The 115343-nt window shown below is 41.5% G+C and carries 116 protein-coding genes and 4 tRNA genes (2 of these 120 running past the window's edge); 50 read left to right on the forward strand and 70 right to left on the reverse strand.

What is annotated here, in order from left to right; translation table 11 throughout:
- From M2135_RS00490 to M2135_RS00540, 11 genes are all read left to right on the forward strand, one after another.
- Positions 1-447, forward strand: the 3' portion of a protein-coding gene (locus M2135_RS00490; RefSeq protein WP_280746600.1) for a site-specific integrase. Its footprint begins 888 nt before the window's first position; only the last 447 of its 1335 coding nucleotides appear in the window; its start codon lies beyond the left edge, outside the window; the stop codon is at positions 445-447.
- A gap of 10 nt (positions 448-457) precedes the next feature.
- On the forward strand, positions 458-1660 hold the full coding sequence (locus M2135_RS00495) for a hypothetical protein (protein ID WP_280746601.1): 1203 nt from the start codon (positions 458-460) through the stop codon (positions 1658-1660).
- A 233-nt stretch (positions 1661-1893) separates the two neighbouring features.
- Positions 1894-2199: a helix-turn-helix domain-containing protein gene (locus tag M2135_RS00500; protein WP_280746602.1), complete on the forward strand. Its 306-nt coding sequence runs from the start codon at positions 1894-1896 to the stop codon at positions 2197-2199.
- A gap of 68 nt (positions 2200-2267) precedes the next feature.
- Positions 2268-2477: a helix-turn-helix domain-containing protein gene (locus tag M2135_RS00505; protein WP_280746603.1), complete on the forward strand. Its 210-nt coding sequence runs from the start codon at positions 2268-2270 to the stop codon at positions 2475-2477.
- A gap of 1 nt (position 2478) precedes the next feature.
- Entirely contained in the window at positions 2479-2757 is a 279-nt protein-coding gene (locus M2135_RS00510; RefSeq protein ID WP_280746604.1) for a DUF6291 domain-containing protein, read from the forward strand.
- 89 nt (positions 2758-2846) lie between these two features.
- Entirely contained in the window at positions 2847-3773 is a 927-nt protein-coding gene (locus M2135_RS00515; protein ID WP_280746605.1) for a PriCT-2 domain-containing protein, read from the forward strand.
- A complete protein-coding gene (locus M2135_RS00520; RefSeq protein ID WP_280746606.1) occupies positions 3770-4270 on the forward strand; it encodes a hypothetical protein in 501 nt (166 codons plus the stop codon). Before M2135_RS00515 ends, M2135_RS00520 begins: the two co-directional genes overlap by 4 nt.
- Positions 4267-4545, forward strand: coding sequence for a hypothetical protein (locus M2135_RS00525; RefSeq protein ID WP_280746607.1), 279 nt, complete (start codon positions 4267-4269; stop codon positions 4543-4545). Before M2135_RS00520 ends, M2135_RS00525 begins: the two co-directional genes overlap by 4 nt.
- A gap of 62 nt (positions 4546-4607) precedes the next feature.
- Positions 4608-4940 carry a hypothetical protein gene (locus M2135_RS00530; RefSeq protein WP_280746608.1) on the forward strand — a complete coding sequence of 111 codons (333 nt, stop codon included), beginning with the start codon at positions 4608-4610 and terminating at the stop codon, positions 4938-4940.
- Positions 4930-5088 carry a hypothetical protein gene (locus tag M2135_RS00535; RefSeq protein ID WP_280746609.1) on the forward strand — a complete coding sequence of 53 codons (159 nt, stop codon included), beginning with the start codon at positions 4930-4932 and terminating at the stop codon, positions 5086-5088. Before M2135_RS00530 ends, M2135_RS00535 begins: the two co-directional genes overlap by 11 nt.
- Before the next feature lies 1 nt (position 5089).
- Positions 5090-5311: a hypothetical protein gene (locus M2135_RS00540; protein WP_280746610.1), complete on the forward strand. Its 222-nt coding sequence runs from the start codon at positions 5090-5092 to the stop codon at positions 5309-5311.
- Positions 5312-5982: 671 nt separating this feature from the next.
- Here the strand turns inward: M2135_RS00540 and M2135_RS00545 are convergent.
- The 3 genes from M2135_RS00545 to M2135_RS00555 are packed head-to-tail and all read right to left on the reverse strand — an operon-like array spanning position 5983 to position 6896.
- Positions 5983-6285 (reverse strand): helix-turn-helix transcriptional regulator, encoded by a 303-nt coding sequence (locus tag M2135_RS00545; RefSeq protein WP_280746611.1) that lies wholly within the window; start codon positions 6283-6285, stop codon positions 5983-5985.
- Positions 6266-6598, reverse strand: coding sequence for a type II toxin-antitoxin system RelE/ParE family toxin (locus M2135_RS00550; protein WP_280746612.1), 333 nt, complete (start codon positions 6596-6598; stop codon positions 6266-6268). The genes M2135_RS00545 and M2135_RS00550 overlap by 20 nt, the downstream gene beginning before the upstream one ends.
- Before the next feature lie 52 nt (positions 6599-6650).
- Positions 6651-6896, reverse strand: coding sequence for a helix-turn-helix transcriptional regulator (locus tag M2135_RS00555; RefSeq protein WP_280746613.1), 246 nt, complete (start codon positions 6894-6896; stop codon positions 6651-6653).
- A gap of 135 nt (positions 6897-7031) precedes the next feature.
- On the opposite strand from M2135_RS00555, the gene M2135_RS00560 reads away from it, so the two are divergent.
- From M2135_RS00560 to M2135_RS00590, 7 genes are read left to right on the forward strand one after another with little or no spacing between them, the layout of a single operon-like run.
- A complete protein-coding gene (locus tag M2135_RS00560) occupies positions 7032-7328 on the forward strand; it encodes a hypothetical protein (protein ID WP_280746614.1) in 297 nt (98 codons plus the stop codon).
- A 43-nt stretch (positions 7329-7371) separates the two neighbouring features.
- Positions 7372-7695, forward strand: coding sequence for an SH3 beta-barrel fold-containing protein (locus tag M2135_RS00565; RefSeq protein WP_280746615.1), 324 nt, complete (start codon positions 7372-7374; stop codon positions 7693-7695).
- Between the two features lie 2 nt (positions 7696-7697).
- Positions 7698-7964: a hypothetical protein gene (locus M2135_RS00570; protein ID WP_280746616.1), complete on the forward strand. Its 267-nt coding sequence runs from the start codon at positions 7698-7700 to the stop codon at positions 7962-7964.
- Positions 7964-8140, forward strand: coding sequence for a hypothetical protein (locus M2135_RS00575; RefSeq protein ID WP_280746617.1), 177 nt, complete (start codon positions 7964-7966; stop codon positions 8138-8140). The genes M2135_RS00570 and M2135_RS00575 overlap by 1 nt, the downstream gene beginning before the upstream one ends.
- A complete protein-coding gene (locus M2135_RS00580) occupies positions 8137-8331 on the forward strand; it encodes a hypothetical protein (protein ID WP_280746618.1) in 195 nt (64 codons plus the stop codon). Before M2135_RS00575 ends, M2135_RS00580 begins: the two co-directional genes overlap by 4 nt.
- 10 nt (positions 8332-8341) lie before the next feature.
- On the forward strand, positions 8342-8737 hold the full coding sequence (locus M2135_RS00585) for a hypothetical protein (RefSeq protein ID WP_280746619.1): 396 nt from the start codon (positions 8342-8344) through the stop codon (positions 8735-8737).
- Positions 8734-8997, forward strand: coding sequence for a hypothetical protein (locus tag M2135_RS00590; protein WP_280746620.1), 264 nt, complete (start codon positions 8734-8736; stop codon positions 8995-8997). Before M2135_RS00585 ends, M2135_RS00590 begins: the two co-directional genes overlap by 4 nt.
- Positions 8998-9203: 206 nt before the next feature.
- On the opposite strand, the gene M2135_RS00595 is transcribed toward M2135_RS00590, so the two are convergent.
- The 12 genes from M2135_RS00595 to prmC all read right to left on the reverse strand — a co-directional run bounded on the left by M2135_RS00595 (position 9204) and on the right by prmC (position 20444).
- Positions 9204-9288 (reverse strand) — tRNA-Leu (locus M2135_RS00595).
- 19 nt (positions 9289-9307) lie between these two features.
- Positions 9308-9380: transfer RNA gene (locus M2135_RS00600), tRNA-Gly, on the reverse strand.
- Positions 9381-9446: 66 nt separating this feature from the next.
- Positions 9447-9896, reverse strand: coding sequence for a (2Fe-2S)-binding protein (locus M2135_RS00605; RefSeq protein WP_280746621.1), 450 nt, complete (start codon positions 9894-9896; stop codon positions 9447-9449).
- A gap of 145 nt (positions 9897-10041) precedes the next feature.
- Complete coding sequence (argH, locus tag M2135_RS00610) at positions 10042-11379, reverse strand: argininosuccinate lyase (RefSeq protein WP_280746622.1); 1338 nt, start codon at positions 11377-11379, stop codon at positions 10042-10044.
- Positions 11380-11429: 50 nt separating this feature from the next.
- A complete protein-coding gene (locus tag M2135_RS00615; RefSeq protein WP_280746623.1) occupies positions 11430-11840 on the reverse strand; it encodes an SRPBCC family protein in 411 nt (136 codons plus the stop codon).
- 7 nt (positions 11841-11847) lie between these two features.
- Positions 11848-12486 (reverse strand): orotate phosphoribosyltransferase, encoded by a 639-nt coding sequence (pyrE, locus tag M2135_RS00620; protein WP_280746624.1) that lies wholly within the window; start codon positions 12484-12486, stop codon positions 11848-11850.
- A gap of 194 nt (positions 12487-12680) precedes the next feature.
- On the reverse strand, positions 12681-13790 hold the full coding sequence (locus M2135_RS00625; RefSeq protein WP_280746625.1) for a sugar phosphate isomerase/epimerase: 1110 nt from the start codon (positions 13788-13790) through the stop codon (positions 12681-12683).
- An 89-nt stretch (positions 13791-13879) separates the two neighbouring features.
- Entirely contained in the window at positions 13880-15358 is a 1479-nt protein-coding gene (locus M2135_RS00630; RefSeq protein ID WP_280746626.1) for a Gfo/Idh/MocA family oxidoreductase, read from the reverse strand.
- Between the two features lie 307 nt (positions 15359-15665).
- Positions 15666-18308, reverse strand: coding sequence for a LamG-like jellyroll fold domain-containing protein (locus M2135_RS00635; protein WP_280746627.1), 2643 nt, complete (start codon positions 18306-18308; stop codon positions 15666-15668).
- A gap of 138 nt (positions 18309-18446) precedes the next feature.
- A complete protein-coding gene (locus M2135_RS00640) occupies positions 18447-19136 on the reverse strand; it encodes a ComF family protein (protein ID WP_280746628.1) in 690 nt (229 codons plus the stop codon).
- The gene (locus M2135_RS00645) at positions 19117-19599 is read right to left on the reverse strand and encodes a regulatory protein RecX (RefSeq protein WP_280746629.1); all 483 of its coding nucleotides are present in this window, start codon (positions 19597-19599) and stop codon (positions 19117-19119) included. Before M2135_RS00645 ends, M2135_RS00640 begins: the two co-directional genes overlap by 20 nt.
- The gene (prmC, locus tag M2135_RS00650; protein WP_280746630.1) at positions 19596-20444 is read right to left on the reverse strand and encodes a peptide chain release factor N(5)-glutamine methyltransferase; all 849 of its coding nucleotides are present in this window, start codon (positions 20442-20444) and stop codon (positions 19596-19598) included. Before prmC ends, M2135_RS00645 begins: the two co-directional genes overlap by 4 nt.
- Positions 20445-20517: 73 nt before the next feature.
- Between prmC and ribD the strand changes: the two genes are divergently transcribed.
- Together ribD and M2135_RS00660 are read left to right on the forward strand one after the other, a co-directional pair.
- Positions 20518-21612: a bifunctional diaminohydroxyphosphoribosylaminopyrimidine deaminase/5-amino-6-(5-phosphoribosylamino)uracil reductase RibD gene (gene ribD, locus M2135_RS00655; protein WP_280746631.1), complete on the forward strand. Its 1095-nt coding sequence runs from the start codon at positions 20518-20520 to the stop codon at positions 21610-21612.
- A 111-nt stretch (positions 21613-21723) separates the two neighbouring features.
- Positions 21724-21951 carry a hypothetical protein gene (locus M2135_RS00660; RefSeq protein WP_280746632.1) on the forward strand — a complete coding sequence of 76 codons (228 nt, stop codon included), beginning with the start codon at positions 21724-21726 and terminating at the stop codon, positions 21949-21951.
- 563 nt (positions 21952-22514) lie between these two features.
- Here the strand turns inward: M2135_RS00660 and creD are convergent.
- The 4 genes from creD to M2135_RS00680 form a co-directional block, all read right to left on the reverse strand.
- Positions 22515-23843, reverse strand: a complete 1329-nt coding sequence (gene creD / locus M2135_RS00665) for a cell envelope integrity protein CreD (RefSeq protein ID WP_280746633.1) — start codon at positions 23841-23843, stop codon at positions 22515-22517.
- A gap of 62 nt (positions 23844-23905) precedes the next feature.
- Positions 23906-24196, reverse strand: a complete 291-nt coding sequence (locus M2135_RS00670; protein WP_280746634.1) for a transcriptional regulator — start codon at positions 24194-24196, stop codon at positions 23906-23908.
- Positions 24193-24801: a hypothetical protein gene (locus M2135_RS00675; RefSeq protein WP_280746635.1), complete on the reverse strand. Its 609-nt coding sequence runs from the start codon at positions 24799-24801 to the stop codon at positions 24193-24195. The genes M2135_RS00670 and M2135_RS00675 overlap by 4 nt, the downstream gene beginning before the upstream one ends.
- Positions 24802-24964: 163 nt before the next feature.
- A complete protein-coding gene (locus M2135_RS00680) occupies positions 24965-25693 on the reverse strand; it encodes a DUF1080 domain-containing protein (protein WP_280746636.1) in 729 nt (242 codons plus the stop codon).
- Positions 25694-25907: 214 nt separating this feature from the next.
- On the opposite strand from M2135_RS00680, the gene M2135_RS00685 reads away from it, so the two are divergent.
- Both M2135_RS00685 and M2135_RS00690 read left to right on the forward strand, forming a co-directional pair.
- On the forward strand, positions 25908-26543 hold the full coding sequence (locus M2135_RS00685) for a porin family protein (RefSeq protein WP_280746637.1): 636 nt from the start codon (positions 25908-25910) through the stop codon (positions 26541-26543).
- Positions 26544-26578: 35 nt separating this feature from the next.
- Positions 26579-29239, forward strand: coding sequence for a transglutaminase-like domain-containing protein (locus M2135_RS00690; protein WP_280746638.1), 2661 nt, complete (start codon positions 26579-26581; stop codon positions 29237-29239).
- Between the two features lie 73 nt (positions 29240-29312).
- Here M2135_RS00690 and pnp read toward each other — a convergent pair whose 3' ends face one another.
- A complete protein-coding gene (gene pnp / locus M2135_RS00695) occupies positions 29313-31544 on the reverse strand; it encodes a polyribonucleotide nucleotidyltransferase (RefSeq protein ID WP_280746639.1) in 2232 nt (743 codons plus the stop codon).
- A 207-nt stretch (positions 31545-31751) separates the two neighbouring features.
- Here pnp and M2135_RS00700 point away from each other — a divergent pair, with 207 nt between their 5' ends.
- From M2135_RS00700 to M2135_RS00715, 4 genes are read left to right on the forward strand one after another with little or no spacing between them, the layout of a single operon-like run.
- Positions 31752-32456, forward strand: a complete 705-nt coding sequence (locus M2135_RS00700; RefSeq protein ID WP_280746640.1) for a hypothetical protein — start codon at positions 31752-31754, stop codon at positions 32454-32456.
- Positions 32457-32462: 6 nt separating this feature from the next.
- The gene (rsmI, locus tag M2135_RS00705; RefSeq protein ID WP_280746641.1) at positions 32463-33170 is read left to right on the forward strand and encodes a 16S rRNA (cytidine(1402)-2'-O)-methyltransferase; all 708 of its coding nucleotides are present in this window, start codon (positions 32463-32465) and stop codon (positions 33168-33170) included.
- A gap of 12 nt (positions 33171-33182) precedes the next feature.
- Positions 33183-34055 carry a hypothetical protein gene (locus tag M2135_RS00710; protein ID WP_280746642.1) on the forward strand — a complete coding sequence of 291 codons (873 nt, stop codon included), beginning with the start codon at positions 33183-33185 and terminating at the stop codon, positions 34053-34055.
- Positions 34052-34741, forward strand: a complete 690-nt coding sequence (locus M2135_RS00715; RefSeq protein ID WP_280746643.1) for a YjjG family noncanonical pyrimidine nucleotidase — start codon at positions 34052-34054, stop codon at positions 34739-34741. The genes M2135_RS00710 and M2135_RS00715 overlap by 4 nt, the downstream gene beginning before the upstream one ends.
- Positions 34742-34756: 15 nt before the next feature.
- Here M2135_RS00715 and M2135_RS00720 read toward each other — a convergent pair whose 3' ends face one another.
- Positions 34757-35767: an aspartate-semialdehyde dehydrogenase gene (locus M2135_RS00720; RefSeq protein ID WP_280746644.1), complete on the reverse strand. Its 1011-nt coding sequence runs from the start codon at positions 35765-35767 to the stop codon at positions 34757-34759.
- A gap of 131 nt (positions 35768-35898) precedes the next feature.
- On the opposite strand from M2135_RS00720, the gene M2135_RS00725 reads away from it, so the two are divergent.
- A complete protein-coding gene (locus tag M2135_RS00725) occupies positions 35899-38229 on the forward strand; it encodes a lamin tail domain-containing protein (protein ID WP_280746645.1) in 2331 nt (776 codons plus the stop codon).
- A 60-nt stretch (positions 38230-38289) separates the two neighbouring features.
- Here the strand turns inward: M2135_RS00725 and M2135_RS00730 are convergent, their stop codons facing one another.
- Positions 38290-40494 carry a sodium-translocating pyrophosphatase gene (locus tag M2135_RS00730; RefSeq protein WP_280746646.1) on the reverse strand — a complete coding sequence of 735 codons (2205 nt, stop codon included), beginning with the start codon at positions 40492-40494 and terminating at the stop codon, positions 38290-38292.
- 477 nt (positions 40495-40971) lie between these two features.
- Here M2135_RS00730 and M2135_RS00735 point away from each other — a divergent pair, with 477 nt between their 5' ends.
- The 3 genes from M2135_RS00735 (at position 40972) to M2135_RS00745 (ending at position 44586) form a co-directional block, all read left to right on the forward strand.
- Positions 40972-41826 carry a patatin-like phospholipase family protein gene (locus M2135_RS00735; RefSeq protein ID WP_280746647.1) on the forward strand — a complete coding sequence of 285 codons (855 nt, stop codon included), beginning with the start codon at positions 40972-40974 and terminating at the stop codon, positions 41824-41826.
- Between the two features lie 2 nt (positions 41827-41828).
- Positions 41829-43520, forward strand: a complete 1692-nt coding sequence (locus tag M2135_RS00740) for an alpha-amylase family protein (protein ID WP_280746648.1) — start codon at positions 41829-41831, stop codon at positions 43518-43520.
- A gap of 124 nt (positions 43521-43644) precedes the next feature.
- Entirely contained in the window at positions 43645-44586 is a 942-nt protein-coding gene (locus M2135_RS00745; RefSeq protein ID WP_280746649.1) for a ribose-phosphate pyrophosphokinase, read from the forward strand.
- A 63-nt stretch (positions 44587-44649) separates the two neighbouring features.
- On the opposite strand, the gene trxA is transcribed toward M2135_RS00745, so the two are convergent.
- The 7 genes from trxA to aroQ form a co-directional block, all read right to left on the reverse strand.
- Positions 44650-44964, reverse strand: coding sequence for a thioredoxin (trxA, locus tag M2135_RS00750; RefSeq protein WP_280746650.1), 315 nt, complete (start codon positions 44962-44964; stop codon positions 44650-44652).
- 72 nt (positions 44965-45036) lie between these two features.
- Positions 45037-48684 (reverse strand): DNA polymerase III subunit alpha, encoded by a 3648-nt coding sequence (gene dnaE / locus M2135_RS00755; RefSeq protein ID WP_280746651.1) that lies wholly within the window; start codon positions 48682-48684, stop codon positions 45037-45039.
- A 74-nt stretch (positions 48685-48758) separates the two neighbouring features.
- Positions 48759-49988 carry an ABC transporter permease gene (locus M2135_RS00760; RefSeq protein ID WP_280746652.1) on the reverse strand — a complete coding sequence of 410 codons (1230 nt, stop codon included), beginning with the start codon at positions 49986-49988 and terminating at the stop codon, positions 48759-48761.
- 5 nt (positions 49989-49993) lie between these two features.
- Positions 49994-50329, reverse strand: coding sequence for a 30S ribosome-binding factor RbfA (gene rbfA / locus M2135_RS00765; RefSeq protein WP_280746653.1), 336 nt, complete (start codon positions 50327-50329; stop codon positions 49994-49996).
- A gap of 7 nt (positions 50330-50336) precedes the next feature.
- Entirely contained in the window at positions 50337-50963 is a 627-nt protein-coding gene (locus tag M2135_RS00770) for an O-methyltransferase (RefSeq protein ID WP_280746654.1), read from the reverse strand.
- Positions 50964-52430: a pyruvate kinase gene (gene pyk / locus M2135_RS00775; protein WP_280746774.1), complete on the reverse strand. Its 1467-nt coding sequence runs from the start codon at positions 52428-52430 to the stop codon at positions 50964-50966.
- Positions 52431-52557: 127 nt separating this feature from the next.
- Entirely contained in the window at positions 52558-52977 is a 420-nt protein-coding gene (gene aroQ, locus M2135_RS00780; RefSeq protein WP_280746655.1) for a type II 3-dehydroquinate dehydratase, read from the reverse strand.
- 99 nt (positions 52978-53076) lie between these two features.
- Between aroQ and xerD the strand changes: the two genes are divergently transcribed.
- Complete coding sequence (xerD, locus tag M2135_RS00785; RefSeq protein WP_280746656.1) at positions 53077-53979, forward strand: site-specific tyrosine recombinase XerD; 903 nt, start codon at positions 53077-53079, stop codon at positions 53977-53979.
- Between the two features lie 124 nt (positions 53980-54103).
- Entirely contained in the window at positions 54104-56716 is a 2613-nt protein-coding gene (mutS, locus tag M2135_RS00790; protein WP_280746657.1) for a DNA mismatch repair protein MutS, read from the forward strand.
- A 10-nt stretch (positions 56717-56726) separates the two neighbouring features.
- On the opposite strand, the gene M2135_RS00795 is transcribed toward mutS, so the two are convergent.
- The 6 genes from M2135_RS00795 to M2135_RS00820 form a co-directional block, all read right to left on the reverse strand.
- Complete coding sequence (locus tag M2135_RS00795) at positions 56727-57188, reverse strand: DUF4252 domain-containing protein (RefSeq protein WP_280746658.1); 462 nt, start codon at positions 57186-57188, stop codon at positions 56727-56729.
- 5 nt (positions 57189-57193) lie between these two features.
- Positions 57194-57598 carry a hypothetical protein gene (locus M2135_RS00800; RefSeq protein ID WP_280746659.1) on the reverse strand — a complete coding sequence of 135 codons (405 nt, stop codon included), beginning with the start codon at positions 57596-57598 and terminating at the stop codon, positions 57194-57196.
- The gene (locus M2135_RS00805; protein WP_280746775.1) at positions 57595-58098 is read right to left on the reverse strand and encodes an RNA polymerase sigma factor; all 504 of its coding nucleotides are present in this window, start codon (positions 58096-58098) and stop codon (positions 57595-57597) included. The genes M2135_RS00800 and M2135_RS00805 overlap by 4 nt, the downstream gene beginning before the upstream one ends.
- Complete coding sequence (locus M2135_RS00810) at positions 58088-58540, reverse strand: DUF4252 domain-containing protein (protein WP_280746660.1); 453 nt, start codon at positions 58538-58540, stop codon at positions 58088-58090. Before M2135_RS00810 ends, M2135_RS00805 begins: the two co-directional genes overlap by 11 nt.
- Before the next feature lie 777 nt (positions 58541-59317).
- Positions 59318-60190 (reverse strand): hypothetical protein, encoded by an 873-nt coding sequence (locus tag M2135_RS00815; RefSeq protein WP_280746661.1) that lies wholly within the window; start codon positions 60188-60190, stop codon positions 59318-59320.
- Positions 60191-60268: 78 nt separating this feature from the next.
- Positions 60269-61522, reverse strand: a complete 1254-nt coding sequence (locus tag M2135_RS00820) for a serpin family protein (RefSeq protein ID WP_280746662.1) — start codon at positions 61520-61522, stop codon at positions 60269-60271.
- Between the two features lie 542 nt (positions 61523-62064).
- On the opposite strand from M2135_RS00820, the gene M2135_RS00825 reads away from it, so the two are divergent.
- Positions 62065-64374: a DUF2339 domain-containing protein gene (locus M2135_RS00825; RefSeq protein WP_280746663.1), complete on the forward strand. Its 2310-nt coding sequence runs from the start codon at positions 62065-62067 to the stop codon at positions 64372-64374.
- On the opposite strand, the gene murF is transcribed toward M2135_RS00825, so the two are convergent.
- Complete coding sequence (gene murF / locus M2135_RS00830) at positions 64366-65649, reverse strand: UDP-N-acetylmuramoyl-tripeptide--D-alanyl-D-alanine ligase (RefSeq protein ID WP_280746664.1); 1284 nt, start codon at positions 65647-65649, stop codon at positions 64366-64368. The genes M2135_RS00825 and murF overlap by 9 nt on opposite strands.
- A gap of 272 nt (positions 65650-65921) precedes the next feature.
- Between murF and M2135_RS00835 the strand changes: the two genes are divergently transcribed.
- From M2135_RS00835 to M2135_RS00865, 7 genes are all read left to right on the forward strand, one after another.
- On the forward strand, positions 65922-66563 hold the full coding sequence (locus M2135_RS00835; protein WP_280746665.1) for a DUF2975 domain-containing protein: 642 nt from the start codon (positions 65922-65924) through the stop codon (positions 66561-66563).
- Between the two features lie 3 nt (positions 66564-66566).
- A complete protein-coding gene (locus tag M2135_RS00840; RefSeq protein WP_280746666.1) occupies positions 66567-66773 on the forward strand; it encodes a helix-turn-helix transcriptional regulator in 207 nt (68 codons plus the stop codon).
- A 132-nt stretch (positions 66774-66905) separates the two neighbouring features.
- Positions 66906-67340 carry a DUF3836 domain-containing protein gene (locus M2135_RS00845; RefSeq protein WP_280746667.1) on the forward strand — a complete coding sequence of 145 codons (435 nt, stop codon included), beginning with the start codon at positions 66906-66908 and terminating at the stop codon, positions 67338-67340.
- 424 nt (positions 67341-67764) lie between these two features.
- Positions 67765-68616, forward strand: coding sequence for a dihydropteroate synthase (gene folP / locus M2135_RS00850; RefSeq protein ID WP_280746668.1), 852 nt, complete (start codon positions 67765-67767; stop codon positions 68614-68616).
- Between the two features lie 21 nt (positions 68617-68637).
- Complete coding sequence (gene cdaA / locus M2135_RS00855; RefSeq protein WP_280746669.1) at positions 68638-69420, forward strand: diadenylate cyclase CdaA; 783 nt, start codon at positions 68638-68640, stop codon at positions 69418-69420.
- A 114-nt stretch (positions 69421-69534) separates the two neighbouring features.
- A complete protein-coding gene (gene pta, locus M2135_RS00860; protein WP_280746670.1) occupies positions 69535-70554 on the forward strand; it encodes a phosphate acetyltransferase in 1020 nt (339 codons plus the stop codon).
- A 23-nt stretch (positions 70555-70577) separates the two neighbouring features.
- Positions 70578-71780 carry an acetate kinase gene (locus M2135_RS00865; protein ID WP_280746671.1) on the forward strand — a complete coding sequence of 401 codons (1203 nt, stop codon included), beginning with the start codon at positions 70578-70580 and terminating at the stop codon, positions 71778-71780.
- 91 nt (positions 71781-71871) lie between these two features.
- Here M2135_RS00865 and M2135_RS00870 read toward each other — a convergent pair whose 3' ends face one another.
- On the reverse strand, positions 71872-72519 hold the full coding sequence (locus tag M2135_RS00870; protein WP_280746672.1) for an HAD family hydrolase: 648 nt from the start codon (positions 72517-72519) through the stop codon (positions 71872-71874).
- Positions 72520-72636: 117 nt separating this feature from the next.
- Here M2135_RS00870 and M2135_RS00875 point away from each other — a divergent pair, with 117 nt between their 5' ends.
- Complete coding sequence (locus tag M2135_RS00875) at positions 72637-72888, forward strand: hypothetical protein (RefSeq protein WP_280746673.1); 252 nt, start codon at positions 72637-72639, stop codon at positions 72886-72888.
- 69 nt (positions 72889-72957) lie between these two features.
- On the opposite strand, the gene rpsA is transcribed toward M2135_RS00875, so the two are convergent.
- Entirely contained in the window at positions 72958-74760 is a 1803-nt protein-coding gene (rpsA, locus tag M2135_RS00880; protein ID WP_280746674.1) for a 30S ribosomal protein S1, read from the reverse strand.
- A gap of 125 nt (positions 74761-74885) precedes the next feature.
- Positions 74886-75557: a DUF2461 domain-containing protein gene (locus M2135_RS00885; RefSeq protein WP_280746675.1), complete on the reverse strand. Its 672-nt coding sequence runs from the start codon at positions 75555-75557 to the stop codon at positions 74886-74888.
- Positions 75558-75965: 408 nt separating this feature from the next.
- Here M2135_RS00885 and M2135_RS00890 point away from each other — a divergent pair, with 408 nt between their 5' ends.
- Positions 75966-76367: a DUF3836 domain-containing protein gene (locus tag M2135_RS00890; RefSeq protein WP_280746676.1), complete on the forward strand. Its 402-nt coding sequence runs from the start codon at positions 75966-75968 to the stop codon at positions 76365-76367.
- Positions 76368-76674: 307 nt separating this feature from the next.
- Here M2135_RS00890 and tyrS read toward each other — a convergent pair whose 3' ends face one another.
- From tyrS to pyrH, 10 genes are all read right to left on the reverse strand, one after another.
- Positions 76675-77973 (reverse strand): tyrosine--tRNA ligase, encoded by a 1299-nt coding sequence (tyrS, locus tag M2135_RS00895; protein WP_280746677.1) that lies wholly within the window; start codon positions 77971-77973, stop codon positions 76675-76677.
- 62 nt (positions 77974-78035) lie between these two features.
- Positions 78036-78692, reverse strand: coding sequence for a TatD family hydrolase (locus tag M2135_RS00900; RefSeq protein WP_280746678.1), 657 nt, complete (start codon positions 78690-78692; stop codon positions 78036-78038).
- Positions 78693-78714: 22 nt separating this feature from the next.
- The gene (gene yidD, locus M2135_RS00905; RefSeq protein WP_280746679.1) at positions 78715-78936 is read right to left on the reverse strand and encodes a membrane protein insertion efficiency factor YidD; all 222 of its coding nucleotides are present in this window, start codon (positions 78934-78936) and stop codon (positions 78715-78717) included.
- On the reverse strand, positions 78933-79322 hold the full coding sequence (gene rnpA / locus M2135_RS00910; RefSeq protein ID WP_280746680.1) for a ribonuclease P protein component: 390 nt from the start codon (positions 79320-79322) through the stop codon (positions 78933-78935). Before rnpA ends, yidD begins: the two co-directional genes overlap by 4 nt.
- Entirely contained in the window at positions 79319-80077 is a 759-nt protein-coding gene (locus tag M2135_RS00915; protein WP_280746776.1) for a uroporphyrinogen-III synthase, read from the reverse strand. The genes rnpA and M2135_RS00915 overlap by 4 nt, the downstream gene beginning before the upstream one ends.
- Complete coding sequence (locus tag M2135_RS00920) at positions 80074-80811, reverse strand: DUF4271 domain-containing protein (RefSeq protein WP_280746681.1); 738 nt, start codon at positions 80809-80811, stop codon at positions 80074-80076. The genes M2135_RS00915 and M2135_RS00920 overlap by 4 nt, the downstream gene beginning before the upstream one ends.
- Positions 80812-80879: 68 nt before the next feature.
- Positions 80880-81998: a DUF362 domain-containing protein gene (locus M2135_RS00925; RefSeq protein ID WP_280746682.1), complete on the reverse strand. Its 1119-nt coding sequence runs from the start codon at positions 81996-81998 to the stop codon at positions 80880-80882.
- A gap of 143 nt (positions 81999-82141) precedes the next feature.
- Positions 82142-82462 carry a hypothetical protein gene (locus M2135_RS00930; protein WP_280746683.1) on the reverse strand — a complete coding sequence of 107 codons (321 nt, stop codon included), beginning with the start codon at positions 82460-82462 and terminating at the stop codon, positions 82142-82144.
- Between the two features lie 85 nt (positions 82463-82547).
- Positions 82548-83462 (reverse strand): ribonuclease Z, encoded by a 915-nt coding sequence (locus M2135_RS00935; protein ID WP_280746684.1) that lies wholly within the window; start codon positions 83460-83462, stop codon positions 82548-82550.
- Positions 83463-83467: 5 nt separating this feature from the next.
- Positions 83468-84178, reverse strand: a complete 711-nt coding sequence (pyrH, locus tag M2135_RS00940; protein WP_280746685.1) for a UMP kinase — start codon at positions 84176-84178, stop codon at positions 83468-83470.
- Positions 84179-84435: 257 nt separating this feature from the next.
- Between pyrH and M2135_RS00945 the strand changes: the two genes are divergently transcribed.
- The 6 genes from M2135_RS00945 to M2135_RS00970 all read left to right on the forward strand — a co-directional run bounded on the left by M2135_RS00945 (position 84436) and on the right by M2135_RS00970 (position 90903).
- Entirely contained in the window at positions 84436-85533 is a 1098-nt protein-coding gene (locus M2135_RS00945) for an SGNH/GDSL hydrolase family protein (RefSeq protein WP_280746686.1), read from the forward strand.
- Between the two features lie 167 nt (positions 85534-85700).
- The gene (locus M2135_RS00950; RefSeq protein ID WP_280746687.1) at positions 85701-86372 is read left to right on the forward strand and encodes a nitroreductase family protein; all 672 of its coding nucleotides are present in this window, start codon (positions 85701-85703) and stop codon (positions 86370-86372) included.
- A gap of 102 nt (positions 86373-86474) precedes the next feature.
- The gene (locus tag M2135_RS00955) at positions 86475-87725 is read left to right on the forward strand and encodes a peptidase U32 family protein (protein WP_280746688.1); all 1251 of its coding nucleotides are present in this window, start codon (positions 86475-86477) and stop codon (positions 87723-87725) included.
- A 48-nt stretch (positions 87726-87773) separates the two neighbouring features.
- Positions 87774-88172 (forward strand): acyl-CoA thioesterase, encoded by a 399-nt coding sequence (locus M2135_RS00960; RefSeq protein ID WP_280746689.1) that lies wholly within the window; start codon positions 87774-87776, stop codon positions 88170-88172.
- A 12-nt stretch (positions 88173-88184) separates the two neighbouring features.
- Entirely contained in the window at positions 88185-89285 is a 1101-nt protein-coding gene (dprA, locus tag M2135_RS00965) for a DNA-processing protein DprA (protein ID WP_280746690.1), read from the forward strand.
- 376 nt (positions 89286-89661) lie between these two features.
- Positions 89662-90903, forward strand: coding sequence for a site-specific integrase (locus tag M2135_RS00970; protein ID WP_280746691.1), 1242 nt, complete (start codon positions 89662-89664; stop codon positions 90901-90903).
- Between the two features lies 1 nt (position 90904).
- Here M2135_RS00970 and M2135_RS00975 read toward each other — a convergent pair whose 3' ends face one another.
- The 11 genes from M2135_RS00975 to M2135_RS01025 all read right to left on the reverse strand — a co-directional run bounded on the left by M2135_RS00975 (position 90905) and on the right by M2135_RS01025 (position 100473).
- Positions 90905-92266, reverse strand: coding sequence for an IS4 family transposase (locus tag M2135_RS00975; protein ID WP_348537096.1), 1362 nt, complete (start codon positions 92264-92266; stop codon positions 90905-90907).
- A gap of 194 nt (positions 92267-92460) precedes the next feature.
- On the reverse strand, positions 92461-93492 hold the full coding sequence (locus M2135_RS00980) for a M14 family zinc carboxypeptidase (protein WP_280746692.1): 1032 nt from the start codon (positions 93490-93492) through the stop codon (positions 92461-92463).
- A 3-nt stretch (positions 93493-93495) separates the two neighbouring features.
- Complete coding sequence (locus M2135_RS00985) at positions 93496-93927, reverse strand: GNAT family N-acetyltransferase (RefSeq protein ID WP_280746693.1); 432 nt, start codon at positions 93925-93927, stop codon at positions 93496-93498.
- The gene (locus M2135_RS00990; protein WP_280746694.1) at positions 93927-94370 is read right to left on the reverse strand and encodes a hypothetical protein; all 444 of its coding nucleotides are present in this window, start codon (positions 94368-94370) and stop codon (positions 93927-93929) included. The genes M2135_RS00985 and M2135_RS00990 overlap by 1 nt, the downstream gene beginning before the upstream one ends.
- Positions 94367-95128, reverse strand: a complete 762-nt coding sequence (locus tag M2135_RS00995) for a class I SAM-dependent methyltransferase (RefSeq protein WP_280746695.1) — start codon at positions 95126-95128, stop codon at positions 94367-94369. Before M2135_RS00995 ends, M2135_RS00990 begins: the two co-directional genes overlap by 4 nt.
- 97 nt (positions 95129-95225) lie before the next feature.
- The gene (gene mobV / locus M2135_RS01000) at positions 95226-96452 is read right to left on the reverse strand and encodes a MobV family relaxase (protein WP_280746696.1); all 1227 of its coding nucleotides are present in this window, start codon (positions 96450-96452) and stop codon (positions 95226-95228) included.
- A gap of 257 nt (positions 96453-96709) precedes the next feature.
- Entirely contained in the window at positions 96710-97624 is a 915-nt protein-coding gene (locus M2135_RS01005) for a toprim domain-containing protein (RefSeq protein WP_280746697.1), read from the reverse strand.
- A 189-nt stretch (positions 97625-97813) separates the two neighbouring features.
- Positions 97814-98857, reverse strand: coding sequence for an AAA family ATPase (locus M2135_RS01010; RefSeq protein ID WP_280746698.1), 1044 nt, complete (start codon positions 98855-98857; stop codon positions 97814-97816).
- A gap of 3 nt (positions 98858-98860) precedes the next feature.
- Positions 98861-99148, reverse strand: coding sequence for a helix-turn-helix domain-containing protein (locus tag M2135_RS01015; RefSeq protein WP_280746699.1), 288 nt, complete (start codon positions 99146-99148; stop codon positions 98861-98863).
- A 129-nt stretch (positions 99149-99277) separates the two neighbouring features.
- The gene (locus M2135_RS01020; RefSeq protein ID WP_280746700.1) at positions 99278-100162 is read right to left on the reverse strand and encodes a hypothetical protein; all 885 of its coding nucleotides are present in this window, start codon (positions 100160-100162) and stop codon (positions 99278-99280) included.
- 227 nt (positions 100163-100389) lie between these two features.
- Positions 100390-100473, reverse strand: a tRNA-Leu gene (locus M2135_RS01025).
- A 182-nt stretch (positions 100474-100655) separates the two neighbouring features.
- Here M2135_RS01025 and M2135_RS01030 point away from each other — a divergent pair.
- The gene (locus tag M2135_RS01030; RefSeq protein WP_280746701.1) at positions 100656-101738 is read left to right on the forward strand and encodes a mannose-1-phosphate guanylyltransferase; all 1083 of its coding nucleotides are present in this window, start codon (positions 100656-100658) and stop codon (positions 101736-101738) included.
- An 83-nt stretch (positions 101739-101821) separates the two neighbouring features.
- Here M2135_RS01030 and M2135_RS01035 read toward each other — a convergent pair whose 3' ends face one another.
- The 4 genes from M2135_RS01035 to M2135_RS01050 form a co-directional block, all read right to left on the reverse strand.
- A complete protein-coding gene (locus M2135_RS01035; protein WP_280746702.1) occupies positions 101822-103015 on the reverse strand; it encodes a pyridoxal phosphate-dependent aminotransferase in 1194 nt (397 codons plus the stop codon).
- Positions 103016-103095: 80 nt separating this feature from the next.
- On the reverse strand, positions 103096-104313 hold the full coding sequence (locus M2135_RS01040) for a bifunctional 3,4-dihydroxy-2-butanone-4-phosphate synthase/GTP cyclohydrolase II (RefSeq protein WP_280746703.1): 1218 nt from the start codon (positions 104311-104313) through the stop codon (positions 103096-103098).
- Positions 104314-104350: 37 nt separating this feature from the next.
- Positions 104351-106294: an LptF/LptG family permease gene (locus tag M2135_RS01045; RefSeq protein ID WP_280746704.1), complete on the reverse strand. Its 1944-nt coding sequence runs from the start codon at positions 106292-106294 to the stop codon at positions 104351-104353.
- 72 nt (positions 106295-106366) lie between these two features.
- Complete coding sequence (locus M2135_RS01050) at positions 106367-106750, reverse strand: START-like domain-containing protein (protein ID WP_280746705.1); 384 nt, start codon at positions 106748-106750, stop codon at positions 106367-106369.
- A gap of 190 nt (positions 106751-106940) precedes the next feature.
- Between M2135_RS01050 and M2135_RS01055 the strand changes: the two genes are divergently transcribed.
- Positions 106941-107014: transfer RNA gene (locus M2135_RS01055), tRNA-Met, on the forward strand.
- A gap of 140 nt (positions 107015-107154) precedes the next feature.
- Here M2135_RS01055 and M2135_RS01060 read toward each other — a convergent pair.
- The 6 genes from M2135_RS01060 to dusB form a co-directional block, all read right to left on the reverse strand.
- Positions 107155-108048 carry an alpha/beta hydrolase-fold protein gene (locus M2135_RS01060; RefSeq protein ID WP_280746706.1) on the reverse strand — a complete coding sequence of 298 codons (894 nt, stop codon included), beginning with the start codon at positions 108046-108048 and terminating at the stop codon, positions 107155-107157.
- Positions 108049-108118: 70 nt separating this feature from the next.
- Positions 108119-110449: an ABC transporter permease gene (locus tag M2135_RS01065; RefSeq protein WP_280746707.1), complete on the reverse strand. Its 2331-nt coding sequence runs from the start codon at positions 110447-110449 to the stop codon at positions 108119-108121.
- A gap of 741 nt (positions 110450-111190) precedes the next feature.
- A complete protein-coding gene (locus M2135_RS01070) occupies positions 111191-112201 on the reverse strand; it encodes an IS110 family transposase (protein WP_280746708.1) in 1011 nt (336 codons plus the stop codon).
- A 935-nt stretch (positions 112202-113136) separates the two neighbouring features.
- Positions 113137-113778: a carbohydrate-binding family 9-like protein gene (locus tag M2135_RS01075; RefSeq protein ID WP_280746709.1), complete on the reverse strand. Its 642-nt coding sequence runs from the start codon at positions 113776-113778 to the stop codon at positions 113137-113139.
- Positions 113779-113782: 4 nt separating this feature from the next.
- Positions 113783-114439: a LysE family transporter gene (locus M2135_RS01080; protein ID WP_280746710.1), complete on the reverse strand. Its 657-nt coding sequence runs from the start codon at positions 114437-114439 to the stop codon at positions 113783-113785.
- A gap of 95 nt (positions 114440-114534) precedes the next feature.
- A protein-coding gene (dusB, locus tag M2135_RS01085) for a tRNA dihydrouridine synthase DusB (RefSeq protein ID WP_280746711.1) crosses the window boundary here: on the reverse strand, positions 114535-115343 show its 3' portion. Its footprint extends 175 nt past the window's final position; the window shows 809 of its 984 coding nt (coding positions 176-984); the start codon falls outside the window, past its right edge; the stop codon is at positions 114535-114537.

Consider the following 115343-nt stretch of genomic DNA (forward strand, 5'->3'; position numbering starts at 1 on the left):
ATGACAAAAGAGAGTGTCATAGGTGGAGCGGTTGAATACATTCCCCGCAAGACAAAAGACGGAAGACCTATAACGGTAAGAGTTCCGCTGAATGACATAGCCAAAGAGATCATAGCACGATATGAGGATACACCTATAAAACTATTGCCATTCATAAGCGATCAGAAATACAACGAAGCGATAAAGGAGGTATTCAAGTTGGCAGGCATTACAAGATTGGTGACTGTGATAAATCCCGTGACCGGCAAAGAGAAAAAGCGACCTATCAACGAGATAGCCTCTTCGCATTTAGCACGCCGATCATTTATCGGGAACTTGTATAAAAAAGTAAAAGACCCGAACCTTGTAGGCTCTTTATCCGGGCATAAGGAAGGAAGCCGGGCTTTTGCTCGCTATCGGGATATAGATGAGGAGATGAAAACGGAACTGGTTAAAATGTTGGAATAATAAAGCACATATGAATACCGAAAAAATAAAAGAATTAAGTTGGTTTCTTACAAATGCCATAGAGCGGTTTCGTGATCTTGTTGATTATAGTCGACAAATCGATAATGAGGAAGATTACCTGCCTTGGGATAAAGAATATACAGAAGCACATAGTTTATTTGCGAAAACATCTGAATGGGTCAGGAGTAAATTTAGGCAAGAAGACTTCGACCGAGTTTATCAAGAATTCATTGATGAACTACGAGACAATATGTACGAGTATACAGATGACAAACTAATACTTGCTTACATAAATTCCGAATTTGGGGCAACATCAGAATATCAACAACACAACAACTTTGCTGAAAGCGAACTTTGGTTTTATGTTGCTTACAATGAGTATGAAGACGAGGCTATCATTAACCAAGGTAAAGAAGTTGGATTGATCTTAAAACTCAAACAGTCAGTTAAAGAAATACTATCCAAACTTGAAAGTATGTTATTCAACGATGGTGTAAGCCTTTGGCGTTTGCGGCTTACCCCTTCTTCTTTAGATGCAAAGCTAAATGATCTTTACAAATTTGACAAAGAGGATATTCTCAAAAGACATAAGACAGCCATTCAACTATTATCAAGCGACAAGAAAGCCACTCCAAAAGGAATAAGCGACAAGGAAAAAGGCATAATAATTACAGCCCAACTGTATGGTGAAATCAAAGCAGCCGAAGAAGAAATCAAGAACGAAATCACTAAGTTAGGGAAAGCAGAAAAAGAAACGCTTTATAGCACAGATTGTTTATTATCCGTGCTGGCAAAAGTGGTAGATCTTTACAACAAAGAAATCAAACCATATTTCGAGGAGCGTCCGACTGTTTCAGCAATACAAAACCAACCATTCAACCACAAATGGAACGAGAAGCAAATAGCAACAATAGCAAAAGAATTAAAAGGATTGGGCAAGATAGACAAAGAAGATGATTTTGCCAAAGTGATGCAAGGCAGACAAGGATGTATCGACTGGAAAACAACGAAAACGGATCTGAAAATATTCCTATCTTACTTCTGTAAGCAGATTCAATATAGTAATACTGGCATTCCCGAAGTCATCCCAAATAGCAAGTTTCCACAAAAAGAAGCGGAGTTGTTATTTACCGTAAAAGGTGAAAGGCTTACAAAAGGGACGTTTAGTATATCCAACAATAACGAATACGATGCACTATTTAGCACGATTTAAGCAAAACTATTTTTACACCTCACACCAAATTGCCGGAAGTTAGCTGCTTTCGGCAATTTGCGTTTTTATGGCAATATATTTACACCTTTTACACCATTTTACACCATTTAGAGTGTAAATTTTCACTCTTTTGGGTGATTGCAATCGTTTGAATATCATGTAATTTCGTGCATTGTCAAAGAGCGGGAGAAGTCGACTATTCCGCAGACAGACAAATATAAATTGATAATAAAATGAGTATAAACGAAATTATTCAAAGCGGTGCCAAAGTAACATTAGCAGTATCTCTTACGGATCTGCAAACATGGCATAAAGATGTTATTAGGCAGACCAAAGAAGAGCTTGAGCAAACGATAAAGGAAAGCCAAGCCGAAACGTACCTATCCCCCAAAGCAACAGCGGAGAAGTTAGAAGTCGATCCGTCTACCCTCCACAGATGGAAGGTTAAAGGATATTTAATTCCGGTAGAGGTCGGTGGAAAACGTCGCTATCGCATGAGTGATATTAATCGTATTCTTGAGGGAGGAAAGAGGGCATGAGCAGAAAAAAAGAAAGCCCCGCCGGGCAGCAAGGGCAAGAAGATCACCACAAAGATAAAAGAATCCGCTTGCAAAAGCAAGCCTTATTTGCCTTTTTCCTGGATCACCATTCCACAACTTACCACGCAGCAGAGGCGACAGGCATAACACGGCCTAATTGCACGAGGCTTATTCGGCAGTTGGAAGATGACGGACTAATCGAACGGACGCATCAGGGAATTTGCCCGATAAGTAAAGAAAGTAAAGTGTGGTACTTTAAGGTTAAAGGAGGACGATAAGATGGCAAATAAACCTAAACAACCACCCTTACTCGTTCGTGAGCAATTTGAGACAATTCTCTCCATACTAACAGATTCCGAACGTGGCAAGATATTTATGGCTATTATGGCCTACCAATGGCGCAGTGAACTCCCTTCTGATTTCACGGAGAAACTTTCGGTGGTTTTTCACTTGCTCCAAGCGTTTATCGATGAAGACAACAAGAAGTATGAAGAGAAACGAGAGGACAATAGGAAGAAAATACAAGAGTATTGGGATGGGAGGAACAGCAATAAATAATACTACGGTATACATTGGTATTCAACAGTATTCAAATGAATACAACGGCTACCCTATACATATACATTATCATTATCATAAGCATTATCATGAGCATAATCAATTTAGATAGAACATGGAGGCTCGACCTTTTGACAAAGTTCGAGACCGTTCCTATCTCTTTTTTTAGGAATTATTTTGATGTCACTCCTACAAAGACCGTCAGCTTATTCGATTGGCTATTGTCAGGAGAATACAGAAGACAGGTTGAAGTGGTAAGAGGCTGCACCGATAAAGATGAGCGTAGGCGAATAAAGGCATCCCTACCCTGCATTACTGTTTCAGGCGTATTTTCTAAACGAAGTAATAAAGGCCTAACCAACCATTCCGGCTTTATCTGCATCGACCTGGACGCACAGGATAACCCAAGTGTAAAGAATTGGGATCGCCTTAAGCATAACCTTCCTAATATCCCAGGTTATTGCTTTGGCGCTTTATCTGCATCGGGGAAAGGAATGTATATGATTATACAGATAGCTAACCCGGAGAAGCATAAAGAACATTTTCAAGCAATAGCTGAGGTGTTGAGAGTGCGTGGTTTGGTTGTCGATAAACAATGTAGAGATGTTGCCCGTCTACGTGGGGCTTCCTTTGATGAAGACCCTTATATGGATGAAGAGGCAGGTGTATTTACCGATATGATCGAGCCGAAGGAATATAAGACAAGAGAGGTGAATCCGGACAACGATGTAGAGTATTGGGTAGACAAGCTGATATCTGACATTTCAGTCCGAGGCATAGACATGACAGATCGGTATGATGATTGGTACGCTATTGGTCAATCGCTGGCCAATGAGTTTGGCGAGAGTGGAAGAGCTTACTTTCATATTGTTAGTAGGCAGTCTGATAAGTATGAGGACTGGCAGTGCGATGAGCAATATGACCGATGCCTGAAGCATTGCGCTCGTAAATCCATTAGAACATTCTTTTGGTATTGCAAACAGTATGGACTCACCTGTAAACGACAAGCTATATGAATATGCAAGACTTTATCCCAAGAGAAGAAAAGAAGCCTCGTAAAGTAGTGGCCCGGTATCAGAAGCCGGAATCAGTTAAGCGACTGGAGAAGGACTATTTCGAGTTCAAATACCGCAATAGCTCTATCCCAGAGAATTGCCGGTTTGTAAAGAAATTCCGGGACGATACAGCGAACGGACTAACCGAATGCCTGTCTATATGGTCGAAGATTAACGGAGCTTTTTACCAACGGCAGAACTCACAAGGTCAATATGATGCCCGCCTAAAGATGTGGCGTAAATCAGGCAGCACTAAAGGGATTGCCGATGTACAAGTAACCCACAATGGCAAAGTTTACAATTTCGAGATCAAGATAGGGCGAGATAAACAAAGCGACATTCAGAAGCAAGTACAGGCACAAATCATAGCTGCCGGAGGGCATTACGCTGTGGTGAAATGCTATGATGATTTCTTGAAAGAATTGCACAGTTTGCACACTATAAAAAAGAGTATATGACAAATACAGAGATAGTCGAACAGACACAAGAATACACGATCTATGCGACACAGTTTCGCGGTATCCCGCAACGGTTTAGGCAGTGGCATACGCAAGATTTAATTGAGATTGAGTTTAGCGATAATTTCGCCTTTGCCAATGGATATATTAATCGGGCAGATATGCTACGAAAAGAACCGGGAGTGAGAAAGAGTTGCGCCCTTGCTGGGGGTGTACCGGATTGGATCGCAATTATAGACAAGGATTTTTATGTAAAGATTGGATGTATGAATTAATAGATCAGCCTCCGGGCGGTTAAGTCTTCCCGGAGAGCTTTCTAAAGTAGAATTAAGTAGATATGGCACGTACTAAAGGAACACCAAAGACAGGCGGAAGAGCTAAAGGGCAGCCTAACAAGGTAACAGGCGACATCAAAGCACGTTTACAGGCAATTATTAACGGCTATGACATAGAGGCTGACCTCAACGAGTTAGAGCCGCAACAGCGTATTTCTGTTATGGAGCGATTGATGCAGTATATTATCCCTAAACAGCAGTCTGTGAGCGTTGATGCACAGATCCAAGCCGAATATAAAGAGTTGGAGAAGCTGCTTTTATCTGCCCCTGATGAGGCGGTAGATCGATTAGCAGAGCGAATACAAACACTAAATAATTTGAATCATGAAGATTAAATTGACAAAAGAACAGAAAGCAAAATTGTTGTCATCTGTGGCAACTGGAGTTTTGGACACGAGCGAATTTCCGGAATGGTATGAAGCATTTACCGGCTTAAAGCCAATGCCAAGAGGAATAGCTAAGAAAATCATAGAGGGGTTGTGATATGGCAGATGAGAACAAAGTAAGGGATGTTATCCGTATGATACAGGGCAAAGATCGCAAGTATGTCATATTCTACTCTATCAATGAAGAAAACGAGATCGTTATCTTTTCAGGGGTAGATAGTTATCAGATCGATAAGAATGACATTCGATTAATGTTCAACAGTGGAACAAGACCTACGCCAACGGATGAGGAGGTTATTAAGGCATATCATTTGCGATGATATACACTTTGACTCAGCATGAAGGGGCGTTCTGTAATGGGATGCCCTTTCTTTTTGAGAAAACGGTATAAAAACGGTATAAATCAACGGCAAAACGGCGGGAAGGGATAAGTAACGCCTCAGTAATTATGGCGGAATTTGGCGGAATTTGGCAAAGAATGGCAGATGTCTGTAAGAACGTGCAATAGATTCTTTTGTCAATTTTTGTCATAAAATGTCATTTTTTGGACTGCGGAATTTTCCGCAATCTCCTTACCCAGTTTTGGGCAGACCCTTCTTTTTTCACTAATTAATGAAAAATAAAGAGGCAGTGCTGTGTTAGTGCTGTCTTTTTTTAATAGGCGGGATTCCGCCCATTTAGAGGGGTCTCCCCAAAATTGTGGACACCCTTTCTTTTTGATAGGGGAAATTACCACGATGTAAATATCTGACAATGTGCTTTTAGCGGGATTCCGATGTTTAGATTTAGCACCTTGGTTAAATCCGTAGATATTACGGAATAAGAGGACAATCCAAAATTGGCGTCTCTACATCGCTTTCACAAGTTTATGAAAACGGCATTATTCAGCAAGGGGCTTACAAGGGGCTCTTTAGAGGTTTCGTTGGGGTTTCGTTGGGGTTTTCTTGGGGTTGAGCGAGAGGTACAGCCGAATTTTCGGCACTACCCAATCTTATAAAGCTGGAGAAAGCTCTACTGTTAATCCCAAAGCACTAACTATCCGGTAAAAGGTCGCAACACTCGGAACAGTGATACCTTTCTCAATGCGGGAAATATAGGATTTGTCGACTCCGATGCGAGAGGCAAGCTCCTGTTGGGTCAAATGAGCATTCTTCCGGGCATCCAATAATATCTGACTGGTATAAAAAGCATACGCTTCCTCATCAAACTGAGCACGTTCTCTTGATCCATGCGCACCATATCTCTGATTCAATACTGAGCTATAATCTCTTGTCTTATGATCGTTTGTCTGCATAGTAAGCCTCCTTTATTTTAAATGCCTTTTCTATTTCTCCTGTTGGTGTCTTTTGGGTCTTTTTCTGAAAGCCATTGAATAGAACAACTATTTGCCCCTCATCAAAAATAAAAAAGACACGATAAATATTACTACTATATTCCATACGGAGTTCATACAAGCCATCCCGAATGAATCGGATAAACTTAATGGGCATTCTTTCCTCTGTTTCCAATAAAGAGATGATATAGTCTAATTTGTTCAGCTCTTTATCTGTGAGAGTGGCGATAAATCGCTCAAAGTAGCCACCGTATGTAATGATCTTTCGTTTCACACTACAAAGATAAATAAAATTGTATAATTGTGCAACTTTTAGGATGTTTATTTTACTCCTTCTCCTTTATCTCTAGCATAGTGCCACACTTGGGGCATTTGAATACAGATTTATCTGGTTGTTCGAAGAGATCCGTTACCGGGACTTCCAAAGCAGAGGCGATCTTACCGAGGGTTTCAATGGTGGGGTTGCCGTTGATACTTGATGACAAATTCACTCTGTTTATTCCCATTTTATCAGCTAACGACTGAATGGTCATCCCCCTGTCTTTAATAACTTCTTTTATTCTCAAATCCATATCGTAATATTTTAGTTTACGATGCAAATATACACATTTTGCACAAATGTAATGGTATAATTTACGAATAAATGTTAAATGTAATGTTAAAATACACATAAAGTATTGCGTAACGAAAATTAAAACATTACAATCATGACAACAACATCAAAAATAAGCAAAAGAGACGTAATGAACCGGGCTTGGAGAATCTACAAAGGTAAGTACAAATATTCTGACAGTTTCGCTGAATGTCTTCGTAGAGCCTGGGAAGTAGAAAAGGAATACGTTGTCTACCGGGCAGAACAAGCAGCTATCGAAGCAGAGAAAGAAAGATTAGCTAAGTGGCACGCATCTGACGAATATAAAGCGTTATGCGCCCAACCAAGAAAGGTCGATCTATACGACTACTATCACGGTGAAAGATCACGGTATCGTTACTTCGGGGATTAATCACTAATTAGTGAAAAATACAAACACTTTAATATACACGATTATGAGTACATCAAAAAGAAACGAGTTAAAAGGAATCATGGCAATGGCATGGCGACTATTCCGGGTAACAGGTGAAGCCTTCGCAGAGTGCCTACGTAAAGCATGGGCGAACTTTAAGTTGGCGGCAGCTATGAGAACCGGCATTGTAAAGTTCTATTATCAGAAGGTAAACGGTGAGGTTAGACAGGCGTTCGGCACGCTATCCGACAAGTATATCAACGTTGAGGTGAAAGGCTCACAAAGGGCAAAGAATGAGCTTTTGTTCACTTATTGGGATACAGAGAAACAGTCTTTCAGATCATTCAAACGCTTTAATCTGATATAATCATGAAAAAAGTATTCTTTTTTGAAGGTAGAGGCTATGTAGCCCAGAAGATGAACGATCTGTACTTTGATGATATTGCCGTTATCAACGGTATTGTAGGATACATAGACTTTGTCGGTATGGATAGTTTGGCAATAGTAGACGAAATAGGCACTTCGCATCTTATCAAGTTTGAAGAGGTAAGAACCGGCTATACATTGAAATCTGTATGGAATAATCCATGCGGTGGAAGAACAAGTATTCAAGAACTCAAAATAAACATGGCATAATGGAAACACAAGAGTTAGTATTCAAATCAACCGTTCACCTAAGTAGTGACGAACTGTTAGAGGCTGTCGGATTAAGCAAGGAAACTGTAAAAGAGATCATCACTACTGACTACTACAATTATTCCCTTGATGAAGGGAAAGTTTACGAATGCACTCATTATGAAGTGAAGCTATGAAAACGCAACTATTCACGCTGGAGCCGGGCGACCGGTTCCGGTTCATCAATGAAAGAATCGTTTACAAAGTCAAGGATAGAGATTTCAGCGACTTTCACGGCACAGAGGTAGTCTTTGTCCACCTTGTCACAGAAAAGGCTTATTTAGCCACAGGCAACGCAATAAACAACGAAGTAATAATAATCAACTAATTAAAACAGCATGGAAACAATACTAATAGACGAAAAAGAGGTGAAAAACAAGTTGGTCTCTAAGATCAAAAACAAGAACAAAGAACTACGTTCTCTAATGAGGCAAAAATCAATTGATATGGGCATAACCCCTGATATCTATTTAGGTGGTTTGTCTTACGCCATAAGTAGCGAAGAGTTAAGCCTTGAATCCAATATCAACAATCTGTTAGCGATGTATAATAACAACTTTGTAGAAAGTGTATTCTTTCAACTTGACAATATAAAGAAAGATAGAACGCTCGGCATAGTGCTTGCTTATTTACAAAGCCGTGGACTTGAAAGCGATTTCTCCCAATTCAAAGATAATATGATGAAAGAAACGTCTACTAAAACTCCAATCAAAACAAAAAGTATAGAAGCATGAAAACAATAGACATAGACAAAGTAAAGATCGAAGGTGTACATACAGGGTTACTCGAAGTGATTATAGCATTAAAAGAAGCACGTTGTAAAGTGAACGCTCTTATGGACACAGAAGAATTAGAGCCTTATATTAAGCGAACCGAGAAGCTCGGCAATATAAGCGACACCTTATGCGAGTTCGGGACTGATATAGCGGAACTGATAGGTATTTTCTTCTTTGATAGGGCAGAAGAGGAGATCAGCAAGCAGATTGAGAACTGACAGATGCCGACACTACTGTACGAGTACCTTGTATTGCATAGTACCGCTTTGGTAGTGTTGGAGAGTTGCCCCCGGATTGCTTATGTGGTTCGGGGGATTATTTGTAAAAAGTAGTCGTACAAGTGGGATGTGGTGCAAATGTGGTGCAAGTAGTAAAAAGAAAAACGATAACCGATTGATAATCAGCTACCGTTTGAAATCTCCTGTACTCGAAGGGGGACTTGAACCCCCACGACTGCAATAGTCAAAGGATTTTAAGTCCTTCGTGTCTACCAATTCCACCATTCGAGCATCCCTTCTCTTAGAGATGAGCGAAAGACGGGATTCGAACCCGCGACCCTAACCTTGGCAAGGTTATGCTCTACCAACTGAGCTACTTTCGCAGTTTTATAATTGCGTGTGCAAAGGTAAATAAATCTTTGATCTGTGCAAATTCTTTAAAAAGGAAATTAGTTCCGGATGATTAATTTTTGAGCAACTCCGGTGTTTACTTGCTGTACGTTGTATGAACGAAGGCGCTTTTTGTGTGTGTTTTTTGGGTTTCCGTTGCCATTCAAAGAGAGCTCATAACTACTGTTGCATTTGGGGCAGACAGCATTTAATTCGGACTCATTGACAGACAACAAGGTTGTCGCTTCTTCTTCATAAGGACAAGCCAGGTCATAGGCATGGTAAGCCCCATAGCCATTGTCTATTCCATGAAATAGAATGACTCCTCCCAGTCCTATTGTCAGATCTTTATATTTGGTGAATATCTTGTGTGTAAAAGGGATTAACAACTCTTTATCTTCATACGTCAAATTGACTTCCAGATAGACCGGCCGATAGGGGAAAGTTATTTTTTCCTCCTCACATCCGACAACAAAAAACACAATCAAAAGAATCAACCATTTTTTCATACGTCGTTATTTATTTTTTATATTTCGGTCGCATGGAATTAACTCGCCTACGTTCGTTGAACGTTGTTTCGCAGGAATGTTCTCGCCTTTGACTAAGATCGATTGCTTTGCAATTGGCGAAACAGTGTTAATGGCTCGTTTCATATCATCTTCCTATTAATTGTTTTTCAGCGTCATTCGCTTTCTCAAAAGAAAATCCGTCTATTACATGTTGCATCAGTACGGAAATATGATCATTGCATAAATTCCCGATACTTCCTTCATGCTGGTGGTTTACCTTTTTGTCGGGAGTAAATGCTCCGGCCTCGATTTCCAATCCGACCTGTTTATAGGCATCCCGGAAAGGGACACCTTCCAATACCCGACGATTGACCTCTTCTACGCTAAACAGTAGGGCGTATTTCTCGTCGTCCAGGATATGTTCGTTTACTTGCACTTCCTGCATCATCAGTGTGACCATTCGCAGACAATCTTTCAATTCATCAAAAGCAGATAGAAAGACTTCTTTAATAATCTGAAGATCCCGGAAATAACCCGAAGGTAGATTATTGGCAATCAACGTAATTTGTTGGGGAAGTCCCTGAATTTTATTGCATTTGGCACGGGTCAATTCAAACACATCCGGGTTTTTCTTATGCGGCATAATGCTGGAGCCGGTGGTAAACTGATCAGGGAGTTTGATGAATCCAAAATTCTGGCTGTTATATAAACAGGCGTCATAGGCCAATTTGGACAATGTCGCAGCGATACCGGCAAGGGCAAAGGCTACGGTGCGTTCCATTTTACCTCGTCCCATTTGGGCGTAGACCACATTGTAGTTCATCGAATCGAATCCCAACAGATCAGTTGTCATCTGCCGGTTCAATGGGAAAGAAGAGCCGTAGCCGGCAGCCGATCCCAAGGGGTTGCGATTGCAGACCTTGTAGGCGGCCTGCATCAACTGCATATCATCAGCCAGGCTTTCTGCATAAGCGCCGAACCACAACCCGAACGAGGAGGGCATAGCTACTTGCAAATGGGTATATCCCGGCAATAGAACATCCTTATACCGGTTGCTCTGATCCAGTAAGACTTCAAATAATTGTGCGACTAAACCGACGATTTCCTGTAGTTGTGCGCGGGTAAAAAGCTTCAGATCCAGCAGTACCTGGTCATTGCGCGAACGTCCACTGTGGATTTTTTTCCCGATATCTCCTAATTGACGGGTCAGCAATAGTTCTACCTGTGAATGGACATCTTCTACACCTTCCTCAATCACAAATTCATTCCGGTCGGCGATGGTATAGATTGTTTTAAGGGCATCCAATAGTTGTTGTAACTCTTCTTTGTTCAATAGCCCGATATTTTCCAGCATGGTGATATGTGCCATCGATCCCAAGACATCATATTTTGCCAGATAGAGATCCATTTCACGGTCTTTGCCTACGGTAAACTGTTCGACCTGTTGATCGACCTGCACATTCTTTTCCCAAAGTTTTGCCATTTGTCAAGTAGTTTAGAAATTCTCAGTATATCCATTTAAATGAACAACCTTTAATAAGGTAAACGGGCAATAAGGTCGGATATTTTATCCAACGCATCCTGAAGTGGTTTGGATACCATTGGTTTTAAAAACGGATTCAGATCAGCACGTATCGTCATTTTCATTCGGGTGTCGTTCTCTGCCATCTGCTTGAGTTGAACCCACAGGAAGAGCGTTACCGGTGAATTGGTGGTGGTAAACTTAATCGTCTTATTCGGTTCGCGTTCGACAATATTAAACTTAACTTTTCCTACCGGATCCACAGAGACGGTGCATGAATCGCGATCAAACTCAAAATCTTTGATTTTATCTTGCGGAATGCGATCTCTGACCTTTTCCAGGTTGGAGAGATCAGATAACATCGCAAATATACGGTCATCATTATGGGGGATGACCTTTACCTCACTTACAAATTCAGTCATTCGTTTCTTAGAGATCAGGGTTCCAGTTTGCCGGATCTTTCCGCCATTCTTGCAATGTGGCTATTTCCGACTGGCTGATATAATTGGTGCGAACAGCTTCTTCTATCACAGCATCGTAATTGCTTAAAGTGGTCAATGTGACTTTCGCCTCTTTAAACTGTTTCTCTGCTACAGGGAATCCATGGGTAAAGATCGCCACCATCCCTTCAACGTCGCAACCGAAATTACGAACCGCTTCAACCGCTTTCAAACTACTACCTCCTGTAGAGACCAGATCTTCGATAATAACAACTCTTGAACCTGGTTTCAACTCTCCTTCGATCAGATTCTCCAATCCATGATCTTTCGGTGTAGAACGGATATAGACAAACGGTAGCCCTAATAAATCGGCCACTAAAGCACCTTGTGCAATTGCTCCTGTCGCAACACCTGCAATCGCATCGGCATATTCATATTTTTCACTGATGACACGAGCCAATTCAATTTTAATAAATGCACGCATTTCCGGATAGGAGAGTGTTTTTCTGTTATCACAGTAAATGGGTGACTTCCAGCCGGATGCCCATGTGAACGGGTTGGCCGGTTGTAGCTTAACGGCTTTAATTTTCAATAATTTTTCGGCAACTAATCTTTCCAGTGTTTTCATACGATCCAAATATATTTATGTCAGGATGCAAAAGTAGGCAAACTCATTGAGATTCGCCTCAAAGAGAGGCGTTAAATTTCCATTAATCTTTATATTGGATACTGCACATCGGCATAAACAGGGTGTATAAAAAAACCGCAGGTCAGTAAAAACATCCCTGCGGTTTGTAAACCTAATACAATATAATTGAGGCGTTAAATTAAAATTTGTCGTGCATGTTTCACACAAGTACCGACTTCTTTCACAGCATTTGACCATGGTGCGATTGAATATTCCAATTCAATATCGCAATAGATCGGCCATTTTTCCTGTTTGATCAGCAATAACACATCGGCAAGCGGCATCTCTCCTTGTCCCCATACTTGGTTTGTATTTGCAGGATCGGCTGTCGGGCCTGTTTTGTCTTTGATGTGTATGCTATAGATCCGGTCATGATATTTTTTCAACATTTCATTCGGATGGATACCGGTAGAGCCGTAGAAGTGACCTGTGTCAAAATTCAACATCACAGCGGGAGAAACGGCTAAAATCGGATCGGCACTAAAACCTTCTTCCGCATATTGCATATGGTTGTGCATTCCTACATACATATCATGCTTTTCGGCAAAAGGAGCTAATCGCTGAGCAGCTTCCAGACTGATTTCTTCAGTTACGCACTTTGCACCCATTGCTTTCGCTGCCCTAAATGCATAATCAATCTCTTCGTCCGACCATCTTGCCGGAGAGAACTTCACGATATGTGCCTGGATACCATTGTCGTTTAAAAGTTTACGTGCTTCTTCTACTTTCGACATAGGCAGGTTGATACGCCAGTTTTTAAGTTCTGCATTGTATTTATCGACTTCTGCCTGTTGCTCCGGAGTAAGCGGTTGACGTCCCGGACGAGGAGCAGGTGCAGCCGGTGCTTGTCCTCCCGGAGCGCCTTGAGGTTGTGCCGGAGGTGCAGCAGGTGGACGCATCATTCTACGCATCGGATTTTCCGGAGCACCCATATAGGCTTCCAGATCCGAACTCATCAATTCAATAGAACTGATATTAGATTCTTTGCAATATTTAATGACATTTTCTAATCCGGAGGGCATCGAGCGCCAGCTATAAGTAATTGTTCCGATCTGAACACCGTTAAACTTGGAATTCGGTTTTGACGGATCAACCGGTGTATTTTCTGCACTTGCACCTGCTGTTGCAGCGCCATTTCCGCTACATGCAAAATTTAATGGAATGACTGAAGCTGCAGCCAATGCTGCTGCCGAACGACCTAAAAACTGACGTCTGGATTGACCGTCTTTTGTATGATTTTTCATGACTATTGGTTTTAAAAAGTTCTTCTGTAAAAAAGAGAAAAGATGAGGCCGTCATTCCGACAGGCCTCATCAAAAACTACACTGGTCTATTATAAGCTCCAACCTTTACGATATTCGTAGTGGAAGTAATCGTTTGCTTCCGGACAGTTGGTGATTTTCATATTTTCTGCATCATATTCTAACGTGATATTGAGACGTTGAGAAACAACGGCAATATTCGTCAATAACATGATTTCATTTAATTTGCAAGCGACTTCAAAGTCGTTAGCTGCCTTTCTTCCTTCTTTAATTGCTTCGATGAAATCGACATAAACACTCTTCGGACGAGGTAATGTTTTTGCAGGAGCAACAAACCCTGGTCTTTCCGGTACAAGTTCCGGATTAGCTCCATGTGTTCCGTGCATAATCATTCCTTTATCACCAATATAAAGAGCTTCTCTTAAAGCGCGGTTGGCTTCCAGTTCCGCCGGACGGGCTGGTTTAACACCACCATCAGTCCAAGTGACTTTTACCGGAGGCATATTGCCGCGAGCCGGGAATTCATACGTTACACTTTCTGTTTGTGGTAGGTAATCATTGTTGAAAGGAGTGGATGTTGCCTGGATTTTAGTCGGCATACCCAGATTCAACGCCCAGATTGGAGCATCAAACGTGTGTGCACCCATATCACCCATCGCACCTGTTCCATAATCCCACAGACCGCGCCATGCGAAATGAAGAATATCCGGATGGTACGGCTTTTCCGGTGCCGGGCCTAACCAAGTATCGTAATCCAATCCAGCAGGTACCGCGATTCCGGCAGGACGATCGAAATATCCTTGTTTCCACATCGGACGGTTGGTCCACATATGAACTTCTCTGACATTTCCAATCACTCCACCCTGGATCCACTCTACGGTTTGCATCGTTCCTTCTACGTTGTGCCCTTGGTTACCCATCTGTGTCACCAAACCTGTTTTCTTCGCCAAATCTCTTAGGAAGCGTGTTTCATAAATCGTTTTTGCCATTGGCTTTTCAACGAATACATGCTTTCCATTATTCATGGCATAAGAAGCGATAACAGCATGTGTATGATCCGGAGTAGCAATCAATACAGCATCGATATTCTTATCTTTATCGATCATTTCGCGGTAATCCTTATATAATTTTGCTTTTGGATAACCAGCGATGATACGTCCTGCATAATCATGATCCACATCACAAATGGCATAGATATTGGCATGTTTGAATGTCTCTTTTCCGGCGTCTCCCATCTGAATTGGATTGTCGGAAGCACGTCTTTGTTGACGTTGAGGCGCTATACCGGCATACTGTTGCATAGCCATACCTGGCAGACCTCCACCGCGCTGGATGGGAACATCCGGAGTTGCGATATTCTGTATATCACCACCTCCTTGATTACCTACTCCGATAGCAGCCAGATTGACCATATCACTTGGAGCGGTATAGCCTACTCCGCCTAAGACCGAGCGAGGCACAATAGTAAATGCAGCTGTTGCTGCCATTGTTCCGATGAATTCTCTGCGAGAGAACGGTACGGAACTCTTTTTTAACGGATCGTTGCTCATGGTTTTTCGATTTAAAATTTTACGTTTATAACTTTATATATAGTAACACAACTTTGTCCATCTTGCGGACTTTTCTTTTATTTTCCGACAAGATAGACGTGTGGCGTAAATCAGGAGTTAACCTCAACTAAACAAGGCATTAATGGGGGGCTAATTTTTAATTAATTTTTACAAATAAAAGCACATTGTGTATATATAATTTGCTGTAGATCAATGTCTTTTAAAAGGCAAATGTTTTTTTGAAAAAAAGGTAATTTTTCCGAAAGACAGGCTGGAATTTAGTCCTGAAAAAGCCTCTTTATTGGGGTTATTTCAGTTCCGTAGAGGCTATTTCCGTATACGTTTTCGTAAATTCTTCACCATACATTTCCTGATAAAGTGAACGGAATTTATCATACGTATATTTTGCCGATTTGGTATTGTTCTGATAAGTCAACGCTTTTACTTTATAGATTAAGGCCTCTTCATTGCTCGGATCATTTAACAGGACATAATCTGCCATTTGGATAATCTTATCTGTATCTTCCGTCAACGAATATTTCCCGATGAAACGGGAAATTATATCCACAATGCTATTCGAGATATCCCCTTTAAAATCGTCGAGCCAATCGAAAGATTCTCCTTTAAAGATCTCACCTTGCCCTATGATCTCATAAAAACGTTCAAATTCTTCTTTCGTCTTGATCTTTTTCCCTTTGATCAATTGAAGACTTACCAGATAGTCACAGTATACCTGGCCGGAGAAAACAATCGCATATTTATTCGTATTAAAGACTATTTCGGTCTGGTCTATCTGTTCCAGAATCTTCCTCAATTTAAGAATAGAGACACTTCGAAGGCTCTTGGTACTTTTGACGGTATCTTCTCCCCAGATCATCTTAGTCAGGTTATGGCTGGAGATGCCCGATTTATCTTGCTGGGAATAGAGTAGAATCAACAAAAACAGCTGCTTTAGTTTAGGGGTAAAAAGTGCGGTAATATTCTCTCCGTCACTATTTGTCACATAAAAATCACCAAACAGCTGGATATAATTTTTGTCCGGGATCTCCCTGAATACCGGATTTTGGGAAGTCACTCCTCCTGTTTTCTTCCGTTTTCGGGCATAAAGCGCATAAAACAGATAACTGCCAACAGCTATAAAAAGAACAATCAATAATAGAAGAATCGGTAGGGAAAGCGTTCGGGAAAGCCGTGCCCATGTAGAAAAATTCAGTTCCACCAAATGGTTGCTGAGTCCTAAGATCTCTTTATCGCTTAAAACACGTGACCAGATACAGAGATTGTCCAATACACCGATGAATTGGAACGTCCGGTTCATATCCGCATGACCGATATACAGGCTATCACTTCCCAGATAAGCCGGTCGATTCAATGAAATAGCATCCAGTTTCCCATCAACAAAAATGGCTTGTTCCCCGTTAATTTTATTATAGCGCCAGGTCAGGTGATACCATTTCCCCGCTTCCAAAATCGTATTCCCCGCCAAATCATTATTAAAAAAGCCCATATACGGTTTTCTTTCGCGAATAAGGAAATGTAGACCCTGTTGATAGGCATTATTTTTGGTGCCCAGAATGCAATAATCTGTTTTCTCCGGGATAAATCGTGGGATTCTCACCCATGCCGTAACGGTAAAATCATGATCCCTCATATGAAGCGTTTCAGCTTGCGGTAGATCAATTCGGCTTTCAACACCAAAAGAGGCGACCTGTCCACGGATCGGATCATCTACAAATTCGATATTCCGGGGCGAACTGTGATTCCGCCTATAGGAGAAATCTTTGGTATTGTTGTCTAACGGCAGATAGATTTCGAGTTGTTCGTCCAGATTCAGCTGTTTGGCGGTGAAATCGTGCACATACACCTTTTTAGTCGAATTTGTCACCCGGATTGTTTTAGGCATAATCTCATATCCGGGACTTAGAGGAGAGAGGGTCAACTGTCCGCTCGATTCCAATGGGAAACAAAATTTACCACTGGTATAATTGGCCATTCCTTGCCAGTTCACATAGTTGAGGTATTCATTGTTGTTGGTAATGGCGCCCTGAACAAGATGGAACTGTCTGAAAGTTGACAACAGGCTGGTCACCCACGAATAATATCTGTCAATAAAAATAAAATTAGGCACTTTCCCTTCACTTATCCACGCCTTTTTGAACGCCTCGATCAGGTATGGTGTTTGTCGGGCATAAGGGACAATGACGTCTGCACTCTCTTCCGGGAGACTTAAACTCTTGTATCCGGTAAAGACAAACAGGCTTTTGCGTAATTTCTCGTCAAATGATTCAATTCCATAATTAAGTTGTTCGAAATAAGGTTCCGACAACCCTGTGGCAAATTCATTCAGGTTATGCAGCCATCCGGGGCTACTCAAATGCTTCTGCATCTCAAAGACGACCAGTCGTTTTCCCGCTTGAACCATCTGTTTGATCGTCGGCCATCCACTGCCGGTATCATATTCCAGGAGATACTCTGACAAACCAGCCGCTTCAAAGATCTGTTCCAGATCGGGATCCACATAAAAGTCCAGAAAGAGTGTAATGACTTTGGTCGTATCGCCATCCAATGCATCTTTGAGTTGATACAATGCCTCCATAAAAGGCGAAAATAGTCCGTTGGGATTTCTTAATAGGATCTGTTGATTTTCGGGATCTTGTCGCAGGTAAAAATAAAACCCTTCCACCTCTCTTTGTAACAATTCTTTTACGGAGAATACCTCAGGTACGGAGGGGGAGATGCCCGAATAATTGGACATTATATAAATACTTTCGTTGTACGTTATATTGTTATCCAGTGCATCCTGACGCTGAAGGGCAAAAAAATTGCTTCGCCCGCTTCTGGAGATATTACGGGTTTCTACATTGGCTCCGGTCAACTGCGCAAAAAGAGAGCCCGACGGTACAATCAGAAGAAGTATAAACCATAAAATGAAATAATAACCTCGTAACATAATAGTACTATTTCAATACAAAGGCCAAAACAATTTGGCGGCAGAAGTTTACATTAGGGCAAATATAGTAAATTCTAATTACCAATGCGTCTTTTCAGAAGTGATTCTTCTAATTTGCGTTTTATTGAGAAAGGTCGATCAGACAGCGGATAATGCCAAAACACTTATTTGTAGTTCATCAATCTCCGACAAGACATCCACACAAGCGCCGATTGTTGCTCCCGAAGTGATCACATCGTCTACCAGTAAGACGTGAAGCCCGTCTAATGGTGCACTGTTTGAGACAACAAACGTCTCTTTGACATTCAGCCAACGATCATAGATTTGCCGGTTGGTTTGCGTTTTTGTCTCTTTTATACGTGTTAATACAGTCGAATTGATCGGCTTTTTCCATACCGACGCAATCCCTTGGGCGATCTGTTCGGATTGATTATATCCACGTTTTCGTTTTTTTCGGAGATGAAGGGGTACCGGAATAATTAGATCGATGTCACAGAGTGGGCTCTGTGCTGCCTGAAGTTCCAATGCCGCCTGTCTGCCCAACTGATACCCCAGTTCTTTTTTTCCGTAATACTTCATGGCATGGATCAGTTGCTGTGTACTCCCTCCTTTGACAAAGTGCAAAAAGGCAGAAGCATAACGCACCCGCTCCCTATCGGCCAACAGTGCTCTGACGGGATTCTCCTCTTGGATAAAAAAGAGGGTTCGGGGAAGGTCAAACAAGCAGCTGAGGCAAATCTGTTTCTCACCGGTTACCAAAGGATTCCGGCAGACATAACAAAGGTTTGGATAAAACAGGTTGACAAGCTCATTCCATATCTTCCTCATATTTCCCGATCGATTTTAAACAAGCGGTGATCTCGCGAGGTTCGAACCCCCGCCCACAGGCAAAACGCAACAATTTATAGTAGAGATCACGTTCGTTTTTGCCTTTAGATGTGCGTTGTTTTTCTTTTAAAAGATCCGATAAAATCGATAGATACTCCTCTTCATCAATCGCCGAAAACGCCTCTTCGATATCTGTTGCAGCGATATTTTTTTTGCGCAACTCATAGCCGATCTTTACCTTTCCCCACTTATTAAAACGCATTTTGTCATTCACAAAACTTCGGGAATATCTGATTTCATCAATATATTTCTCTTTGACTAAACGGTCGATGATCCGTTCGCTCGCTTCGCAGGAAAGTCCGGCTGCCCGGATTTTTTTCTCCACATCCTGTATACACCGTTCCGCTGTAGAACAGTATGCAGCTGCCCGGTGCAGCATTTCAGCTTCTGATAATTGTTTCATCGTTGTGCTTTTATGATTCTCTCTTTACCGCAAAGATCCTGTATCAGTTCAACCTGATTATAACCTTCTTTTTGCAACATATCCACCGTTTCATCGCCACATTGGGCGTTTATTTCGAAATAAAGTTGCCCTTCCGGCGTTAATTTTTGATAAGCCAGCCTGGCGATCCGGCGATAAAAAAGCAACGGGTCATCATCCGGAACGAATAACGCCCCTGGTGGTTCATATTGTAGGACATTCCGACCCATTCCTTCTTTCTCTTTTTCCATGACATAAGGCGGATTACTGACGATTACATCGAAATATCCGGGAAGATTGGTTTCGGTTTCAGTTTCCGACAAGATATCTACGTGAAGCAGCTGCACGTCGACCTGATTTTCCCTGGCATTTATTGCTGCCGTTTTAAGTGCATCTTCCGATATGTCGATCCCTGTAATTGTCGCATCGGGTAAATTCTTCCCTAAAGCGATCGCAATACATCCGCTTCCTGTGCCGATATCCAATAATCTGATTTTTGATTCTTTCTGATTTTGAATGATCAAATCGACCAATTCTTCTGTTTCCGGTCGTGGGATCAACACCGCCGGATTCACTCGCAACGTCAGACCGTAAAAATACGCTTTCCCCAAAACATACTGGATCGGCTCATAGTGCTTTAAACGGGTTAAGATCTTTTCGATCTGCAACGTTTCATCATCGGTTAATTGTTTATCTTTGTCAATCAGTAGTCGATGAGGTTGCAGGCCGCAGACCTCCTCCAGAATCAGGCGGGTCAGACTTCCTGTTTCTTCCGGCGAATAGATAGCTTCAAGGGATTTTCGTATATACGCGATGGATTCAGTCATCCGTGTTATTTTGAAGCAAAAATAGAATAAAGCGGCGAAAAAAAAATCATTATCACTAAGAAATAACAAATTAATGCATTTTACCGTAGAAGAGCACTATATGGCGCGCTGTCTTGAGTTGGCGCAAAAAGGGAAAGGACATACCTCACCCAACCCCATGGTTGGAGCGGTGGTGGTCTGTCAAGGTCGGATTATCGGTGAAGGGTATCACCGTAAAGCGGGAGAACCCCATGCCGAGGTAAATGCAATCGCTTCGGTCAGGGATAAAAGCCTTCTTCCTTTATCCACCCTTTATGTGAACCTTGAACCTTGTTCGCATTACGGCAAAACCCCTCCTTGTGCCGAATTAATCGTTCGCGAACAGATTCCCCGGGTGGTAATCGGATCCCTTGATCCTTTTCCGGCTGTCTCGGGACGTGGTGTACGTCTGTTGCAAGAGGGTGGCGTGGAGGTCGTCACCGGTATTCTTGAGAAAGAGTCCAGAGAGTTGAATCGCGTCTTTATGACTTTTCAGGAAAAAAATCGCCCCTATATTATCCTCAAATGGGCCGAGAGCGCTGACGGTTTCATCGACCGTTTTCGGTCGGATGCGTCTGTGCCGCCAACGGTGTTTTCTTCCCCTGCCACACGTCAATTGGTGCATAAACTGCGTAGTGAGGTGGCTGCCATTTTAGTCGGAACGCGAACGGCTATCCTCGACAATCCCTCTTTAAGTGTACGTGATTGGAGTGGGCGTTCTCTTGTTCGTCTCACAATTGATCGAGATGGGCGCATACCTGCACATTATCACTTATTGGATGGGAACGTGCGTACCCTTATTTTTACGATGAAACCGACTGAAAATCGCCAAAACGTTGAATATATCCCGACCGACTTCCAGCAGCCTGTTCTGCCTCAGATCATCTCTGTGTTGAAGGAGCAGAAACTCGATTCTTTACTGGTCGAAGGAGGGAGTAACCTACTCAATCAGTTTATTTCATCTGATCTTTGGGATGAAATCCGGATAGAGCAATCGCCAGTTGTTTTATCGGAAGGAGTTCAGGCACCGGATATGGCTCATTTATTTGATTCTCTGAAAGGAAAAATGAACTGTTCTGAACATAAAAATCGTTTGACGATTGTCAAACGATCATTCGACAACTGTCAAACGAATATTACACAATTATAGAACAATCGTTTGACAGTTGTCAAATGAATTTATGTAAGACACGATCCGAGAAAACGTATGCGAAAGAAAGAGGAGATGCAAACCGTCTTTTCAATTTAAAATCAAACAAATATGAAAAATCTATTCTCGAAACAAACATTGCTGTTGGCTTATGGTTTTGAGGGCAGTGGGAGCGAACTGGACAGTGTGAGTTTACAACAGATTTCGGAGCAAAATTATCTTATGACCGTTAATCTGCAAATGTTTATAACAGCGGAATTTTCAGAGTGGGAAGCTGCAATCGTGGTCGATAAGTTGGATACAGCGTGCAAGGTAGAGTTGAATATAACACGAAAATAAGATTATGAGAACGAAGAGATGGGTAATATTAACTCGATATTAACGATTTCTCTTCAGATAGTGTAATGTTTGAAGATTTTCCGAAGGCCAAATCCCACAGGGATTTAATGTGCATAACCCCGGGTGAAGAGGAGCGTAGCAGATCGACCCGGGGTATATAATGAGTGTAACAAACGAACGCCGAAGGTGTTCAATCATCTGCGGTTCAACACCTATCGGCGTTGATTGGAGAGTAGTATCTATTCCCCGGGTCAATCCGCTGCGCTCCTCTTCACCCGGGGTTATGCACATTTAACGCCTGTGGCGTTCGCCTTCACTATCTTCCTATTTTCTTCAACTTGAAACTTATATAGCTTACATTAATATATATATGAGTTCTGAAAGGATGACATATATTGTATTGATTATCAAAAACAAACACATCATTCTTTCAGAACTCCATCTTTTTGTTGTCTTTTGCCTGTGGGCGACTGAAAGGAACCCCCAGGCTAAGTTAAATCGTCCTTTTAGAACTTTCGTGACAGACCCTCAATTTATGATTGTCAAAAGTGGCGGTCTTATTCCTATTCGACCGGTAACTCCTCCTGTTTATACCAACTGATCTTCCTTGAGCAATACATGATAACAGCAAGGATAATAAACAGACCGACACTTCCGATGAGTAGTGCAATATCTTCTAATTGCAACACGACATAGAGGAAGAGATACAACAGACACAGGGTGAAAGTGAGCAACCCGATCTGTTTCCAATTATTGAAAATACTTTTGGTATAGAGTGTGATCAAACCAATTGTCGCCATACTCGCGATCAGATAGGCCAATCCGAAATGCAGTTGTTCGGAAATGGAGAGTAGGAGGGTGTAAAAGAGGATCAATGCCAATCCGACCAACAGGTATTGTATGGGGTGTATTCGGCGGCGGGTCAGAATTTCGACGAAGAAGAAAATGACAAAAGTCAATCCGATGAACATAATGGCGTATTTGGCCGATCGCATATTTTGCTGGTAATGATCAACGGTATCGACAAGGCTTACTCCAAAATAGGCATCATTAAAGGAGTCGACCTGACTATCGATCCACATTTCGGGAATGCTGCGGTTGAACTGCAGTATACTCCAATCGGCAGTGAATCCTTGTTCGTCGAGTGTATGTTCGGGGCTGAAACTACCGATATAACCAGGTGCATTCCAACTTCCTGCGACATGGACTTTCGTCGTTTTTCCTGCCGGGATAAAGCCGATACTGCTACTCCCGTTGAGGTTGATGGTACATGAAAAATCCCTGCTTCCATCGATCGGAAGACTCTTTTGGTCGGTGATGGAGACGATCAACTCTTTACCGATAAAGCCATCGTTACTGCTGCCTGCCTCTGCCGGAAAGGATTGATTGCCCAGGTTGAACCGGATATTGTTTGTCACTCCCCGCAGGTCGGAAACGCCTAACCGGATATACGCTTTGTCCCAATGGATTGTGTTGTGTGTTACTTTCTGGAAATTGGGTTGTTCGAATTGTCCTGAGATTTTAACTTCACTTTTATATAGAATCGTTTTATAGATCCCGTAATGTTTCTCTTCGGGGGAAAGTGTTGTTTGTATATCAAGATGTTCGGGCGTTATGTGCAATGTATGTTGTTCATAAACGATCTTTTCATTCTCATTCGTGCGGGATACGGTATAAGGAACAGAGAGAATGGGCAGACAGAGTGTTTGTGCCTGGCTCCATTTGTTGTTGATCTTTTCGATCGTTTCGTAACTTCTGTTTTGCCGTTCCATGATCAGTTCTTGAACCATGACACTGGGAATCAGGAGTAGTAGTGTCAGGAATGCCACTATAAGCGCCTTTACGGTAATTGATTGAGAGAGTTTCTCACTTCGTTTTGCGAATGTTTCCATGTTGTTCTTGTTTGATGGTTGTTAAAAGTGCTTTGCGTTTCAAAGTAAAAATGTAAAAAAAATTATCTGAGAAGCGTTTCCAAAGCGTCTAAATGTATTTTGAATTGTTTATTTCCCTCTTCGGTGATTTGATACTGTGTATTGGGTTTTCGCCCGATAAACTGTTTGATGGCGATAATATAGCCCAGGTTTTCCAGTGCACGTAAATGGCTGGCCAGGTTGCCGTCGGTCACCTCCATTAATTCTTTCATGGCGTTGAAATCGACCTTTTCGTTGACAGAAAGAATGGACATAATCCCCAACCGGACACGGCTTTCGAATGCCTTATTTAAGTTTGAGATAATGTTTTTCATTCTTTTTTCAAATCATATTTCCGATACATCATGAAGCCGTAGAGTATATGGCAAAGGCCAAATCCGATTGTCCAGAAAAGTAGACCATACCGTTCGGTCAAAGCGGCAGCGATTCCAAGTATAATCTCGGTTAATCCGAGGTATTGTATTTCGGTGAATGTAAATTTTGAGGCATTCAATAATGCGATACCATAGAAAATCAATGTGCCTGCAATGACCATCCGTATATCACCACGAAACAGAAGGATGATACAGAAAATACCACCGGCTATCAGCGGAATACTCAGGTTGAATAATGTACGTTTGGCCGCACCACTCAACAGGGTCTGATTGCTTTTTCTGGCTTTACGCCAGGAGAAATAAATACCGAAACTGATCGAGATGAACAAGACGATTAATGCATCGGCCAACAGGATCAATAACTCCTGCATCTGATTATAATCGGTAAGTGAAGGATCACGAAGCAGGTAGAAATAAGCAAATGCGGCGCCCGCGATTGCAGTCAGACCAGCTAATATACCTGATAAACCACTGAGTGAAAGAAATTTGGACGACCGCTCCATCATCTCCCGTATGGCTTTAATGTCTTCGGCTTGTTTGTTCATATGTGTTCTTTTGAAAGTGCTTTGTGGTGCAAAGTTAAATATCTTTTCTTTATCTCCAAATTTTTAGGGTGATAATTATAACGTAGAACTATTTTGATCAATAAAAAAAGCTGCCCGGTTTTACTTTCCGGACAGCTTATTTTATGTTAGTTGATCGACTCTGTTAGAGTTCGCGGATCTTTATATTACGGAACCAGCAGTCGTAACCGTGATCCTGTAGTCCGATGTACCCTTCTTTGGCCGGACCTTCTTTAAAGCCTTCCCAGTCTTTGAACTTACTATTGGCAACCATTTCATACCATGTTGGGGTCCAAAGTTCATACTCTACAACTTTTACGCCGTTCTGAGTATGGGTTACTTTACCATCTTTTACTTTGACAACGATTGTGTTCCATTGTCCGGCAGGACGGGCATTTTGAGGTAATGCAGGAAGAATGTCATACAATGAGCCGGCCAGATGGTTGGTGAGTTTATTGTCGGAAGCGTTCCAGTTGTCTAAAACCTGAATTTCAGGAGCCGCAAAATAAATCGGTTTACCAGGGTATTCGGCTACGTAATAAAAGATACCGGAGTTTCCTTGTTTTTCTATTTTCCAGTCGATGGAAAATTCGAAATTGGCATATTTCTTTGAACCGAACAGGATATCTCCTCCTTGTCCGTGTCCTGGCCGTTCATTGTTACGACCTACTTTCATCGCGTTATCATCGATTGTCCAGTTTGCTGGCATCTCACTGGCATTGCATTTGCGCCATCCGTTGAAATTTTTCCCGTCGAATAATAAAACCCATCCCTCTTTCTTCTCTTGATCTGTCAGTGTATTACTGTTCTGAGCCATGACGGCCGTGTAGCTGAGGGCGACCAAAAACAAGGATAAAAACAATTGCTTTTTCATCTGATTAAATTTAAAAGATTAATTAAGGTCATGAAAGTACGATATTTTTTAATAGCAAAAAAGAGCTGGATGAGATTCTTATACTCCGTTTTTTGCATTTTGGTATTTTAAAGTGGATATTCATTTGCTATTGGATAGAAAAAGAATAGGAAACACGTATAATCGGAAGATTTTGTGTATGTTTGTTTCCTGTTAAAAAGAAAAAGGAATATCCATGAGGAGAATCGGTCTATTCTCTTTTTTTATACTGATAATGATACTGCCTATGGCGGCACAGGTGGCTGTCGGGGTACGTGCCGGAGGTGCCTATTCTTCATTGGTGCAAAAGGTAGAGAATGTACATAGATCAGGATCTCGGTGTGGGTACAGCGTTGCCGGGGTGGTCGACATTCCTTTCTACAAACGTTTTTCGCTTCGTCCTGAACTGGGTTTTGTCAATCAGGGAGGTTCTTTTTACTCCGGACAAGATTTTGAGGGGATGGCCTTGTTTAATAAATATTGGTACTATTCGCTTCAGATTCCGGTGAATGTAGCCTATACCTTTCCGGTAGGCGATGTTCATTTTTTTGTTTTTGGAGGCCCTGTAGTCGATATTTCCTTGTTTGGAAAAATGCGGACAAAAGATACAGAGTTGGATCTTCATTTCGGACATTCGGAAGAAAAAGACCTGAAACCGTTTGATTTGGGTGTCAGTTTAGGGTTTGGAGGCGAATATAAAAATTTCTTTTTTACCATTAATTCGATTGTCGGCACATTGGATAGAAGAGCGGTCGACCGTGAAGGAGAATCTTCCGTTTTCCAGAATAATGTAACAATCTCCATCGGTTATTTTTTCAAGCATTACAGATAAGTTTCCCATTTCTTTTCTTAATACATCTAATACCTATGAGGCTAAAACAACTCCTGACCTTTTTTATTATACTTGTTGCTTTTTCAGCATGTACGCGTGATAACCACTTTATTTCGGACGCTACTTTTCGTGCTGAGGTAGAAAACGATTTTCTGGAAAAACAGACCTTACTTCCTCACGGAAATCTGTTTGATATTTTTAATACGGAGATGAGTGTCGAAGAGAAAGAGGCACTGATTTTTCTTTATGCGTATATGCCGATCGGAGATATGACGGACTACAGCGGAGAATTCTATCTGAAAAATATACGTTCCTCTTTTGCCGCTAAAAAAGAGATGGCTTGGGGCGCGGCTATTCCGGAAGAGATTTTTAGGCATTTTGTCTTGCCGGTACGTGTCAATAATGAAAATCTGGATGAGAGCCGGATGATTTTCTTCGATGAATTGAAAGAACGTGTGAAAGGAATGTCATTGTATGATGCCATCTTGGAGGTCAATCATTGGTGTCATGAAAAAGTGATCTATACGCCTTCGGATGCCCGAACCAGTTCTCCACTGGCTTCTGTGCGAACAGCCTATGGGCGATGTGGTGAAGAGTCGACTTTTACCGTAGCCGCATTACGTGCTGTGGGTATTCCGGCTAGGCAGGTATATACTCCCCGGTGGGCACATACGGATGATAATCACGCCTGGGTAGAAGCGTGGGTCGACAATAAATGGGTTTTCTTTGGAGCCTGCGAACCTGAACCGGTACTGAATCTCGGCTGGTTCAATGGTCCTGCTTACAGAGGTATGCTGATGCATACAAAAGTTTTTGGGAAATATAACGGTCCGGAGGAGGTGATGGAAGTGACCGATGCGTATACCGAAATTAATGTGATTGATAATTATGCGCCTACAGCTAAGACGGTTATCACTGTTGTAGACGATGCGAACAAACCGGTAGAGGGCGCTCATGTGGAGTTCAAATTGTATAATTATGCGGAGTTCTACACTGTAGCTCATAAAACGACAGATCCAAAAGGGCAGAGTTTTCTCTCCGCAGGAAAAGGGGATATGTTGGTTTGGGCGACAAAGGGTGGCCTGTTCGGATATGCAAAGGTCTCATTTGGGAAAGAGGATCAGGTAACCATTAAACTGGATAAAAAACCGGGAGAGCGCGCTACTGTCTCGTTAGATATTGTTCCTCCTGTTGCCGGAGAGATAGCTGTGGAGGTCACGGATGCACAAAAAGAAGAAAACAGCCGCCGGATGGCTGAGGAAGATATTATCCGTAACCTATATGTTTCGACATTTTATACGGAAGAGAAGGCGCGTGAGTTAGCCGCAGAATTAGGACTTGATCCGGAGAAAACCGTTCTTTATATGATCGGCAGTCGCGGGAATTGGTCAGAAATTGAGCAGTTTCTTCGCCAGACACCTGTAGAAAAGCGCCAGGCTGCCATGGATTTACTGGGGGTGATCTCTGCAAAAGATTTGCGTGATACTCCTGCCGTTGTATTGGAAGATCATTTGAATAATACACCTCAATCTTCTGGAGAAGAGTTCAATCCATATGTGTTGAATCCAAGGGTGAAAAATGAGTTATTGACTCCCTATAAACATTTTTTTGCTACCAATTTCGACCGTTCCGTCGCAATAGAGGCAAAAGAGAATCCACAGATTTTAGTTGATTGGATCCGAAAAAATATCACTGTTAAAAATGAACTAAACCCTCAACGCATACCTATTATGCCGATGGGCGTATGGAAAGCGCGTGTAGCAGATACCGATTCGCGGAATATCTTTTTTGTCGCTGTCGCTCGCAGTTTAGGCATTCCGGCACGTATCGAAAGTGTGGCACAAAAGGTTCAATATATGTTGAATGACAGATGGGTGGATGTTGATTTTGATTCGGGTCTCCAACCAGAAATTAAAATGGGACAGGTGGTTGCTTCATACCAACCGATCAAAGCGATAGATGATCCGAAATACCACAGTCATTTTACGGTATCCAGAATAACAGAGAACGGTAAACTTCAAACGTTGAATCTACGGGGAAATAGTCAGACTGATATGGGTGCAGGAAACGCCTGGAGTGGCATACTTAAGCGTCCGTTATCGATGGATGTTGGCCACTATTTATTGATCACAGGGACGCGTATGGCCAACGGCAGTGTCTTGGCAGAGTTATCGTTCTTTAATATAGAACCTGAAAAAACAACTTCTATTGCATTGGTTATGCGTGAGCGTGAGGATGAAATCGCGGTTATCGGGAATTTCAATTCGGAAAACAGATATAAACAAGCTACCACGGGAACTGAAGTGAGTATACTGACCACCACCGGTCGTGGATATTTTATTGTAGGCCTCTTAGGAGCACGTCAGGAACCGACAAATCATGCGATGCGTGATATTGCAGCTGTTCAGGCAGCACTGGAGCAATGGGGACGGGGGATGGTTTTGCTTTTCCCGAATGAACAGGAGTATCAGAACTTCGATCCGAAAGAATTCGGGGCATTACCGAATACGATTACGTATGGGATAGATATTGACCATAAAATACACGATGAAATCGCTGCTGCGATGAAATTATCGAATCCGGATATATTGCCGGTCTTTATTATCGCAGATACGTTCAACAGGGTTGTGTTTGTGTCGCAAGGGTATACAATCGGATTGGGAGAACAGCTGATGAAGGTTATTCATAAGTTGTAAAACAAGAAATATATGATATGAAAAAGGCGACCTTTTATAGGGTCGCCTTTTTGTATCTATACTGTGTCTTGAATTAATCCCGATGAGATTCCCGACGATCATTGTTACGAGGTCCGCGATCGCCTCCTCCTCCGTTGCGTGGTCCACGATCACGGTCACGGTCTTGTCTTGGCGGACGTTCCTGGTAACCTTCCGGTTTCGGCAATAATACTTTACGAGAAAGTTTGAATTTACCTGTTTTAGGATCGATATCCACCAGTTTTACCTGTACCATATCACCTTCTTTTAATCCGGCTTGTTCTACTGTTTCCAATCGTACCCAGTCGATTTCGGAAATATGCAATAATCCATCTTTTCCAGGCATGAATTCAACAAATGCACCATAAGGCATAATGGAAGAGATCTTTCCTTCGTACACCTCGCCGATATCAGGTACAGCAACGATTGATTTGATCGCCTTAAGGGCAGCATCAATGGTCTCTTTATTCGTACCGGAAACTTCAATCACGCCAACACCTTCCACCTCTTCAATAGAAATAACTGCACCTGTCTTTTCCTGGATTCCCTGGATAATTTTCCCTCCCGGGCCAATTACAGCACCAATGAATTCTTTGGCAATTGTCATCTTTTCAATACGTGGAGCATGTGGCTTAAAGTCTTCGCGAGGCTCAGGCATGGCTTCGGTAATTTTACCTAAGATATGCATACGCCCTTCTTTGGCTTGTGCTAATGCGTTTTCAAGAATTTCATAAGATAAACCGTCGACCTTTATATCCATCTGTGTTGCAGTGATACCGTCTTTGGTTCCGGTGACTTTGAAGTCCATATCTCCCAAGTGATCCTCGTCGCCAAGGATATCTGAAAGAATCGCATAGTTTTTCCCTTTATTCTCGGAAATAAGTCCCATAGCAATACCTGAAACCGGCTTTTTGATATCCACACCGGCATCCATCAAAGCCAATGTACCGGCACAGACAGTAGCCATAGAAGAAGATCCGTTGGATTCGAGAATATCAGAAACAACACGGATCACATAAGGATACTCTTCCGGAATCATTCCTTTCAATGCGCGGTGAGCCAGGTTGCCATGACCGACTTCACGACGTCCAACACCACGTTGCGGACGAGCCTCACCGGTTGAGAACGGCGGGAAGTTATAATGTAAAAGGAAACGTTCTTTGCTATGATTTAAGACATCGTCGACAATCTTTTCATCGGCTTTGGTTCCCAATGTGACAGTTGTTAGCGATTGTGTTTCTCCACGGGTGAAAACGGCTGAGCCATGAGGTCCCGGCAGGTAATCCGTTTCGATCCAGATCGGACGAATCTCTGTTGTCTTACGGCCATCCAGACGTTTACCTTCGTCCAGAATAGCACGGCGCATCGCTTCTTTTTCCACATCGTGGTAGTAACGGCCGATCATTTCAGCTTTTTCTGCTAGTTCTTCTTCGGTGAACTGTTCTTTATATTCGGCTTTAATGTTACCGAATGCTTCGGCACGTGCATGTTTATCCTGACCGGATACAGCTACGGCATATACTTTATCGTAACATTTTTCGTGCACATCTTTGCGTAACTCTTCATCGTTGATTTCGTGATCATATTCACGTTTAACGGTTGTGCCTACTGCTTCAGACAATTCCAGCTGAGCACGACATTGTTCTTTGATGGCTTCGTGAGCAACTTTAATCGCTTCCAGCATATCAGACTCCTGAACTTCTTTCATTTCGCCTTCTACCATCATGATGTTGTCTAATGTGGCAGCAACCATGATATCCATATCAGCACGTTCAAGAACGGAGAAAGTCGGATTGACCACGAACGCTCCGTCGACACGTGCAACACGTACTTCAGAAATCGGTCCGTTGAACGGTATATCTGAAACGGCTAAGGCCGCAGAGGCCGCCAGTCCGGCTAAGGCATCCGGCATATCTTCACCGTCGGATGAGAATAATATGATATTGACAAAAACTTCTGCGTGATAATTATCAGGGAAAAGAGGGCGTAGTGCACGGTCTACCAAACGAGAGGTTAAGATTTCGTAATCGGAAGCTTTTCCTTCCCTTTTCATAAATCCTCCGGGGAATCGTCCGAAGGCGGCGAACTTTTCTTTGTACTCTACTTGTAAAGGCATAAAATCCACACCGGGATTTGCGTCTTTTGCGGCTGTAACAGTAGCCAGAAGTACGGTATTGTTCATTCGAACAGTTACCGAACCGTCTGCCTGTTTGGCCAATTTCCCGGTTTCGATGGTGATGGATCTTCCATCACTCAACTCGATCGTCTTGTTAATTGGATTAAGCATAATCTGTTTTCTATATTTTTTCTATCTATCAAAAATTGTGCAAATGTAATGAAAGTTTACCTGTAATTACATGAAAATGAAAATAAAATGACCTCTACAATAATATTATTTAAACCTTAATCCGGTTCTCATTCACAAGAAATACCTATTTTTGTTGCATTTAACCGATATGAATAATGGGATTTATATCTTTTTAATTTAAAAGAGATGACAAATAAAGAAAAAATAGATTATCTGTTGTTAGATATACGTGAGTTGGAAAAATTGATTTCAGGCATGCGGGAATCGGAAGTTTATCCGGTCTCATTCTTCAGTCAGACCTTTGACCTGGCGCAAAAACTGCTGAACGGACTTCATGAACTGGAAGCAGATCAGGTCGAACAGTTACGTCGACAAATGGAAGAACATCAACGGATGATTCGTTCTATACCTCAAGAGAGGCAGGAGAAACGAATAGAGGAGAAAGAACAAATAACAACCATTGCCTCTGAATCTAAAATAGAAACAGACAATCAACAAATCGTCGAAATATCCCTTGTAAGTAACCAACAGGCGGAAGAAGAGATCAAAGAAGAATCCCCGGTTACAAATTTACCTATTGAAACTGAAGCATCAATAGAGATGTTACTTGCAGATGCAGTTCATGAGAAAACGTCGGTTTCTCTAAACGAAATTCTGGAAAAGAAAAATCTTTCGGATTTCCGGAAAGCATTCAGTTTGAATGATCGTTTTCGTTTCCGCCGTGAATTATTCGGAGGTGATGAGGAGAAGATGAATAGAGCAATCGCCGAATTGAATGAACTTCAGACCTATGAAGACTCTGTGACCTATCTCAATCAAGAATTGCAGTGGAATGTGGAAGACGAAGCAGTGAGTGATTTTATCCGTTTACTGGAAAAACGCTTTTTATAAACAATCATGGCAAAACTAACGGTAGTACCTACTCCTATCGGAAATCTGGAAGATATAACCTTTCGTGCAATCCGTGTATTAAAAGAAGCTGATCTTATTTTGGCGGAAGATACACGTACAACCGGTTTTTTGTTGAAACATTATGAGATCCAGAATAAAATGATTTCTCATCATAAATTCAACGAACATCAGACCGTAGAACAGGTTGTTTCGCGGATTAAAGCTGGCGAACAGGTTGCTTTGGTCTCTGATGCGGGGACTCCGGCAATATCAGATCCCGGCTTTTTATTGGTCAGAGAATGTGTTCGACAAGGAGTTGATGTTGACTGTTTACCAGGAGCAACGGCCTTTGTGCCCGCTCTGGTAGTTTCGGGGTTACCGAATGAAAAGTTTTGTTTTGAAGGATTCTTGCCTCCCAAAAAAGGGCGGCAGACGCGACTGAAAGAACTGGCAACGGAAAGTCGAACGATCATCTTTTATGAATCGCCTTTTCGTTTGATAAAAACACTTACTCAGTTAAGTGAATATGTAGGAACCGACCGTGAAGTCTCTGTCTCCCGTGAAATATCCAAATTGCATGAAGAGACTGTTCGTGGGACACTGGAAGAAGTCATTGCCCATTTTCAGATGAACGAGCCGAGAGGAGAGTTTGTTATTATTTTGGGAGGATTAAAAGAAAAGAAAGAAAAAACAGGTTATCAGAGGTTTAATTAAACAAAAAAGAATATGAAGAAAGTGTTATTATTTGGCGTATGTGCCATTTTATTCGTTTCATGTGGAGAACATTCTGCGGAGTATAAGAAGTTAAAAGCAGAAACCGATTCTCTTAAACTTGAACATGCCAAGAATATAGAGGAACTGGATGATATGCTTACAATGATGAATGAGATCGATGCCGATTTTCAGGCTATCCGTGATGCAGAGAATTACCTGACCATCCAACAAGCTGGTGGTGGCGAATTCAACCAGAGCAAACGTGAGCAGATCAGACAGAATATGCAGTTGATTACTGAAACATTGGAAAAGAACAAAGAACAGATCAGTCAACTAGAAGAGAAATTAAAAAATAGTGGCGTACAGTCGGCCGCATTCAAAAAGACTATTGACCGCTTATCGGCCGAATTGGATCAGAAAGCGGTTGTGATCGCAAGCCTTCAGGAAGATCTGGCCAAGAAGAATATCCGTATTCAGGAATTGGATCAACAGGTGGCAACACTGGCTGAAGATGTAGAAGCATTGGCCGCTACCGCCGCAGTTCAGTCGCAAAAATTAAACCAGCAGGATCGTGAGTTGAATACCGCTTTTTACTGCTTCGGCACATCGAAAGAGTTGAAAAATCAGAATATCCTGTCGGGAGGAGGTCTGTTCAGTCGTACCCGAGTGCTTCAAGAAGGATTCAATAAAGATTACTTTATCTCGATCGATATCCGTGAAGTCAGAGAAATTCCGTTATTTGCCGGAAAAGCAAAAATAAAATCCAACCATCCGGAAGGATCATACGATTTTGGGAAAGATCAGGACGGAAACCTGACCTTGCGTATAAAAGATGAAAAGTCATTCTGGAGCTTGGGAAGATATCTGGTAATTGAAGTAGGATGATAAAAAATCTGTTTATTGATCTGGACGATACCCTTTGGGATACGTACCATAACAATAAAGAATGCCTCGAAGAACTCTATACTGACTACGATTTTGGTCGGTACTATGACTCTTTCGAGGCATTTTATGCGATCTATATGCCCCATAACCTGGGGCTGTGGGAGCAGTATCGCAATCATGAGATAGACCGATATACTTTGATTGTCGAACGTTTCCGTTATGTGCTCGAACCTTTGGGCATGGGCAATGCAGCGGATGCATTGGCATTGAACAATGACTTCTTGCAGCGGACGACGACAAAAACCCGTTTAATCCCTGGAGCAATTGAATTGCTGGAGTATTTGCGTCCATCATACCGGATGTTTATTTTATCCAATGGCTTTCGGGAGGTACAGTTCAAGAAACTAAAGAATTCAGGGTTGGACTCTTACTTTGAACGTGTCATCCTTTCCGAAGATGCAAACATTCAAAAGCCACATAAAGCCATCTTTGATTTTGCCCTTAAAAACACCAACTCCCGCCGGAGGGAAAGTTTAATGATCGGCGACAGCTGGGATGCAGATATCGTAGGAGCCTACAATTCCCGGATCGATCAACTTTGGCTGAACCCGGAAAAAATTCCGGCTAAAGCATTTACCCCAACATATACGGTAAACACTTTAGCCGAAATACGAACTATATTATAGTACTCTGACTACTTATTATTTGACATTTCCTACCTTAACAAGATACTCCGCAATTTGAACCGCGTTTAATGCAGCTCCTTTTTTGATCTGGTCGCTGACAGTCCAGAACGACAATCCGTTCGGATTGGTCAAGTCTTTACGGATACGTCCTACATAGACCGGATCTTTATCTGCTACGAATAACGGCATCGGATAATCTTTTTGTGCCGGTTCATCCTGCAGAATGATTCCTTCTGCTTCGGCGAAAGCTTTACGTGCTTCTTCGATACTGATCGGACGTTCGGTTTCTACCCATGTCACTTCACTATGTGCACGTAAAACAGGAACGCGTACACAGGTTGCACTCACCTCTATATCAGAATGCATAATCTTACGCGTTTCGTTATACATTTTCATTTCTTCTTTGGTATAACCATTCTCTGTAAAGGCATCGACCTGCGGAATCAGGTTGTAAGCCAACTGGTAGGCGAATTTTTCAACCGTAGGTTCTTCTCCTTTAAGAATTTGTTCATATTGTTTAACCAACTCAGCCATCGCTGTCGCTCCTGCACCACTGGCTGCCTGATAGGTTGAGACGTGAACACGTTTGATATGCGACAGTCCCTCTATCGCTTTGAGAGCAACTACCATCTGAATGGTCGTACAGTTCGGATTTGCAATAATACCACGCGGACGATTCAACGCATCTTCGGCATTAACTTCGGGAACGACCAAAGGCACGTCGTTGTCCATACGGAATGCACTGGAGTTGTCGATCATAACAGTACCATATTTGGTAATTGTTTCGGCAAATTCTATGGAAGTGCCGCCACCAGCCGAAGTAAAAGCAATGTCGATTCCCTTAAAGTCGTCGTTATGCTTCAGTTCCTTAACGGTATACTGTTTACCACGGAAAGTATAAACACGTCCGGCACTACGAGATGAACCAAAAAGTACCAGTTCATCCATTGGGAAGTTTCTTTCGTCGAGCACACGCAGGAATTCCTGACCTACGGCTCCACTTACACCAACAATTGCTACTTTCATTTTGCGCAAAATTAATTTGATAAATAAAAAATAATGATAACTTTGTCGCTAACCTTATTGCACATAAGCTGTTACGCCCTGTAAGGCAGCGGAGTGCAAAGATAGTAATATTCTTAAAAAACCGATGAACTATGAAACAAATAATCCTGTTTTTCGCTATTTTACTACCTTTTTATTCTTTTGCACAGCTTACGGAATCGTTTGACGGTCCGCAAATCACGACCTCTTATCCTTGGGAAGGAAATACGGAAAAGTTCAGAATCAATGCGAATGGAGAGTTACAACTCTATACCTCTTATTATAAAGGTGAAGCATTCGTATACCTCCCAACCTCCGTTTTAATCGATAATGAGTGGCAATTTACCATACGTACAGAAGCGGCTTGTTCTTCTCAAAACTATTTCAAGATATTTCTGTGGAGTAAACATCCGGATATGAAAGATCCCGGAGAAGCACTTTTTATTCGTTTGGGTTATACTGACAAAAACATCGCTTTATGTAAACAAACCAATAATCTAAAACCGGAACTGCTTTTAGAGGGACGACGTTTATTTGATCAACCGACCGAAGTCACCATAAAAATCATTTCGGATGTTGAAGGGAGGTGTAGCGTCTATAGTAAAACGGTAAAAGAGGAAACATTTGTTTTTGAAGGAACAGCCGGACGGTTTGATCGGAATGCTAACGGCTATTTTATGTTGGGTGTTTATTATACAGCCCAACAGAGTACAAATAAATATGTTGATGATATTATTATCCGCCACTATTCACCCAACAGCGATGAACCCAATCCCCCTGATGATGATCCCCTTGAATTACTTTCTGTAGATCAGGAGAGTCCGACGGAATTATTACTGTTTTTCAACAAACCGGTGATTGCCGAAGAAGCTTCGTTTTCTCTCTCTGAAATAGGAGAGATCACAGAGGTATATATTTCTGAAGATGATCGGGTCATTATGCTTGTTTCAGAGATACCCTTGGAAAAAGGGAAAGAATACCAAGTGAGTTACTCCAATTTGTATGATTACCAGGGAGAAGCCTATACTTATTCTGAAACGTTTACTGCATTTTATGACCATGAAACACCCGAGCCTCCCCTTCCTGTCGATCCCGTTTCTCCGGGTATTGTCCGTATCAATGAAATTATGGCAAACCCCAAAGGATTAACAGCCCTACCGGAAACCGAATATATCGAATTGTATAACACATCTTCAACCATTCAATCGTTGACCGGCTGGTCATTGATGTATGGCGATAAAGCGACTTTGTTGGATCCGTATCAACTTTCGCCCGGAGCATATCTTGTGCTTTACCGTACAGGTAGAGAAATCCATATCGATCCGGGTGGAGCCGGTATGGCATTATCCAAATTCCCTGCGCAATTATCCAATACCGGGAAAAAACTGCAACTAACAAATGCGGCAGGACAATTGATTGACGCATATACATACGATAAAACAACACCGGCATTATCGTGGGAGTATGCGGATGAAGGGTGGTATTTGTCAACAGATCGACGGGGAGGGACACCGGGAAGCATCAATTCTCCGATAAAAGAGCAACCAGAGGAGCCCGAAGAACCTGAAGAACCTGAGATTCCTGAAGAGCCCAAGGAGCCAACACCTCCTGAAGGGCCGGTTGTTCTGCCCGGAGAGATTGTATTGAATGAACTACTCCCTAATCCTTATCCCGACGGGAGTGAGTACATCGAATTATATAATCGCTCTGATCGGGCACTCTCTTTATCCGGCTTAGCGGTGGCAACCCGGAAATCGAATGGTGAAATAGGTACTGTTTATCCTCTAAATTCTGTGATGGAATGGATTAAACCAGCCGGTTATGTCCTGCTCACCAAAGATAAAAACGGGGTAGCATCAAACTATCTGATTTCGGCGCCCGAAAATCTGTATCAACTGAAATTACCCGTTTTAGCGAATACATCCTCTACACTTGTTTTATTTAGAACAGCCGACAAGGAAGTGATCGATGAACTCATGTATTCTTCTAAATGGCACGCCTCTACGGTGAAAGAACAAAAAGGTGTTGCTCTGGAGCGGATTGATCCGGAGAAACCGACACAGCTTCCGGAGAACTGGACCTCAGCATCCTCAACGGCCGGTTACGGTACACCTGGTTATCAAAACTCACAATTCAGACAAAATTCCGGGAATATTGACGGGATAGAGGCACCGGAATATTCGGAATCGACCGGATCGTATCACATCCTTTATTCGCTTAACGAACCGGGATACAGCTGTCGTATACGTATTTATAACCTATCGGGACAGTTGATTGTGGTGATTGCCAATCATGAACTTCTGGGCACACAAGGCAGTCTGACATGGGATGGCTCTGCTTCTAATGGCAGTCGTTTGAAAACCGGCGTATATATTTTCCATGCCGAATTGTATCATATGAATGGAGAGACTCAAACGTATAAAAAAGTATTTTTAGTCAGGTAACGGCATTTATGTGAGGTCGATTTAATGGTATTTGAAAACCTTAAATCGACCTCACACTTTTTAGAATAAACTCCAGGCAACGGTCAGCCCTGCCATGACAATGGCGACCATACTCATCAATTTGATCAGGATATTTAAACTTGGACCAGATGTATCTTTAAAAGGATCACCTACGGTATCTCCAACAACAGTTGCTTTATGCACCTCACTTCCTTTTCCGCCATGATTTCCTTCCTCGACAAATTTTTTGGCATTGTCCCAGGCTCCTCCGGAATTAGCCATAAAAATAGCCAATACAAAGCCGGTACTCAATCCGCCGATCAATAGGCCGACAACACCGGTCACACCGAAAATCAGCCCGGTGGCAATCGGAGCAATAATAGCCAGGATGGATGGCACAATCATTTCACGTTGTGCTCCCTTTGTGGAGATCGCCACACAACAGGCATAATCGGGTTCACATTCACCTGTCAGAATCCCTTTTATTTCCCGGAACTGCCGGCGAACTTCATCCACCATATGTCCGGCAGCACGTCCGACCGCATTCATGGTCAATCCACAAAAGACAAAGGCCATCATGGAACCGAGAAATATCCCGGAAATCACTTTGGGGTTCATTAACGTCACATCATAATACGCCATGAAATCGGTGAAACCGGCTTTGGAGACTTCGATCATTCTGCCGTCGGCAAAACTCAGTGTGGTCTCACCGATACGCAACAGTCCGATCTTTATCTCTTCGATATAGGAGGCTAATAAAGCCAACCCGGTTAAGGCCGCCGATCCGATGGCAAAACCTTTACCTGTTGCGGCCGTGGTATTACCGAGTGAATCCAACGCATCTGTTCTTTTGCGTACTTCCGATCCGAGTCCCGACATCTCCGCATTTCCTCCGGCATTATCCGCAATCGGGCCATAGGCATCTGTCGCCAACGTTATTCCCAGTGTAGAAAGCATACCTACGGCAGCAATTCCAATGCCATAGAGCCCCATGCCTACATTATTAAAATCGAAACCCGAAGCAAAAAGAAACGAGCAGATGATTCCTACCACTACGGCTATGACAGGAATGGCGGTTGAGAGCATTCCCAATCCCAATCCGGAGATAATGACTGTTGCAGGGCCTGTTTTCCCAGCTTCCGAAACCCGCTGTGTCGGTTTGTACGATTGGGAAGTAAAATATTCGGTGGCCTGTCCGATTACAATCCCGACGAGTAGTCCGACAACCACAGCACAACTGATCCAGAACCAATTATCAAGACCCAGAACATACAATATACCAAAAGTCAGGAGAGCGACCAGTACCGAACTCAGGTTCGTGCCTATAGCGAGTGCTTTCAACAGTTGTTTAATGGTCGCATCTTCTTTTGTCCGTACCGAATAGATCCCTAATATGGATAAGATAATACCTACGGCAGCGATTAACATCGGTGCGATGACCGCCTTATATTGCATTTCCACATTACCGGATGAAACAAATGCCGCCGCACCCAATGCCGCTGTGGCCAGTATCGAACCACAATACGATTCATATAAGTCGGCGCCCATACCGGCTACGTCTCCGACATTATCTCCGACATTATCCGCAATCGTTGCCGGGTTTCGTGGATCATCTTCCGGTATACCCGCTTCTACTTTTCCCACAAGATCGGCGCCTACATCTGCCGCTTTCGTATATATTCCGCCACCCACACGGGCAAACAACGCCTGTGTGGATGCCCCCATACCGAAGGTCAGCATCGTAGTTGTGATAATAGTCAGTTTATGTGTGGGATCCATGGCCTCATCCGGAATAACAGCATTCAATACAAGATACCAGAACGAAATATCCAATAGACCCAAGCCGACCACCACCAGCCCCATCACTGCTCCGCTGCGAAAAGCAACCTGCAATCCGCTATTGAGAGAAGTTCTGGCAGCATGGGCTGTACGGGCAGAAGCATAAGTGGCTGTTTTCATCCCTAAAAAACCGGCCAATCCGGAGAAAAAACCGCCTGTAAGGAATGCGATGGGCACCCACTCATTCTGCACACCGAAACCATAAGCCATGATGGCAAAAAGAATAACTAAGACTAAAAAAACAAGGGCGACTACTTTGTATTGTTGTTTCAAATACGACATAGCACCCTCTCGCACGTGTGAGGCGATTTTAATCATCTGTTCGGTTCCTTCACTTTTACTCTTCATCTGCCTGAAAAAGATCCAGGCGAACAGTAGCGCAATCACTGACGCTACCGGGATAATCCAGAAAATAGTTGTAATCATAGCTGGTAATTTTTATTGTTAATATAAACCAGAATTCTAACGCTATCCAATTACTTTCTTTATATCATGCAGCTTCTTTTTAAGAAAGAAGGTGACCCTTTTTGAGAAGGACGTAGGTCTGTTTTTTGTTAGAGGTACCTCTAAACGATTTTAGACGTACCTCTAAAAAGATTTAGACCTACCTCTAAATTAATTTAGACGTACCTCTAACAAAAAAGTATTCTCTATGACAATATGTTTTCTTCATGATATATCCAAAAAAAGATCTAAATGTGTTCAAAACAACGCTCACTTGTTGTTTCGGATTTAATGCGAACCAGGGGCGTTTTGACTGCTGATTCACATATAATATAAGGTTTTGTGATTCCGTAAATATAACAAAATTGTGATTGCAGATAAAACTTTTTCAAGAATAATAATGTTCCATACTAAAATTATGGGCATATTTGTTAGGATATTAGTGTAAACCTTACTTGAATGACTAAGAAGACAAATCAAAAAGTCCATAAAATCGGATTAGCGCTCAGCGGAGGCGGAGCCAAGGGGTTCGCACATCTTGGTGTATTCAAACTATTGGAAGAGTGCGACCTGAAGCCGGATATTATCTCAGGAACCAGTGCGGGAGCATTGGCCGGTGTTTTTTACGCCGATGGTTATACTTCGGATGAGATTAAGGAGTTGTTCAAAGGGAAAGAGTTCTCCGAATTTGCCCGTGTGCAATTACCTAAAGCCGGATTATTTGATATGAGCCGGATGAAGAATTTTTTAGACCACCATCTGCGAGCAAAAAGGATTGAAGATCTTCAGATCCCTTTGGTCGTTGTGGCGACCGACCTGGATCACGGTGTGAGTCATGAGTTTAGAAGCGGACCGATAGCTGAAGCGGTTATGGCTTCTTGCAGTGTACCGATCATTTTCTCTCCGATGGAAATCAATGGTATTCATTATGTGGATGGGGGACTGTTCCGGAATTTTCCGGTGACGAATATCCGCAAGGAGTGTGAAAAAGTGGTCGGTGTCAATGTCAGTCCATTAATTTCGATGAAATACAAACAGACGATCCGGTATATTGCGGAACGGTCGTATCATTATATGTTCCGAGCCAATACGATTGAAGACCGGTTGTTATGTGATATATTGATAGAGACCGAACTGGTAGGGAGTTACAAGATGTTTGACCTGGAAAATGTGGATCAGATCGCACAAATAGGGTATGATGCTGCTTTAAATGCTTTCGACCATATCGTTCAGGACAGTAAATTTGAGTTGCTTGTCAGGGCGGTGAAACAGAAAAAGCAGGAGTTAGTCTTACAAGAGAAGAAGATGAAATGAGTATGGGAAAGAAGAACAAAATGGTTATTTATCAGGTACTTCCCCGTTTGTTTGGGAACCTGAACCCTTCACCGGTCAGGTATGGAAGTATGACGACCAACGGAGTGGGCAAATTTGCTGCATTTACGGCCGAGGCCTTAAGTGGCATCAAGGAGTTGGGGACGACGCATATCTGGTATACCGGTATCATAGAACATGCGACTAAAACCGATTATTCCCAGTATGGCATTCGTAAAGATCATAATGCGATTGTAAAAGGATTGGCCGGATCACCTTATGCGATCAAAGATTATTATGATGTAGATCCGGATCTGGCCGATCAGGTACCGGATCGTATGTCTGAGTTCGAACAACTGGTTGAACGAACCCATCAGGCCGGACTGAAAGTGATCATTGATTTTGTACCCAACCATGTCTCCCGCCAGTATCATTCGGATGCTAAGGAGCCTTTTGTGGAGGATTTGGGACAACATGATGATACAACCCGCTCATTCGATCCCAATAATAATTTTTACTATATCCCCGGTCAGCCATTGGCTCTTCATTTTGGGGCTAAACAGGAAGATTTTGAATACAGCGAATTTCCGGCCAAGGTGACGGGGAATAACTGTTTCTCGGCCAATCCGGCAAAAGACGACTGGTATGAAACCATCAAATTGAATTACGGCGTCGACTACGCACATGGTGGGATGGCTCATTTTCATGACATACCCAACACCTGGGTGAAGATGCTGGATATTCTATTGTTCTGGGCTGGTAAAGGAGTCGATGGCTTTCGTTGTGATATGGCCGAAATGGTGCCGGTCGAATTCTGGCATTGGGCCATTCCTCAGGTGAAAGAGACATATCATGTCTGTTTCATTGCGGAGGTCTATAATCCGGACGAATATCGTAATTATCTATTTACCGGATACTTTGATTATCTATACGATAAGGTGGGGTTATATGATTGTATGCGTCAGGTGATGTGTCACCACGCTCCGGCGAGAACTATTTCCCGCTGTTGGCAGGCGGTGGAAGGGATCCAACCGGCAATGCTGAATTTTCTGGAGAACCATGACGAACAGCGTATCGCTTCCGACTTTTTTGCAGGAAACCCATGGCCTGGCATTCCGGCTTTAATGGTTGCCGCATTGATGAATACTAATCCGGTAATGATTTACAATGGTCAGGAATTAGGTGAGCGGGGAATGGATGAAGAAGGATTTAGTGGCCGGGACGGGCGAACGACAATCTTTGACTACTGGAGTATGGAGAGTGTTCGTGCATGGATCAATGACTGGAAATTCGATGGTGGGCAGTTGAGCGACACCCAAAAGTCTTTACGTGAAATGTACAAAAAGATTTTGAACATTGCCGCGAACGAACGCATTATTGCTGAAGGCGTGTTTTACGATCTGACTTATGCCAATGCGGATAATCCGTACTTGAATTCTCAGCGGCAATATGCATTTATCCGAAAACTGGAGAATGTGGTTCTTTTGGTGGTCGTTAATTTTGACAAGAACGAACAGACCGTGCGCATTCAGATTCCTGCTGAAACGTTTAACAGTCTCGGCATTTACGACAATAAGGCGGCCGAACTGACCGATCTATTGACGGGAGAAAAGAGTATAGCCACACTGACAGAGGCTTGGCCGTATCAGGTAGTTTTACCGGCTTACTCCGGAAAAATACTTAAGTTTGTGTATTAATCGCGGAAAGAATCGTTTGATGAATTCAACGTTAATTCCTCAGGATAGAATGGTTAATTGATTATTGTTTTGTACTTTTGCAGCATATTTCAAAACTATTCATTCTGATTAATATTTCCGAATAATGAGTGCACAAACTCCCTTTTTGATTTTTTCGGGGACAAACTCCCGTTACCTGGCAGAAAAAATATGTAACAGTCTGGAATGTCCTTTGGGACAGATGAATATCCAACATTTTGCCGACGGTGAATTTTCTGTTTCGTATGAAGAGTCTATCCGCGGTAGAGATGTTTATCTGGTTCAGTCTACTTTTCCCAGTTCAGACAATTTGATGGAATTGCTGTTGATGATTGATGCGGCTAAACGGGCTTCTGCTCGTTCGATTATTGCCGTTATTCCCTATTTCGGCTGGGCTCGTCAGGACAGAAAAGATAAACCACGTGTTTCAATCGGTGCTAAACTGATTGCCGATATGTTGAGCACGGCAGGTCTCAATAGATTGATTACTATGGATTTACATGCTGATCAAATACAGGGGTTCTTTAATGTTCCGGTAGATCATTTGTATGCCTCTTCGGTTTTTCTCGATTATATTCAAGCGAATTTGCCGCTCGATAACTTATGTATTGCTACGCCTGATGTCGGTGGAACCAAGCGAGCCAATACCTATGCCAAATACCTGGGAGCAACGATGGTTATTTGCCATAAATCGCGTTTGCGCGCGAACGAAGTTGATGAGATGCGTATCATCGGAGATGTGACCGATATGGATGTGTTATTGATTGATGATATGGTTGATACAGCAGGAACAATCACCAAAGCGGCTAATCTGATGATGGAAAACGGAGCACGCTCGGTTCGGGCGATTGCCAGCCATGCGGTGATGTCGGATCCGGCCTCTCAACGTGTGGGCGAATCGGCATTGACTGAAATGATTTTTACCGATTCTATCCCGTATGCCAAGAAATGCGAGAAAGTCAAAATCTTATCCATTGCTGATATGTTTGCCGAAGCGATCCGGCGAGTTTGTAATGATGAGTCTATAAGTACATTATATGTCATTTGACCTAAAAATTAAAGGCTGCTCTAAGAAAGGGCAGCCTTTAATTTTATAGTATGATTCGCTCTATTACAGTAGCGCTTTTATTTTGCTCTCTATAGCATCTTTAGTTGTTGCTCCAACGATTTTATCGACCATCTCGCCTCCTTTAAATAATAAGATTGTAGGGATATTACGAATACCGTATTCGCCCACTACATCATTATTATTATCGACATCCATTTTGCCAATGTTTACACTCTCTTTGTATGTTTCCGACAGGCTGTCGATATGTGGTGCAATCATTCTGCAAGGGCCACACCATTCTGCCCAAAAGTCGACGACCAAAGGTTTGTCAGAGTCTAAATACTCTTTAAAATTTTGATCTGTGATTTGTAATGCCATAGTTTTATGTTTAATTTATTCGTTTATGCTATGAGAATCCAAAAGTACAAATTCTTTAGAGGACGTACAAAATTATCCGTTAATTTTGAAATCAATATATCCGTTACGTTCCAGAAAATGGATCAACTCATGAGTTACGTCTAATTTGATTGTTTGTGAGAAGAAATCCAAGGAGAGGTTACGTTCGCCATCTACCACTTTAAAATAAAGTAAGGTATTGCCCGGATTGCTTTTAATCAACACGGATAACTCGGTAATAATTGTCTCATCCAACCCATGAACAGGGATCGTAATATTGATCTTTTCGATCATTTTGTCTTTTTCATCCTGAAGCAAACGGATACTTCCGATTCGTAAATCCAACTCTTCTTCGCGCCAACGGCGTGGTTCGACTCTTCCTGTGAACAACAGGTACATCCCTAAACGACAATATTTGCTATATTCAATATAATCGTTTCCAAACAAGGCGATCTCAGCATTTCCCGTAAAGTCTTCGATCTTGACAATACCGTAAGGTTTTCCGGTTTTTGTCATTCCCTCACGGAAGGCAGTGACGATTCCTCCGAAGAGTAATTCCCGCCCTTTTAGGTTCTCTTTCTCGTTTAATTCGACGACTCCCGTATTGCATACATACGACAAAATAATCTGATATTCATCCAATGGGTGGGCAGACAAATAGATGCCGACCAACTCTTTCTCTTTATTGAGCCTTTCCAGATCACTCCAACGTTCACACGATGGGATCTCCGGCTTGGCGATATCGATGGAGTTATCATCTCCGAATAAGGAGTTAGCCGCTGTATTTTTATCCATCTGGTATTTATTCCCGTAGCGGACAAGTATATCTAAAAAGAGTTCGCCTTCTTTATTGCCCGGTGTAAAAAATTGTTCGCGCTGAATACCGAAATTATCGAACGCTCCGGCCAAGGCTAAGGCTTCAATGTTTTTCTTATTACATGAGGAGAGGTTCACCCGTTCTACGAAATCAAAAATGTTGGTGAAAGAGCCTTTTTTACGCTCTTCCATAATGTTCATAACAGCACTTTCGCCAACCCCTTTAATGGCACCCAGACCAAACCGGATATCTCCCTTTTTATTGACCGCGAATTTCAGGCTGGATTCATTGACATCCGGGCCTAATACCTGAATGCCCATCGCCTTACATTCGTCCATGAATTTGGTGATTTCAGTAATGTTCGAGATATTACGGCTCAGCACAGCTGCCATATACTCCGAAGGATAGTTGGCTTTCAAATAGGCTGTCTGATAGGCGACCCAGGAATAACAGGTGGCATGACTTTTATTAAATGCATACGAAGCAAACTTTTCCCAGTCGGCCCATATCTTTAACAAGACACTTTCTTCATATCCGTTGGCTTTTCCCCCATCCAGGAACTTGGTTTTCAGCTTATTCATTTTTTCGATCAGCTTTTTACCCATTGCCTTACGCAATTCGTCTGATTCACCACGGGTGAAGTTGGCCAATAGACGGGAGAGAAGCATGACCTGTTCCTGATAGACCGTGATACCATACGTATCTTTGAGGTAACGCTCCATCACCGGCAGGTCATAAGAGATGGCCTCCCTACCATGTTTACGGGCAATAAAAGAAGGGATATACTCCATCGGGCCTGGGCGATAAAGGGCATTCATCGCAATCAAGTCTTCGAATTTGGTCGGTTGCAGTTCACGTAAATATTTTTGCATACCGGCCGATTCAAACTGGAATGTACCGGTTGTTTTCCCGGCGCTATACAACTCGTATGTTTTCGGATCCTCAATATTGATGTTCTCAATTTCAATCTTTTCTCCTGTTGTCGATTGAATATTTTCTACCGCTTCCTTGATAATCGAAAGGGTTTTCAATCCCAGGAAGTCCATTTTGATCAATCCGGTGTCTTCAATCACCGAACCTTCATATTGGGTAACCAGCATCTCCTCGCCGGTCTCTTTGTCTTTGGCCGTACTGACGGGAACCACATCTGAGATATCGTATTTCCCGATAATCACTCCGCAGGCGTGTACCCCGGTGTTGCGAACGTTCCCTTCCAGCATCTGTGCGTATTTCAACGTATCACGCATGGCCGGATCAGAAGATGTCGCGGCTTCTTTCAATTCGGGAACGTGAGCGATGGCGGCTTTCAGACTTATTTTTTTGACATCGGGGATCCGGTCGGGAACCAGCTTGGCTAATCGGTTGGATTCGGCTAAAGGTAGTTTTTGAACACGTGCCACATCTTTGATCGCCGACTTGGTGGCCATTGTGCCATACGTAATAATATGTGCGACCTTTTCTTTTCCATATTTATTTGTTACCCATTGCAAGACCTGTCCGCGTCCATCGTCATCGAAATCGACATCGATATCAGGCATAGAGATACGGTCGGGATTTAAGAAACGTTCAAACAGCAAGTCGTATTTAATGGGATCGATGTCGGTAATACCGAGACAAAAGGCCACAGCTGAACCGGCAGCCGATCCACGACCTGGTCCAACGGCAACACCCATCTCACGGGCAGCAGCAATGAAATCTTGCACGATCAGGAAATAACCGGGGAACCCCATTCCTTTAATCGTTTCCAACTCAAAGTCGATCCGTTCTCTGATCTCGTCGTTCAGGTTTTCTCCATATTTCTTTTCTGCCCCTTTATAAGTCAGGTGCCTCAGGTAGTCATCATCATTCTCAAACTCTTCGGGGATAGGGAAGTCAGGCATTAACGGGCCATGATCGATGGAGTAGAATTCTATTTTATCTGCTATTTCGAGCGTATTGCTAAGTGCCTCGGGAACATCTGCAAAAATAACATTCATTTCTGCAGTAGTTTTCATCCATTCCTGCTTGGAGTAACGCATCCGGGTAGGGTCGTCCAGATCTTTTCCTGTACTCAGGCAGATCAACCTGTCGTGTGCTTCGGCATCCTCCTCATTGACGAAATGGACATCATTGGTTGCGATTAACTTCACATCATGTTTTTGGGCTAACTCGATCAATACTTTATTGACTTCCTGCTGTTTGGGAAACGTCGAACTATCGGCATTCGGATTATGAGTTTCATGGCGTTGAAGCTCCAGGTAATAATCATCACCAAACAGGTTCTTGAACCATTGTATGGATTCTTCGGCTTTGTCTATCCGACCATGCATAATATGTTGAGGGATCTCTCCACCCAGACAGGCGGAACAGACGATTAAATCTTCATGGTATCTCTCCAGAAGTTCCTTATCGATACGTGGACGTCCGTAAAATCCATCTACCCATGAGATAGATACCATTTTAATCAGGTTCTTGTAGCCTTTCAATGTCTTGGCCAAGATGATTAAATGCCATCCGCTCAGATTCTCCCGCCCATCTTTATTGTCTTTTCCGTTACGGGCGCAATAACATTCGCATCCGATAATCGGTTTGAAAATCGATTCTTGATGTGTTTTGAGTTCAGTAGTGAGGGCATCTATACGTGCCTGATCTTCTTCGGAACGATTTTCCTTATCATTCAGTTCGTCGATTTCTGATTGACATCTTTTTATCTCGTTAAGCGGCGTATTATTTATACTTTGAACCTTATTGAAGAATTCTTTAATCCCGAACATATTGCCATGATCGGTCACCGCAATGGCTTTCATATTATCTTTCCGAGCCTTTTCAACCAGTGCGTTGATCGAAGCCTGACCATCTAATAAAGAATACTGGGTATGAACGTGCAGGTGTACAAATGGTTCCATAAATCTCACTCAATTTTACTTTTGGCCTATAAAGATACGAAAAAGCGTGCGACTACAATTGGGGTATTTGCATTTTATGTTGTCGACAGCCACCTTTTCCCCAAATAACGGACAGGATACCAGGCGGCCAGAAAACCAATACCGAGGACGGTTATAAAAACAATCAAGATATCACTAAAAACGATTTGTACAGGATAAGCGTCTACAATAAAGGCTTCGGCAGATTGTCCCAATCGGATGAGTCCCAACTCCTGTTGGAGAATACATAAAATAACTCCTAATATAATTCCGATCAACGCCCCGAACCCGGAAATCATCCATCCTTCAAATAGAAAAATACGTCGAATCAACGGTTCGTCTGCTCCCATATTACGCAAGGTACGTACATCTTCCTTTTTTTCGATCATCAGCATGGAGAGGGAACCGACAATATTAAAAATAGCAATTGCCAGAATAAAGGTTAGGATCAGGAAAGTCATCCATTTCTCTATCTGCATCATTTTGAAAGAGGCTTCCTGTTGCTCGTAGCGGTCGTGAACAAGAAAATCTTCCCCCAACAGGTTCTTGATCTGTTTTTTGACCGACGAAAGATCCGCACCTGCCACTAATTTCAGTTCGATAGCTGATACCTCGTTCTCATATCGGAATAACGCACGGGCCAGTTCTAATGGAACAATCATATAATTGTCATCATATACCTGCTGGTTCATCCGGTAGATGCCACCAATAAAAGCATATTCCGTACTTAGCGAAGAGGCCGGATTGGCCATATTGATATTTTCACCCCGTTTGGGAACATACAATTCCAAAGGCGACACAAAACCTACATTTACGCCTAACCGGAAAGCTAATCCAATCCCCAAAGAAGCATAATCGACGACATCTTCACGTAAAACGAAACGTCCGTCGACAAGAATTTGTTCCATATCGGCTACCTGTGCAAAGGCTTCATCTACCCCTTTGATTACCGCGACTTCCTGCCGTTCTCCATAACGAACCAATGCATTGTCTGACAACGTTTCACTGTAGAATGTAATTTCAGGAAGCTGTTTGATCTGTTGAACAGCGGAAATGGAGGGGTCAAATACTTTTCCGGTCTTCGGACTGATTTTCAGTTCAGGATCAAAACTCCCGAACATAGAGGCGACCAATCCGTCGAACCCATTGAATATCGACAAAGCACAGACAAGTGCCATGGTAGCGATAACCACTCCGCAGACCGAAACCATCGAGATAATGTTGATGGCATTATGCGATTTCTTTGAAAAGAGATATCGCCTGGCTATGTAGAGTGGAAAATTCAAACCGTTTATTTTTGGAGAAGTTTATCAATATTCTCGATGTAATCGAGTGAATCGTCAATGAAGAAAGTCAGTTCCGGAATTTTACGTAGTTGATGTCTTACGCGTTGTCCTAGATCAAAACGAATCGCTTTGGTTTGAGAACGAATGGCTTCCAGTAATTCAGTTCCTTTTTCTGAAGGGAAAATACTCAGATATACTTTAGCCACGCTTAGGTCGGGACTGACTCTTACCTGACTCACCGAAATCAGTACTCCTGACAATCCTTGTGCCTGTTTTTGAAAAATGTCGCCCAACTCTTTCTGAAGCAGGCGTCCTACTTTATTTAATCGTGTTCCTTCCATCGTTTTTTTATTTTTTCCAGATCATAGTCAGTCCGTCACGTAAAGGTAATATGACCTTTTCCACCTGGTCGTCCTGTTTGATTTTATCGTTGAAAGCCAATATGCCTAGCGCCTGTTTATCATTCGAATGGATTTCTTCGACGACCTTTCCGTCCCATAAGGTATTGTCTGCCAGGATAAGTCCGCCGTTACGCACTTTAGGGAATATCAGATCATAATAGGCTGAATACAATCGTTTGTCGGCATCAATGAATACCATGTCAAACGTCTCTTCTATCGCCGGAATAAGTTGCATCGCATCACCAAAATGAACCTTTATCCGCTGCTTATAAGGAGAGTGGGAGAGGTATTTCTGAATGAAATCTTCCATTTCATCATTGATCTCAATGGTATGTATCAATCCATCCTCCTCCATCCCTTCAGCCATACATAAGGTGGCATAAGCAGTATAAGTGCCAATCTCTAAGACCCGCTTCGGACGTAACATCCGGCAAAACATTTTGAGTATACGTCCTTGCAAATGTCCTGAAAGCATCCGTGGACGAAGCAGGTTTACATTGGCGTCTCTGTTTAGCGTAGAGAGCAGTTTCCCTTCTTCGTCACTATGCGCAAGTATATACTCTTCAATGGTCATTTATTTGATCTCATTGAACGTCGGTAACGAATAATTCTTGCCGGCATCCAATACTTTGCTTACATTATTTATTTCCAGGAAGGTGGTTCCTCCTCCTTCGCCAAAACTACCACTCAGATAGGCCACCATATTGTTACGCGTAATATGTCCGCTCTTAATCAATTCGTTCAGTGCATCAAAGAAGTATTTCCGGCGACTGTCGCCTTCATGCCAAGGTTGATAATCGGCCCATATCCCGTAAGAGAGCGAGAGCATCCGCATCACCTGCTGGTTGTAACAGATAGCATACACCGTAGATGTTCCACGGAAAGCGGCTAAGAAACGAGCTGTCCGTCCGGAATGACTATCGGTAATAATCGCTTTTACATGTAATTTACTGGACGATTTTACCGCTTGTTTGGCCAGAAAAGAGGTCACATCAAGGTCTGTTCCTGCTATCGGCACACGGATATCGTTGGCCGCCAGTTTCGTTTTTTCTGCTTCGCGAGCTACTTTTGCCATCGTTTGAACCGCTTCCACCGGATATTTACCATAAGCTGTCTCACCGCTCAACATCAATGCATCGGTACGATAATAGATCGCATTGGCGATATCGGTCACCTCGGCGCGCGTCGGCCGTGGGTTGTTAATCATAGAGTGAAGCATTTGAGTAGCTACGATTACCGGTTTTTTCACTTCCACACATTTGCGGATCAATACCCGCTGTATGCCCGGTATCTTTTCAGCCGGTACTTCAATACCCAAATCACCGCGGGCAATCATAATCCCGTAGGCTGCTTCAAGTATCTCATCGATATTATCGACTCCTTCCTGATTTTCTATTTTTGCAATGATCTTTATCGGGCTGTTGCGTTCATCCAGTATCCGTTGAATATCCAATACATCCTGTTTTGTTCTGACAAAAGAATGTGCGATAAAATCGAGGTCATTATCGATTGCCCATTGAATATTTAGGCGGTCTCTTTCCGTTAACGACGGCAGGTTAATACGCGCCCCCGGTACATTGACACTCTTACGGCTACCCAACGTGGCATCGTTTTGTGCTTCACACAAGAGGTAATCCGGATATTTCTCCGTAACCTTCAGTTCAAGGTCGCCATCGTCAATCAAGATATCACTCCCTACGTGCAGATCGCTGACGAAATTACGGTATGAGACATAAATCATTTCACGGGTTGTTTCCCCTTCGGGATTACCGCCGATTTTTACTTTGTCGCCTGTTTTGAAAGCGATCGGTTCTTTTAATATTGTTGTCCGTATCTCCGGCCCTTTGGTATCCATTAAAATACCAATCCGGTCGGAAACCTGGCGCACATTATTTACAATCCTGCTCAATCCTTCTTCCTGTAGATGAGCCGTATTCATACGTACCACATCCATGCCGGATTTATGCAAGGTCTGGATAAAATCAACTTCACAACGTTGATCAGAAATGGTTGCTACAATCTTTGTATGTTTGATCATAATGACATCTAAACTGCCTTTGGAGTATACATCTCCGGCAATTCTTTAATTAATAAATTTAACCTTAAAAACTCTTTACCTATATAAAACGTTAGAAACAAATATCTTTGATTCCGTTTTTACTACTTATTCAAGAAGAGAGTGCAATCAATGCCAGATGATACGATTCCATCCCCATCCCTGCGATAACCCCTTTACAAGCGCCAGAGATCATCGAGTGGTGACGAAAAGGTTCGCGACCATAGACATTTGAAATATGTACCTCTATAACCGGCGATGAAATCGCTTTTATCGCATCAAACAACGCAATAGAGGTATGGGTATACGCCCCGGCATTCAGAATAATACCGTCATAATCAAAACCCACTTCATGGAGTTTGTTGATCAGTTCTCCTTCTACATTACTTTGAAAATAGGAAATTTCACATTCAGGGTGGCGCGTGCGCAATGTATGCAGATACTCTTCAAAAGAGTGCTTCCCGTAAACTTCGGGTTCGCGCTTTCCCAGCAGATTGAGATTAGGGCCATTGATAATCTGAAACTTCTTCATATTCTTGTAAATTAACTACCTTTGCAATGCTGATACATATGAAAAATGTGGGGCAAAGGTAAACAATTTATTTTACACATTCCTAATGAGATACCGACAATGCAACAAGGGAAAGATATAATCAGTAAATATCATACTTATCTCCGTCTGGAAAAGTCACTTTCTCCAAATACCCTCGATGCATATATGACCGATCTGGATAAATTGTTGCGTTTTGTGGCAAGTGAAAACCGTCCCATTCTGGAGATTACTTATCAAGACTTGCAACAGTTTGTTGCACAATTACGGGATATCGGTATTCATCCTCGCTCCCAGGCACGGATTATTTCCGGGATTAAATCGTTCTACCGTTTCCTGTTACTCGACGGATATACTGATAAAGATCCGACCGAATTACTGGAAACGCCCAAAATAGGGTTTAAACTTCCGGAAGTGCTAACAGAAAATGAAATCAACAAGATTCTCGATTCAATCGATCTTTCTTTACCCGAAGGGCAGCGCAACCGTGCTATGCTGGAAGTGCTTTACAGCTGTGGGCTGCGGGTGTCTGAACTCACCGGCTTGCGTTATATGGATGTCTATTTTGACGAAGGTTTCGTCCGTGTGGAAGGCAAAGGAGGGAAACAACGTTTAGTCCCTATTTCGGAGACGGCGATTCGGGAAATCAAAAACTATTTATATGACCGCAACCTTGTTGCGGTAAAAAAAGGACATGAGGATATTCTTTTTCTCAGCCGTCGTGGAACCGGACTCTCCCGCATCATGGTGTTTCATATTATCAAACAACAAGCCGAAATGGCTGGAATTCACAAAAACGTCAGCCCGCATACGTTTCGTCATTCGTTTGCCACGCATTTATTGGAAGGCGGAGCCAACCTTCGGGCTATACAGGAAATGCTAGGGCACGATAATATCACAACGACCGAAATCTATACACATATTAACCGTGAGTTCCTGCGTAAGGAGATTTTAGAGCACCATCCGAGGAATAAAAAAAGATAATCAGATCCTTTGTATTATAGGTTTTGATCAGTAAGAAAGCACACATTTATCCGGATGTGTTCAAAAAGGATATAGAAATTTTGATTACGTTTGTAGGGCTTAAACAGAAAAAAACAGATACACTGTGGCAAAAAATGTAGTTGAAACTCCCCTGATGAAGCAATACTTCGATGTAAAAGCGAAACATCCGGATGCGATTTTACTCTTCCGCGTCGGAGACTTTTATGAGATGTATGGAGAAGATGCTGTCATCGGGGCAGAAATTGTTGGGATCGTATTAACCCGGAAGGCCAATGGTCCCGGACAATTCATTGAAATGGCCGGTTTCCCGCATCATGCACTGGATACATACCTCCCCAAATTGGTCCGGGCAGGTAAACGCGTCGCTATTTGCGACCAATTAGAAGACCCCAAGATGACTAAGAAACTAGTCAAGCGGGGAGTGACCGAACTGGTTACCCCAGGAGTTTCTATCAACGATAACATTCTGAACCACAAAGAAAATAATTTCCTTGCCGCGATTCATTTCGACAAAACCACCTGTGGCATCGCTTTTCTGGATATTTCTACAGGTGAATTCTTAACAGCTGAAGGAACGATTGATTACATCGATAAATTACTGAATAACTTCTTTCCCAAAGAGGTATTGATCGAACGGAGCAACCGGAAAAAGTTTGAAGAAATTTTCGGCGCACGGTTTTTTGTGTTCGAACTGGAAGACTGGGCTTTTACGGCGGATGCGGCGACCGACCGTTTGTTAAAACATTTTGAGACGAAGAGTCTGAAAGGATTTGGCGTACAACACCTGAAACAGGGGATCATTGCGTCAGGGGCTATTTTGCATTATCTCGACATGACCCATCATAAACAAATCGGGCATGTTACCACTTTGTCGCGGATCGAAGAAGACAGGTATGTGCGATTAGACAAATTTACGGTGCGCAGTCTGGAATTGGCCGGAACAATGAATGAAGGCGGCACAAGTCTGCTCGATGTCATCGACAAAACTGTTTCGCCGATGGGATCGCGGTTATTGCGACGTTGGATACTTTTCCCCTTGAAAGAGATCAAACCGATTCAAGAACGACAGGATGTAGTTGATCATTTCTTTCGTTATCCTGAGACAAAGGATCTGCTGGAAGAGCAGGTTGAGCGGATTGGTGACTTGGAACGTATCATCTCCAAAGTGGCCGTCGGTCGGGTTTCACCCCGCGAAGTGGTTCAGTTAAAAGTCGCCCTTCGTGCGATCGAACCGATCAAACAGGCTTGTCTGAAGAGTAATGAACCAAGCCTTTGCCGGATTGGTGAACGGCTGAATACCTGTGAGACGATACGCGACCGGATCGAACGGGAAATCAATAATGATCCACCGGCATTATTGAATAAAGGGGGAGTCATTGCACAAAATATTCATCCTGAACTGGATGATCTGCGTGCCATTGCCTATTCGGGTAAAGATTATCTGTTGCAGATGCAACAACGTGAGATCGAACGGACGGATATTTCCAGCCTGAAAATTGCATTTAACAATGTCTTCGGTTATTATATAGAGGTGCGCAACACCCATAAAGACAAGGTTCCGCCCGAATGGATCAGAAAACAGACTTTGGTCAATGCCGAACGGTACATTACCGAAGAACTCAAGGAATACGAAGAGAAAATCCTTGGTGCCGAAGAGAAGATCCTTGCACTTGAGAGCAATCTGTTCAATGAACTGGTATTGGCTTTGGCGGAATATATCCCCCAGATTCAAACAGATGCCAATCTGATCGGACAATTAGACTGTCTGCTCTCTTTCGCTAAAATCGCACAAAACAACAACTATATCCGGCCGGAAGTGAACGAATCGGAAGTGATCGATATTCAGGGAGGCCGTCATCCAGTGATCGAGAAGCAGTTGCTTCCGGGTGAACCCTATATTGCCAATGATGTCTGTCTGGATAGTGACAAGCAGCAGATCATTATTATTACAGGTCCGAATATGGCGGGTAAATCGGCTTTATTGCGCCAAACGGCGCTGATTACGCTGATGGCTCAGATCGGTTGTTTTGTCCCGGCCGAATCGGCAAAAATCGGCGTTGTCGACAAAATATTCACCCGTGTGGGTGCCTCCGATAATATCTCTGTAGGCGAGTCTACTTTTATGGTGGAGATGAATGAGGCCTCAGACATTCTGAATAACCTCTCCCCACGCAGCCTCGTTCTTTTCGACGAGTTGGGTCGTGGAACGAGTACATACGATGGTATTTCTATCGCCTGGGCCATTGTGGAATATATCCATGAACACCCAAATGCACGTGCTAAAACGTTATTTGCGACACACTATCATGAGTTGAACGAAATGGAACGTTCGTTTAAGCGGATTAAAAACTACAACGTCTCAGTAAAGGAGGTTGGGAATAAAGTTATTTTCCTGCGCAAGTTGGTTCGTGGAGGGAGTGAACACAGTTTCGGGATCCATGTGGCTCGGATGGCCGGTATGCCAAAAAGCATCGTCAAACGATCGAATGAGATCTTGAAACAGCTTGAATCGGAGAACCGACAGGATGGTATCAGCAAGCCGATGAAAGAGATCGCCTCTGCCGGTGAAGGGTATCAGTTGAATTTCTTTCAGTTGGATGATCCGATATTGAGCCAGGTCAGGGATGAGATTAAAAATACGGATGTCAATAACCTCACCCCATTGGAGGCGTTGAATAAGCTGAGTGAAATCAAGAAGATTATTACAGGGAAATAACGTTTTCCTGTTACTCCATCTCCTTAGCGATCTCCTGTATTTCCTGTAGCGTAAAATCTCCTTTCAACTGGATGACCGTGAAGCTACTATCCGTATCAGCCAGCATCAACAGGTCTTTGATCTGATCCCCTTTCATATCGGCATAAAAGGTTGCTTTGGTCTTACTGTGACGGACACGCATCAGTTCCGCATGTTGCTTCCCGATCAAGTCGACAAACTCCTTACGCATCTGAGGGATCTGATCCGGACGTTCGGTTGAGACCAGTTGCAACGATTCGACTTTGCCTTTCAGATTCATCAGACTGGTTCCTACTCCTTCGATTGCAGGCATCATCTGAAACATCGCCTTGGAGATATAAACGGAGGTGACGTTGTCCATCTCTGCATATTTATCAAACAATTTACTTTGTCCGAAACTTTTTCCTGTTATTGCACAGAAGATCAATAGGATCAATATATATTTTGTTTTCATACTTTTTACTTAAATGGTTTATTGATAATATCATTTACTTTTTCAAATTCTTTTCCGGCTTCAGAAACCTCATCGAAGCCTTTATTGAGTTGTGTCGACATAAAAGCCAACGCTTTATGTGCAGCGACAGCGGCCTCTTCGGGATCGGTAAATGTATCGGCCGTCATCGGTTGTGGAACAGTTGTTTCTGTCTGGAAAAAGAGAGCAACCCCCAGTATTATTGCAGCTGCTATTCCACTGATCCAATACAACGAACGTTTTCTTGTGAGGCTGATCGTTTTGGCGTTATGACTATCCTTTTCGATCAACGCGTCAACGTATCGTTCCAATCTTTCATCTATTCCGGAAGGCAAAGATTGTTCTTCTTTCAAAACCTTATCGATTAATTCATCTATCTGTTTTTCGTTCATACAGCATATATTTTTTCATATTGTTCCCGGATAACTTTGCGAGCCCGTGATAATAAAGTACGCACGTTCACCGCAGAAAATCCGGTTATCTCTTCAATCTCTTCCAACGAACAATCACTTAATCCGCGTAACTTAAGCACTCTTCGCTGGTTTTCCGGTAATCGTTCGATCAATTGGCTGATCAGATCGACCTCATCTTTCTCCTCAAGCACTCTTTCCGGTGTGACGTTACTTATTTGAGCAATTCCTTCAACACATTCATTGTTGTTTTGTGACCGGGGCGACCGAAGGAAATCCAGACATAAGTTTTTAATGATTGTAACGGCAAACGCTTCCGGATTACGGATCTCCGTCAATTCCTCCCGTTTATTCCAGAGTTTACAGTAAGTCTCTTGTAAAAGATCTTCTGCATCGTCTTTGTTTTCTACCAAGGCAAAAGCGATACGGTAGAGTTTAGGGTGATACGGGAGGAACAACTTTTTGAACTGTTCACCGTTCATTGCCATGTTTATTTACCACCCGCTCAATGTCAGAAGGTTTGATATTCCCTTTTATCCGAACCATCGCATTACTGTTCCCTGTGGTCAAAACAATCATCTCCTTGATCATTTCATCTTCAATTTTCACTAAGATTTTAGACCGGTTTTTATCGTCATTCGAATTCACCATCGTTTCATATCCGGGATCTTTTAATTGCCGGATCGCAGCGGCAAATCGCTCCTTCACCTGTGTATCGCATTCATCCAATGCAAAAAGTTCTATTTTATCAACACCCATTGTTTCGGTAAAAAGACTTGCCAAACCCAGGGTAAATTTCCCTACTGATAAGGAGGTGGCGGATTGCTCTTTTCTGAACTCTTTGTACAGATGGTCAACACTTTTTTGACTGTAACCTGTCTGAAACATAACGAGTAAGAGTATGACAATAATGTAATTCTTCATCTTTCCGTGTATTAATTATTCTACGTTTCTGTTTATTCAGCCTCTTTCTTTGCGCACCAAAAAGAGGCGTATATCAAGAAGACGAGAACGGATTGTTCTTTGTGACAAAGTAATCAAAAAAAAGAATGAAAAAATACACTGTCACAAGAAAAGATGAGGGTTGCAGAACTCTGAAAGAGTCACAACCTTTGGGTACTATAATATTATTTTGCTGTAAATACTAGCTAAATGGTGATATTTTGTACGAAAAACAGTTTTTAATATAACTCATACTTTGCCGTTTTTTAGCAAAACGATTGGTCTGTTTCGAATATATTATGCGAAATATTAGGCGTTTTAGAATATTTATGCTGCTTCTTTTTAGAAATTTATGCAGAGAACAGTATAAAAACATGCAGATGATGTAGGAAAAGTACCTGCATCATTAAAAAAAAACATTTAGATCAATTTTCAAAGGGTCGAAAATGGCGAAAAAAAGGGGTTTAAAGACGTGTTTTTTTCTCTAGATTGCTCATTTTTCAGAACTGGGAAAAATAGGCAAGAGGATATGAAAGTCAATGTCTATTGTAAAAACAAACCTCAAATGCGTGCGTTTTTCTTCGACAGCTTAGTATATAAGCTCAAATAAGCGAAGGAAAAAGGGGGTAAAATAACAAATAGTCAAATAGGATTGTTGATTTATTTTTCAATACATTTTGTCATTTTGTATGCGATAATATAAACCTTTGAAAAATAAGGCATCTCCTTTTAGAATGCCTTATTTTTTAAAGAGTTAAACTATCTGTTTACTATTATTGTAGCAACCGATGAACCTTTTACAGGGAATTCTTGTCCATTATACGCTACACCTGTACATATTGTATTATATTCTCCAAGCAGATTCCACCAAGTGATAATATGATGTATTTCATCATCGCCAAACAAATAAGGACATGTAAGCTTAAACGTAATCTTTTCCGTAAATTCAGCTTTCCAACAAGAATCAAGATCACATTTATGCGAAATACTCCCAGTTAGGAACTTTAAATAATGATAATCGGGGGATATCAAAGAATCTGGAGGCGAGAACCATTCTCCGTTTGAAAGATATAATCTTGGATATTTATTATCAAAGCGATCACCACCTCCAATCATTTGGCCTTGTTGATACCACCATGGATTAAGACTCTGGTCTTTAAAAACAATATCCAATGTATAGAATTCGGGTTTAGCAGTCTCATATATTTCATAATTGCTCCAAACGAATTCACTCCCTTCCAGTAAATCATTACCTAATGTGTCCTGAAAACTAATCCATATCAAGTGTGAGTAATTAGGAGGAATATCTCCTATTATTGTATCGCGATCTTCTATTTCTTGTTCCTCTTTCTGCTCTTGTTCTTGCTCTGTAGGTTTTTGTTCCGTAGGCTCTTCTGTGTTTTCTGTTTCAATAGCATTATCACAGCTGCTCACGATTAAGAAGCTAAGAATAATAATCGCGAATTTTAATGTTTTAAGTATATGGAAGACCCGAGATGATTGATCCTGGATTAGAAACGGTGTAGTAGCCATATGTATTGTATGATAAACCTGATAAAAATTCAACAAAATATTCCGTCTTAATTTTTTGATCTTGAAACCCGTCACAAACCCATGCATGCCCTTTTCCATATAGCGAAATTAATTTGGATAAAGCGAGGGAAGAAGTCCTTTGGCTTCTAATGCTTTTATGGTTAAAAATTAGTTATCTTAAAGATTCTCAACTACCCCCATAAAGAAGATAGTACCGGTGTCTTTTTCTCTTATCAGATAAATGAAAGGACGGTTAAGGTAGAATGTATAGATCAATGGTTCTTCTTCACCTCCATATGAACCATATCCTATCTCTACACCACTTGCAGCAGACGCATCTGTTCCCTCTTCGGTAATTTCAATAAATGTTTTTTGTAACACATTTGACACTATTAATGGCTCAGTAGGATGGATGAGTGAAAAATTCGCATCATTGCCGAACATAGATTGCAACCCCATCTCTCTTAGATCTTCACTGAGCGACCGTTCATAATCTATTTTGAACCGTGGAATCTTCAGTAACACATCGGTTGCCAATTTTCTATAAAAAGTACCTTCTTCCAATTCGTCGATTGCTGAAGCGATAGAAACATCTTCATGAGGTAATATAAATACCATACTAAAAGCTTCATTCCCATAAGGTAATTCAGCAAGTTTAAATACATTGTTTTCGCCATAATAAATCAGCATATCATGATTCATCATCGGAACAGAACGTTCTTGTCTATTCTGATTATAGAACGTCTCTTCTGTAGTCAACTCTTTATCAAAAGGCACTGTCCATGATCCATTAAAATATAAGGCATTAATCAGATACATCACAGCATTCGCATCTATATGATCCAGAATTTCAGGGATTGTCCCTTCCGTTTTCTCCGAGCACCAGTTGTTGATTAGATTAACTGTTTCAGGATCAGAGAAATTTTCATTTCGGACTTCTGCATCATAAAATGTTTTATTGGTATCGATAAAGGCATCGAGTACCGGAAATTGGTTTTCTATCCAGATCGAATTGGCACTTCTAAATGCAACATCCGGATCAATTTCGTGCATGATTTCAATCATTTTCTGGAAATAACCATTCATCGCTTCGCGCGAAATGTCTTTATACCCTAATACACGTTGCATCTCCTCATGGGTAATGCCGCCTGCTCCATTATTGAGCATCCCCAAAGCAAGGCTTGCACTCAAAGGTGAGATAAGAATGTTTTTACCCGGTATTTCGTTTTTGTAGACTGTTTTCAGTAATTCGAAAGCAAAGAGGTTATTCTGCTGACTAATTTGTTTTTCAATAGGTGTCAAGCTGAAATCTTTCTGTTCTACGACTGGCTCTTCGGGAGTTTCCGGTATCACAGGTGGCGGAGTCGTACCCTCATGATCACATCCGATAAGTAATAATGCAATGAACAAAAATGATACGATTTTTTTCATACGAACTCCTTTCATAATTATATTTTAGACTACTTGTGTATCAATTATTTTACAAATATATCAATAATTAAAAAAAACACCCCAATAAATATTTAATAATTGTTAATGAGGAAATAATATTCAACAGATAATGTGTATAAATAATTTAAACTAATAGAGTAAGTATAAAAAATATTTTCAACTAGATATTGAAATAAACAAATAATTTCAAAACTTATAAGTAAGCATTAATTGTCCTCCCCACTGGTTGTAGATGTGACTGTTTTAAATTTATTATAACTCGTCTAGAGGTTATCGCTGTTTCCTATACCTAGTTAAATAAAATCTTCCTTCAGTAGTAAGTCCATTCGGATACTTTACGGCATAAAGAATTGTTTTCGACGATCTCACTGTGTATTCCGATTTACTGTTAAAGTCATGCCAACCCGATCTCTTTTTGCGGATATTCAACCTGTTTCAATCGAATTAAATCCATAAGAATTCGGGGTGATCCAGAATTCTCCTTATATTAGCGAACCGTAAATAATAGTCCTTTTTCTATCATGGAAAACCTGCTTATCATTATTCTATTGCTTATTATGTGGATGGCATTACATAGTAAGATGACCCATTCTTCCAAACAGATCGATGTATTAACAAAAGAAATTGCCCGGTTGAAAAAAATGTTGGAGGGGCAAACTCCTGAACAACCAACAGAGGAGATGACAGCGAAAACAAAACAGGAACCTCTACCTGTCGGATCCGATACGGGAAAAGAAAAGATTGTTCAGTCTGTTGTCGTGGAAAGTCAACCGGCTCAAATTGTTGCAGATAAGGTTCAGAAAGAAGAAGTAAAGCCGGTTGTAAAAGAAAAAAAGAGATCCAATATCGAGCGATTTATCGGAGAGAATCTATTCGGGAAAATCGGTATCCTAACGTTAGTGATCGGCATGGGATTCTTTGTGGCGTATGCGATCGACAATAATTGGATCGGTGAAGTGACCCGTACAGTTCTGGGTTTTGGGGTAGGATTTATTCTATTGATCGTAGCCGGACGTTTGAAAGAGCATTACCGGACGTATAGTTCCATACTGGCAGGAGGGGCATTTGCCATTTTTTATGTGACCGTTGCGATGGCTTACCATTATTATGATCTGTTCGGGCAGACGGCGGCATTTATTATACTCATTGTCGTCACGATCGTAATGGTTCTATTGGCCGCTTTATACGGACGGCGCGAACTGGCTATTATTGCTTTAATCGGCGGTTTCATCGCTCCGTTTATGGTGAGCAGTGGGGCGAATAGTTATGTGGTGTTGTTTACATATATCCTGACGCTTAATCTGGGAATGTTCAGCCTCTCTATTTTTAAAAGATGGGGCGAATTACCGGTATTTTGTTTTATACTGACCGGATTTATTCTGTTCAGTTACTCGTTGATTGAAATGATCGGCGGGATGGATGTAACAATGCGGTTGAACCTATTGATCTTTGCCGTCGAATACTATTTACTTTTCCAATTATCAATCATTGCCATATTACGGACGCATCGGCGAAAAGTGAATCCGTTTCTTTTTGGCGTGGCAACACTGAATAATTTTGTTTTCCTTTTCTTTGGTTTATGGTATACGGAGGCGATTGCATCCTGGGAGAACCTTCAGGGGGTTATCCCACTCTTTATAGCCTGTGTCAATCTGTTCCTGTTCTTCTGGGTCAGAAAAAAAGGTGAACGGTTCCGGTTCTTATCTGCTACCTTACTTGGGATGGTCATTACATTTCTCTCAATCGCGATCCCGATACAATGGAACGGTACGCTGATTACCTTATTCTGGGCATCGGAGATGGTACTGATTGCATGGCTTTATACGCGTTTCCCCAATAAGGTATACCGGTTTTTTATCTTTATTTTACCGTTGTTGACCTTTGCCTCTTATTTGCTGGATATAGAAAATGGTCTTACAAGAGAATATCTGTATTGGGGAGGTAAGATATTTACCAACGGACTATTTTTTACCGGTCTGTATTCCGGAATCGCCTTTTTTGTTTATGCCTGGATAAAAAATAGAATAAAACAGCAGAATATCTGGCATATATGGGCCGGATGTTTTGTGATTTATAGCGCTTTTATACTTGAATTTTATCTGCATATCGACCAATTGCTGATTTCCAGGGGATATATGTTGGCATTCACGGCTTTTACGTTGTGCGGACTTTCCGGCATTTTCAGTCTGACACGTTTCCCTATGAGTAAACATGCCGGGAAATATATGTTTGTTTTAGGAACCTCTCTTTTTCTTTTCTGGATGTTTTCTATTTCGATAAACAATGCCAGTCATCCTCCCTTCATTGCGTATATACTGTTATGGATCTCCTTTGTCGTGATTATTTTGCATCTCTGTCTGATCGTCTTACAATATTATAAGGTGTTTGGTCTTTATCAGCAATCTTCCAATAAGACGACCGTCTATTTAGCGATCATTTCTACGCTCCTTTTAGTTGTTGGAACAACTTGCTTGTTACATCAATGGGGGTTAAAGCGTGAAGTCAGTGCAGGGATCTCGATCGCTTTGGGAGTGGCCGGATTCGCACAGATGGCCATAGGGATGCATTTGCATCTGAAAGTACTTCGTATGGTCAGTCTGGTGACATTCGGATTGGTTTTGGCCAAATTAGTGATAATCGATTTATGGTTATTGCCCACTATAGGGAAAGTGATCGTATTTATTCTATTGGGTATACTGTTGCTTCTCCTTTCGTTTCTGTATCAGAAGCTGAAAGTCGTGTTTTTAGACGAAGGAGAACTATCGGTAGTCAAACCTCAGGAAGTGATCGCTTCACAACCGGAAGCCAACGACACTGAAGAATCAGAGTAACGTGATTGTTTTTTCCAACGCCATACTGTGCGAACCTTTAATCAGGATATGATATCCTGTTAAGGGATTGTTTTGAATGAATGCCATCAACTCTTCCGTCGTCTCGAAAGTCGGATACGCTTTGCACACCTTGGAGAAATTCTTCCCACAAAGTAAGACCTGGTCAAATTGAGCGGTTTTGAGTTGTTCGATAACTTCTTTGTGTAAAGTATCGCTTTCATCGCCCAATTCAAGCATATCTCCAAGAATAACGGCTTTAGGTGTTTCCGATAAAGAGGCGAAATTGGCCAATGCCACTTTCATACTGGTCGGGTTGGCATTATAGGCATCCACGATTAAAACATTCTTTTCGGTTTTCACCAGTTGTGAGCGATTATTGGTAGGCTCATAGGCTGAAATGGCACGGCTGATACGTTCTGCCGGAATTTTAAAATAGCGCCCGACTGCCACGGCGGCCAATACATTATCAATATTGTATTCGCCGATCAACTGGGTTTCTACGGTATGTAACTTCCCCTGTTGTTTCCAGTCGAATGTCAGAAAAGGGTCATTACTGACGATTTGCCCCGAAGCAAACGAACTCTCTCCGTAACCGTAAGTGACCTGTTCAATCCCTTTTGCCATCGCTTGCAGAATCTCATCTTCTTTTTTGATGAAAATCGTTCCGCGTATATGCCGGATATAATCGTATAGTTCTCCTTTCGTTTTCACGACATTCTCAAAGGAGCCGAACCCATCTAAATGCGCGTAACCGACATTAGTAATAAGACCATAATTGGGGTTCACAATATCGACCAGTTCCTTGATATCACCCGGATGGCTGGCACCCATTTCAATGACTGCCATCTCATGTTCGTGATTTAACCGAAGCAGTGTCAGCGGTACACCGATCTGATTATTCAGATTACCTTCGGTATATAATACATTGAATTTGGTCGATAATACAGCAGCCAGTAGTTCCTTTGTTGTTGTTTTTCCGTTAGTGCCGGTAATACCGATAATAGGAATTTTCATCACTTTCCGGTGCCGGTGGGCCAGTTCCTGTAATGCTTTCAATGCATCATCCACCAGTACGGTGCGTTCGCCTGTGTAATAATCAGGATTATCAATCACAGCATAGGTACATCCCGAATCCAATGCTTTCTGAGCAAATAGATTGCCGTCGAAATGTGCTCCTTTCAGTGCAAAGAAGATAGAACCTCTCGGACAGTTACGGCTGTCGGTCGTTACCTTTGGGTTGTGTAAAAACAATTCATAGAGTTGTAGGATGGTCATAATCTTATTCCTTTCTTCATTAAACGATTGCTATTCCAGACAAACTTACATAAAAAAATAATCGGTTTCATCATTTTTAACAAAAAGGCTGACGCAAAGTATATGTAGTTGATAGTTAGCTTGTTATTTATTGAATCGCAACTATTATTATCCCTTTTAGGATAATTATTTATTGTTTTTCGATAAAATATTTGGTGGATATAAAACTTTATACATACATTTGCATATCGATAAACGATAAATATTAACTGAATAACATAAATTCGAGAGAGATGAAAAAAAGATTAAACTTAATTATTATGGCTTTGGCATTTACCTTCGGGTTGCAAATCGCTTTTGCCCTGATTGTGCCCATTGTCGAATTAGTGAATAGTACAGGTCTTGAAACGCAGGAAGAGGATATACATGATGCTTCCCATTCCATGTTAACACTCCAGTTGGATCTGAAGCCGAATGATGAGTTTGTGATGACCGACTCCTTGTTCAACCAGAAGAGCGGTTTGTGGCTACCTGCTCAATTTGAAAGCGTGAGCCTTGAAATAAAAGAAGCCAAACTGTCGATCGTTTATCCGCTGATATTGGCTTTGGTTCTTCTGGCGCTGATTATTATGATTATCATTTATTTCATCAAATTAATCACAGCGATTCAGAAGTCCATTATTTTCGATTGGATCAACGTCAAGCGCTTACGCTACGTTGGATGGGGTTTGATTCTCTTATTTCTGGTAAATACGATTGGGGAATTTATGTTGTTGATCTTTGCACAAAACATGATCGAAATACCAGGGTATCATATTGACTTCAGTGGTGCATTACGGGTATTGAACTTAGTCTTAGGACTAATCGCTCTCTTAGTTGCAGAAATCTTTGCGATCGGTTTGAATTTAAAAGAAGAACAAGAACTAACCATTTGAATTATGGCAATTATAGTGAATCTGGACGTGATGATGGCCAAACGGAAAATAGCACTGGGCGAACTGGCAGAGCGCATCGGGATTACTCCTGCAAATCTGTCGATATTGAAAACCGGAAAAGCAAAAGCCATCAGATTTTCAACACTGGAAGCTCTTTGTAAAGAGTTGGAATGCCAACCGGCCGACATTCTGGAATTTAAAGAAGAATAATCGTATTCTTTTTTCTTCTCAAAGAGAACAAAAAAGTTTCTAACTCATTTGTATTCAGCATGAATAAAAGCTGAACAGCCATTTTTATGTCTTAAAAAACAGTCAATTATCCACAAATAAAAAATTAAAATCATGAAAAAGTTCATATCAAATTCCGTTCTTATTATTTTATTAGGTTTCGTTTTTTGTACGGTAAATGCAAAGGCAGAAACTCCGGAGTTCTTATACAATACTTACTCTGCAAATGGAAAAATTGTTTTAAAAGAAGTATGTAAACGAGATGCATTTTCCGGCTCCTATCAGAAACACTTAGCGCATGAATACAGCTATGATGAAAATGGGAATATGAAAAGTCGTGTGACATACACATGGTCGGAGAGCGATCAAAGATGGCAAAACAGGAGTAAAATCGATTATCTCTATGATTTTTCTCAAGCGATCGTCTCGCTCGAATATGCCGAATGGGATGCGATAACAAAGAGTTATCATCTGTCAAAAGAAAAAGTGGTCTATTCGTTGTTGGAAGACAATCAACTCTCTTTCTATGCCTCTATTCAAAAGCAATGATTTGATCTGTAATGCATTGATCTGCGAATAGTTCTATTTCGATCCGACTTTTGCATTGGCTGTCCTATTGTCCGGTTTTTGAAAAGTCGAGATGCTTTTTCTACATCTTCCTAAGGGAATAAAAACAGTATATTGTCCGTTTTTTTGATACACCTACCTCTGTTTTCTGTTAGAGGTACGTCTAAATGAATTTAGAGGTAGGTGTAAATCAGTTTAGAGGTACCTCTAAAACAATTTAGACGTACCTCTAACAAAAAAGTGTTCATTACGTCTCAAATAAACCGTCAGCGACGTGACGGTTTTTGATTGGATTTATGCACGAAGGCGCCCTCGTCTCCTTATTTTCTGTAAAATGAACAAATCCATACCCCTTTCTTTAAATCTTCATCAATAAAATTGTACTTTTGTCGAAAAGTCACATTAAATGATTGATAAAACGCTGAATATTAAAGGCAAATTAACACCATTGACTCCGCCGTTGGTCATGGGAATATTGAATATCACTCCCGATTCATTTTATGCCGGAAGCCGTAAACAAACGCAATCCGATATAGAGGAGCGTGTAGAAACAATCCTCACTGAAGGAGGTCGTATCATTGATATCGGGGGTTATTCCTCAAGACCGGATGCGGTCGAAGTCTCTCCCGAAGAAGAGATGGAACGGTTAGCTTTTGCTTTAACGATCATCAACCGCCATTATCCGGATGTCACCTTGTCGGTGGATACTTTCCGGGCGGCAATTGCAGAAAGATGTGTCAAAGAATTTGGGGTGGCGATCATCAATGATATATCGGGTGGTCAACTCGATCCCGACATGTTTGAGACAGTGGCGGCTTTGCAGGTGCCCTACATCCTGATGCATATGCGAGGAACGCCGCAAACGATGCAGCAGTATACCGACTATACCCATTTTATGGAGGAGATACTTCGCTATTTTGCGGAAAAAGTCGACCGGTTACGCTTATTGGGAGTTAATGATATTATTCTTGATCCGGGTTTTGGTTTTAGTAAAACAATGGATCAGAATTATCTGTTGATGCAACAACTGAAACGTTTTGAACTGTTTGACCTCCCTTTGTTGGTCGGTATATCCCGTAAACGAATGATTTATCAGTTGTTGGATGGAACGCCGATGGAGAGTCTCAACGGAACAACGGTATTGAATACCTTTGCTTTGTTGAATGGTGCAGATATTCTCCGCGTACATGATGTGAAATGTGCGGTTGAAGCTGTCAAGATTACCGAAAAAATATTAACAGTCGACTGTGAACTATAACAGGAACCAATTTGAATGATTATGTGGTTAAATTTTGGAATAAAAGACCTGATTGATATTCTTTTAGTCGCTTTTTTTCTTTACCAGACATACAAACTGATGAAAGGATCGGGTACGATAGCTATTTTCAGCGGTATCGTTTCTTTTCTGGTGGTATGGATACTGGTTTCTCAAGTTCTTGAAATGCGGTTAATGGGGGCAATTCTGGATAAATTTATCAGTTTTGGTTTCATCGTACTGGTTATTTTATTCCAGGATGAAATACGCCGTTTTCTTTTTGCTCTGGGCTCGCATCGGGGTTGGAAAAAGTTTACCAATCTGTTCTCTAAAAAAGAGGAACAGGGGAGTTCCCATAAATATATTGCCCCGGTATCATTGGCTTGTATGAATATGGCACGCAAAAAGACCGGAGCATTAATTGTTATTCAACAGGATATGGATCTTACCGTATACGCGCATACGGGAGAAATATTTAATGCGGATGTGAATGCACGTCTGATTGAAAATATCTTTTTTAAGAACAGCCCTTTGCATGACGGTGCCATGATCATTGCAGACAACCGGATAAAAGCAGCAGGGTGTATCCTGCCGGTGCCCCAGCATGCCGAACTTCCCAAAGAACTGGGATTAAGACATCGTTCCGGTTTAGGGATGTCATTGGAAACAGATGCATTAGTGATCATTGTTTCGGAAGAACGTGGCAAAATTTCTGTTGCCCACAGTGGAAAACTGGCAGTTAATGTATCGGCAGAAGAGTTACATGAAATTTTATCCGGAGAGAGAGAAGTTGTGAATTTTAGTTAAATGCGACTAAATTGACAGCTCGACATGAAAATATATCACCAATTCTGCAAACTCTATATTGCATTTTGCCTATTTTTGTGATCAAATACGGTAACCAATAAAAAAATTCTCTCCATGGATTTGATGCAAGACATTATTGCACGTGCAAAAGCAAACAAACAGCGAATAGTTCTTCCTGAAGGAACGGAAGAAAGAACGCTAAAAGCAGCCGACCGTTTAATTGCCGATGAGGTGGCTGATATTATTCTGATTGGCAATCCCGATGAAATCAATCGATTAGCGAATGATTTTGGTTTAGTTCATATTCCCAAGGCCACGATCATTGACCCGAAGAACCATGCAAAAAAAGAAGCTTACACTGAATTACTCTACCAATTGCGTCAGAAGAAGGGGATGACCCTTGAGAAAGCGGCTGTGATAGTGGAAGATCCGCTTTATTTAGGTTGTTTGATCATCAAGGCGGGTGATGGCGACGGTGAAATCGCGGGAGCATTAAATACAACCGGGGATGTACTTCGTCCGGCTCTGCAAATTATCAAAACGGCTCCGGGAATCAGTAGTGTCTCCGGTGCTTTCCTGATGTTTGTAAAAAACAAAAGTTATGGAGAAAACGGCATTTTAGTGTTTGCCGATTGTGCCGTTATTCCCAATCCGACAGCATCCGAACTGGCTCAGATCGCTGTGGCTACGGCGAAGACTACGCAAGATATTGTCGGAGTAGAACCGCGTGTGGCGATGTTGAGTTTCTCGACCAAAGGCAGTGCCTCGCATGAAATGATCGACAAGGTGGTTGAGGCTACCCGCCTGGCTAAAGCGATGGATCCGGCTTTAAAGATTGACGGAGAGATGCAAACCGATGCAGCGCTTGTGCCTGCAATTGGTGCCCGTAAAGCTCCGAATAGCGAGATTGCCGGAAAAGCCAACGTCTTGGTATTCCCTTCACTGGAAGTCGGAAATATAGCCTATAAATTGGTCGAACGTTTAGGTGATGCAGAGGCGGTAGGCCCTATCCTGCAAGGAATGGCTGCTCCGGTGAATGATCTTTCCCGCGGTTGTTCCGTGGACGATATATATAAGATGGTTGCTATTGCCAGCAACCAAGCCATCGGTATGAAAGCTGTAAAAAAAGCATAATTAGAGATACAAAAAGGAAAAACATGAAGATATTAGTTTTGAACTGTGGAAGTTCATCCGTGAAGTATAAACTTTTTAATATGGACGGCCAGGATGTGCTGGCGCAGGGTGGAGTAGAAAAACTGGGAATGCCCGGTTCTTTCCTTAAATTTACGTTGCCCGATGGCGAAAAAGTTGTTCTTGAAAAAGATTTACCGGAACATACGGTTGCCATCGAATTTATTTTGAGTATTCTTATTGATGAGAAATATGGGTGTATCCAATCATACAATGAAATCGATGCTGTTGGCCACAGGGTGGTGCATGGCGCTGAAGAATTCAACAGCAGTGTGGAAATTACACCTGAAGTCATTGGGAAAATGGTTGAATGTATCGATTTGGCACCACTCCATAACCCACCCAATCTGAAAGGGATACGGGCGATCAGTTCGCTTTTGCCGGAGATCCGGCAGGTGGGTGTGTTTGATACGGCTTTTCATCAAACGATGCCTCCATATGCCTATATGTATGGTCTTCCTTATTCGTATTATAAGAAATATGGGATTCGCCGATATGGTTTCCATGGAACAAGCCACCGGTATGTATCCCGTCGTGCGTGTGATATATTAGGTGTTCGGTATGAAGATCAGAAGATCATCACTGCGCATATTGGCAATGGTGGCTCGATCACTGCAATCAAAGATGGGAAATCGGTAGATACTTCCATGGGGCTAACTCCTGTAGAAGGATTGTTGATGGGAACCCGTTGTGGGGATATCGATGCCGGAGCATTGGCGTATCTGATGGATCGGGAAGGATTGGACGCTAAAGGAGTTTCCGATTTGATCAACAAACGAAGTGGTGTCTGGGGATTATCTGGCATATCTTCGGATATGCGTGATATCGAAGCGGCCGTGGCTGATGGAGATAAACGGGCAACAATGGCTTTGGATGTGTATAACTACCGTATCAGGAAATATATTGGCGCGTATGCTGCTGCACTTGGAGGATGTGATATTCTTGTTTTCACCGGAGGAGTAGGAGAGAATCAATGGAGAACCCGCCAGGTTGTTTGTGAAAACATGGAGTATATGGGTATGAAAATTGATGTGGCAAAGAATGACGGTATGCGTGGCGAAGAGATGGTGATCAGTACCCCCGATAGTAAAGTGACAGTGATGGTGGTTCCTACCGACGAAGAGTATATGATCGCTTCAGATACCTTAGAGATACTCACCAAAAAATAATCATACTAGTCCTCACAGCTTACAAAACACAAAAGGATTAGTGTTTGTACTGCTCCGACACCGGTTGGAGCAGTATTTTTTTGCGGAAAAGTCAAATAATGGCAAGAATCTCTTCTGCCCGGTCAACGAGATATTGGGGTGCAAACTGTTCAAGTTCGGCTTTGGGACGAAATCCCCATGTCACACCACAAGCGGTGATACCACTATTAAGTGCCGTTTGCATATCTACGCCGGAGTCTCCTACATAGAGTACCTTTTCTTTATCAATCCCGGCTGTTTGTAAGATTTCAAATACAATAGACGGATCCGGTTTTGGCGGAATATTTTCACGTTGTCCAAGTACTTTTATAAATGAGATTGTTGGGAAATAATGTTGAATAAGCTTAGTGGTGGCCTCCTGATATTTATTGGATGCAACGGCCATCAGTATATTCTTTTGTTGTAATTGCGCTAACAGTTCGGGTATACCCGGGTATGGAGCACTATAATCGGTATTGTGTTGTATATAATACGATAAAAAGGATTCCCGGATACGTGAGATGTTTTCGGTTGTTTTCTCCCCTTCAGGCAGGGCACGTTCAAACAGCTTGTTGATTCCGTTTCCAACAAAAAAACGATAAAGTTCGATCTCGTGTGTCGGGAAACCATATTTTTCTAAGGCCTGATTGGTGCTATACGCCAGATCTGCAATCGTATTGAGAAGCGTACCGTCCAGATCGAATATAATGAGTTCTTTCATTTTTATTTTTTGCGACAAAAGTAACGAATTATTTATATCTTTAAGCATCCGATACCTGAACCTAATGTGCGTGGGGAAGGTTATATTATTAATGTAAAACTATAAAATCAAAACAGTATGGGAAGTAGTCCTTTAATTCACAAGAATGAATTGCATCTGATCGACAAAGCAAAAATCCATGAAGCAACAAAAAAAATGACGGAATCATTAGCGCTGGCTGCCGGCTCGACAGAAGGATTCGATATATATAAAGTGGTAGAAGTCTATTTTACCGACCCCAATATGCGACATGAAATAAACCGGCTGATCGGCATTGTGGAAGATCCTGTTTATTATGGCGAACAAGAGCAGATCGCAGAAGAGAAATAAGGATTGTTTGTAAACGAAAAAAAGGGCGCCCCGGTTGGAGCGCCCTTTCTCATATAAGGAAAACTGATATTATTCGTTTCCGGCTAATTTTTCTTTCAAAGCAGCCAGCTCTTCGATATCGCCCAATGTTGTTTTTTCAACCGGACCTGTTACCATAGCTGTTTCATCTTCTTTTTTGCTGCGTTTTGAAGAAGTTTTCTTTTCACCTGTAGCAGTTTCTTTCTTTGTTGTTTGCTTTTGTTCATCTTCATGAATGCGGCTATGAGAAAGAATGATACGTTTTGCTTCTTTGTTGAATTCGATCACTTTGAATTGTAATTTTTCATCAACAACAGCTTGTGAACCGTCTTCTTTGACCAGATGTTTTGGAGTTGCGAAACCTTCTACACCGTAAGGCAGAGAAATCACAGCACCTTTATCCAATACTTCAATAATAGTACCTTCATGGATAGAACCTACTGTAAAGATTGTTTCGAATACATCCCATGGATTTTCTTCCAACTGTTTGTGACCTAAGCTCAAACGACGGTTTTCTTTGTCGATTTCCAATACCTGAACTTCGATATCCGCACCGATCTGAGTGAATTCAGAAGGATGTTTGATTTTCTTAGTCCAAGAAAGGTCAGAAATGTGGATCAAACCGTCAACACCTTCTTCGATTTCAACGAATACACCGAAGTTGGTGAAGTTACGCACTTTTGCAGTGTGTTTTGAACCAACAGGGAACCGAGATTCGATATCTTCCCATGGGTCTGCTTTAAGTTGTTTGATACCCAGAGACATTTTGCGCTCTTCGCGATCCAATGTCAGGATAACAGCTTCGATTTCATCACCCACTTTCATGAAGTCCTGAGCACTGCGCAGGTGCTGTGTCCATGACATTTCAGAAACGTGGATCAAACCTTCTACACCCGGAGCAATTTCGATGAATGCGCCATAATCGGCCATCACAACGACTTTACCTTTCACCTTGTCGCCCACTTTAAGCTCTGCATCCAAAGCATCCCATGGATGAGGAGTCAGCTGTTTCAAACCAAGAGCGATACGTTTCTTTTCGTCGTCGAAGTCCAGAATAACCACATTGATCTTCTGATCCAACTGAACGATTTCTTCCGGATGAGAAACACGTCCCCAAGAAAGGTCGGTAATGTGGATCAAACCGTCTACGCCACCCAAATCGATAAATACACCGTAAGAGGTAATGTTTTTGACAGTTCCTTCCAATACTTGTCCTTTTTCCAGTTTCGAGATGATATCTTTTTTCTGTTGTTCCAGTTCCGCTTCGATAAGTGCTTTGTGAGATACGACAACGTTCTTGAATTCCTGGTTGATCTTCACAATCTTGAATTCCATTGTCTTACCAACAAATACATCGTAATCACGGATTGGTTTCACGTCGATCTGAGAACCTGGTAAGAATGCTTCAATACCAAATACATCTACGATCATACCGCCTTTTGTACGGCATTTGATGAACCCTTTGATAATTTCGTCTTTTTCCAACGCTTCGTTTACACGATCCCAAGAGCGTGTAGCGCGTGCTTTTTTGTGTGAAAGGATCAATTGTCCTTTTTTGTCTTCCTGGCTTTCGATGTATACTTCTACTTCGTCGCCCACTTTCAGTTCCGGATTGTAACGGAATTCAGACATTGGAACTACACCGTCTGATTTGAAGCCGATGTTAACCACCACTTCCCGTTTGTTCATTGAAGTTACGGTACCCATAACGACTTCTTTATCGTTGACTTTATTCAACGTGTCGTCATACGTTTTTACAAGATCATCCTTGCTTACTTCACCGTAAGAATCGCCTTGTTCATAGGCATCCCAATTGAAATCATCAATGGGTTGAATGTTTTTAAGATTTTCCATTCTCTAAATTGTTAATACTAAGTTTGTTTAATTAGAAGTTGGACTTTATATTGTCTAATTCTCGAAAATTGGTTGCAAAGGTAATGTTTTTTTCTGATTTACAAACACTTTCGTGTAAAAATGGGTTAAATACGACCCAGATATTCGTCTACCGTATAATTGAGAAAACGGTTATACGGCTGCAACTCCTTGAAATCTTCTACCGCCCGGTCGATCCAGTCCACTTGTTTGAAATAGTCATCCGGCTTGTATGAAACAACGGTAAAATCTTTATGTTTCAAAATATAACCGTAAGGAGAATCCGCCGGAAAGCCGACGGGCATACGGGAAAGCATTTCTCCTTCAATCTTCGGATAAACGGCTTTAAACGACGGTTTCTCGATGATCCCCGTAAACTCTTCTATCTGATCATAAATATCCTGGCGAAGCATTTTCAGTAATTTGGAAGGTGGACACCAAATCCCGCCGGATAACAAACAGTTATCAGGTTGTAAATGGACATAATAACCTCCATATTCACTTTTCCGGCCTCCTTTGGCGATATAGGCAGAGAAATAGTTTTTGTAAGGCGTTTTATCCGGAGAAAAACGAATGTCACGATAAATGCGGTAGAGGCAGTCTTTCGCCTCTAATCCGGCTACTTCCGGATCGAAAAGGCTGATTTTATCGACGAGTTTTTGGACTTCATGGATAAATACTTTACGCAATGTCTCATAACGTTCTTTGTTTTCCTGAAACCAAGGGCGGTTATTATTTTCGCTTAACTCGCGTAAGAATTGGAAAATTTCGGTAGTCATAATTCGTTCTTCTAGTATAAAAAAGTTCATTCCTTAGTATTAAGGAAGTGTTGTTTGTCTGGCAAAACTACAAAATTGAACCGGACTCTGGTCGTTTTGTCATAAAGAATAAAACATGAAAAGAAAAATAATTTTCATTTTTCCCGGAATATCTGCAACTGAAGGCACTATTCGATCGTCTATATAATAAAGACAAGCTTCTCTTTTATGCTGTGGAGGAAGGAGGCCTTGCATGCCGGCAACCAACTTGACAGCATTTATGAAAATGTACGGCAAGCCGTTTTTAGCGTATATACTTTAATCCGACATCGATTCAACGGTTGGCAGGTGTGATTTTATTACGCCCTTAAGAATTGTTGTCTCCGGTTGAGCGGGTCACTTGAAAATTAAACAAATAAAAATGAAAGTATGAAAACAATAAGATTAACAAGAATTATGTATGTATTAATAGCCTTTTTTATGATCTCTTCCATGGTAAACGCTTTATCGCCTAAAGAGTATAAATTCAATACAACAGAAAAGGATGGGAAAATTATGTCAAAAACGGTCTATTCCTTTGAGAATGGTTTTTTACATTATGAATGGCTGTATGAGTTTGATTATGATGAGAATGGGAGAGTCGCCAGCAAAAAGGCATACCGTTGGCATGATGGCAGTTCTGCGTGGGAGCCGTATTCTCAGATGAGTTATCGGTATGATAAGCAAGTTGAAATTGATGCCGACTATGCCATGTGGGACAAAAAGAAGAAACAATATGCATTTGTACAGAAGATGACTTTGCCTTTTACCAATTACGATTCCATCTTTTAGATTGATCCGAAAATTCCGGTAGAATCCGTAATCCGTTTTATGCAACGTAATTGCATATATACGGAAACAATATAGCCTAACAGTCTGACTGTTAGGCTATATTTGTTGTCTCACAAGGATTCGAACCTTGACAGGCAGAACCAAAATCTGCAGTGCTACCATTACACCATGAGACAAACATATGCTTTATTTAAAGCGATGCAAAGGTAACCATTTAATTTTAGGATGCAAATTTTTCGTTATATTTTCCAACTGCACAACTGCTAAATGGCAGTTATGCAGTTGATAACGACTTGACTCCTTCAATTTATTTGGCGATAAGTAAATAATAATTCTTCTTTCCTCGTTGCACCAAAAGATATTTATCGTTTAGTAACGCGCTACTATCCACTACAATATCCGTGTCTGTCAGTTTCTCCTTATTCATACTGACGCCTCCACTTTGCACCAGCTTCCGCATTTCTCCTTTGGATGGGAAAACGGCAGCTTGTTCAGTCAATAGATCCATGACTTTTAGGCCTTTTGAAAGCTGGTCACGTGAAATCTCAAACTGAGGAACACCTTCAAATACAGCCAACAATGTCTCTTCATCCAGTTTTTTCAGCATATCGGATGTTGAATTCCCGAACAGAATTTCAGAAGCTTCTACTGCCGCATCATAATCCTCGATGGAATGTACCATAACGGTAATTTCTTTCGCCAGTCTCTTCTGTAAAGGACGTAGATGGGCTGCTGCAGCCTGTTCTTCTTCCAGTCCCAGTATCTCTTCCTGACTTAATGCCGTAAATATACGGATGTATCTGGCCGCATCGGCATCACTCACATTGAGCCAGAACTGATAGAATTTATAAGGTGAAGTATACCGTCGGTCTAACCATACATTTCCCGACTCGGTTTTTCCAAATTTGCCGCCATCCGCTTTTGTAATCAGCGGGCATACTAAAGCAAAGGCATCTGCTTCAGTGCCCAGTTTGCGTCTGATCAATTCGGTTCCGGTAGTGATATTTCCCCATTGATCGGAGCCGCCCATCTGTAAACGGCATCCTTCATGTTGATACAAGTATAGATAATCATACCCTTGCAATAATTGATAGGAGAATTCGGTAAAGGATAATCCGGTATTAGACTCTCCACTCAACCGTTTTTTTACGGAGTCTTTGGCCATCATATAGTTCACCGTAAGATGTTTACCGATATCCCGGATGAAATCCAGAAAGGTATAATCTTTCATCCAGTCGTAATTGTTGACCAGTTTAGCTGCATTGGGAGCATCCGAGTCAAAGTCGAGGAACTTCGCCAACTGCTTTTTGATGCTATCCTGATTATGACGGAGTGTTGCTTCATCCAGTAGATTCCGTTCTGCCGATTTCATCGACGGATCTCCAATCATACCGGTCGCTCCTCCAACCAATGCGATCGGGCGGTGTCCTGCTCGTTGGAAATGCTTCAGCATCATTACGCTCACCAGGTGGCCGATATGTAATGAGTCGGCGGTAGGGTCAATGCCGACATACGCTGATGTCATCTCTTTCTGCAACTGTTCTTCTGTACCTGGCATCATATCGTGGATCATGCCTCTCCATCTTAATTCTTCTACAAAATTCATCGATTTAAATTATAACATGTTAATTAGTATGATTATAGAATGACGTCAAAGGTACGACTTATTTAATCAAACAAAAAGATATGCTTCACATTTTCGGTCAGACGGGAGGATAATGCGTTTATAGATAGATGTAGATGTTCAGCAAGCAAGGCATATACCTGGCGGATATTGATCTCACGATCATCTGTTTCCGCCAATAAACGATCGGGCCATGCGATAGGAAGAGCCGACGGGTTAAAACGGGCTCCGAAGGAGAGGTAGAACTCATGTTTAATCAGTTGGTCGGCCAACTCTTTATTCCCGCGAAAACCATGAATAATCCATGGCATATGCGGATTGACTTTTTTCTTGATGGCGATCAGTTCAGTCCAAGCTTTTACGCAATGGATGATCAGCGGTTTTTTGTATTCTTCCGCCAAGACGGCCTGTTTTGTGAAAATCCTTTCCTGCACCGGCAAATCGGTCTTTGCCAGTTTATCTAAACCCGCTTCCCCGATTGCGACGACATGTGGTTGTTGAATCTGTTGATAGAGCAACCGGATCTGCTCTTTTTCATTCTCTATATACCAGGGGTGTATCCCATACGAGTAATACGTATTTTCCCCTATGCGGTCTTCTTCTGTTTCAATATCCCTTTCAGTGGCCTTAACAATCCGGTTGAGGATCACTCTCTCTTCTCTGTCGGATGAAGGTTGATGGGTATGGATATTGTAGAACATCTTGATAGAGGATCAGAAAAGTTTATGGTACCGGATCATAGCCGCTTCCTCCCCATGGATGGCAACGCAGTATGCGTTTGCTTGCCAACACAACTCCTTTGAAGGGGCCATGTTTTTTCAAAGCCTGCACTGCATATTCGGAACAGGTTGGAGTAAATCTGCAGGAAGCCGGTGTCATCGGAGAAATGCAATATTTGTAGAAATAGACCGGCAGAAGAAAAAGCGTTGTCAGAAAACGTTTCATTTGATCTTCTCGTTAAGTAAACGGATCGCTTTTGTCATCGCTTTCTCTATATCTTCGAACGGGTGTATGACATTATCAATATATAGAAAGGCAACGAGTACGTGTTTCTGTTTAAGCGCCAGCGGTTCGATTAGATCGTATTTCCGAAGCCGATAGGTTTCCCTGATCTGCCGTTTGATCAGATTCCGCTTTACAGCCCTCTTGATTCTTTTTTTAGGGACACTGATCAGAATACCGGCTGGTGCTTCAAGCGGTTCGTCGGTAGATAAAAAAATAACCCGCAGTGGAAACGCTACAAATGATTGCCCTTTGGCAAACAATAAATCAATATAACGTTTCCACGACAGGCGTTCCTTTTTTGAAAGGGTATACCTTTTTGTTATCATTTTTTACCGTTCCGCGACTCCTTCTTCAGATATTGATCCAAAGCAGCAGTCATCGATGGCGCTTCAGCAGTGGGTGCTTCCACATCCAACCTCAGCCCGGCATCTTTTACCGCTTTTGCAGTCGTTGGTCCAAAACAGCCGATGCGTATATTTTCCTGTTTAAAATCAGGGAAATTTTTCAATAAAGAGGATATCCCGGAAGGACTGAAAAAGACCAACATGTCGTAGTCGAATGTCTCATCCTTAGCAAACTCATTGCTGACCGTTCTGTACATCGTTGCTTTCGTATAATCAATTTTCTTGGCATCCAACATCACCATCAGGTCATCTTTGTGGATATCTGATACCGGTATAAGGTATTTCTCCTTGGCATGTTTGGCTATGACTGTGACCAGATCCTCCTGTTTCCCCGTCTGTCCGAAAAAAACTTTCCGTTTACGGTAAACAATGTATTTTTGAAGATAAACGGCAATCGCTTCTGTCACACAGAAGTATTTCATCGTTTCCGGAATCGTCACGCGCAATTCTTCACACAATTTAAAAAAATGATCGATAGCTGTACGAGCAGTAAATATGACGGCAGAATAATCCAGAATAGCAACTCTTTGTTGCCTGAATTCTTTTGCTGTCAATGGTTCCACCTTAATAAAAGGACGGAAATCAATTTCTACGCCATATTTCTCTGCGATATCGAAATAGGGCGACTTTTCGGTTGTAGGCTTCGGTTGTGATACCAACAGTTTTTTAATAGTCAACGCCATAAAATGATCACTTCACTAAAATTATACAAATAAACTATGCCCTTATAAAGCAGATATAAGGGCAGAATTTCTTGGCCGCAAAGGTACAAAATTAAATATAAAACACCATGTGTTTGTGTATGAAATATGCGTATTGACTTGAAAATAATCACAAAACGCCATAAAAAATATAAAATGACAAACAAAATAACAGGGCCATAACGGAAAGATCCGGAGAAAGCCATCCAGAAAACGGGGAGATATAGCAGTACTCCCCACGAATGAAAGACCGCCTGAAAACTATTATACCATAATCTGATCTCTTCATCTTTAAAAAAGATAAAGCCTATAAGCGCATACATTCCTCTTTTCAACCAGTAGAATACGATCAGAACAAAAAAGATCAATCCTAAATAGAGGAAAATAAAACGTTCTGATTGAGCAGGGAAGAGTCCTTCATTCCTTGCGAATAGAAACAGGCAGATACTACAAAGCAGCAACGTTTGCAGACTCATGAAATGCTTAAAACCCCACTCACTACCCGTTGACCGGCCAGCGGGTAGTTCAAAGAGGTTCTGTCTCTTTTTCAGTGAGACAATATCTTTAAGCATTTTCAGGAACAGCTGATAATTAAGCCGAAACGCCAAAGCAAACGACAGGAGCAATGCCAGTAACAATGAAAAGATCATATCATCGATCCATTGCCCTTCCCAAATATGAATGCCGGTGTATCCCTCAAAAACGTTCATCCTTCTTAAACTAACGCAAAGATAGTTTAAAATAAATGCATTCTTTCCGCTTTTGCAGATAAACGAAATCAGACAGTGATCAATTGATAAGCGCGTCTGCCGATTCCGATTTTTTCGGCATGTATCAACCCTGTCTGCCAGTTGGTGTCGGGATGAATCAGGCAGAACTTGTCTTCCCCTTCTAATGTACCGTGCACGTGGGATTCGGCGATTTTATTCCCTCCGAGCACCGGCGCCTGAGTGACCATGTCGGCACACGCCTGATCCAAAGCCACCGGATCGAAAGAGGCAGCAATCCCCAGATCGGGCACTATTGGTGCGTCGTTATGGTTCCAACAGTCACATTCGGGAGACACATTCATAATAAAACTCACATGGAAATGGGGTTTGTCCATTAAGACCGCTTGGGTATATTCGGCGATCTTATAATTCAAACGTTCCGAGGTATCATCCTCGCCCAGGACAGCCGCATTGTATTGACAAAGCGCTACACATTGTCCACATCCGACACATTTGTCATAATCGATGACTGCTTTTTTCTGACTGTCTAATTGAATCGCTTCATGTGCACAATATTTCACACAGACCCGGCAACCGGTACAGTTTGTTCTGTTTACAACCGGCTTGGATGCCGCATGCAACTCCAGTTTACCTCCCACGCTGGCGCATCCCATACCCAGGTTCTTCAAGGCGCCGCCAAACCCGGTCTGTTCATGCCCTTTGAAATGGTTCATCGAAATAATGACATCGGCATCGACAATGGCTGTGCCAATTTTAGGTGCTTTACAATATTCGCCATCAATCGGTATTTCCCGATAATCGGTTCCTTTGATACCATCAGCAATAATTACGACACATTTGGCCGAAAGTGAGTTAAACCCATTCTCAATTGCGCTATTCAGATGATCAACGGCATTGGAGCGCCCTCCGGAGTATAAGGTATTGCAATCCGTAAGAAACGGTTTTGCCCCCAGGCTACGGAGCAGTGTGGCCATGCGTGCCGCATAATTCGGGCGGATATAGGCCAGGTTGCCCGGTTCGCCAAAATGTATTTTTATCGCTGTAAATTGGTTTTTGAAATCGATCTGCTCGATGCCGGCTTTTTTGACCAGGCGCTCCATTTTCACAAGTAAATTTGCCGAAGGAGTCGTGCGCAGATTCGTAAAATAAACGGGAGATGTTTCCATAAATAAGACTAATCGCTAATTAAATTAATAAGACACTTTTGAACGGCTAAGATAGACTATTTCTTATGGAACGCCAACAACACACACGAAAGAAATCATGGGCTGTCTCTTTTATAATCTCAAACTAAACAGGGAGGGTCGACTTAGCGGATGGCGATTTTACGGACGGTTTCACCTATACGGATAATATAATACCCTTTAGCAATATTCACGAAATATTCACCGGAAGGCTCTTTCATCTCGATCTCTTTCACTTTAATACCTACCACGCTGTAGATCTGCAAAAGACTACCGACCGGAGCATTCTTGACGATGATAAAATTCTCTTTCGCTGTAAGTTCTATTTGAACCGGATTTTGCGGATTTGAAACCTGAGAGGGATGAACGCCCTTCCCCTCTTTTGCTAAGACGGGAGTACCTGTATGGAGTACAAGCGCGAATAATATGAGATAAAATAGCTTCATCTATGACTCTCAATTGCTTGCAAAGATAAAAACTTTTCTTGAAAACGAAAAGGTTTTGAGCACAAATTCATGCTTTTACGATTTTTTAGAGCGATAGAACCATACCTTCTTCGGCAAGGCTGACTTCTGTAAAAACCTGACGCGCTTCATCCAGGAAAGGAGTCAGGTCGTTATAACGTGCCGAAAAGTGCCCGATAATCAATCGTTTTACCTGTGCAAGCCGGGCTATTTCAGCCGCTTGTCGGGCTGTCGAATGATAGGTCTCTTTTGAACGGGCAAGATCGCTTTCACAAAAAGTCGCTTCGTGATAGAGCAGGTCAACCCCTTCGATAAACGGGATGATCTCCGGGGCGTAAGCCGTATCCGAACAATAGGCATACCGTTTAGGAGTAGCCGACGGACGGGTCAACCGACTATTCAAAACAACGGTTCCATCGGGTGTTATATAATCTGCACCCTGTTTGATATCTTTGATCATCCGAACCGGAACCTGATAAAAATCGATCATCTCACGGATGATATGTGCCTCTTTGGGTTTTTCGGCAAAGAGATAGCCGCAGCAAGGAATCCGATGTTTTAACGGAATACTGTAGACCTGCAACGATCGATCCTCCATCACCAATGTCTGTTGATACGGATCGATCAGATTAAAACGTACCGGGTAGCCCATGTTTTTGCAAAACAGATCCAAGATCGGTTGAAGATAGGTCTCGATCTCTTTGGGGCCGTGAATCACCAGTTCCCCTTGCCGTCCTAACATCCCCAAAGTAGAGAGCAGACCAGGCAGCCCGAAACAATGATCTCCATGCAGATGCGTAATAAAAATATGATTTAACCGACTGAACCGGATCCGCATGCGACGCATCTGAAGCTGAGTCCCTTCGCCGCAATCGATCATATAGAGTTTATCGCGCAGATCAATGATTTGCGACGCGTTTTGCCGGCGGGTAGTCGGTAGTGCAGAGCCACAGCCAAGGATGTGAATATCAAAATCCGCCATTGAGATTAATTATGTACGAATGTCCCGATATTTTCCCCTTTCATCACCTTTTTCAGGTTGCCGGCCGTGTCCATATCAAATACGATAATCGGCAGATTATTCTCTTTGCACATCACTGTCGCTGTCAGATCCATCACCTTGAGTCCGCGCGCATAGATCTCATCATAAGTGATCCGTTCGAACTTGACCGCATCCGGATCCTTTTCCGGATCAGCGGTATAAATCCCGTCAACCCGTGTCCCTTTTAACATCACATCCGCCTCGATTTCAATGCCACGCAGAGCCGATCCGGTGTCGGTCGTAAAGAAAGGATTCCCGGTTCCACCGGACATAATGACTACATTTCCCTGCTCCAACAGTTCGATGGCACGCCATTTGTTGTAAAATTCACCGATCGGTTCCATCCGGATGGCGGTCAGCACTTTTGCACCGACGCCTTGTGCGGTCAGTGCCGAACTAAGCGCCAGGCTGTTAATCACAGTAGCCAGCATACCCATCTGGTCGCCCTTCACTCTGTCGAATCCCTTTGATGCACCGCTCAGACCCCGAAAGATATTACCACCACCAATGACGATACCGATCTGCACACCCATTTCGGCAATTTCTTTGATTTGACAGGCATATGCATTCAAACGCGTTTCATCAATACCGTACTGCTTTTCTCCCATCAGCGACTCCCCGCTTAATTTCAATAAAATTCGTTTATAATGTGCCATTGTCCCTCAATTATTTTTTTGCAAACTTACATATTATTTATTCAACAGCGTACATGAAGCAAAGAGAATCAGGCAAAAAGGGTGCTCGCCTGAGAAGAAAAATTCATTCGATAATTATGGAACGATCGTTCCATAATTGTCAAATGATTGTTTCATAATTATCAAACGATCGTTCCACAATTGTCAAACGAATTTATATTGGTGATGTTCTGAAGCAGTTATTTCGTATGTTTGTAAATGGAATAACATCACTTATTATGCAAAAAAAGCAACTCTTTTTGACTGTATTATTGGCTCTTGTGTTATGCGCTTCGTCCGGCTTGGCTCAAGGATCTGTAGAGATTTCTCCCTCTCATCCGCATATCGCATATATCGGGCGGGTAAGTTTTGCGAATCCCGAATCGCCTTGTTTTACCTATCCGGGAGTAGAGATCCGTACCGTTTTTGAAGGGACTTCATTACGGATGAAAGTGAAACCTAATAGCGGATATTTTATGGTGGAGATCGACAAGCGGGAACCGTTTAAGGTGGGAGCCGCCGAAAATGATTCGGTGTTGCTGTTGGCTCAAAACCTGCCTGAAGGGCGACATACGGTAAAGATTATATTGGCTTACGAAGGGTATCAGCGTCGCCCTGAATTCAGAGGGTTTATCTTGGACAAAGGGAAGACTTTGCCTCAAGCCCCGGTGTTACCTTCCCGGAAAATGGAATTTATCGGTAATTCGATTACCTGTGGATATGGGGCGGAAGTGACCGACCCGACCGCTCCTTTTAAGGATGAAACCGAAAATCATTATTACACCTATGCCGCAGCTACTGCGCGGGCCTTTGATGCACAAAATCTGATTGTTGCCCGGTCGGGAATCGGTATTTATCGCAATTATGGCGGGTCGAAAACAGGCAGTCCGGATTGTATGCCGGCGATGTATGGCCAGACCCTTTTTAAAGATCCGTCGGAGCAATGGGATTTCTCCCGGTATACACCCGATGTGGTGTGTATCAATCTGGGAACCAATGATACGAGTACGCAACCTTACGATACACAATTGTTGGAAAACGGTTACCGGAATTTCCTGAAAACAGTCAGAAACCATTATCCGGATGCAAAAATTGTTTTACTGACCGGATCGATGCTTTCGGGCAAACCTTTGCAGGATGTCAAAAAAGCGTTAGATCAGGTGGTTGCCGAAGCCAAAGAAAGAGGCGACCGGCAAGTCTATCGCTTTGATCTTTCTCCGCAGGACGGAAGTCTGGGGTATGGTGCCAGTTATCATCCCTCTAAACAGCAACAAGCGAAAGGCGCGAAGGAGTTGATCCCTTTTATTGCGGAAATTACGGGGTGGACGTATGAGTGAAATGAATGATTACGACTGAGTTGCCTGTTTTGCATGGAAAAATAAAAACAGACTGTTGATGCATCGAATCTGATAATTATTTTGTAGTTTTGGTGCAAGATCGCATATAACACAGTATGCAGCTAATTAGATAATTGTATTATATATCCAATGTAAATTTCGTACTTATGAAACTTTATTCCGTATTATTAGCAACATTGCTACTGAATCTGTTTTTCTTTTCGTGCGCGAATAGCACAAGTGAAAATACCCCGCCTGTAGAAACCGGCAATAGTGTAGAAACAGTCTTGTCCATGCTTACCGACACACGGACGACGCAGTATTTTACAAACGACAATGTGCCGGAAGGCGATATCATTCAAATCCTGAATGCTGGAAAAAGTGCAACGAGCGGTATGAATTCGCAACCCTGGCATTTTGGTGTGATCCTGAACCAGAGTATGATTCAACGTATCGCAGCAACTCCGAGCAGTGGTCCGGCAGGACCTCCTCCTGGTGCCCCGGCATCGGCCGCATTCCCGAAGGCTGGTTTTAAAAATGCTCCGGCAGCTATCGCTATTGCGTGTACCGAAAATAACGATTTTAGTGCAGGACTGGCGACGCAAAATATGATTGTTGCCGCTACGGCTCTGGGATATGGCACGAAAATAGTAAGAGGGGGTGCAGATATCCTTAACAGTGAGGAAAATAGAGCCTTATTGCAGGTACCTGCCCAGATGAAAACGATCATGATCCTGATTATTGGTCAGGTAGATCCCTCTATCGATGTGACTGCCGACGGTGCAACAGGTCCTTCTCCCCGTAAATCATTGGAAGAAGTGGCTACTATCGTCAAATAAGTATTGGGTGCATATTCAATTGGTATCCCCACAAACATCCGGAATGATCGCATTTTGGAAACTAACCCGTATATTTGCAGACTGAAACAAAACGATAGATCATTGAACGAAAAGGATTTTGAAATTATGTCGCCGGTCGGTTCATACGAATCACTGATGGCGGCCATACAAGGGGGAGCCGACTCGATTTATTTCGGGATCGAAGGGTTGAATATGCGCTCGCGCTCTTCTCATAATTTTACGACAGACGACCTGCATAAGATTGCCTCTATCTGTCGCGAACATGGATTGAAGAGTTATCTGACGGTCAACACAGTCATCTATGGCGAAGACCTGCAGTTGATGCAGCAGATTATCGACGCGGCAAAAGCGGCGCAGATCTCGGCGATTATAGCCTCGGATGTGGCAGCGATGGATTATGCCAACCGGATCGGACAGGAGGTACATCTCTCTACTCAGTTGAATATCTCCAATGTGGAGGCATTGAAATTCTATGCCCGTTTTGCCGATGTGGTGGTATTGGCTCGTGAACTGAATCTGGAACAGGTTCATACTATTTATCAGGAGATCGTTGCACAACAGATCAAAGGGCCGAAAGGTGAACTGATCCGTATTGAAATGTTTACGCATGGTGCCTTATGTATGGCTGTATCGGGGAAATGCTACCTCAGCTTGCACGAGATGAATGCTTCCGCCAACCGTGGAGCCTGTATGCAGATCTGTCGCAGAGGGTATACAGTAAAGGATAAAGACAGCAATATAGAACTGGATATCGAAAACCAGTATATCATGTCGCCTAAAGACCTGAAAACTATTCATTTTATGAATAAAATGATGGATGCAGGAGTCAGGGTATTTAAGATTGAAGGACGTGCGCGTGGACCGGAATATGTCCGTATTGTGACGGAATGTTATAAAGAAGCTGTTCGTGCCTATTGCGACAAGACATTCTCGGAAGAGAAGATTGCCGGATGGGATGAAAAACTGAGGAGTGTTTTTAACCGTGGATTCTGGGACGGTTATTACCTGGGGCAACGGTTAGGCGAATGGAGCAGTAAATATGGGTCGAGCGCCACCAAGAAAAAAGTCTATCTGGCAAAAGCCATTAAATATTTCAGCGGATTGGGTGTTGGCGAATTTGAGATGGAATCGGGGACTTTGTCTGTGGGCGATGAAATCTTGATCACCGGCCCTACCACCGGTGCACTGATGCAAACTGTAGAAGAGATCCGGGTCGAATTAACGTCTGTAGAAACGGCTGTCAAAGGCGAACGTTTTTCCATCAAAACGACGGAAAAAATTCGTCCCTCAGACCGGTTATACAAAATGGAACCATCATCACATCATGCATAACGTAGAGACAGGACATGCCCTGTCTTTACATAAATCATCAATAATATAATGAACGAATACCATTTCACATTACCCATGAAAGTCAGGGATTATGAATGCGACCTGCAAGGCGTGGTCAATAATTCCAATTATCAACGGTATATGGAGCATACGCGTCACGAATTTCTGGAATCGCTGGGTGAGAATTTCGGAGTCATGCACGAGAACGGGATTGATGCTTTTGTTGCCCGGGTGGATATACAATTCAAAACATCCCTGCGTAGTGGAGATCATTTTATCTCTTCACTATATGTGAAAAAAGAAGGACCCAAGCTGGTCTTCTATCAGGATATTTTCCGGGCTTCCGATCAGGTATTGGCAGCCAAAGGGAGAGTAGAAACAGTGGTTGTCGAACATGGAAAATTAACCCGGGGGGAATACTTTGATGAGGTACTGAAGAAACTATAAACCGACCATACGATGATTTACCAAATTGGCTTAACTATGATTGACGGGGTAGGAGATATTCTTGCCCGTCATTTGCTGGAGGCATTGGGAGATGCCGAAACGATATTTACGGAAAAGAAAAGACTGCTGGAAAAAGTTCCGGGAATCGGAGGTGTATTGTCTGCTCAGATCAAACGCCCTGAAGTATTACAAAAAGCGGAAAAAGAACTCGATTTTATCGTAGAAAATCAGATTCAAACCTATTTTCTCACAGACGAAAATTATCCGCATCGGTTAAAAGAATGTGCGGATGCTCCGGTTTTGTTTTATTACAAAGGAAATGGCTCATTAAGCGGTTCGCGTATTATCAGCATTGTTGGTACCCGCAATGCGACGGACTATGGGCGGGAACTCACCGATAAGTTGGTTGATGAGTTAAGCGTTCTCTTGCCCGACACACTTATTGTCAGTGGACTGGCCTATGGGATCGATATCTCTGCTCATCGGGCGGCTTTAAAATATGGTTTGCCAACTGTAGGCGTATTGGCACATGGTCTGGATCGTATCTATCCGCAGACGCATCGCTCTACTGCTGTAGAGATGCTTCAACAGGGAGGATTACTGACCGATTTCCCCAGCGCGACTAATCCGGATAAACAGAATTTCGTAAAACGTAACCGTATCGTAGCCGGTCTGGCCGATGCGACGGTAGTCGTACAGTCGGCCGAAAAAGGAGGTTCACTAATTACTGCCGACATGGCATTTTCTTATGGACGGGATGTGTTTGCTTTTCCAGGGCGGGTAAACGATACCTCTTCAGCCGGGTGTAATAACCTGATTCGTAAAAATAAAGCCGCCCTGATCACCCATGCAACCGATCTGATTGAAGCGATGTCGTGGGATATCGAAAAAACCCAAGAGTCTCCTCTGCAGACACAGCTGTTTTTCCCGGCAAATAGTACCGAAGAAAAGATCATCACATTGTTGCAGCAGGAAGAAGAGTTGCATATCAATCAGTTGGCTTTGGCCTTGGAGTTGCCAGTCAGCCAACTGTCCCTGACCCTGTTTGAGATGGAGATCAACCATCTACTCAAAACACGACCAGGGAATATGTATCGGTTGTATGAGCGATAGCCCTTTTCTTGCCTGACAATTACTTCAATGTCTTACCACTGACCCGGAAAATGTGGGAAAAATCAGAATACAGAAAAAGCCTAATTGACTGATTATCAATTAGGTTTTCGTTTTCTGCGTACCCAGAGCCAGTACATAACCATGAAAAAATAAGAAATAAAAAGAATATATATTGCTATAATACAATACATTAATATTCTCTATTGTTTGCAATTTTACTCTATTTTTGCCTGTTTTTTGTCAATTAGTACACATTTAGTACACTTTGAAATTTCGAATTATTTATTACCTTTGCAATCAAAGTAAAACATTGACAATCAGCAATAAATTAATCTATTCGGTTTGAGTACCTTGAATCGGTATAAAACAGAAAAGTATGGCAAGAATAGAAAATAAAGTCAAAGAAAACCCGAAATTGGAGCAAAATAAACTTTCCGATGGACGAATCAGCCTCTATTTGGAATATTATTTAGGTCGGGAGGAAAAGCCTGTTTTGGATGAAAACGGCAATCAGGTGTACTATGAAAGTGGCGCGATGAAAGGGAAGCCCAAGTCTCAAATAAAGCATCACAGACGAAAGGAAAATCTTAGCCTGTACTTGCTTGATAAACCTCGTACTGCTGCTGAAAGGCAAAAGAACAAGGAAACATTGGCACTGGCTACGAAGATTCGAGCAGAAAGGGAACAAGAACTAAAAGAAAGTACTCGGGGCTATCGTTTACGGAAAGAACGCAATGTAAATTTCCTCGACTATTTTCAGTCTTATATTGACAGTTATACAAAAAAAGATATACGCATGGTTCAGATTGCCCTTAGCCGGTTTAAGGACTTCTTGAAAGAGAAGTATCCGGTTTATGAGTTTAATATTCGTGCAGAACATCTTAATAAAGAAATGATGACGGCTTTTGTTGAATACTTACAGAATAGAAGTGTAGGCGAAGGCGCAAAAAGCATTTATCAACGCTTCAAAAAGGTCATTAATTCTGCTATTGAGCATGATATTATCACTAAAAATCCATGTATGGGTGTCTCATGCAAGGTGGATGAGCAAATCTTACGAAAAGATGTACTTTCGATGGAAGAGATACAAGACTTGATAAATTGCCACTATGACAATGAGAACCCAAATGTAAGGCGAGCATTTATCTTTTGTCTATACTGTGGGCTACGTTTCTGTGATGTAAAAGACTTAACTTTCCGAAATGTAGACTATTCTAATCGATTATTAAAATTTGAACAAAACAAGACAAAAGGACATTCTGCAAGTAGTGGTGTTGTTATTCCGCTGAATGACGGATTACTATCTTTAATCGGCAATCCTCCGGAAGACGGAAATTTAGATGATTCCGTTTTCCCTCTTCCTTCCTATGAAAGTTGCTGTAAATCCGTAAAACGTTGGGTAAAACGAGCCGGAATAAATAAACACATCAGCTGGCATTGTGCCCGGCATTCTTTCGCCGTGAATATCTTAAACAATGGTGCTAATATCAAAACCGTTGCCAGTTTGTTAGGGCATAGCGGACTGAAACATACAGAAAAATATACTCGCGCTGTAGATAAATTGAAAGAAGACGCTATTAATAGTTTACCAGAATTGAAATCAATGTCGTTTAGTTAAGCTATAATCTCTTCTTGTTCATGTAGTAAACTTTTTTTGTTCTATGTATTCTGGGATTAGTCCTGTCTGGTCTTATGATTTCACACGTTTTAGTCATGAGTTGATCAAAAGCTTTCAATGCATTCTCAATGTCTCTTTTAATAAAGATTCCTATTGCAATGTCATAAAACACACCTAGAGCAGAGGTTCTGTTGATTTTCTTTTCATGCTTGCGCAGGTTGTTGTTTTTTTCATCCCGGCTTTCCTGTCTCACTTTTTCTTCTATGGGGAAAGAAAGGGCTGCACATAAAGTCATCATCAAAATCTTAGCATGAAAATCCTGTTTAACCGCTTTGGCCGTTTTCCCTGAAAAATCTTCCAGATCCAGCCGTTCTTTTAGGAGTTTATAGCCTTCCTCAACACCCCAGCGTAAATGATACAAATTCTTAAACACTTCATAAGAATAAATGGATGAATCAGGCAGGGATGTACATAATACCTCTTTTTCCCCATTCTCCAGTTCAATTAAAAGAAGCCGGCATTTAACAGAAGGCTCCTTCTTAAACACATCGCCTTTCTCCCTTTTGTAATCTTTGGCCGGGAGAGAAAATGCAACGACCGTTTCGCGTTTGCCACTTTCAATAAAGTTTCTTACCGGTAACCACCAATCCTCTTTCATCCGAAAACAAAAATCCACACCCTTGCTCCTGAGCAAATAAAACAGATAGATGCCGGGATAGCCGCGATCGGCAAGCAAGACATCTCCTGATTGTAATTTATCCATGTGTTTGAGTAAAAGCGATTGTTCGCTCTCACTCCAGGATGCAATCTGTGAGTCTAATGTCAATAAATTTAGCGGATCATAAAGCAGGGATATTAATCCCATTGAAACAGGCGATGAGGCTTTACGGCCAACCAGATATTCCCCGAACTCTTCTTTTACACTCGGATGGTTGGGTAAATGTAAGCGACTTCCATCTACCGATAATAAACGATGACCCTGCCACTTCTGATACGGTGCACCTGAATAAAAACCCGAACAGGCAACATCATTAATCTCTTTAAATGCTTCAGCTTTGAGTTTGCGCCGGGACTGGCTTAATGCGCCTTTTGTAACACTGCGGATATGGTAGTCAGTAGATAATACGGTTTTGAAAAAGGAATCAAGTTCCCGTTGAAGTGATGATTTTATTCCTCTTAACAACATTACGATCAGGGATTTGAAGGGGAGTTTCCGCTCTCGCGAAAATTGTCCCTCTGAGCCGTCTTTCGAACGGCTGACAAATGATTGTTCATCAATTAATCCTGTTATGTTTGTTAATAATTCTTCCCGATAATCGCTCGATTTTTGAAAAGGGATACCCCCTTTATTTATAGGGCAAATTTACCGCGTATTTTACTAATCCCAAAATGTCAAAGAACTTTTTTTATATGATGTCGATTTTTTCCTTAACTAAACGACATTGGAATTGAAATTGTAAAAATTTTATTTGTGTTAGGAATATCTGAGAATGTAAAAAACGAGAAACAAACATCACTTGTCAATACAGCGATTATCTAAAAATATTAGACACTCATTTATATCTCTTTATAAGCTCCATAATCTTTAAGGTCTCCATATATAATTTCAGAATTTCTATAACCAATATCTGTTTGAAAATCTTTTCCTTCTATTGAAATTTTTTGATTTCTTTTGATTATATCAAACATGCCATTTTCTCTGTTTAATGGAATGGTAAAATAATCTTCTATGTTACACTTGTTATATCTTTCATTTGAAATAGAATATAGTATATTCAAAATTGATAAAAAAGTCAATTTTCTTATTTGCTCTTTATTTGAATCGTCATATTCAAACCCAGATTCAATTAAAATAGTTGAAATTCCTTTTGATTGAAAAAACTCCCCAAAAGCCCTTGGCTCAAAGGTGTCATTCCATTTAGAAATTCTATTTTCAGCGTATGGGATTAATTGTTTTATCGTATCTGCGATTAATAATCCAGCAACCTTTCGAGAGCTATTAAAACTGTCTAATGTATCATAAGGAGGTGCAAAAAACGCTAAATTACTAGGGCTTAGTGTCTTTCCTGCTGAAAAATATTTATTTTGATCATGAAGATTAAGAGCTAAGTTAAATGAAGGAATAGCATAATTAGTCAATAGCATACCCTCAGGCGTTGTTTTAGATCGTGCATCCCTATTAATATCAATATTTTGAGCATTTTCTCTTGTGTTAAATTGGGCTCCGTCAGGATTTAGCATTGGTATAAAATGAATTTTCGTGGTTTTTAGTATGATATTTCTCATTTCTGCTCCTATGCAATCGTTGCTAAAAAGAAATCTAAAAACATCAAACATTGATTTTGTCCCTGTATGTTCATCTCCATGCATTTGACTCCATGCAATGATATTTATATCCCCTTGTCCGATAATACATTCAAAAATAGGCTTCCCTAAAAATGACTCCCCTATTTTTTTTGAAAAAAAATGCTCACTTTCATTTAATGCTTTAATTTCTCTCTCTACATCCTTAACAGTTAGATTGGTGTCTGTAAGGATGTTGCTCTTGAAGTGCATGTAATGATTGTATATATCTCTTGTATTGTGCATATGCTAGTTTTTTTGAAATGTATAGTATCTGAGGGAAAAATTAAATTTTCTGTAAAAATTGAATGCATATTCATTTCCTTCTGCTATTTTTACAATTATTTGCAAACACTCTAGATTAAGCCATTCTATTACTTTCTCTATTAATTTTTCACCAACTCCATTCCCACGATGTTTTTCTTTTATATATATAGAATCTATTTCTCCGATGCCACTATTTTTAAATGCTATTGAAAATCCAACTAATTCATCATATAACAATACTATAAATATCTTAAAATCTTCTTGTTTTTCCAAAAACGAACAGTGATTATCAAATGAAACATTTTCAAAACGCTCGGAAAAAAAAGAAACTTTATCAATGTGATAAGAATTAAGATCAAGCCACATTTCAGAGATATCTTTAATATTGCTATAATCAAGTTCTAATATTTCCATTAATCAGTTGTTTGTTTCAATTTTTCAATAAGTTCATCTAAAGCCTTCCTATATGGCGAGTCGGCTAACATTATTCGAACCAATGGCCACGCCTTTTGAGTTGATGGGGATTTACACATAACCCATCTGTATGATCCCTCTTTTAAAATATCATTAGGGGTTGGAGTCGTTCTGTAAAAAGTACCGGCAACCGTAAAACTATTTACTAAATAAGCAAACTCTTCAGAAGTAATTCCATGCTGTTTAAGAATTTCTTCTGGGTTGTCAATTCCATGGAAGCGAAGAAGTTCTGGAATTTGTCCTAATCGACCTTCTATCCCCACAATAAGTTTTGTATTTGTGCTAATTGCCGCAGAGTGGCTCTGCTTAATATATAAGATTATATTCCATGAGAGTGATGCAATAGATAGCACACAAGCGATAATAGATAATGATAATGTCATAATGTGTATTTTTTAATATTTACATATAGTCCCCAAAGGGAAAAATTTTCATTATATGGAAGTTGATACAACGTTGACATCTGCTGCGCAAAGTCAGCTCCGTCGTAAAATAGTATATTCATAGATTCAATCTTAAGCTGCATTTCTTTACATACAGAAAATAATTCTAGTGGAGTGAAAAAACGTTGATGCATATCCTGAGATTCTTCATATACAGTCCTTGATATTATGTCAACAATTCCAGTAGTTAACCAATGGTCAGCCAAACCGCTAGTAAGGGCATAATCAAACATCCCAAAAGCACAAGGAAAATTTCCTGTAATTAAACCATCCGGATTTAATAACCGCGCAAATTCGTTCAATGCATTTATGTTATTTTCATGAGAATCTGAAACAATCGAATTACTTATTATTACTATATCAAAAAAATCATCATCGAAAGGCAAACAATTAAAATTGCAATTAATATATTCAACAGGAATATTTAATAGATTTGTCTCTTTTTTTGCTATAGCTATAGCTTCTTCACTCCAGTCAACGGCATATATATCAATATTTTCTTTGTAAATGCTATAACATAGTTGTTGAATTTTCGTATTTGACCCGCATCCCGGAATAAGAATTCTAATTATCTTCTTTTTCTCTTTAAATATACTTATGCTATTTCTAAATTTGTCTATAATACATGGACTATCAAGAATAGAAAAAACATCTTTATATTGATAATCCATATAATTTTTGTTCCATTTATCTCTCATATTTTTAAACTATAAGAATAATGTTGATACCTACAGTAGATGTAGGTAAAAGAATTCCAGACTGTAAAAGTACTAAATATTTGAGAAACAGCCATAATTACAGCTTTAAACCTTTGCTTTTCCCCACTTCCGGCTTTTGAATCGGTATAGAATACGGTCTTTCGGACTGTTTCACTTCCCGATACTTCTGTTTGAACCAGTCGAGGATATTCTGTCCATTGATTGATAGTTTCAGCCTGTCGGAGTTCTCGCCCTCCCTATACAACTTCAATTTGGCATCCTGTGCATTGAATGATTGGTCATGTTCGAGTGAATGAAGTTTACCGGTAACCGCAACTGCTTCGCCTTTGAAAAGCTGTTTAATGGTATCTATCGCCAATCCAACCGCTTTACATAGCTGCGCTATCCGCAAATGTTCGCTTAAATGCGGGAATACGCTAAGCAATAGATTTATATCGTCTTGTGCTTTGTATGGCTCATAATCCTGCTTGAGTCGCTCTATCCGGGTTTCGAGATTGGATATCTCCTTTTCTTTTTGTTGAGTATATTCGTGCATATTAAGAAACTTCTCCCGAGCTTCGTCTTTGCGGTCGTATAGGTCGCGAATGTCCGCATTAACCTCTTGCTTTTGCTCCTCTTTATACTCAATAGTTTCCTTCAATTCTTCATTTTGGATATATAGTTCCCGGTAATGTTCAGCCGTAGAAATATGCCGGGCTTCCGAACCTTTGATACCACGTTCCAATCCATATTTCTCCATTTTTTCGGCATAAGTATCTTGAAATAATTTGAGATTATCCCTTGTCATAATATCATCGGCACAAAGGCGAGTACCATCTTTCGGCTTTTTACGGTATTTCTTTTTGCCGTTTTTATTTTCAACTTCGGCTTTTCTTCTTTCTCCGGTTACGATGGGAACAACCGTAGCATGGATATGAGGCGTTTTCTCGTCCATGTGAAGAACAGCCGAAACAAGATTATCTTTCCCGAAGGTATCTTGTAACCATTCGATATTATCCTTGCACCATTCGTCAAGTCTCCCGAAAGCTTGAATATGCTGCATATTTTCATGTGTCCCAGAAAGCATGATTTGCAAAGCCCGGACTTGATTTTCCCTGATTTTTCGAATTATCCCGGAATGTTCAATCCGGTATTGAATTGCCTGTGTCCGATTTCCGACTCCGTCAGGAAATGTAATTAATTCGTCATTCAGATGTTTCCGGCTCGGGTCGGCATTGCCCGGTTGAACAGTTCGTTCTATATGAGCCGTGGTTCGGGAATCATTCCCTTTCGGCTTTTGAATATGTAATACTGCAAATCCCATTTTCAGTGTTCATTTTTAATTATGATTTTATCTTTTATGAATCCCATTTACGGATTGTTTTCAATCCGCAAATAGGCATTCATATTTAAAAGTCGCTCGATGCGACTACGGTCGAAAGACCGTTTCAGGGAGATTCCAAAGGGGGAAAACCTTTGGCTTATTGGGGCATTTTTAGTGTAGATTTATCGGAGCGTAAAGAAAATGCCCTAATAAGCTACGGCTTTTCTTTAAAAGCCCTTCTGGGTAGCTGCGGCGGATTACATTCTTAGTCCTCTGCCCGGCTTCTTTATTACGACTTGCTTCGGAGCGGAACGACTGCACAAATAGTCGTTCAGGTCTTTATGATTTGCATAGTGAACAGACTGGTCGATGACCTCTTTGCAAACCGAGTGTAGATTTTGGACAGCTTGTTTTCCGGCTTCATCGTTATCCAAGAAAGCATATATTTTCGGATAGGTTGAAAGCTGATTTTTGACTTTTGCCAAATTGACGGTAGAGCTCAAAACAATACAATCTTCCTGTGGCGTTTTGCTTCCTTTCATCGTCAGGTATGAAAGGAAATCCATAAAACCCTCAAATAACTGACAGTTTTCTTCACTTCCGGTATCAAAAAATGTTGCTCCCATTGACATTATGCAACCCTTGAAATGCTCATTCCGTAATGCCCAACCTCCTGCATCATTTTGAAAGCCGATAGCATAATAAGGCTTATCATTAGCCAAATAGTGAACTTCCTTGCAGTGTTCAGATGCAATATCAAGATTTACGCATCGCTTCTGTAGGTAATTGATTAGTGCCGGAGAATTAAGCGGTGTTATTCCGGTTATCTTTATTGCCGATTCTGGTTTTTGTTCTGCTTCTTTCCTGTTCGGAATAGTATTCCCATGAAAAGAAAAAGAGGGCGTTCTGGATAGATGTTGTTCTAATGACCGTATCGCTTCGCCATTGGAGCAATTCTCTATCCGCATCACAAGGTCTATGAGTGTTCCGCCCTCGTTTGCTCCATAATCAATCCACAGGTTTTTGTTGTAATCTACTTTCATACTGGCATCGTTATCTTCCCGGAAAGGAGAATGATACATACCGTAATAGCCTCTATCTTTTGCCGGATGGATATTCAATCCTGCAAGGTATTCCCGGATTGGGAACATATTTATCGTTTTAAAATCCATAATTTTTGATAATTAAAATGGTGAATAAATCTTTTTTCTTTCACGGGAAAAAGGTTGTATCGTGAAACACCACTTTACTTTATTGCGTGTATATAGAAACGAGGTAAAGTAAAGGGCTTCCGGTTATTCTTCCTGCCGGAAGCTTTACTTTACTCTATTATCTATGCGCCCGAAACATAGTAAAGCGGTTTAATAATGATAGTTAGGATTGAATTTGTATTTTTTGGCAGCATCTTTTACAATCATCCGTTTATTTTCGAGAAATACCTTTAGCTTCCCGAGTTTATTCTCGCCATATACACAGCCAATTGTTGCGTAACCTCGTTTGAGTGCATCCATCAAGTCGCTGTAACCATATAACTCCACTTCGGAGAAAGTGGCTTCTAACGCCTCTCTATGTTGCTCGCCTTTTAGTTCGGAATAGTCATAATAGTGGGATTCTTTTTTATTAAAGCTATAATCCCCGACTAGTTCCGGCAGTGCATCATCATTGATACGGAACGCAAACGGCTGAAAATCCATTGCCCGAATGTGAACAGCTTGAACGGTGCTTATATTATTGTCCAATTTATCTTTGGCAACCTCTAAAACTGTTTCCGCTTTATTGTTCAATTCTGTTCCAATATGCCCACGGGCGTTGTCATCCGCTTTATTTTGATGCAGGATAGTGTGAATATGGATTTGTAGTTCATCTGTCCATTGCATCAACTTGGAAATGATTTTGGTTGATTCACTCGGACTGTTAATGTCGTAAACCATATCCCGGATTCCATCGATAATGACTAATCCCAAGCCTTTTGTGTTATAAATCGCTTCCTCTACAATGGATATTCTTATATCCGGAGTATGCCTGCGTAACGTAAGGAATTGCAGATTTTTCGGTTCTTCATCCAACGGTAATCCTGCCATGCGAACAATGCGCCTCATTACTTTTTGGCAATGGTAAGGACTTTGCTCTGTATCCACATAGAAAATCTTCCGTTTATTCTCCGGCAACTCAGCATCATATTGCAAAACCGTTCCGTTCTTCAATGCGGCAGCTACAATAGCCGACACATTGAATGTTTTTTTACTCTTTGCCTTTCCAATGGATGCGCTGAAATTACCCAACGTGGCAATGGGAGAGCCATGTACACGAATAATTTCGGGAGCGGTTACATATTCGCCCGTAAGTGTCAGACGGGAGGCTTGCCAAAGAATGGCAATCTCCTGTTTCTTTACTTCTTCTGCCATGACTTACTTTTTTAAAGATTTATTACTCATGACATACTGTTGGGCTTCTCGCGTAATTTGCGCTTGTGTTTTAACCGGATTCTGGCGTAACCATTCTTCCAGTTGTTCCTTTTCAAAATACAACATTTTGCCCTGCGGTTTGTAGTGGGGAATTAAGTTGCCCGATGTCAATTTGTACAGGTAACTTTTCGACAGGTTGAGAAACTTGCTTGCTTCATCAAAACTGAATACATTCTTTGCCATAAAAACCATTTGTTCGAGTTCGGAAACTCGTTCTTCAATACTTTTCATACTAAAATAATTATGTAATTGAACAAATGGAGTGTGCACCCTCCGTTATCTTGTAATCGATTACGGGGGCAAAGATAATTGTGTGGAAATGAGGGCTAATTGAACTTTGTTTGAGGTATCAACCTATGCTCAACCTTTTTTCAGTTGTTTGATGAATTTGTCAATGACTTCCGATTTCTTGGGAGAAATGTACTTAATATTGTCGTTGGCTGTGGATAAATCACTGGCATTTAGATATTTTTCTTTCATGGGAGCGAGCACTAAATTATTATTTGCGACGACGGATTGCCATTCGTACGTAATATATTCGTGTGCGCTCAATTTCATCATGAAATAAGCCAGTAGCCTATTGTTGGTAGATTTTAATGCTCCGGTTAATTGACAATAAAAGAAATCTTCAAGTATTTGAGGAGTTATTTCGGTGGTGAAAATGTGTGCTTCGTTTACACAATCTGCCAAAAGCCGGATTTCGCTCTTATTTAGCGTACAGTTGAAAGGGTTCTCTTTTCCTACTACCTTTTTGGAAGAAACTTCTTCTTGAGAGTCGATAGTCGTTTCTTTCGTTTCTGGTTGGGGTAACAGTTTGGTTTCAGTTTTCTGTAAATCCTCTAGATATTGACTGTAAACGAGTAATTCTATAATATCTGAGAAATAGGGAAGTGACTCATCATACGAAGCCGGATTCTCGATATATTGTTTATCGTCAAAGCTATCATAGGGGAACGCAATATATTTTCTACGTTCAGCGATTGTCAGATATTCATAAAAAGAAGTTTCCCAAACAAAATTTGGCGTATGCCAATCGAAAGCAATAGATTTTAGAGCCGGAACTTTTTGGCTTATGGATACAAGTTCTTCCGTAATTCTGAATATTTCTTTTCGGATATAGTCTGCGCGCTGGTCAGTATTAAGATAGACCTTTTTCATAGAAAATGCTTCCTTGACAGCATTATAATCATGTTTGGTGCATCTATCAATGAGTTCTTGAAGTGACTTGAACTGTTTTTCAACCATTTGACGTACTTATTTAACTCTACAAAGATACTAATGAATTGGTTTTGGTAAGCAAGAAAGAGAAGAAAACAGACAAAACGGATAAGATTATCTTAATAAAATCTAAAAAAACACCCGAAATACAAGAGAAGTACACTTTATCCTTGTTTCCGTCAAACAGTACACATTTAGTACACCTTGGTAAAGCAAAAATCCCTGATAATCAGACGATTATCAGGGATTTGAAGTACCCAGAGCCGGGATCGAACCGGCATGGGAATTACCCCACTGGTGTTTGAGACCAGCGCGTCTACCAATTCCGCCATCTGGGCAAGTTATCAATACAAATGCCTTGATTGTGTCAGGACAATTCCTTAAAAAGGCGTTGCAAAGGTATAGATATTTTTTTATCTTACAAGAAAAGGATGCTTTTTTTTGAATATGTCGGATGCAAGGAAATAAAAACCGGATTATTTCGTTAGTTTTGTATAGACAAAGCAAAACGTTTGATCGTATGAAAAATAATTATTGCGTGATTATGGGCGGTGGTATTGGAAGTCGTTTCTGGCCATTTAGCCGGGAGAGTTATCCCAAACAATTCCTGGACTTTTTTGGGAACGGGCGTTCGTTACTCCAAATGACATTTGACCGCTTTGCCAAAATCATGCCTAAAGAAAACATCTATATTGTTACAAATAAAATATATGGCGATCTGATCAAGGAACAACTTCCTGAAATCAATGACAGCCAGCTGTTGCTTGAACCCAGTCGTCGTAACACAGCCCCTTGTATTGCTTATGCAGCATACCACATTAAAGCATGCAATCCGAATGCCAATATCGTTGTGGCCCCTTCCGACCATTTAATTCTGAAAGAAGAGGTCTTTCTGAAAGATGTGAAAAAAGGACTTGAGTTTGTCCAGAAAAATAAAGCATTGGTCACTTTGGGGATCAACCCCAGTCGCCCTGAAACCGGATACGGGTATATTCAAAGTGGGGATAAGATGATTGGCGAATTCACCAAAGTAAAAACATTTACCGAAAAACCCAATCGCGAGTTAGCAAAAGTATTTCAGGAAAGCGGTGAGTTTTTCTGGAATTCAGGGATTTTTCTCTGGAATGTAGATACAATATTGGAAGCCTTTAATAAGTTTCTACCTGACATCAGTATGCGTTTTGATTTGGGGAAAGACAAATTCAACACTGCGGATGAGCAAGAATTTATTCAGGAGCACTTCCCATACTGTCCCAATATTTCGATCGACTATGGCGTTATGGAAAAAGCAGATAATGTCTATATGTTATGTGTCGATTTCGGTTGGGCCGATTTAGGAACATGGGGATCCCTGTTTGATCTTGCCAAAAAGGACGAAAACAACAACGCTGTCCTTAAAAATGATAAAACGCTTCTCTACGACAGTCACAACAATATCGTGGCATTAGACAATCAGGATCGTCTGATCGTTATTCAAGGGTTGGATAATTATATCATTGCAGAATCGGACAATGTATTACTCATCTGTAAAAAGAAAGATGAAGAGCGCATCAAACAGTTTGTGGCAGATGTGAAATTGAAGTATGGAAACGAATTTAGTTAAGCTCTCGGTGGTCAAATAAATATTACTATTAAAAAAGCCGGCACTCTGTATAGAGGCCGGCCTTTTTTGTATACCGTTTGATATTATTTTAATGCAGCAAGCGTCTCTTTGATGCGTTTAATCGCTTCGATCAGATTTTCATCTGAGGTAGCATATGAAAAGCGAAGACAGTCTGGCGCACCGAAAGCAGCACCTCCGACAGTAGCGACATGCCCCACTTCGAGCAGATACATTGCCAGATCTGCGGCATCATTGACTGTGCGGCCTCCGGCACTCTTTCCGAAATAATAACTCAAATCCGGGAATAGATAGAACGCACCCTGAGGAATATTCAGTTTGATGCCCGGAATATCTTTACATAATTTAATTACCAGATCTCTCCGACGCAGAAAAGCCTCCCGCATCTGTTCGACACAAGACTGATCTCCCGTAAAAGCGGCAACTGCTGCTTTCTGAGCGATCGAGCTTGCTCCTGAGGTATATTGTCCTTGTAATTTATTACACGCTTTGGCGATCCATAGAGGAGCAGCAATGAAACCAACACGCCAACCGGTCATGGCATATGCTTTTGATACTCCGTTAATCACAACTACTCGTTCTTTGATTTCCGGGAATTGCGCAATGCTTTGATGTGCGCCCATATAGTTGATATGTTCGTAAATCTCATCAGCCAATATAATGACATTCGGATATTTTGCCAGAACATCAGCTAATCCTTTTAATTCTTCTTTGGTATAGACACTTCCGGTCGGATTGGAAGGAGAACAAAGGATTAACGCTTTGGTTTTAGGCGTAATTGCCGCTTCCAATTGCTGAGGAGTAATCTTGAAATCCTGTTCGATGCCGGCAGAAACAATCACATTGGTTCCTTCAGCAAGTTTCACCATTTCTACGTAGCTCACCCAATAAGGGGCAGGAACGATCACTTCATCGCCCGGGCCGATAATGCTTAACAATACATTACATACAGATTGTTTCGCACCGTTGGAGACAATAATTTGGTCGGTTGTATAGTCCAGCTCATTTTCGTTTTTGAGTTTAGCCACAATCGCTTTCCGAAGATCCATATATCCAGGCACAGGAGAATAGAATGAAAAATTATCATCTATCGCTTTCTTTGCAGCCTCTTTAATATGGTCAGGCGTATAAAAGTCCGGTTCGCCCACACTAAGATTGATAACATCGATACCTTGAGCTTTTAACTCATTGCTTTTTTGAGACATCGCCAGTGTTTCCGAAGGCGACAGGCTTGCTAAACGATCTGAAACTTGTGTCATGTAAGTGCTTTTTGTATGTATAATTTAAAATGATCTGACAAAAGTAATTATAAATAGAATTATTTGCAACAATTTGACAATTATTTGATATTATGAAGCGTATGCCCCATCCGTTCTTTTTTTGTTTTCATATAAAATGCATTATATGGGTTCGGAGTGATTTCGATGGGTACATTTTCCACGACCTTTAATCCATATGCTTCAAGACCTACCCGCTTAACCGGATTATTCGTCATCAGGCGCATTTGTGTCACCCCTATCTGGCGTAAAATTTGTGCACCTACTCCATAATCCCGTTCATCCACATTATGTCCTAAATGCAGATTCGCGTCAACCGTATCCAATCCATTTTCCTGAAGTTTATACGCTTTCATCTTCTCCATTAATCCGATTCCTCTTCCTTCCTGATTCAGGTAAACCAATACGCCTTTACCTTCTTCTTCAATCATTTTCAACGCTTTATGAAGCTGCTCGCCGCACTCACAACGAAGTGATCCGAAGATATCTCCGGTAGCACAAGAGGAATGTACACGCACCAATACCGAATCTTCATGACTGATATCTCCTTTAATCAATGCAATATGCTCCAACCCGTTGCTTTTCTGTAGGAAAGGGATCAGACGAAAATGTCCGTATTGTGTAGGCATATCCACCTCTTCCCCTTTCTCTACAATCGATTCGGTTTGCAGACGATAAGTAATCAGGTCTTTTATCGTAATGATTTTAATATCAAATTTCTTCGACACTTTGATCAGATCAGGCAACCGTGCCATAGTACCATCCGCATTGATGATCTCTATCAAGGCACCGGCCGGATATAATCCAGCCAATCGAGCCATATCGATGGTTGCTTCCGTATGCCCGGCTCGGCGCAATACACCACGGGAACGGGCGCGCAAGGGGTTCACATGTCCCGGGCGTCCAAGGTCGGTTGGTTTGGTCTCCGGATCGGCCAATGCCAGAATCGTTTGTGCCCGGTCAAACATGGAAACACCGGTGGTACATCCGCCACCCAGCTTATCTACCGTCACGGTAAAAGGAGTTTCAAGCATCGACGTGTTACGGGCAACCTGCATTTCAAGTTCAAGTTCTTCACAGCGCTCCTCTGTAATCGGAGCACAAAGAAGTCCCCGTCCTTCGCTCATCATGAAATTTACTTTTTCCGGGGTGATCTTTTCGGCGGCAATAATGAAGTCCCCTTCATTTTCCCGATCTTCATCATCTACTACGATAATGAATTTCCCTTCCCGGAAATCTTCGATCGCTTCCTCTATGGTGTTTAATTTAAATTCGCTCATACTCTTTTGATTTTGATAGACAAATTGGAACTTGTGTTTATTTGAATCGTTCACGAATCATATCCAATAACTCTTCGCTTGTTTTCTTGACGCTTCGGATATCTTGTCGAAGCAATTTCCGTTGATAAGTGGCCAATAGGTAGACAGGAATACCTAATGGGAAAATCAGTCCGATAATAAATCCCGCTCTTTTACTCAGATTGGCCTTCAGTTGGTTATATCCGCCAATAATCGGATAATCCATCAGTTTATTCAGGATAAGTATCAGGTCTGAATTTTCTAATACTTCCACAATCTCTTCTACCTCGTTGGCCAGCTTTTCGGCAGACGTATCTTTCCCTCCTTGTCGCCAATAGGCAAAATAATTGATCCAACGTTTGTGTCTCGACAAATACGTCTCTGTATCCACGATCAATTGCTCCAATTTGGGAATAACAGCGTTATAGTCGGGACTGTATATGATCACTTCTTTTAATTCTACTTTACGGGCTGATCGTTTTCCTATAAGGTTTTTCAATGCATTGATATAAGTATCTGCATTCAGGATCACGGAATCGTTTATCGCTTTATAAGTCAGGAATACCCCCAGCGGTGTCAATACCGCAGAACTCAACCACATCCCTTGCCATGCAGCCCAGACACCATCTCTGGCCATCTTAAAACCGATATTATTGACCACATAATAAAAAATGAAGAGGATAACAGAGAGCACAACAGGCGTACCCAATCCTCCTTTGCGGATAATCGCACCTAACGGAGCCCCGATAAAAAAGAAAACCAGACAGGCGAAAGAGACCGTGAATTTATTATGCCATTCCGTTAGATGTCGTCTGACTTTATATGCTTCATCACCCAATGTAGCTGCACGGAAATAATAATCGGTTCGCACATTCTCCGCCGCACTTTTTGCCCTTGTCAGCAATGCCGCTTTTACATTGGCCGGTTCGGCTTGAAAGAGACTGTCGTAATTCGATGGCAGAATAAGAGGCTGTTCTTTTCTTCTATTTTCTTTTGATGCTTCGGCCAACATAAAAAGCGTATCAGTAGGTGCCCCTTTTAAAGCGAAACTCTTCAGATAAGCGTAGGTATAAATTTCGTTCGAATTGATATTCTTAATACTGTCTAATTTAACGTTCATCGAATCGATCGACGATTGCAGGTCGGTTAGGTTTTTCCCCACATATTGGTTTTGCAGGAAAGACTCGTCGGTCCGGGTAAAATTACCATCAAACTCGATCAATACTTCGCGGGTAGTGAAAGTCTCCCGGCGGTTAGGGACATCTGAGGTATTTCCCGCTGAGGCCGATGATTGTCTCGTCATATTTTGGAAAGATTCACCGTTATATAATGTCAAGACAAGAAACAGTTTATCTGCAGATGTTTTCAGACGACCTGAGTCTGCAACAGTAACCATTGTGTTATTAAATCCTTCCGAATAGTCATAAATCATGACATCCTTTAATAATCCGTCGCGTTGGTCTTTTTCCTTTACATAGACATTGTAGCCGCTGATCTCTTTGTAGAAAACACCTTCCGGAATATCCAGTTCGGGTGATTTGGCCCGCATGGAATAGAGCAATGAGTAGAGTTTCACCTGAACCACAGGCATGGCATTATTCTGAAAAAAGAAGGCGCCAACACTGACAATACCGATCGTAACAATCAACGGGCGCATAATATGCAACAGCGAAACCCCTGCCGATTTCATCGCCAACAACTCCAGTCGTTCACCCAAATTACCAAACGTCATTAAAGAGGCCAGAAGAACCGCCAAAGGCAAGGCCATAGGGACAAGGAATAAGGCGGCATAAAAAAACATTTCACCCAATACGGCCATCTCCAGCCCTTTCCCAACCATGTCATCGATATAACGCCAAAGGAACTGCATCAATACGATAAACAGGCAGATGCCGAAGGTCATGGCGAACAACGGCAGGAAAGTCTGCAGCATAAAAGTATATAATCGTTTTATCCTCAACATGGCCTATTCGGTTGAATGGGCAAAATTAGTGTAAAAAACGATAAGAAGCGTATACATTTTAGTGAAACAACGCTAAATGCCCAGCGTTCGTTTGAGTTCTTCCACTTGTGAATCCCATAAATTAATCGAATCATTCTTTTCTCCCGGCTCGGCAAAGTCGGTAATTTCAAGAGCAATCGCTCCGGTTAATTCTACGGTGTGGATGGCAAATTCGAAATAAGCGTGTGGATCTTCTTCATCCACCCAACGATAACGAACACTGATCTCCGATTTTTGGGATACAATCTCAGCTTCTTCTTCATCTTTATTCCAGACAAATGTGTATACATTATTATTCACATGCACATCGTCGGCAAACCAGGAAGAGAGGCCGGGAGGAGTTGTCAGATGGTTCCACAAACTACGTCGTGAGACCTTGCCAAAAACATATTCAATATGAAACTTCTCTTTCTTCATCCTTGGAAACATTTCATTATGCGCACAAGGTACATAGAAAAAACGAGAAGTACTACTCCCTCCATATAAAAATACAATTGGAAAAACCGTTTATCATTCAACCAGACTCTCTGTCGCCGACTTTTTTTGAAAGAAAATGTTGCAGAATATAAAAATAACGTCTACTTTTGCACCGCATTCATCGAATGATGGCGAGATAGCTCAGCTGGTTAGAGCGCATGATTCATAATCATGAGGTCCCCGGTTCAATCCCGGGTCTCGCTACGTTGAAAACAAAAGGCTTACAGAATCTCTGTAAGCCTTTTGTTTTTTATTTGCATACAAATAAGATCACCCCCTCAAATAGAGACACTCACAAGAGAATATCTATTCTACCTACAAGGCATCTTTGTGGCTTTAGCCTCCTATTCTTTGGTAAAAGTCCAAATTATGCCTTGCATTAAAGTCGGTATGGCTGTCTCCATGTGACCTAAGTGTGAATATACTATTGATCTGTGCTTTAAACCATGAAACTTATCCTGCGTAAATAGTTTTTCCAGTTTCTCTGTGGTCAATTCCACCTTTTCCATTTCCGGATCTGGGCTTGCATTCTCAAGTTGTCCGAAAGAGGTGAAAATACTGGTTTTTGAAAGTAGGGTGGGGTTTACTCCCTCTAAATTCTCCATTGCTTTAAGGAGGTAATATTTGTTATAGTTGAGCGTCGGACTGGCAGCAATATAGCTTTGAAACACTTCATTATTGTTTTTTAAGTTCTCAATAAATGCATATTCAACAAAATAAGCACTTAGTGAATGTCCAAATAGAATCCGATTAGCTTTGTCGGTACGGTATTTTTTGTCTAAGTCGGGCAAGAGTTCTTTGTTTAGGAAAGTCAAAAATTTATCTCCCCCGCCGCTCACATTCATTCCGTATCTTTCTTCGGCTACAGGATACGTATAATCTCTGCTACGAAGCATAGCCAATTCAGGTATATTCTTGTAGCCAATCCCAACCAATATTACTTCATAAGGCCAACCTGTTTGAGTGTATATATTTACCATACTCTTGAAAATATCAAAATAGAGATTTCCGTCGAGAATATATATAACAGGGTAATTTTTTGTATCACTTGCATAATAACTTGCCGGAAGAGATACTGAAATCGACAAAGTGTCGTTGACTGATCCCGAGAACACTCTGTGAAATAACAATGTGGGGTTTTCATCAACCGGTATGGACTTTGCAAACGAAGTGTTACAACTAAAAAAGCTGATCGCTACCAGGATTAAAACCATTTCAAATAGATTTTTTGTTTTCATAAGAATAACATTTTTAATGTTTGTGTGATAGAATTGATTAGTATATGTTTAAATAATTTCATTTCTGCACTCACTCTGTTTTTATACTATCCACAGGATTGGCATTTGCGACCCGCCAGCTTTGGAAGGTCACAGTAGCAGAGGTTAATGCTGCAACTAATAAGAAAGTAACAGCAAAGACCCACCAATACATCGGAGTTTTATAAGCAAAATTTTGCAACCACTGATTTACACCATAGTAAGCCAGAGGAGCGGCTATGATGAAGCAAATAATCAATAAATAGACGTATTGTTTATTCAACCTTTCAAGAATCTCTTTGGTTGTAGAACCGAAAACTTTGCGTATTCCTATCTCTTTCCGCTTGTACTCATTCTCAAAAATAACCAATCCGAATACCCCAATCATAGAGAGCAGAATGGCCAAAAGGCTAAACAGAGTGATTAATATCATCATATTCTTTTCATAACCATACGAATCATTCGACACATCATCTAATGAACGGATTTCAAAGGGAAAACCGGGTGATAAAACTTGCAATTCCTTTTCTATCTCCTGTATGGCGGAGTACACATTTGTACCTTCTTTGGTTCGAACATAAGCAAAACGCCGGGTGGGGTCAAGGACAAAACCCATCGGCTCAATTTCTTTACGAAACGAAGTATAGTTGATGTCAGGGATAAAGCCAACAATAGTGACTACTCCATCAACCTTATCTCCTACTTGCAAATTATATTCTTTACGAGCGCACTCATTGAGGATGGCAAAATACCCTCCTTCCGTCTGTGTGTCCGATTGAGTAAAGTATCGCCCTTCAAGAATAGGGATATTCATCGCTTGCAAGAAGTTTACATCAGCACGTATGGTGTTGATTACAATAGATATATCTTTTACTTTCCCTTGATAGACCTCAAAATGATCTCTGCCGGCTAATAAGGCTTCCGAATAGCCAACAGCATCTATGGAAGGCAAAGAATTAAGTTTTTCTGCGAAAAGCTCGTGTTGATTGGTAAATTGCTTATTTGTTGTAACAACGATCATTTTACTTCTGTCGTAGCCGGGATTTTGATGTTGCATATATTTTGTTTGCATGAACATGAATAATGCGGCAACAATCAATACAAACGAGGCGACATATTGAATACCCACAAGCGTGCTACGCAATCGGCGTCCACGAGATGACAAACCGAAATTACCCTTTAATACCACGGCAGGTGCAAATGAAGTGGAATACAAAGCCGGATATATGCCAGCGAATAAACCAGTCAATAAAGCTATTCCCCCGACAATAAACAACAAAGGGATGTTTTCTTGCAAAATCAATTCACTCGAAAGCAGGTTTGTTACCGAAGTTAAAGACAATAAGTGCACCAAAAACAAGGCAATCCCAAAAGAGATCAAGCAAACCAATACGGCTTCTATAGTCAATGAAATACGAAGTTCTGTCTCGCCAGCCCCTAATACCTTTTGCGTATTAATACTTCTGACACGTAAAGGCGCCAAAGCAATACTATAATTCGTAAAGTTAATCGCGGCAATCAACAAAATAACCAAAGCAATACCTATGAGTATCCAAAGCTGTGTTTTAGATGTTTTTGCAACAGTATCAAATCCTATAGCCGTTTCAAAATGTAATGTCTTAACCGGAGAAAGAAAAAATTCCACATTGTTAAAACCTGTGCTTTCCAACATCGGCTTAATCGTTGATATATATTCACTAAAGAGGGCATCTGCATCTTGAGAAGGATCAATGGAAATGTATGTTTCGTAATTCAGTGCCCAGTGTTCATGTTTATCCATCTGCCAAAGAATAAAATTATGCATAGAACTATTTTTGGGAAAGTCCTTATATACACCACCCACAGTCCATACAAAATCTTCACCACGAAGGAGTTTTCCAATCGCAGACTCCCCTTTGAACAGACGCTCCGACATACTTTGGGGAATCAATACCTTATCAGGCTCCTGTAATGCTTGTGCATCTCCTTCCAACATTTCGGGCTGAAAAATATCAATATAACCCGAAGTCGTTTCCATCATCTTCTCTGCGTAGGTTTGCTGTTGGCCGGAAGAATCATCAGCATCTATCGTAAAATACCTGTCGAATACCGTTGCATACATCGCATTGTTTATCGCAACCGCCTTCACATGAGGAGAATAGGCTGCTAAACCATCACCCACAGGGCGAGGTGTTGCTGCTATAGGCGAACCTTCATGGATTAAATTTATTCTATAGACATGATCTGCATTAGGTATGGAAGAGTTGAACCGAAGATCATAACTTACCTGAACCATGATTACGATAAAAGCGGAAAAGGCAACAGACAGTCCTAACAGGTTTAATAAAGTAGCCATTTTAAAACGACGAAGTGTATGAAAGAAATTCCGAATGATGGTTTTCATATATGTTTTATTCCATTTTCATAAAACAAACAAAAACCATGCCATCTTGCACAACACGTTAATAATGAATACATTGAAAGCACACCCTCCCTATTTGTTGTCTAATTACTTGACAGGGTTGTCCATTTATTTGACAAAACAAACAATTGCTATTTCATCATGTTATACCTGTTTCGAGTAAATTACACATTGTCAATTTTTACACTTTGCTATTTTACCCCCTCCGACATTTCTCTATTTGGCATATCATACGAAGCTATCCGAAAAAAACGCAAGGATTTGGAGTTTATTTTTGAATGTTAGTTTGATTATCATGACCTATATCCTATTTTCTTCGATCTGAGAAAATCGCCATTCTGGAGAAAATTTGTCCGTTTTTAGTCCGTTTTTTCGACTCTTTTCGGTCGCCTAAAAAATGATCTAAATGACTTGATCGAAACATTACGATGTTTCTCCAAGGTCATCTGCATGATTTTAAAAATCTTCTGCATAAAATGGGCGGGAGATGCAGAACAAAAAGGGAAGAATTACCTGTTTTTGGGCTGAAAGGTTAAAATATGGCCTCTATTTGACTGAAAAAAGACGAAGTGTGAGTTAGATGAAAATGCGTTTTTGTTGATTTTTATTGCAAATCAGCTGTTTTAAGCAATAAAATGATATATGCTTGAACTAAAAATAGGCTTTGAATGGAAGAAAATTTGATTTCTATGTTCAATTCCAAATAATTTCACTGTTATTTTTTTAGTATTGTCCTAAAAAGTTTTCCACATAGGGTTCTTTTCGTTTAACAACGGCAAAAGCCCTATGTATAAGCTTGTTTCTAACGTTATTAACAATTAGCCAATCCTGTTTTCCTTCCGCCTTTTTCCTGTTGAAATACTCTCTGATCTCATGATTATGCCTGATGGCTGCTTTTGCAGCCTGAGTCAACAAGGCTTTTATTTCTTTATTGGCAATTTGACTGACTTTGGGAGTGGCTTTTTTAGAGGTTCCAGAACTCTTTCCGAAGGGAGCCATTCCGGTGTAGCAAGCAAATTGACGGGGTGATTCAAACTGAGTAAAGTTACCTGTATAAATAATCATCACACAAGCATTAACAAAAGCAATACCTTTAATCGAGGTAAGTAGCTTATAGTTCTCATCTATGCTTGGATCCTCCTTGATACATGTAAGCATTTTCTTTTCAACTCCTTCAATAAGTTTAGCGAGCCTTTCGACCTCTTGCTGTGTTTGTTCATAAATATACCGTGAAGTAGGATCTCTGCGGATAACAGCCCGCATCTCGGTGGCGGCTTGTGAAAGAGCAACCTTTGCTTTAATCAAACGTCCACGGAATGCATATAAAAGTTGTAAGGATTTATTAGCCTTACTCATGGGCACGTATGCTTTAGCCTTATCCTCAAAACGATAAGCATATAAAGCTAACTGCTCAGAATCCACTTTGTCATTTTTTGTTCGTTGAATACCCATCGATAGTTTTATCTGCAAAGGAGAGTCAATCCAAATAAACATCCCCTTGGAGGTTAAGAACTCACTTAGGGCTAAACTATGTAGCCCGGTATGTTCACCGCAAAACATCCACTCTTTACGAGGAATCTGTGTTTGCTGTTTTAGCCAAGACAACATTTGTTTGAAACCATCTTTGTCGTTAGCAAACTGATTATGAGTAAACTCTTTTAATCTCCCGCGTTCAACAAACGAGACATCGATCGTTTGTTTGGAAAAGTCAATCCCAATAAATAAATTCTTCATAACTTTACGTTTACATTACATTTGGAATTAACCCAAAAGCTGTTTTCTGCTACTTCCCTTATTAGGTCTCGAACCTGGTTTTCTATTTGGCAACTACAGCTTGGCTAATAAAGGTCTGAATCAAATAATAAGGCTACTACCTTAGAAGATTGCTTAGTTTACCTTTATTAGCCGGTTAATTCCTTACATTACTACAACAAACATAAGGATTAACCTCTGTATTTAAACTATTTATTCTTTCTTGTAAACCGTAGGTTCTTATACGAACTCTCCAAGGATATTTACAATGTTTTCTCTTTAAGAGAAAGACTATTGCAAACTAAGGGAAGATAGGATTCAAGCAAAATTCCGCAGGAATTCATATCCGTAACCCCCTGTGAGCGAAATAGAATGAGCCACAGGGGGATACAGAACGTATCTTATCGACTCAACGCCGAAGGTGTTGAATAACTTATATAGATACCAGATTGAATGATTCAACACCTCCGGCGTTGATTCGTATGGAGTATTTTCAAACCACGGGTTTGCTTCGCTACACCCGCGGTTACGCATATGAATCCCTAACGGGATTTTCCTGCGAAAAGACAAAGAGTATACCAGTTCATGTAAGTTGTAAAAATAAGCTTCGAATGGAAGAAAAGGTGAAGATAGTGAAGGCGAACGCCACAGGCGTTAAATGTGCATAACCCCGGGTCGATCCGCTACGCTCTTCTTTACCCGGGGTTATTCACATTAAATCCCTGTGGGATTTGGTCTTCGGAAAACCTTCAATTCTTACACAATATAAAGATCACACAAACTGTTCCCATCTTCCAATCTTACACGAATTGAAGCGTATCTGTTATAACTCTCACGCATAATGACATTAAAAGACTCAGCTTCCTTTTAACGCGCCTATACAACAATAGTCCTGAAGTGGTCTATTCCGAAAAAACTCACAAATAAACCTCTCCGAAAAAAGGAGGACAATGAAAATCAGGTGTTTCAAGATCAATCGGATGCCAACTTAAAAAATGGGGATATACGGTGTCATCCGCACATTTATAAAAATTGGCTTTTATCTTCTGTGGTAAATTTCCGGAATCGAGTCCCATTAATGAAAAAGGGATGCTGACGAGCAACTCCCAGGAATAGAGACCTCTCTTTTCTGCAAAAGGTTTATTTTTCAAGGAGGAGTATCGGCGGATAAGTGCATATTCTTCGGCGGTGAGCGACTGTTTCTGTTCACGCGATTGCCGACGGGCGGCATCACAGGTGCCGATACAGTTGAATTCAAAATTCATATAATCCGCTTCACCTGTTTGCTGCATAAAAAACTCCACACAGCTGTCTTGATGTACGGGTGAATCATCTTTGTCGTGAACGGCTTTGAGTGAGTTCCCTTTCACAAAATAACGGATATAGAGGTTTTGATCCGTTCGTGCGATGTCGAAAGCGACAATAGGTTTGTACGGATAAGACGGCCAGTTGACCACATCGATGTATGCGCGACAGGCTTCCGTTTCCATCAGATTTCCGACAGCCGACAATTCCAATGTATCCAAGACGGGGAGATAGGGTGTTTTTACTGTTTTCATGCGATTAATGTATTTGAAGCAAAGGTAATTGAAAATGATAGGCGAGAAAAACAGAGAGTATACCGGCAATGGAGATCAATAGAATAATAGAGCCAACAATCCGGTTTAACAACCATATCCCTCTGATATTAAACCATTTTTTCAGTTTAGAAACAAAATAGGTGATCAGTAGCCACCACAAAACGGCACCAATTCCGATAGCGGCTATTCCACCGGCCAACATCCAGATCGAATAGTCGGATTTGACAAATCCAAACCGGGCAAACAGACCGATATAGAGAAGAACGATCAGTATATTACTGAAAGTAAGCAGGAATGCGGAAATAAAATCTTGTGTGAATGAGAGTTTGGTCTCTTTTTGCTTTTGTAATTTTTTTACAGGGTTGCTCCGGAAGATATAAAAACCAAAAAATGCAATAACAAGACTTCCTATCAGTTGAAGTGTCGCCTGATGATTTTCGACAAGACCTCTCACAGAACCCATTCCCAGGCAAGTAATGGCAGCATAGATCACATCCGAAGCGACAGCACCCAGTCCGGTGACAAACCCATGCCAACGTCCTTTGTTCAGTGTACGTTGTATGCATAACATTCCTATAGGCCCCATGGGGGCTGAAACGATTATACCTATTAATAAACCTTTACCTATTAACCCTATCATTTGAAATAAAAGCGCAGAGCATCAAATAATTAATAATTTGAATCTGAGTCTGCAAAGATAACGGATAATAATGAAAGTTCCTGGATAATCAATAGTTAAGATTCTTTATAAGGAGTGATTGCATCCATTATCCGGAATAGGTCGGCGACTGTTTCCGCACGTAACATGGCTATACGTGTCGGTTTGAAATCGGGAATCCCTTTAAACAGGGGAGTGGCTGCCAGGTGACGGCGGATATGTAAAATGCCACGTCGTTCGTCCAATCGTTCAACACTATCTAGCACTTGTTGCTTGAGGATATTCAAATACCATTCAAAAGATTCGGCAGACAATGGTGTCGCAGTTTGAAGAAAATGTTTGACTTCCCGGAAAATCCATGGCCGTCCGATGCTGCCCCGCCCGATCATAATACCGTCGACCCCGTAACGGTCGAAATATTCGGCCGCCTTTTCGGCTGAAGTGATATCGCCATTACCGATGATGGGGATATGCATACGGGCATTATTCTTTACTTCACCGATCAATGACCAATCGGCCTCTCCGGTGTACATCTGTGAACGTGTACGGCCATGAATAGAAAGTGCTTTTATGCCGCAGTCCTGCAACTGTTCGGCCAGATCTACGATGATTTTGTTGTTCTCATCCCACCCCAGCCGGGTTTTAACGGTCACCGGTATTTGAACCGCCTGAACGACTCTTTTTGTGATCTCCAGCATCAGGGGGATGTTGCGCAACATCCCTGCTCCGGCACCTTTTCCGGCTACTTTTTTCACCGGACAGCCAAAATTGATATCCAAGACATCCGGCCGGGCCATTTCGCAGATTCTTGCGGCTTCTTCCATGGCGTCCGCCTCTTTACCATAAATTTGAATGGCCACCGGCCGCTCTTCCTCCGAAACAGTTA

It is taken from the genome of Parabacteroides sp. PF5-9 (assembly GCF_029893105.1).
Lineage (GTDB): Bacteria > Bacteroidota > Bacteroidia > Bacteroidales > Tannerellaceae > JARXWG01.

What these genes read in the sequence shown, in the direction of transcription:
- M2135_RS00495 (WP_280746601.1), top strand. Translation starts at nt 458, where the DNA reads ATGAATACCGAAAAAATAAAAGAATTAAGTTGGTTTCTTACAAATGCC.
- M2135_RS00500 (WP_280746602.1), top strand. Translation starts at nt 1,894, where the DNA reads ATGAGTATAAACGAAATTATTCAAAGCGGTGCCAAAGTAACATTAGCA.
- M2135_RS00510 (WP_280746604.1), top strand. Translation starts at nt 2,479, where the DNA reads ATGGCAAATAAACCTAAACAACCACCCTTACTCGTTCGTGAGCAATTT.
- M2135_RS00515 (WP_280746605.1), top strand. Translation starts at nt 2,847, where the DNA reads ATGAGCATAATCAATTTAGATAGAACATGGAGGCTCGACCTTTTGACA.
- M2135_RS00520 (WP_280746606.1), top strand. Translation starts at nt 3,770, where the DNA reads ATGAATATGCAAGACTTTATCCCAAGAGAAGAAAAGAAGCCTCGTAAA.
- M2135_RS00525 (WP_280746607.1), top strand. Translation starts at nt 4,267, where the DNA reads ATGACAAATACAGAGATAGTCGAACAGACACAAGAATACACGATCTAT.
- M2135_RS00530 (WP_280746608.1), top strand. Translation starts at nt 4,608, where the DNA reads ATGGCACGTACTAAAGGAACACCAAAGACAGGCGGAAGAGCTAAAGGG.
- M2135_RS00535 (WP_280746609.1), top strand. Translation starts at nt 4,930, where the DNA reads ATGAAGATTAAATTGACAAAAGAACAGAAAGCAAAATTGTTGTCATCT.
- M2135_RS00540 (WP_280746610.1), top strand. Translation starts at nt 5,090, where the DNA reads ATGGCAGATGAGAACAAAGTAAGGGATGTTATCCGTATGATACAGGGC.
- M2135_RS00545 (WP_280746611.1), bottom strand. Translation starts at nt 6,285, where the DNA reads ATGCAGACAAACGATCATAAGACAAGAGATTATAGCTCAGTATTGAAT.
- M2135_RS00555 (WP_280746613.1), bottom strand. Translation starts at nt 6,896, where the DNA reads ATGGATTTGAGAATAAAAGAAGTTATTAAAGACAGGGGGATGACCATT.
- M2135_RS00560 (WP_280746614.1), top strand. Translation starts at nt 7,032, where the DNA reads ATGACAACAACATCAAAAATAAGCAAAAGAGACGTAATGAACCGGGCT.
- M2135_RS00565 (WP_280746615.1), top strand. Translation starts at nt 7,372, where the DNA reads ATGAGTACATCAAAAAGAAACGAGTTAAAAGGAATCATGGCAATGGCA.
- M2135_RS00570 (WP_280746616.1), top strand. Translation starts at nt 7,698, where the DNA reads ATGAAAAAAGTATTCTTTTTTGAAGGTAGAGGCTATGTAGCCCAGAAG.
- M2135_RS00575 (WP_280746617.1), top strand. Translation starts at nt 7,964, where the DNA reads ATGGAAACACAAGAGTTAGTATTCAAATCAACCGTTCACCTAAGTAGT.
- M2135_RS00580 (WP_280746618.1), top strand. Translation starts at nt 8,137, where the DNA reads ATGAAAACGCAACTATTCACGCTGGAGCCGGGCGACCGGTTCCGGTTC.
- M2135_RS00585 (WP_280746619.1), top strand. Translation starts at nt 8,342, where the DNA reads ATGGAAACAATACTAATAGACGAAAAAGAGGTGAAAAACAAGTTGGTC.
- M2135_RS00590 (WP_280746620.1), top strand. Translation starts at nt 8,734, where the DNA reads ATGAAAACAATAGACATAGACAAAGTAAAGATCGAAGGTGTACATACA.
- M2135_RS00605 (WP_280746621.1), bottom strand. Translation starts at nt 9,896, where the DNA reads ATGAAAAAATGGTTGATTCTTTTGATTGTGTTTTTTGTTGTCGGATGT.
- argH (WP_280746622.1), bottom strand. Translation starts at nt 11,379, where the DNA reads ATGGCAAAACTTTGGGAAAAGAATGTGCAGGTCGATCAACAGGTCGAA.
- M2135_RS00615 (WP_280746623.1), bottom strand. Translation starts at nt 11,840, where the DNA reads ATGACTGAATTTGTAAGTGAGGTAAAGGTCATCCCCCATAATGATGAC.
- pyrE (WP_280746624.1), bottom strand. Translation starts at nt 12,486, where the DNA reads ATGAAAACACTGGAAAGATTAGTTGCCGAAAAATTATTGAAAATTAAA.
- M2135_RS00625 (WP_280746625.1), bottom strand. Translation starts at nt 13,790, where the DNA reads ATGAAAAATCATACAAAAGACGGTCAATCCAGACGTCAGTTTTTAGGT.
- M2135_RS00630 (WP_280746626.1), bottom strand. Translation starts at nt 15,358, where the DNA reads ATGAGCAACGATCCGTTAAAAAAGAGTTCCGTACCGTTCTCTCGCAGA.
- M2135_RS00635 (WP_280746627.1), bottom strand. Translation starts at nt 18,308, where the DNA reads ATGTTACGAGGTTATTATTTCATTTTATGGTTTATACTTCTTCTGATT.
- M2135_RS00640 (WP_280746628.1), bottom strand. Translation starts at nt 19,136, where the DNA reads ATGAGGAAGATATGGAATGAGCTTGTCAACCTGTTTTATCCAAACCTT.
- M2135_RS00645 (WP_280746629.1), bottom strand. Translation starts at nt 19,599, where the DNA reads ATGAAACAATTATCAGAAGCTGAAATGCTGCACCGGGCAGCTGCATAC.
- prmC (WP_280746630.1), bottom strand. Translation starts at nt 20,444, where the DNA reads ATGACTGAATCCATCGCGTATATACGAAAATCCCTTGAAGCTATCTAT.
- ribD (WP_280746631.1), top strand. Translation starts at nt 20,518, where the DNA reads ATGCATTTTACCGTAGAAGAGCACTATATGGCGCGCTGTCTTGAGTTG.
- M2135_RS00660 (WP_280746632.1), top strand. Translation starts at nt 21,724, where the DNA reads ATGAAAAATCTATTCTCGAAACAAACATTGCTGTTGGCTTATGGTTTT.
- creD (WP_280746633.1), bottom strand. Translation starts at nt 23,843, where the DNA reads ATGGAAACATTCGCAAAACGAAGTGAGAAACTCTCTCAATCAATTACC.
- M2135_RS00670 (WP_280746634.1), bottom strand. Translation starts at nt 24,196, where the DNA reads ATGAAAAACATTATCTCAAACTTAAATAAGGCATTCGAAAGCCGTGTC.
- M2135_RS00675 (WP_280746635.1), bottom strand. Translation starts at nt 24,801, where the DNA reads ATGAACAAACAAGCCGAAGACATTAAAGCCATACGGGAGATGATGGAG.
- M2135_RS00680 (WP_280746636.1), bottom strand. Translation starts at nt 25,693, where the DNA reads ATGAAAAAGCAATTGTTTTTATCCTTGTTTTTGGTCGCCCTCAGCTAC.
- M2135_RS00685 (WP_280746637.1), top strand. Translation starts at nt 25,908, where the DNA reads ATGAGGAGAATCGGTCTATTCTCTTTTTTTATACTGATAATGATACTG.
- M2135_RS00690 (WP_280746638.1), top strand. Translation starts at nt 26,579, where the DNA reads ATGAGGCTAAAACAACTCCTGACCTTTTTTATTATACTTGTTGCTTTT.
- pnp (WP_280746639.1), bottom strand. Translation starts at nt 31,544, where the DNA reads ATGCTTAATCCAATTAACAAGACGATCGAGTTGAGTGATGGAAGATCC.
- M2135_RS00700 (WP_280746640.1), top strand. Translation starts at nt 31,752, where the DNA reads ATGACAAATAAAGAAAAAATAGATTATCTGTTGTTAGATATACGTGAG.
- rsmI (WP_280746641.1), top strand. Translation starts at nt 32,463, where the DNA reads ATGGCAAAACTAACGGTAGTACCTACTCCTATCGGAAATCTGGAAGAT.
- M2135_RS00710 (WP_280746642.1), top strand. Translation starts at nt 33,183, where the DNA reads ATGAAGAAAGTGTTATTATTTGGCGTATGTGCCATTTTATTCGTTTCA.
- M2135_RS00715 (WP_280746643.1), top strand. Translation starts at nt 34,052, where the DNA reads ATGATAAAAAATCTGTTTATTGATCTGGACGATACCCTTTGGGATACG.
- M2135_RS00720 (WP_280746644.1), bottom strand. Translation starts at nt 35,767, where the DNA reads ATGAAAGTAGCAATTGTTGGTGTAAGTGGAGCCGTAGGTCAGGAATTC.
- M2135_RS00725 (WP_280746645.1), top strand. Translation starts at nt 35,899, where the DNA reads ATGAAACAAATAATCCTGTTTTTCGCTATTTTACTACCTTTTTATTCT.
- M2135_RS00730 (WP_280746646.1), bottom strand. Translation starts at nt 40,494, where the DNA reads ATGATTACAACTATTTTCTGGATTATCCCGGTAGCGTCAGTGATTGCG.
- M2135_RS00735 (WP_280746647.1), top strand. Translation starts at nt 40,972, where the DNA reads ATGACTAAGAAGACAAATCAAAAAGTCCATAAAATCGGATTAGCGCTC.
- M2135_RS00740 (WP_280746648.1), top strand. Translation starts at nt 41,829, where the DNA reads ATGGGAAAGAAGAACAAAATGGTTATTTATCAGGTACTTCCCCGTTTG.
- M2135_RS00745 (WP_280746649.1), top strand. Translation starts at nt 43,645, where the DNA reads ATGAGTGCACAAACTCCCTTTTTGATTTTTTCGGGGACAAACTCCCGT.
- trxA (WP_280746650.1), bottom strand. Translation starts at nt 44,964, where the DNA reads ATGGCATTACAAATCACAGATCAAAATTTTAAAGAGTATTTAGACTCT.
- dnaE (WP_280746651.1), bottom strand. Translation starts at nt 48,684, where the DNA reads ATGGAACCATTTGTACACCTGCACGTTCATACCCAGTATTCTTTATTA.
- rbfA (WP_280746653.1), bottom strand. Translation starts at nt 50,329, where the DNA reads ATGGAAGGAACACGATTAAATAAAGTAGGACGCCTGCTTCAGAAAGAG.
- M2135_RS00770 (WP_280746654.1), bottom strand. Translation starts at nt 50,963, where the DNA reads ATGACCATTGAAGAGTATATACTTGCGCATAGTGACGAAGAAGGGAAA.
- aroQ (WP_280746655.1), bottom strand. Translation starts at nt 52,977, where the DNA reads ATGAAGAAGTTTCAGATTATCAATGGCCCTAATCTCAATCTGCTGGGA.
- xerD (WP_280746656.1), top strand. Translation starts at nt 53,077, where the DNA reads ATGCAACAAGGGAAAGATATAATCAGTAAATATCATACTTATCTCCGT.
- M2135_RS00795 (WP_280746658.1), bottom strand. Translation starts at nt 57,188, where the DNA reads ATGAAAACAAAATATATATTGATCCTATTGATCTTCTGTGCAATAACA.
- M2135_RS00800 (WP_280746659.1), bottom strand. Translation starts at nt 57,598, where the DNA reads ATGAACGAAAAACAGATAGATGAATTAATCGATAAGGTTTTGAAAGAA.
- M2135_RS00805 (WP_280746775.1), bottom strand. Translation starts at nt 58,098, where the DNA reads ATGAACGGTGAACAGTTCAAAAAGTTGTTCCTCCCGTATCACCCTAAA.
- M2135_RS00810 (WP_280746660.1), bottom strand. Translation starts at nt 58,540, where the DNA reads ATGAAGAATTACATTATTGTCATACTCTTACTCGTTATGTTTCAGACA.
- M2135_RS00815 (WP_280746661.1), bottom strand. Translation starts at nt 60,190, where the DNA reads ATGGAAAAGGGCATGCATGGGTTTGTGACGGGTTTCAAGATCAAAAAA.
- M2135_RS00820 (WP_280746662.1), bottom strand. Translation starts at nt 61,522, where the DNA reads ATGAAAAAAATCGTATCATTTTTGTTCATTGCATTATTACTTATCGGA.
- M2135_RS00825 (WP_280746663.1), top strand. Translation starts at nt 62,065, where the DNA reads ATGGAAAACCTGCTTATCATTATTCTATTGCTTATTATGTGGATGGCA.
- murF (WP_280746664.1), bottom strand. Translation starts at nt 65,649, where the DNA reads ATGACCATCCTACAACTCTATGAATTGTTTTTACACAACCCAAAGGTA.
- M2135_RS00835 (WP_280746665.1), top strand. Translation starts at nt 65,922, where the DNA reads ATGAAAAAAAGATTAAACTTAATTATTATGGCTTTGGCATTTACCTTC.
- M2135_RS00840 (WP_280746666.1), top strand. Translation starts at nt 66,567, where the DNA reads ATGGCAATTATAGTGAATCTGGACGTGATGATGGCCAAACGGAAAATA.
- M2135_RS00845 (WP_280746667.1), top strand. Translation starts at nt 66,906, where the DNA reads ATGAAAAAGTTCATATCAAATTCCGTTCTTATTATTTTATTAGGTTTC.
- folP (WP_280746668.1), top strand. Translation starts at nt 67,765, where the DNA reads ATGATTGATAAAACGCTGAATATTAAAGGCAAATTAACACCATTGACT.
- cdaA (WP_280746669.1), top strand. Translation starts at nt 68,638, where the DNA reads ATGTGGTTAAATTTTGGAATAAAAGACCTGATTGATATTCTTTTAGTC.
- pta (WP_280746670.1), top strand. Translation starts at nt 69,535, where the DNA reads ATGGATTTGATGCAAGACATTATTGCACGTGCAAAAGCAAACAAACAG.
- M2135_RS00865 (WP_280746671.1), top strand. Translation starts at nt 70,578, where the DNA reads ATGAAGATATTAGTTTTGAACTGTGGAAGTTCATCCGTGAAGTATAAA.
- M2135_RS00870 (WP_280746672.1), bottom strand. Translation starts at nt 72,519, where the DNA reads ATGAAAGAACTCATTATATTCGATCTGGACGGTACGCTTCTCAATACG.
- M2135_RS00875 (WP_280746673.1), top strand. Translation starts at nt 72,637, where the DNA reads ATGGGAAGTAGTCCTTTAATTCACAAGAATGAATTGCATCTGATCGAC.
- rpsA (WP_280746674.1), bottom strand. Translation starts at nt 74,760, where the DNA reads ATGGAAAATCTTAAAAACATTCAACCCATTGATGATTTCAATTGGGAT.
- M2135_RS00885 (WP_280746675.1), bottom strand. Translation starts at nt 75,557, where the DNA reads ATGACTACCGAAATTTTCCAATTCTTACGCGAGTTAAGCGAAAATAAT.
- M2135_RS00890 (WP_280746676.1), top strand. Translation starts at nt 75,966, where the DNA reads ATGAAAACAATAAGATTAACAAGAATTATGTATGTATTAATAGCCTTT.
- tyrS (WP_280746677.1), bottom strand. Translation starts at nt 77,973, where the DNA reads ATGAATTTTGTAGAAGAATTAAGATGGAGAGGCATGATCCACGATATG.
- M2135_RS00900 (WP_280746678.1), bottom strand. Translation starts at nt 78,692, where the DNA reads ATGTTCTACAATATCCATACCCATCAACCTTCATCCGACAGAGAAGAG.
- yidD (WP_280746679.1), bottom strand. Translation starts at nt 78,936, where the DNA reads ATGAAACGTTTTCTGACAACGCTTTTTCTTCTGCCGGTCTATTTCTAC.
- rnpA (WP_280746680.1), bottom strand. Translation starts at nt 79,322, where the DNA reads ATGATAACAAAAAGGTATACCCTTTCAAAAAAGGAACGCCTGTCGTGG.
- M2135_RS00920 (WP_280746681.1), bottom strand. Translation starts at nt 80,811, where the DNA reads ATGAACGTTTTTGAGGGATACACCGGCATTCATATTTGGGAAGGGCAA.
- M2135_RS00925 (WP_280746682.1), bottom strand. Translation starts at nt 81,998, where the DNA reads ATGGAAACATCTCCCGTTTATTTTACGAATCTGCGCACGACTCCTTCG.
- M2135_RS00930 (WP_280746683.1), bottom strand. Translation starts at nt 82,462, where the DNA reads ATGAAGCTATTTTATCTCATATTATTCGCGCTTGTACTCCATACAGGT.
- M2135_RS00935 (WP_280746684.1), bottom strand. Translation starts at nt 83,462, where the DNA reads ATGGCGGATTTTGATATTCACATCCTTGGCTGTGGCTCTGCACTACCG.
- pyrH (WP_280746685.1), bottom strand. Translation starts at nt 84,178, where the DNA reads ATGGCACATTATAAACGAATTTTATTGAAATTAAGCGGGGAGTCGCTG.
- M2135_RS00945 (WP_280746686.1), top strand. Translation starts at nt 84,436, where the DNA reads ATGCAAAAAAAGCAACTCTTTTTGACTGTATTATTGGCTCTTGTGTTA.
- M2135_RS00950 (WP_280746687.1), top strand. Translation starts at nt 85,701, where the DNA reads ATGAAACTTTATTCCGTATTATTAGCAACATTGCTACTGAATCTGTTT.
- M2135_RS00960 (WP_280746689.1), top strand. Translation starts at nt 87,774, where the DNA reads ATGAACGAATACCATTTCACATTACCCATGAAAGTCAGGGATTATGAA.
- dprA (WP_280746690.1), top strand. Translation starts at nt 88,185, where the DNA reads ATGATTTACCAAATTGGCTTAACTATGATTGACGGGGTAGGAGATATT.
- M2135_RS00970 (WP_280746691.1), top strand. Translation starts at nt 89,662, where the DNA reads ATGGCAAGAATAGAAAATAAAGTCAAAGAAAACCCGAAATTGGAGCAA.
- M2135_RS00980 (WP_280746692.1), bottom strand. Translation starts at nt 93,492, where the DNA reads ATGCACAATACAAGAGATATATACAATCATTACATGCACTTCAAGAGC.
- M2135_RS00985 (WP_280746693.1), bottom strand. Translation starts at nt 93,927, where the DNA reads ATGGAAATATTAGAACTTGATTATAGCAATATTAAAGATATCTCTGAA.
- M2135_RS00990 (WP_280746694.1), bottom strand. Translation starts at nt 94,370, where the DNA reads ATGACATTATCATTATCTATTATCGCTTGTGTGCTATCTATTGCATCA.
- M2135_RS00995 (WP_280746695.1), bottom strand. Translation starts at nt 95,128, where the DNA reads ATGAGAGATAAATGGAACAAAAATTATATGGATTATCAATATAAAGAT.
- mobV (WP_280746696.1), bottom strand. Translation starts at nt 96,452, where the DNA reads ATGGGATTTGCAGTATTACATATTCAAAAGCCGAAAGGGAATGATTCC.
- M2135_RS01005 (WP_280746697.1), bottom strand. Translation starts at nt 97,624, where the DNA reads ATGGATTTTAAAACGATAAATATGTTCCCAATCCGGGAATACCTTGCA.
- M2135_RS01010 (WP_280746698.1), bottom strand. Translation starts at nt 98,857, where the DNA reads ATGGCAGAAGAAGTAAAGAAACAGGAGATTGCCATTCTTTGGCAAGCC.
- M2135_RS01015 (WP_280746699.1), bottom strand. Translation starts at nt 99,148, where the DNA reads ATGAAAAGTATTGAAGAACGAGTTTCCGAACTCGAACAAATGGTTTTT.
- M2135_RS01020 (WP_280746700.1), bottom strand. Translation starts at nt 100,162, where the DNA reads ATGGTTGAAAAACAGTTCAAGTCACTTCAAGAACTCATTGATAGATGC.
- M2135_RS01030 (WP_280746701.1), top strand. Translation starts at nt 100,656, where the DNA reads ATGAAAAATAATTATTGCGTGATTATGGGCGGTGGTATTGGAAGTCGT.
- M2135_RS01035 (WP_280746702.1), bottom strand. Translation starts at nt 103,015, where the DNA reads ATGACACAAGTTTCAGATCGTTTAGCAAGCCTGTCGCCTTCGGAAACA.
- M2135_RS01040 (WP_280746703.1), bottom strand. Translation starts at nt 104,313, where the DNA reads ATGAGCGAATTTAAATTAAACACCATAGAGGAAGCGATCGAAGATTTC.
- M2135_RS01045 (WP_280746704.1), bottom strand. Translation starts at nt 106,294, where the DNA reads ATGTTGAGGATAAAACGATTATATACTTTTATGCTGCAGACTTTCCTG.
- M2135_RS01050 (WP_280746705.1), bottom strand. Translation starts at nt 106,750, where the DNA reads ATGAAGAAAGAGAAGTTTCATATTGAATATGTTTTTGGCAAGGTCTCA.
- M2135_RS01060 (WP_280746706.1), bottom strand. Translation starts at nt 108,048, where the DNA reads ATGAAAACAAAAAATCTATTTGAAATGGTTTTAATCCTGGTAGCGATC.
- M2135_RS01065 (WP_280746707.1), bottom strand. Translation starts at nt 110,449, where the DNA reads ATGAAAACCATCATTCGGAATTTCTTTCATACACTTCGTCGTTTTAAA.
- M2135_RS01070 (WP_280746708.1), bottom strand. Translation starts at nt 112,201, where the DNA reads ATGAAGAATTTATTTATTGGGATTGACTTTTCCAAACAAACGATCGAT.
- M2135_RS01075 (WP_280746709.1), bottom strand. Translation starts at nt 113,778, where the DNA reads ATGAAAACAGTAAAAACACCCTATCTCCCCGTCTTGGATACATTGGAA.
- M2135_RS01080 (WP_280746710.1), bottom strand. Translation starts at nt 114,439, where the DNA reads ATGATAGGGTTAATAGGTAAAGGTTTATTAATAGGTATAATCGTTTCA.